Genomic DNA, 113,542 nt, shown 5'->3' on the forward strand with positions numbered 1-113,542 from the left:
GATCCGCAGGGCGGAGCGGATCTTCCTTGCCGGCGCCGGCCGCAGCGGGTTGGTTCTCCGCATGGCGGCCATGCGCCTCATGCACCTGGGCTTGACGGTCCATGTTGCCGGGGACACCACCACACCTGCCATCACCTCCGGCGACCTCCTTGTGGTGGCCTCCGGCTCAGGGACCACCTCAGGCGTGGTCAAGGCAGCCGAAACAGCCATCGCCGCCGGCGCGGACGTGGCTGCTCTGACCACCAACCCGGGATCACCTTTGGCCGGCATGGCCGATGCATTGGTGATCATTCCCGCAGTGCAAAAGACCGATCACGGCTCCGGCCTTTCCCGCCAATACTCCGGCAGCCTGTTTGAGCAATCCCTCTTCCTGGCAACCGAAGCAGTGTTCCAAACCCTGTGGGAGAACACCGAAGAGCCCGCCGAGCAACTCTGGCTGCGCCACGCCAACCTCGAATAGCTCGCGCCAAAACCCGCTTCGCCCCAACACTCACCATCCGTTCCAAACGAAACCCTCCGAAAGAAAGAAGAACCCATGAAACTGCAGGTAGCACTGGACCTCCTCACCGTCGAGGACGCCCTTGACCTGGCCGGCAAGGTGGCCGAGCACGTGGACATCATCGAGCTCGGGACGCCGCTCATCAAGGCTGCCGGTTTGACCGCCGTCACCGCCATCAAGGATGCCCACCCCACCAAGATCGTCTTCGCCGACATGAAGACCATGGACGCCGGCGAGCTCGAAGCGGATATAGCGTTCAAGGCTGGAGCGGACCTCGTTTCGGTCCTGGGCACCGCTGACGACTCCACCATTGCCGGCGCGGTGAAGGCCGCCAAGGCGCACAACAAGGGCATCGTAGTAGACCTGATCGGCGTGGCGGACAAGGTGTCCCGGGCCAAGGAAGTTCGCGCGCTGGGCGCCAAGTTCGTCGAGTTCCATGCAGGCCTGGATGAGCAGGCACAGCCCGGTTACAACCTGCGCACCCTGCTCAACGCGGGCGAGGAAGCACGCGTCCCGTTCTCCGTGGCCGGCGGGGTGAATGCTGGGACCATCGCAGCAGTGCAACTGGCGGGCGCCGACGTCGCCGTCGCCGGCAGTGCCATCTACAGTGCCGCAGATCCCGAGCTGGCCGCGAAGGAACTGAAGGCAGCCATCAACTGATCCAGCCCTCAACTAAAACCGTCGACCTGCCCATCCGGGCAGGTCGACGGTTCTGTTGGCGCCGCACCGTCGTCGTACGTTGGTGAAGTACGACGACGGCAGGCGGCTTTCTGTTGAAAACGAAACCCTTAGAGGTTTTCCACCAGGGAGACGTCGCGGACTGCGCCCTTGTCTGCGGACAGCGCCATGGCGGCGTAGGCGCGCAGTGCGGGAGACACGTGGCGTTCGCGGTCCTTGGGCTTGTAGCCGCCGTTGACCAGGAGCTTTTCGCGGCGTTCGGCGAGGATCTCGTCGGAGACCTGCAACTGGAGGGCGCGCTGGGTGATGTCGATGCTGATGATGTCGCCGTTCTCCACCAGGGCGATGGTGCCGCCGGAGGCAGCTTCCGGGGAGATGTGCCCGATCGACAGGCCGGAGGTGCCGCCGGAGAAGCGGCCGTCCGTGATGAGGGCGCACTTCTTGCCCAGGCCGCGGCCCTTGAGGAACGAGGTTGGGTAGAGCATTTCCTGCATACCGGGTCCACCTCTAGGTCCTTCGTAGCGGATCACCACCACGTCGCCTTCCTTGATGGTCTTGTTCAGGATCTTCTCCACGGCTTCGTCCTGTGACTCGCACACCACTGCGGGGCCTTCGAAGATCCAGATGGACTCGTCCACACCGGCAGTCTTCACCACGGCGCCGTCCGCTGCGACGTTGCCGCGCAGCACAGCCAAACCACCGTCCTTGGAGAACGCGTGCTCCACCGACCGGATGCAGCCATCTTCAGCGTCCGTGTCCAGGGAGGTCCATACGTTTGACTGCGAGAAAGCTGTGGAGGACCGGACACCACCGGGAGCGGCGTGCCACAGCGCTTTGGCTTCTTCCGTTGCCTTGCCGCCGCGGACATCCCAATCATCCAGCCAGCCGTCAAGGTCGTTGGAGTGCACCGAGTGGACGTTCTTGTGCAGGAGGCCACCACGATTCAGCTCACCCAGCAGCGCCGGGATGCCGCCGGCACGGTGCACGTCTTCCATGTAATAGGTCTTGTTGCCGGCAACGTTCGGAGCCACCTTGGCCAGGCAGGGAACCTGACGGGACTTGGCGTCCATTTCGGCCAGGCCGTAGTCCACGCCTGCTTCCTGGGCCGCAGCCAGCAAGTGCAGGATGGTGTTGGTGGAGCCGCCCATGGAGATGTCCAAGGCCATGGCGTTGTCGAAAGCCTCGGCAGTGGCGATTGCGCGCGGCAATACGGAGTCGTCGTCGCCGTCGTAATAGCGCTTCACCAGCTCAACAATCGTGGAACCGGCCTTCTCGTACAGCGCTTTGCGGGCGGTGTGGGTGGCCAGCACGGAACCGTTGCCCGGCAGGGCCAGCCCGATCGCTTCGGCCAGGCAGTTCATGGAGTTGGCGGTGAACATGCCTGAGCAGGAGCCACAGGTGGGGCAGGCGTTCTCTTCGATCAGGTTGATGTCTTCATCGGAGATGGACTCGTCCACGGCGTCGGCAATCGCGTTCACCAGGTCAAGGGAGCGCACGGATCCGTCGGTCAGGGTCACGCGGCCGGCCTCCATGGGCCCCCCGGAAACAAACACCACGGGGATGTTCAGGCGCAGGGCGGCCATGAGCATGCCCGGGGTGATCTTGTCGCAGTTGGAGATGCAGACCAAGGCATCAGCGCAGTGTGCGTTGACCATGTACTCAACGGAGTCGGCAATCAGGTCACGGGACGGCAGCGAGTAGAGCATTCCGGAGTGGCCCATGGCGATGCCGTCGTCCACGGCGATCGTGTTGAACTCGCGCGGCACGGCGCCTGCGGCGAGGATCGCGTCGGAGACGATCCGGCCCACTGGAGCGAGGTGGGTGTGGCCGGGGACAAACTCGGTGAAGGAGTTGGCGACGGCAATGATCGGCTTGCCGATGTCCGTGTTGGCAACGCCGGAGGCACGCAACAGCGCGCGGGCTCCGGCCATGTTGCGGCCGTGGGTGACAGTTCTTGAGCGTAGTGCAGGCATGAATACCATCCTGCTGTCGTTCGTCACAGGGCGGAAGACGGTGCTGCTACTAGTACTGGTAGTACCAGAGTAATAGTGTTGAGCCCGTGAAAGATGAGAGACGCAAAGAACTGGGACTGTTCCTCAGGACGCGCCGGACCCAGGCCCTGCGTTCCGATTACGGGTTGCCCCCGGTGGGCAGGTCCCGGGAACGCGGTCTCCGACGGGAAGAGATCGCCTTCCTCTCCGGGGTCAGCGTCACGTGGTACACCTGGCTGGAGCAGGGCCGGGACATCAGCCCGTCGCGGCAGGTCCTGGAATCCATAGCCCGCGCACTGCACCTCTCGGACACCGGCCTAAGCTACGTGCTGTCCCTGGGTGGCTACTCCTCTGCCCTGCCCAAAGGGCCCGTGGCGGCCGATGCCCCCGCCCATGTGCAACGGCTTCTGGACGCGCTGGACCCCAACCCGTCCTATGCGTTGTCCCCGGACTGGGGCGTGGCCGGGTGGAACCGCGCCTATGAGGCGCTGTACCCGAATATAGGAACGTTCGACGCCGCGGACAGGAACCTGTTGTGGTTGGTGTTCACTGACCCCTATGTCCGGGACCTGCTCCCGGACTGGGACGTCACCAGCAAAAGGTTCCTTGCGGAGTTCCGGGCAGAAACCGGGCAGCGGCTGGGAGACCCGGACGTGGCCTACCAAGTGGAGCGGCTCAAGGAAGCCAGCCCGGAGTTCCAGGAAAGTTGGGACCGCTACGACATCCTGGGCTTTGAGTCCCGCGAACGGCAGTTTCACCATCCCGCCGTCGGAGTGCTGCAGATGGAGCACCACCAGGTCTCGCCTTCGGACAGGCCGGACCTGCACATAGTGGTCTACACCCCGGCGCCGGGGAGCGACGCCGGGGAACAGATGCAGCGGTTGATGGGGATTTTCGATACAGATATCGCCCGGAAGACGCGCTCTTAGGGGCATTAACTGTACTAAAACCCGATGATTCGGCGCACTATGGGGAGATGAACGCCCAATATACGGATGGCTCGGGGCAGGCCGGTTCCGGAAGTTTCCGGACCGGCCAGCACCCGTGGAGCCGTTATGTGGCTTTGGGCGATTCGTTCACGGAAGGTTTGGGGGATCCCGAACCGCGGAGCCCCGGCGGCCTCCGAGGCTGGGCGGACCGGGTTGCCGAGGAATTGAGCACTGGTCATGAGGATTTCGCCTACGCCAACCTGGCCATCAGCGGAAAGCTGCTCCACCAAATACTCGACGAGCAGGTGGGCCCGGCAATCGAGCTGCGCCCTGATCTGATCACCCTCAACGCCGGCGGAAACGACATCCTCTTCCACAGGAGCGATCCGGACAAGCTCGCCCTCGAGCTGGACGCGGGTGTTGAGCGGCTGGCAGCTACCGGCGCAACCATCCTGCTCTTTGCCGGGCCGGACTTTGGCGCTACCCCTGTGCTGGGGCTCGCCCGCGGCAAAGTGGCCATTTTCAACGAGAACATCAGGGTCGTTGCGGCACGGCATGATGCCCTGATCGCCGACCTCTGGGCATTACGCCAACTCACGGACCCCCGCATGTGGAATGCGGACCGGCTACATTTTTCCCCGCTGGGTCAACACACCATTGCCATCATGGTGCTCGATTCACTCAACGTCCCGCATTCCCTGGAACCGCTGACGCCCAAGGCCCTGCCTGAGCGGAACTGGCGTGAGGCGCGCGCGGGCGACATGATCTGGGCGCGGGAGCACCTGTTTCCGTGGGTGGTGCGCCGCTTGACGCAGCGAAAGGCCGACGACGGGCGGCACGCAAAGCGGCCGGAGCCAGGCCCCGTATTCGGAGCAAGCATGCCTCCAGGAGCATATATAGGCCGGGACCCGGGGACCATTCCTCAGCAGTCATGACATCAGGGGAATATTCCGCGGCATAACGGTGCACGGCTATGGAGTCCGTCACCCTTTGCCGCGCCTGTGGTGGTGTTGGCTGGATCGACGCTAAAATTTCACTTGCCGCAAGTACAAGCTCTTCGGCTTCAATCCGCGTTTCATTTCTTGGAAGCGCCATACCGTGAGTGGGGGAACCGACCAGTCATGACGGCAGGCAGTACCCCCAGTCCACATCCAGAGACCTCAGCAGCAGCAAGCCCGTCTACCTCCACTGCTACCAAGTCCCCGAAACCAACAACACCAGCAACAAAGCCCGTTGCGTATCCCGCTATTTTGCAAGGGTTCCTTGGCTCCTTGTTCATGTTTGCCGGTTCTATTGGCATCGGCTGGATCGCCAATGGCTCCCCCATGATCCGCCATCCCATAGTCATTGCCCTGCGCACTGAGGGCTGGGGCGTCACGGTCTCCGCTGTCCTCTTGACCGTGGGTGCCATGTTGCTGGTGCGTTCCTGGCTGCGTTTGGGCCAACGGATGGGCAGCTGGGAGGGGAACTCCCTCAAACCGATTGTCGCTGCGATCGGAGCCTGGTCTCTTCCCCTGCTGTTCGCTGTGCCCGTCTATTCGCGTGACGTTTACGCGTACATAGGCCAAGGCCGGCTGATGATGGAGGGCCAGGACCCTTACGACGTCGGCATCTCGGCTTTGAACAACTGGTTCGCCTTGGGCGCGGACCCGGCGTGGGCGGAAGCCCGTACTCCGTACGGCCCCTACTTCTTGTGGATGGCCCACGCCGTGGTTGCCATCACGGGCGCCCAGCCGGACGTATCAGTCCTGCTGTTCCGGCTACTTGCCGCAGGCGGGGTGCTGTTGTGCGTCATTTATGTGCCCAAGCTCGCGGAGCTCCATGGGATCAACGGTGCACGTGCGCTGTGGATCGCGGTGGCCAACCCGTTGTTCCTCATCAGTTTCGTGGCCAGTGCCCATAACGACGCCATCATGGTGGGCTTCGCTGTAGCGGGGACTTACTTCGCGGCAACCAAGCGGCCACTCCTGGGCATCCTGCTGGTGACACTTTCCATCGGAATCAAACCCGCCACCGTCTTGTTGCTCCCCTTCATCGGGCTCATGTGGGCAGGTGCCGGTGCGTCCTGGCCGCGCAAGTTTGGAATCTGGGCAGCAACGGCCAGCATTAGCTTCGCCATCCTGGTGATCAGCGGCATCCCCTACGGCCTTGGCCTGGGCTGGGCGTGGGCCATCACGGACCCCACCCCCGGCTTTACGGGCTACTCGCCGTCCGGCTTCATAGGCCAGCAGATCGAGTTCCTCGGCAATGCCCTGGGGCTTCCCGGCAATGCCATGGCGGACATTCTGCGAGCCGCCATGAAGTGGGGCGCTGTGGCCTTGGTGCTGGTGCTGATGTTCCGCGGGGACCATTCCAGGGTGGTTCGGAGAATGGCGCTTGCCTTCGCGGCGATCGTGCTGCTCTCCCCCATCATCCAGCCGTGGTACATCCTGTGGTTCGTCCCGTTCCTGGCTGTGACGGGGATCAGGGATGACTGGCAGATGCGGTGCCTCTACGTGGGGGTGACGTTCTTTGTGGTGTTCGGAGCGCAGGATCAGTTGTCGGTATGGTCCTTTGTGGAGGTCTCCGTGGACCTGTCCTCGCTGGCATTCGCCATTGCGCTGCTGTTCGCGTTCTACCTGGTGTTCCTGGACATCCATACCCGCAGGCTGCTGGTTCAAGGCAAGTTATCGCGCTGGGTGGGGCAGACTGACCGTCGCCTGCTCCACCGCCCTCCGACTATCCGCTAGAGCGCTTTCGGGACCACCGGGGCGTCGTCGTGCTTTACTCGCCGCCCGAGTTCCACTGTCCGCTGCACCGACCACCACAGCAGTACCACCAGCAGGACGTTCCGGGTGGTCAGCACCGCAGCCATGACCGGGTGGGCGTGAATGAGCGGGGTGTAGAACAGCGGATAAATCACGAACGTGGTCATGGCAATGGCCATCAGCAAGGCCGCCGGCACCTTCCAACGGTTCCAGTCGTGCGTCAACCCGGCAATGATCACAGGGGCCAGCCAGATGATGAACTGCGGCGAGCCCACCTTGTTGAACACGATGAACGCGGTAGTCATCATCAAGGCGCCCTCGAGGAACAGTTCCTCGCGCTCCGCTCCCCGCCTCAAGGCACGGATGAGAAGGATGGCGGCCGCGATAGCGGCAACTATCAGCAATGGCTGCATCAGGAACGCAGCAACCTCGGCACCGGGCCCGTAAACCTCCGTGGAGTTGATGGCCGTATTGTCCGCCATTTTGGATCCGGCAATGTTGAAGACACTGAGCCACACCCAGGGCGTGGAGAAAGTAGCTTCCAGTTGCATGCCGCGCTCACCCTGGTTGATCAAGAAGTCCAGGATGTGGCTGAAGCCACCGGCGAGGTACGTTCCAAGGCCTACGACGACGGTGACGCCCACCCCGGCAGCGACCATCTGCAGCCGGTTCTTCGAAGCAATGATCATGGGTGCCAGCACCGCTGCCGGCCACACTTTGATCCACGTCGCGATGCTCAGCAGGACGGACGCAACAACGGGCCTTTGGGCTGCGCAGATCAACGCGATCAGCACGATGGGGGCTGTGATGCCCTCAACCCGGGCAAAGCTGAGATACCCCATGAACACGGTGAAGAACAGCCACCACCATGCGGGCGCGATCCCGGTAACACGCCGTGGGCCGCGCGTCAGGTACCAGAGGCCCAGGGCGTTGAGGGCAGTGATCCCCAGGGTCCACATCAACAAGTAGAGATCCGGACCGGCAATGCCTGCCAGGAAGATGGGAATCTGGGCAAGTACGGGGTAGACCCACGGACTGATTTTCCCGCTGAGGTTCTCCGGGTTGTAACCATCCATCGCCCACTGACGGTACTGCTCAGTGTCGCTGAAGGTGTTGCCGTTGAGGAAGAAGGACGCCATCCAGCACAGGAAGTAAAAGTGGACCACGGCGAATCCCCACCACACGCTGGAGGGGCGGGCGAACCACGCCACAACGGCAGGGGGCAGGACCCGGCTGCGGATTTGGACCAGCCGGTCGAAGAACGTCGCTGAAATCTTAGTGCTCCTTGCCTGCAGGTGCCGTGACCACGGATGGCTTACGGCCCAGGGAATACAAGCGACGCGCTGACCAGAAGAAGAGGACCACCAGCAGGACGTTACGGATAGTAAGGACCAGCGCCATCCACGGATTGTTGTGGCTCAACGCATCGTAAAAGAGCGGATAAATGAAGTAGGTGGCAACCGCGATCACTATCAGCATGGTGGCCGGCACACGCCACTCTTTCCAGTTGTGCGCAAGTCCCACAGCCACGGCCGGAGCGAGCCACACCATGAACTGTGGTGAACCCACCTTGTTGAAAACGATGAAGGCGGTCACCAGGGTGAGGGCTCCTGAAAGGAGGAGCTCCGTGCGGTCCACGCCTCCGTTGAGCTTCCCCTGGTGCAGTGCCCAGAAGGTTAGACCGGCGACGGCGGCCGCAGCCAGGAGCAGGAGCGGCTGCATCAACACGGACATGAGCGCCGTGCCGGGTCCGTCAACCTGCATGGAATTGATGTCGGTGTTCATGTACATGCGCGAATCCCCGACGCCGAGGACCGACAACCACAACCATGGAGTGGTGAAGGTCGCTTCGAGCTGCATGCCACGGTCTCCCTGTTGTGTCAGGAAGTTCAGCAACTTGGGCACGGCGCCAACTGCCGCGGCCAGCCCAACCACCACCGCCGTCGTCGCAATTCCTGCCGCCACAACGTGCAGGCGTTTCCTGACCACCGCGAACAGGGCCAGCATGACGGCCGCGGGCCACACCTTCACCCAGGTGGCGACGCTGAGGAGGATCGACGCGACGAAGGGCCGCGTGGCGCCGTAGACCAGTGCCACCAGCACTATGGGGGCAGTCAGCCCGTCAACACGGGCGAATCCCAACCAGCCCATGAGGAAGACGAAGACCAGCCACCACCAGGCAGCCGGAATTGCTTCCTGCCGACGGCCGCGGTCAGTGAGCTTGAGGACCGCCCAACCGTTCAACAGCGTGGTGAGCAGGACCCACAAAAAGAAGAAAGGGCCGGGGCCGGCAACTGCTGCCAGGCCCATGGGAATCAGCGCCAGGATGGGGTACACCCAGGGGCTGGGACCACCGCTCAGGTTGGCATCGTTGAATCCTGCGAGCGCCCAGTCACGGTAGATAAAGGTGTCGCTGAAGGCCTCCCCGCGCAACGACAGCACGGCGGCGAAGACCAGAAACACCAGGTGAATCACCACGAAGCCCCACAGAAGGCCCCGCGGGGAGTTCATGCGTGCCGCCAACCTCGCTGGGATTGTTTTATCGCGAAGATCCGCGAGCATACTGAAAAAACTGTCCATCAACGAAGAACTTCCTGGCTAGGTGGGTCCCTGCCTTAGCAGTCCCCGATTTTTTGGGACCGAAAAACCCCCGCATGCTACTTTACGCGAGTCACCCAAATGCCGGGCAGTTGGCTAGCCTGCGGGCTGTGCTTCGGTCTGCGCACGGATGCTCCACGCGGACCAGTCCAAGGGGTGAACGGAGGGGCGGCCCAAGAGGTACCCCTGCGCTGCCGTCACCTTCAACGCAGTGACTTCATCAAGCTCAGCAGCTGTTTCGATGCCCTCGGCAATGATGTCCGCACCGATTTCGCGCGCGAGCTCCACGATGGCCCTGGCCCGGATTTTTTGTCCGTCGCTGCTTTCAATACCTTCAATCAAGTGTCGATCCAGCTTGATGATGTCCGGGCGCAGCTGTTCAATCCGTTCCATGGAAACCAAAGCGGCTCCGGACGCGCTGATGGCCAGGCGCAAACCCAGGGTGCGCAGTGGGCCCAGCCCGTCGTCGCCGGTTTGTCCTCCAACGGCATCCAAGCTGCCGGTCAGTTCAATAATGATCCTGTCCGGGGCGAGCGTCGCCGCGGCCAGCAGGTTCCGCACACGGGGGTCGCTGGACGTTGCGGGAGTGAGGTTCAGCGCAACGGACATGTTTTCGGGGACATCGTGTGCGGCCGTCAGGGCGCAATGCAGTGCCGCAATTTCGAGTTCTGTGCCCAAGCCGGCTGCCGCTGCCTCGTTGAACCACACATCTGCACCGGCGCCATCTTCACCGACGAACCTGGTGAGCGCCTCCACACCCACCACTTCGCCGCCGGGCAGCGCGTGAACAGGCTGGAAGGCTGTCAACAGGAGCTTGTCCGCGAGGATGGATTGGATACCTTCGCGGACTTCATGACTGACGGGGACCGATACGGTCCGGGCTATGTCCGAGGACTCCAAGTGCAGGCTGGCTGCTTCACGCTGGACCGGTACCTTGGCCGTTGAGCCCTGCGTCTTGCGGGTCCCCAGCAAGTGCTCCAGCAGAACGCGCTCCGGGTCTTCGGGGCGTGCATCAAGCAGCGCGCGAAGATTGTTCCTGACGCCTTCGCTCCGCGCATCGCTGTCGGCAAGGATGGATTCGATGATGTCCAGCACTTGTTCGCGCATGGTCATGTCTTCTCCGGCCGGTGATGCCGCAGCGTCACCCTTTGTGGAGTCGCCGCTTTCCGGTCGTGAAGAGCCCGCGTCTTGAGCCATAAATTATTCCTTTGTGTGTCCCCCACTGGGCAAAGCCAGCCATGACGGAGCCACCACGAAAAACGTGTGGGCCCTGTCACGAATCTTACAGACGAATCGCTGCACCTGAGACACCGGGATGACTCCTGACGAGGGAAAACGTGTTGCAGGACGGGAAGCCCTGACATGCTGGAGGGGTGACACGCATGTCAACGGAGTTACCCCGGACCGCAATGACGTGGAAGCTGCTGCCTGCGGCACTGCTTTCCATGTCCGGCGTGCCCCTCTTTGCGTGGGGAAACGGGATGCTCGGCTACGGCCTGCTGGTGGCGAGCGTGGCGACGGCAGCGTTCATCGACCACCAACTGATGCGGCACCTCGCCTTGATCGCAGCAGGCATGACCATCTTCAGCCTGGTGCCCCTCAACGCTGACCTCAGCACGGAGCACATGGCCCTCATGGGCGGCGCCTTGGCCTTGGCTGTGCTGCTGCCGTGGCTCGTGTCGCGGTTCCTCTACCGGGAAGACATCATCAGATTCCCGGTGAACACGGGCCGCAAGTGGCCGCTGGCCGCGAAGCTGTACCTCATAGGCGTGGTTGCACTCGGGTACTTCATCCTGCCGGTGTACCTGATCAGGACGGGCGTCTACCAAAACTGGCCGGATGCTTCCGATCCGGAGATCTTCTGGAGGCTCTTCCTTGGCGTTAACGCCGTGGGAATCTGGGACGAACTGTTCTTCATCTGCACCACGTTCACCCTGCTGCGCCAACATTTTCCGGACTGGCTGGCCAACCTCCTGCAAGCAGCGGTGTTCTCGTCATTCCTGTGGGAGATCGGCTACCAGTCGTGGGGTCCGCTGTTGACGTTTCCCTTCGCCCTGCTCCAGGGCTACACGTTCAAGCTCACCAAATCCTTCACCTACGTGGTGTCCGTGCACTTGCTCTTCGACTTGGTGCTGTTCCTCGCGCTGGTTCATGCGCACAACAGGGACTGGCTGCCGATCTTCCTGTACTGAGATTCCTGAACTGGGATTCCTGAACCGAGATTTGATTCCTGAACCGAGATTCCTGAACCGGGCGTCCGGCACTGGTGCCGGGTTCCGTCCTAAACCCCGGGCTGCGCCCCAGAACCAGCCCACGCTTCACCGGAAACCTCGATCTCTTGCGCCATGTCATCCAAGAAGCGCGCAACCGTCTTCCGTTCGGAGGGGGTGAGGCGCGCTGCGGCCAGGAACCGCTTGGCTTGCTGCCGGCCGACGGTCTTCATGGCGGCCGCGTGCGTTTCGGGAGTAATGGCGATGGCGAGCGCGCGGCGGTCGGAGGGGTGGGCGTGTCGTGTGACGTGCCCGGCGCGTTCCAGCCGGTCGAGCAGCTTGGTGGTTGACGCCGTCGAGATGTGCAATCTGGACGCGATGGCGCCGGGTGTGGCAATAACACCGTGATTGGCGCAGACAATCAGATAGTGCAGTGCGCGCATGTCCGATTGGTTGAGTTTCATGTATCTGAGCGAGGCGTCGGAGAGGCGTTCTTCGGCCTCGCGCAGCCGTCCCAGCGCTGCCATGAGCTCGCTGATCTGCTCAACGTCCTCGCCGGAAAGGCCGGAGCGATCCACCAGTTCCTGATGTGGGTCATTGGCGTCCAGATGATAAATGCCGGCAGATACCGGGGTCCCGGCTTCTTCGGGTATATCTTCAGATCTGGACATGTTTGGTATGTTACACCCAACTTCCTACATGGTAGCCTTTCTTCTAGCTTGTCTAGCAATATTCGGGTTTAGGCAGAAACGAAGGTGCGGAGGAAGGCGCAACATGAACGCGACAGAGATGGTAGTCCTCCTTGACGACGAAGGAACGCCCATTGGGCAGACTCCCAAAGCAGGAGTCCACACACTCAACACCCCCCTTCACCTGGCATTCTCCTGCTACCTGCTCAACGAGGTCGGGGAAGTTCTCCTCACCCGCCGTTCACCCGAGAAAAAGACGTGGCCCGGGGTGTGGACCAACAGCTTCTGCGGCCACCCCGGCCCCGGCGAGGAATTCGAGGATGCCATCCTCAGGCGGGCACAGTTCGAACTCGGAGTAGACGTCACCAGGATTGACCTGGTCCTCCCGCACTTCCGTTACAGGGCCGTAGACCCCCTGGGGATCGTCGAGAATGAAGTTTGCCCCGTATACACAGCCCGCATCGCCGGGGTGTTGAAGCCAAATCCCGCCGAAGTTGCGGACTGGGCCTGGATCTCGCCTGCGCTGCTCGCCGACGCGCTTGAACACACGCCGGCCGCGTTCAGCCCCTGGCTTGGACTTCAATTCCCTCAGCTCCTCGAGGCCGACGCCTTGCCACTCCAAGCTGGAGCCCAAGCATGACCGTCACCTCAAACACCGTCCGTGGCCGGACCGATCTCTGCACCGCGATCGAGAACGAGCTCAGCGGGCTGATCGGCAAGAGGGCCAGCGCAGCAACAGCCTACGGACCGGACTTCGCCAGACTCTGGGCGCTCGCCGGCCAGAACGTCCTCGGCGGCAAGTTCGTTCGGCCGCTCCTGCTCATGGAGACCTACGACGCCCTACAGCAGGAACACCGCCGTTCCGCACAACCACGCCACCGCGAAACCGCCATCAGCATCGCCGCCGCCATCGAACTCCTGCACTACGCCTTCCTCCTGCATGATGACGTGATCGACGGCGACCTCGTCCGCCGCGGACACCCCAACCTGATCGGATCCCTCCTCGCCGAAGCCGGCGAAACCGCCCGCGCCCAAACCGCCGGCGCCCAAACCACCGGCGAAGATAGCGCCCGATCCGGCAACGGCCTTCATTGGGCCCAGACCGGCGGCATCCTGATGGGCGACATGCTCCTTGCCGCCACACACCAGTCCTTTGCCCGCGCAGACCTCCCCCACGAGCTCCGCCTGCGGCTGCTGGACCTCCTGGAACACACCATCAACGAGACCGTAGCGGGCGAACAATTGGACGTGGGCCTGGGCGACGGCATTATTGCCCCGGACCTCCAGACCATCCTGGTGATGTGCGGCTACAAGACAGCGACCTACACGTTCGAACTTCCGCTACGAGCCGCCGCTACGCTGGCCGGCGCCGACTTCGGGATCGAAAATGCGCTGGCAACAGCCGGCAGGCATCTTGGCCTCGCCTTCCAACTCCAGGACGACCTCCTGTCCACTTTCGGGGATCCTCGCCGGCACGGTAAGGATCCCTTTTCGGACCTCCGCGAAGGCAAGGAGACGGCCATCATCGCCCACGCACGGACCACCATCGCGTGGACGGATATCCAACCCTTCTTCGGCAGGCCCGAACTCAGCGTCGGAGACGGCGAGCATGTCCGCCGGCATCTCACCGACTGCGGGGCCGAGGCATTTGTCCAAAGCCTCATCGAGGAACAAATGCAAGCTTTCAACCATCAACTGACCAGCACCATCCCGGAAAGTGTCCGCAACGTGATGCTCGATCTCGCGGGACAGCTGGAGGGACGGCAATCATGAGCGTCGCGACGGATACCTCATTCACGCATTTCACCCGCACGGCCGAACGTGCCGCCAACCAGGTCATCTCCGCTTACTCCACCTCGTTTGGCCTGGCGTGCAGGCTCCTGGGTTCCCGGCACCGCCAGCACGTCCGCAACATCTACGCCCTGGTGCGGGTGGCCGACGAACTCGTTGACGGAGTGACGGCCGAAGCCGGCCTGAGCTACCAGGAGCAGTGCGACGCCCTGACCCACTTCATTGACGAGACACACAGGGCCGTCCAGCTCGGCTACAGCAGCGACCTCATCATCCACGCGTTCGCCCAGACAGCCCGCACCGCAAGGATTGATGACTCGCTCATCGATCCGTTCTTTGACTCCATGCGCATGGACCTTGGCGAGCACACTGAAGGCTCGCCCGTTGTAGCCCCACAGCAGGCCCCACAGCAGGCCCCGCTGCGCTTCGACGCCGACGCCCACGACGGCTACGTTCACGGTTCCGCCGAGGTTGTTGGGCTGATGTGCCTGCGCGTCTTCATGCGGGATGAGAACATCGACGACGGCGACGCCGCGGCTTTGGAGTACGGCGCCAGCAGATTGGGTGCTGCCTTCCAGAACATCAACTTCCTGAGGGACCTGGCCGACGACACAACCCGCCTGGGCCGAAGCTACCTTGGCACCTCGGACCACCTTGAGGACCGCGAGCGCATGGACTGGGTCCGTACCATCCGTGCGCAGCTGGCCGATGCCAACGCCGTCATTCCCCTGCTGCCGCGTGACGCCAGGGCCGCCGTCCGGAGCGCCTCAGCACTGTTCCAGGCACTGACGGACAGAATTGAGCAAACCACTGTGGACGAGCTCTACCGATCCCGGGTCCGGGTACCGGACACGGTAAAAGCCGGGCTCGCCGCCCGTGCCGTCGCCTCAACGTGGATGGAGCTTCAGCGATGACCCGGACAGTGGTGATCGGTGGTGGCATCGCTGGGCTTGCCACCGCCGCACTCCTCGCCCACGAAGGACACGAGGTCCAGCTCCTCGAACAACGCCACCAAGTGGGTGGCCGCGCCGGAAGCCTCGAACGCGACGGCTTCCGCTGGGACACCGGCCCCTCCTGGTACTTGATGCCGGGCGTCTTCGATCACTTCTTTGAGCTGCTCGGCACCAGCACCGCCGAACAGTTGGATCTGCGCACGCTCAGTCCCGCGTACCGGATCTTCAGCGAGCCAAACCACGACGGCGTGCGGCCGGACCCGCTGACCATCCCCCTTGGCAGCGACCAGGTTCTGGACACTTTCGAAAGCGTTGAGCCCGGCAGCGCCAAGGAACTCCGTTCCTACCTCGCTTCGGCGCAACACACCACAAAGATGGCTGAACGGTTCTTCCTCTACAACCCGTTCACCAAACTGCAGGCACTGCTTCAACCGGACGTTGTGCGGAGCCTGCCCAAGCTCGCCCAGCTACTGCTGACGCCCTTGGACAAATACGTCTCGCAGCGCTTCCAGCACCCCGTCCTTCGCCAGGTCCTCGGTTACCCGGCGGTCTTCCTGGGCACCAGCCCGTCCGCTGCTCCGGCGATGTACCACCTCATGAGTGCCTTGGACCTGGGCGACGGCGTGCAATACCCAATGGGCGGTTTTTGGGCGCTGGTTGAACGCTTGGAAACCCTGGCCATCGACGCGGGAGTCAGGATCCACACGGGGGCCGAAGCCCTCAAGATCACCACCCGCGAGGCGGCCCACCCCAAGAAGATCGGGCGCTTTGACGGCCTGGAACTTCCTGCATGGTTTACCGGCAAAGACAGCCGGGAAGTCACCGGCGTCAAGTGGCGCGACAGTTCCGGCGCGGAGCACTACAGCGTTGCCGACCAAGTAGTATCCGGCGCCGACCTCCACCACACCGAGACACAACTACTCGGAGTCCAGGACCGGAGCTACAACAAGAAGTACTGGCAGAGCCGGACCAGTGGGCCCGGCGCAGTCCTGGTGATGTTGGGCGTGAAAGGTTCCCTGCCGGATCTTCCCCACCACTCCCTGTTCTTCACCCGGGATTGGGAGGCCAACTTCGCCTCAATCTTCGGGGACGACCCCAGCATCCCGGATCCCGCCTCCATCTACGTGTGCAAACCCAGCGCCACCGACCCCGGCGTCGCACCCAAGGACCACGAGAATCTTTTTGTTCTGGTTCCCATCCCCGCCGACCCCTCGCTGGGAGCAGGCGGACCCGACGGCGCAGGCGACGAACTCATCGAACGGACCGCCGACGCCGCCATCGACCAGATCGCCCAGTGGGCCAACATCCCGGATCTCCGCGAACGAGTGGTGGTCCGGCACACCATCGGACCGGCCGACTTCGCCCGGGACTACAACTCGTGGCGCGGCGGCATGCTGGGACCGGCACACACCCTGAAGCAAAGCGCCATGTTCCGGGCCCAGAATGCTTCCAAGCGTGTTCGCGGCCTGTACTACGCCGGGGCTACTACCGCTCCAGGCGTGGGCGTGCCCATGTGCCTCATCAGTGCCGAGCTGGTCCTGAAGCGAATCCGCGGCGATCACAGCACCGGCCCTACCACTGTGAGGCCTGTAGCTAGCAGGATTGGCTGATGGGTTTTCTCTACTTGGCGTCGTTACTCATGGGCATCACCTGCATGCTTCTGCTCGACCACCGCTTCCGCCTGTTCTTCTGGCGGGACGCAAAAGCGGCGGCGATCGTGACCGCCGTCGGGGTCTTGTTCCTGCTCGGCTGGGACGTGGCCGGCATCGGCCTGGGGATCTTTCTGCGCGGCGAAGGCACCATCGCCACCGGGCTGCTCCTGGCACCAGAACTGCCAATAGAGGAACCCGTATTCCTGCTTTTCCTGGTGCTGTGCACCATGGTTTTGTACACAGGCGCACGGCAGCTTCTTGACCGGACTCCGGCCAAACGCAGTGAAAGAGCACGGGAGCGTGAGAACGTATGACCTACCTGTGGCTCGCGCTCGCTTTCATCGCCGCGGCAGTCGCCGCGGGTGTGATCTTTGCTCGTCAGGGCGCCCGTCCTGGTGAAAGCGGCAAACACTGGAAAGCCGTTGGCCTCGCGTTCGCTGCGCTCGCCGTCCTCACGGCGGTGTTCGACTCCGTCATGATCGGCATGGAACTCTTCCACTACGACTCCGCACACATCCTTGGCCTCAAAGTAGGCCTGGCACCCATCGAGGACTTCGCCTACCCCTTGGCCGGCGCCGTGGCATTGCCTGGTCTGTGGATGTGGCTGACGCGCAAGCGTTCCGGAGAATCCAACCGTGGGGGTAACCTCAAAGGCCTTATCCCACAGGCGTTACTCGCATCACGGCCGGTCAGCTGGATCAACACGGCCTACCCGTTTGCCGCGGCCATGCTCCTCACCACGCGGGAAATCGACTGGGTGTTGATCGTGGGCACCTTCTACTTCCTGATCCCCTACAACCTGGCCATGTACGGGATCAACGACGTCTTCGACTACGAGTCGGACCTCAAAAACCCGCGCAAAGGCGGCATGGAAGGCGCGCTCCTCCAGCCGAGGCTCCATCGCCCCATGCTGTGGCTCGCAGCCATCACCAACGTTCCCTTCCTGCTGGTGTTGGCATTCGCCGGCGGGCCTGCGGCATGGATCAGCCTGGCCGTCAGCGCCTTCGCCGTGGTGGCCTACTCCGTCGCAGGACTCCGCTTCAAGGAACGCCCTGTCTTGGACTCGCTGACGTCCAGTACGCACTTCGTGAGTCCCGCCGTCGTCGGACTGGCCTTGGCGGGGGTGGACGTGACGCCCGGCCTGGTGATCCTTCTGGTGGCGTTCTTCCTGTGGGGCATGGCGGCCCATGCGTTCGGCGCCGTCCAGGACATCGAACCCGACCGTCAGGCCGGGATCGGCTCCATAGCAACAGTCATCGGTGCCCGCCGGACGGTGAGGCTCGCCGTCGTGCTCTGGCTGGTTGCCGGACTGGCCATGCTGGCCACTCCGTGGCCCGGACCGCTCGCGGCGATCATCGCCGTCCCCTACATCATCAATTGCGCACGCTATTGGAACGTCACGGACACGACGGCGGCACGCACCAATGTGGCATGGCGGCGGTTCATCTGGCTCAACTACGGTTCAGGATTCCTGGTGACGCTCATTTTCATCCTGCAGTGGAGCCTCACGTCATGACTGGGCGGGCCCCTCAGGATGCGCACCGTCTTCAGTCTCGTCATCAATCGTGTCGAGTGCTTCGCGCATGTGCTGCAGGAAGCGCACCACCACCCGGGAATCTTCGGGGGTCAAAGCGCACGCCGCATCCAGCATCCTCCGATGCATCCCGCCCAAGGTGTGCCGTACTTCCTGGTCCGAGCCAGGCGTTGCCTTCAGGATCAGTGCCCGGCGATCGGTGGGGTGGGGTTCCCGCCGAATATGGCCGGACTCCACCAAACGGTCGATCAGGGTTGTCATGGACGCCGACGTTATGCCGAGCTTGTCGCCCAGATCCTTCGGCTTCATCACCTTGCCGTCGGCCTCGGCTTCGAACAGATAACGCAGCGCCAGGAGGTCCTTTTCGCCCATGCCCATGGACGAACGCGTCCTGCGCCGCATCGCTTGCTCGGAAGCACGGTAATCCCGCAGGGCGTTCAGCACGTCGATGGCTATGGCCTTTTGACCAGGGTCCTTGCCGTACCAATAGCCCTTTGCGTGACTTTGAGCGTCCATCCCGTGTTCCTTCGATAAGCGTAAAGCTCGTTTCACTAGCAATTTGATAGTAAGTCACGTACCCCCTGAATGCATGACCCCGCACATCCCACCCCCGTATAGCACCAGGAAAGAGGCACTGCACATGGCAACCCAAAGCCCGGATCTTCGGCGGCAGATCGCAGTCACTGTGAGCTTGGTGATCTGCATTGTTGGTTCCATGATCGGCGTCGGAGTCTTTGGCGGGACACCGATCGCGCAGGCCGCCGGCGGCGCCCTGGCCGCCGACTCAACCCTGCTGGCGCCAGCCACGCCTGCCTTCTCCATATGGTCCGTGGTGTACACCGGGCTTGTTGCTTACACGGTGTGGCAGTGGTTGCCCTCGCAGCGGTCCTCGGAACGGCAGCGCTCCCTTGGCTGGATCGTTGCGGCGTCCATGATTCTCAATGCGGCGTGGATCCTGTCCGTGCAGGCGGGTCTTCTTTTGGTCAGTGTTGTGGTGATCCTGGCCCTGCTGGCGACGCTCGTGGTGGCATTCCTCCGCTACAGCCAGACCCGCGCTGGCTCCTGGGTTGAAGCTGTGGTGGTGGACGGGACCCTTGGCCTCTATCTGGGCTGGGTCAGTGTGGCCACATGCGCCAACATCGCGGCGGCTCTGAAGGCATCTGGTTTTCAGGGCTTTGGGTTGCGTCCCGAAATTTGGTCCGTGGCTGTGCTGGTGGTGGTAGCCGTGGTTGGAATCGCTTTGGCAATCAAGGGTCACGGCCGTCTCGCTTTGGCGGCTGCAATCGCGTGGGGCCTCTTGTGGATCACCGTGGGCCGCAGCGCCGACGCACCCGAGTCAATCCCGACGGCGGTGGCCGCGGCTGTTGCTGCTGCTCTAGTTCTCGGGGCAGCCGTCACGGTGCGGGCCAGGAGCGTGATGGCTGGGGCTGGAGTTGGAGTTGCGAGCGACCGCTGAGGGGCGAGATCTCAACTCTTTGCCGACCGGGCACTTGTTTTCCTCCAGGGCACTGTTTTCCGCACGGGCACTGTTTTCCACATAGGCCGTGGTTTCCACATACGGAAGTTGTGGTCTTATAGCGCTTGCTGCGTGCTGGAAGAGTTGGGGCATGGAGCAGATCCGGGCCACGCAGACGCCGTCACACGATGATGAGCTCGGGCGCGCCTGGGAAGCTCTACCCGGGCACTCCCACTCCGCACTCCCTGCCTCTGGGTCTCTGCCCGATTGCTCGGCGCCCCGGGTTTCTGACCTCATTGCGCTCCTTGGCTCTGTCTCTCTGGGCGACTCCAGTGCCGACCTGATTGACCACATCCGCGGATTGGAGGACCTGAAGTCCGCCATCACGGGCCTGCAGGCGCGGGCTGCTGTGGCGTTTGATCTTGCGCAGCGGGCTGAGCAGGCCGCTGCTGGTGTTCCTGCGTCCGAGCAGGGTCAGGGTGTCGGGGCGCAGGTGGCGTTGGCTCGGAGGGAGTCTCCCAATAAGGGTTCTCGGTTGTTGGGCTTGGCGAGGGCGTTGGTGACGGAGATGCCCCGCACACTGGCTGCCCTGGAATCGGGCCAGCTCAATGAGTGGCGGGCCATGCTGCTGGTGAAGGAAACAGCGTGCCTGTCCGTGGAGGACCGGTGCGCGGTGGATGAGGAACTCGCCCCCGATTGGGGGACGTTCGAAGGCAAGGGCGACCGGGCCATCATCGCCGCGGTCAAGGCTGCCGCGTATCGTCGTGATCCCCGCTCGGTGGCCCAACGCGCCAGTCACGCAGCCACCGAACGGACCGTGAGCCTGCGACCCGCCCCGGACACCATGACCTACCTGACCGCCCTCCTGCCAGTTGCCCAAGGCGTCGCGGCGTATGCGGCCCTGACCCGTGAGGCTGATACTGCCCGGTCCGGCGGTGACTCCCGTTCCCGCGGTCAGGTCATGGCTGACACCCTGGTCGAACGCGTTACCGGAACCCCGGGCGGGGTCGCGGGCATCAACCTCGATCTCGTGATGACGGACCGGACCCTGTTTCAGGCAGACAGCGAACCGGCCCGGCTCAAAGGCTATGGAATCGTCCCGGCCCAGTGGGCACGGAAACTACTTCGTGAACCTCAGGGTAGTAAACGTCAGCTTGGTGAACATCAGGTTGGTGAACGTAAGGAAGGCGAAGCCAGTGGTTTGGCGACCAGTCAGGAAGACGAAGCAAGTGGTTTGGCGACCGGCCAGGAAGACGAAGCAAGTGGTTTGGCGACCGGCCGGGCGGGCTCACCAGTTCCGGACCGCGACTTCACCGTGTGGCTGCGGCGGCTCTACACCGCACCCGGAACGGGCGAACTATTGAGCATGGACTCCACAGCCCGACTCTTCCCGCCCCGGCTCCGACGATTCATCGAGGCCCGGGACGACACCTGCCGCACCCCCTACTGCGACGCGCCCATCCGGCACATCGACCATGTGGTCCCCTGGCGCTCCGGCGGAACCACCACACCTAACAACGGCGCAGGACTCTGCGAAGCCTGCAACCACACCAAAGAAAACCCCGGCTGGAACAGCAAACCGCTCTCAGGAGAGGTCCACACCATGGAGCTCAGCACACCAACCGGGCACACGTACCAATCCACTGCGCCACCATTACCGGGCTATGAGCGTGCCTTGGGAGGCGAAAGCGACCCCAATTCATCGGGTGACGCGTCATCATCGGATGGCGAACCATCAGGTACCGAGAGGCCCCCGCCTTCAAGACAGGAACCGCCTCGTCGTGCCCGTCGACAACTCGTCCGCACCTAGATGCGAATCATTGGGATGCCGGGCGCTTCGGGCACCAGTTACTACGGTGCGCAGGCGTCCTTCAATGCTTGGACTGACTCAGCCGGCACTTCGTCTCCTGCTTCCGCGATCTGGTTCAACGGCGTCGTAATCTCTGCGGGGACACCGGCAGCTTCGGCGGCCGAGACCAAGCCGACTAGGAGTTGCTTGTCCTGAACGCTGACCAAGTCGTCCTGAACTACAGCACAGACCTGCTTGGTCACTTCATCGGCCGCGGCCGTAGCCACCTTCGAGGCGGCGTCGCTGGCAGCGTTTGTGGCAGCTTCCTCCACGGCTCCACACCCGACGAGCAGCAACAACAACGGGGCGGCGGACAGGGCGGCTAGGCGACGGGTCATGAGTCCAGCCTAGCAATCGGAACGTGCTGGCAGATATCCCTATGCCATCATCTCCATGGTTGGTACGCTCACCGAATGCGGATCCGCCCGATCGATCTTGTGGATGTCCTGGTCTATCTGGTGGTGTTGGGCGTTTTTATCCAATTACTCCCGGCTGTTATTTCCGAGTCGTTCATACTGGCCCTGCTGACGGCAATCCTGCTCAAGATCGTGCTTGAGATTGTGCTGCTCGCCAAGAAAAAGATCGTGGGGCGAATTCGGGGCGGGAAGACCGTCGTTGTCCGGGTCATTAGCATCGTGGCGCTGCTCCTTATCCTGCCAGGGAGCAAGTTCCTGGTTCTCGAGCTGGTGGCGTTCGCCTTTGGTGACGCCGTTCAGCTCGGCGGATTCTTCGCAGTGACTGCACTCATCATCGTCCTGATGCTGGCGCGCGGAGGCATGCGGCGCCTGTTCGGGCAAAAGGATGAATGACTAGGGCGGGCTACCTACCGCGAGCAAGACGGGCCGGCGATGCGCCCCACCTATGCTTGACGAATGGGAGAAAAGCCAGTGGACTTTGCGGCGTTGGCCGTCTGCATGATTGACATTTCGTCAGATATCCGGCGCAAGTCACTCAATGAGACCGGCCTGCCACCCATCTCAAACGGCGTCCTGGAAATTCTTCGCGTGGTGGAAGGCCACCCGGGCGTCACGGTGGCGGAAGTCGCTGCACGCCTGGGACGCCAACTCAGCAATGTCAGTGTCCAGCTCCGTGAGTTGGTTGCTGCCGGGCTGGTCACGCGCGTAAAAGACGCATCGGACAAGCGCTACGTTTCCCTACACCCCACGCCCGAATCCAAGAGGATCAAGGCCCTCTTGGACGGGGTGTGGGCCAGCGTTCTGGACAGTGCCAGCGAGCGACTCACCCCCGAGGAACGGGCACTCATCCAAGCCAGCCTTCCGGCGTTGCAGAAGCTGGCGGGAATACTATCCGAGCCTGAGCACCACGTGAACGGCCCCGCCACCAAGTCCACCCGGGCGTAAGCGACGTCACGCCACCTACGCTTACCGTCATCTCCAAAAGTACTTATACTTTTGTAAGTATTACTACTTCGATGATTGGTGCCCCGTGACCTCACAACTGCTCGATAAGACCACTCCCTCGGGGGGACCGGACGGGAAGAAAGCGATGGGTTGGCGGGCCCTGCCGTTCCTCGCGCTTGCCCAGTTCATGGTGGTCCTGGATGGAACCATCGTGAACCTGGCACTCCCCCGGCTTCAAATGGAAATGGGCATCAGCGACTCCACCCGAGCATGGGTGGTCACGGCCTACGCACTGGTTTTCGGCGCGCTTCTGCTCCTAGGTGGCAGGATCGCTGATTTTTGGGGCAGGAAGCGGACCTTCATCACCGCCTCCGCGGGCTTCGCGATCGCCTCACTCATCGGTGGCCTGGCCCAGCAGCCTTGGGAACTGATCGGGGCCCGTGCCCTGCAGGGTATCTTTGCTGCACTCCTGGCACCCGCAGCCTTGGCCCTGCTGACGGTCGCTTTCCCGGGAGGCAAGGATCGCGGCACCGCATTCGCCATCTTCGGTTCCATCAGCGGGGTGGGCGCGGCCGCAGGCGTCTTGCTTGGCGGCTTCCTCACCGAGTTCGTTTCGTGGCGCTGGTGCTTCTTCGTCAACGTCCCCATCGCCATCATCGCCCTCGTTGGCGTCTGGACCCTGGTGAGCGAAAGCAAAGCGGGCGGCTCCACCAAATACGACTGGCCCGGCGTCGTTCTTGCCGCGTCCGGCCTGGGCGCCCTCGTCTACGGTTTCGCGAATGCCGAACACGGCTGGGCGGCTATCGAGTCATGGGGCTTCATCGCCGCAGGCGTGGCCCTGCTGGTCCTGTTCGTCGCCGTCGAGCGAAAGGTCAAGAATCCACTGCTGCCGTTGCACGTCGCTACAGAACGCAACCGGGCGGCTGCCTTCCTGGCCTCATTCTTGGCCGGAGCGGTGCTGATTGGCGGCATCCTGTTCATCAATTTCTATCTGCAGATCGTACTGGCCTTCGCGCCCTTCGCAGCCGGAATCGCTTCGCTACCCATGACCGTGGTCCTGATCGTCACTGCTGGCCTTATTGCGAAGAACCTCCCCAAGCTGGGGGCAAGGATCCCCAGCGCGTTGGGGCCTATCTTCATTGCTGCAGCCATGCTGTGGCTTACCCAAGTCACTCCCGGGGGAACATACGCCGTCAACATGCTGCCGGCCCTCATCCTCATGGGCGTAGGCCTCGGAATGGTCTTTGTCCCCATGCAAAACCTGGCCCTGTTCGGAGTGGGCAAGGACGATGCCGGCGTCGCGAGCGCGCTGGTCAACGCATCACAGCAGATAGGCGGCTCGCTGGGCATTGCGCTTTTCAGCACCATCGCGGCGGCGGCCACAGCAGCGCTCGGCGGCGGGACGCTGGCTGCGCTGACCTCGGGCTACTCGCTGGTGTTCCTGTGGGCCGCCGGAGTGGCGCTGCTGATCGTCCCCGTCGCACTGCTCCTGATCAGGATCGACCGTAGGACCTTCAGCGGAACAAGCGATACCCCGCACGTTCACCTGGGTTGAGCCTCAGGGCCATCATCGTGTCGATGCTTTGTGGCGAAATACCTCTTCCGAAGGAGAATGGGACCATGCACAATCGAGAGCTGCCCGGCCTGGACGAGTTGCTGGCGGACGGCGAACTCCTGACCGTGGCGAAGGTAGCGGAATACCTCGCCGCGCATCGCATGGCGACCGCGAACTGGTTCGGTCCGACCGGCCGTTCACAAAACTCCACCTGGATCGACCGCGACGGCACGGGCTGGCGGGTGTGGGACACCGACGAACGAGCCGGGATCATGGACTTCACCATCCTTCGCACCCAGTCGGAAACAGAGGCGCTGCGCAGCTTTCTCCGCCGGGCGCGGCATCACCGCGACCTGGACAGCACGGCGGTCCGGCGCAACTATTGATGCGGTGCCGCACACAGGACACGGGGGGCCGCCGCGGCGGAACGGTTCTGCAATGACGACGGCGGATATCTCCCGTTAATATTGACATGACATAAGTCACATTCTGTAAGCTAATTCCACAGTCAGGCATCCGGCTTCCTTCGCCCTACCCGGGGAGGTCCTCACATGGCCCCGAATTCACTTAAGGCCGAGAATCTCATGGCCCATGGCGTCGCGCTGTCGGCGGCCACGATCGCCAGGCGACGGGCCGCCGCTCAGCACGGCAATCATGTAGTGGCAAACAAGCCCGATGCCCTCCTCGGAGCAATAGCCGTCCGGCAACTGTTCCACCGCTGGCCCTTGGTGCCCTCCCGCGAACTGGAACGCATCCGACACGTGCTGATCCACTGCGACCAACTTGGATCACCGGACACTCATCACTTATCCGAACCGGCGCAGGCGCTGCTGGATTTGATCAACTGCGAGTTGGAGCGCCGGCGCCTGGCAGGTAGCCAGGCGTCCGGAACGGCGCCGGTCGGTGACGCAGTGGTGGAAGGACAGCCGCCATCCGCCCCGGACAAGGATGCCGCCTGAGGCAGGCAGGCACCCTGGCCCCGACATTCCTGAGGGTGCGGTTGCTACGGGACGGCCGCTACGACGTCGATCTCCACCAAGAAGTCGCCCAGGAACGAACCCACGGTGGTGCGCGCCGGGTATGGGGCAACAACGTACTTTTCGTAGATGGCGTTGAACCCGTCAAAGTCGCGCCCCGGGTGGTGCAGGTGCACGGTCGCCTTGACTACGTGGGAGAAGTCCAGGCCGTGGGCACCCAGGACTTCGCCCACGTTCTTCATGGCCTGAATGGTTTGTTCCTCGATGGTGATCCCAACCCGCTCGCCCGTGATGGGGTGGTGGGGTGTTTGTCCCGCCGTGAACAGGAATCCGTTGGCCACGATGGCCTGGGAATAGGGGCCGGCCGGGCTTGGTGCGAGGTCCGTAGTGACTTGGAGTCGGGTCATGATGGTGATGCCTTTCGTGGTGCTTGGAGTTCTTACAAAACCGATGCTTACAAAACCTTGGAGAGGAACGCCTTGGTGCGTTCGTGCTGCGGATTGCCCAGCACTTGCTCGGGCGGGCCGCTTTCGACCACCACGCCACCGTCCATGAACACCACCTGATCGGCCACCTGCCGGGCGAATCCAAGCTCGTGGGTCACCACCACCATGGTCATTCCTGCTTCAGCCAGGGACTTCATGACGTCCAGGACCTCGCCCACCAGTTCGGGATCCAGCGCGGACGTGGGTTCATCAAAGAGCATCAGTTTGGGCTTCATGGCCAGCGCCCTGGCGATCGCGATGCGTTGCTGCTGTCCACCGGAGAGCTCCTGTGGGTAGGATTGTCCGCGGTTGCCCAGGCCTACCCGGTCCAGAAGTGCCTGCGCTTCCACCACAACCTCGCGCCGGGGCCGGCCAAGCACATGCACGGGGGCCTCGATGATGTTCTCCAGCACCGTCATGTGGGGGAAGAGGTTGAAACGTTGGAACACCATGCCCGCGTTGAGCCGCGAACGGGCCGTTTGGCGTTCCTTCATTTCGTAGAGCTTGCCGTTGCGTTCGGCGTAGCCCACCAGGTGCTCGTCAACATAGAGGCGGCCGGCGTCAACCTTTTCAAGGTGGTTGATGCAGCGCAGGAAGGTGGTTTTGCCGGAACCGGACGGGCCGATCAAACAGGTCACCGATCCCTTTTCAACCCTAAGGTCAATGCCTTTCAGGATTTCAATAACGCCGAAGTTCTTCCGGACTCCCCGGGCTTCCACCATGGCGGTAGTCATCATGCTGTCCTTGTCTTAGGCTTGCGGATCCGTCGCGGCGCTGAGTCGAAACCACGGCCGTACCGGCGTTCAAGTTTGTTTTGGAAGAAGCTCAGGACGGTGGTCATGAGCAGGTACCAGAGGCTCGCAACGATCAGCAGCGGAATGGTTTGGTAGTTGTTCGCATAAATGATCTGGGCGGAGTAGAGCAGGTCCGAGATCGCCAGGACGCTCACCAAGGACGTGCCCTTCAGCATCGAAATGACCTGGTTGCCGGTGGGGGGAAGGACCACGCGCATGGCTTGCGGCAGAATCACCCGGCCCATCAGCTTGCCACCGCTCATGCCCAGGGCCCGGGCGGCGTCGTACTGGCCTTTGTCCACCGAGCCGATGCCGCCACGGATGATCTCGGCCATGTACGCAGCCTCGTTAAGGGACAACCCCAGCAGTGCCGCACCCAGCGGGGAGATCAGCACATTTGCCGATCCCAACACCACGGATGGTCCACCGAAGGGAAGCCCGAAAGCGATCACCGGATACAGCGCCGCAATGTTGTACCAAAAGATCAACTGGACCAGCAGCGGCGTTCCGCGAAAGAACCAGATGTAGCCGCGGCTGATAGTGCTCAGGATCGGGTTGTCGGAGAGCCGCATGATGGCCAGCAAAGTACCCAGGGCTATGCCAACGGTCATGGACACCACGGTCAGCAGGATGGTCAGGCCGGCACCGGCAAGAATCTGCGGTGCAAAAATATAGGACACCACAACGTCCCAGCGGTAGCGTTCGTTCACTGCGACATCCCAGGCAGCACCCAGCGCCACCAGAATGAGGACGATCGCCAAGGCCAAACGGACCGGGTGCTTCAGGGGCACCACCGGGATGGAGTCACCGGCCGCTGATGTGGCCGGCTCCTTGGTATCGGGGGCTGAGGGTTGCGTATTCATAGCAGTCACCTCTTTCACTACTGGGCGAAGTTGACGCGGGCGTCGGTGATGGCACTGGATTCAAGGCCGTACTTCCCGAGGACCTTGACGTAGGACTCGCTCTTGATCACGGCATCCAGTGCCGCGGATACGGACTTCACCAGGCCGGATTCCTTCGGCACGCCCACCCCGACGGGAGCGAACTCGTAAGTCCGGGCAACCTCGATCTGCGGGTTCTGGGTGGCGGCGTAATTCAAAATGGGCGAGTCAGCCAGCACCGTGTCCAGGCGTCCGCTGGTCAGTGCGGAGATGGCCTGCCGGGTGTCCTGGAATTCGCTCTTTTGAATGGCGTCTTTGCCGGCGGCTGTGCAGGCTTGGTCATAGGTAGGGACATTCACGGTCAGCTGGTAGGAGCCCGTGAGGAGTCCTACTTTCTTGCCGCAAAGCGCGTTCTCGTCCTTGATTCCACCAGGGTTGCCTTTGGGCACTGCAATCGCATTACCTATCTGCATGTAGTCAACAAAGTCCAGGACTTCCATCCGCTTCTCCGTGGGCGTCATGGAGGAAACAGTCATGTCGTAACGGTCAGCTGCGAGGCCCGGAATGATGGAATCGAAGTTGGCCACCTGGATGTCCACGGTGACACCCAAAGCCTGGCCGATCAGACGAGCCACGTCCGGGTTTGTTCCTGTCATTTCCTGCGTGCCTTCGCGGTAGAACTGCGTTGGCGGTTCGTTGGTGGGGATGGCCACGCGCAGCACCTTGGAAGCCTTGATGGACTCCGGAAGAAGGTCGACGGCGGCCTGGCTGACTTCCAGCGCAGGGACACCGGTACCCGCTGCGGCAGCGCCGCCGGACGGGTTCGACGCCGATGCGTTGCCGGCGGGGCTGCACGCCGTCACTGACAGCATCAGCGCTGCAGTGACAACGGCAACCGGAAGGCCGAGCTTGGTTCGTTGTAGCGTTGGGGAATTTTTCATGTCAGGATGCTCATTTCTGCAAAGCCCAGGTGGGCTCCGTGGGTTGGGTGCGGGTGAACGCTTCATTGCGGTGCCGGATCAAATCCCGGCCTTCACTGCGCAGTTCTTCGATGGTGGACACTCCCAGGAGCATCATGGTGCGGGTCATTTCTGCCCGGAACAGGGTCAGGACGTGGGCCACCCCCGCCTCGCTGGCGGCGGCCAGCCCGTACAAGTAGGGGCGCCCGATGGAGCAGGCATCCGCGCCGAGAGCCAGCGCCTTGACGACGTCGGAACCCCGGCGGATGCCGCCGTCGACGATGATTTCCATCCGGCCGGCAGTCCTCTCAACAATGTCGGCAAGGACATCCAGCGGGGCCGCCATATGGTCCAATTGCCGTCCGCCGTGGTTGCTGACCTGGATGGCGTCGATTCCCATGGAAGCCGCCAACGCGGCGTCGTTCGGGTTGACAACGCCCTTGAGGACGATCGGCCCGTTCCAGCGTTCCCGCAGGTCCCGGATGTCATCCCAGTCGGTGGGCTCATACGAACCGGCAAGAAGCGTGCGCCACATGTCCGGCGAGCTGGCCAAGGGACCGGCCGGAACCTCAGCGTCCAGGTTGGGGAAGGCAATTGCGTCATTGGCCAGGAACCCCAGCGCCCACGCAGGGTGCAACATTCCCTCCACAACCGTCTTCGGCTTGATGGACGGCGGGGCGGTAAACCCGTTGCGGTAATCGCGCTCGCGGTGTCCGATGGCCCTGCAATCGACGTTGACCAGCAGGGCCTCGTACCCGGCGTTGGACACGCGATCCAAGACGGCCTGCAGGAGACCCTTGTCCGAGGTGGGTTCCAGGTTGAACCACCGGCGAAGTCCCGGTGCCGCGGCACTGACGTCTTCCATGGTGGTGGTGCTCAGGTGCGCCAAGCCGTACGGGATGCCGGCGGCGAGCGCTGCGCGGGCGACGGCGGACTCACCCTGGGGGTGGAACAGCCGGGTACCGCCTGTGGGCGAAAGGGTCACCGGCATGGAAACCGGTCCGCCGAGGAGGGTTGAGCTGAGGTCCAAGTTGTCCACCGAACCCCATTTTGGGAGGAAGGACCAATCGTCGAATGACGAGCGATTGCGGCGCAGCGACACCTCATCTTCGCCGCCGCCTTCGATGTACTCGAAGATGCTCTTGGGCAGGCGCTTGGCTGCCAGCTTCCGCATGTCCTCCACGCTGTAGCACTTACGTGACAGGCGCTCCGAGACGGTTCGGGCCGGTCCCTGCACCGAGGCGAGCGCCTTGATGTCCTTGAGTTTCATGGTGTGTCCTTTGAGTTCCTGCTGGGTTACCCGTCCAGCTTCTTTCCCAATAGTGACGCAGATCTCCTCCACTCAATATGTGAATTCCTCCATAAGATAAGAAATAGGCTTGTGATAACGTCCAGCTATGGATCCAGCAGAGACGCTTCCAGAGCCCCAAACCACCGAGCGCTCCCAGGCCCTGACGCAGCAGTCCGGCATGCAGCAAACCACTGTCCGGTTATCCGATTGCATCCAGCTCATGCAGGCCGATCTGGTGCACGCCAACCCCACGCCTGAGAACCTGGGGCATCCAGTGTCAGACGTACTGATGTACGACCCCTTGGACAACTGGTCCAGCGTGGACGACCGCATCATCCTGGCCGTGGGGTGCACGTATGGATCCCCTGATTTTGACCAACTCCTCCACAGGGCAGCGAACAGCAGCGCAGCGGCGGTGATCGTCAAAGCGCACGGGGCCCGGATGGAGGAGTTGCGTGCAGCGGCAGTCCGGCACAGCCTGTCACTGCTCGTGGCGCCGGATCATGCCGACTGGACCCGATTGGTGGCGCTAGCGCGGGCCTCGGTGATGGGCGCTGCCGCAGACTCGGTGTCCGGGGTCCGGTTGGGTGACCTCTACGCTTTCGCCAATGCCGCGGCTTCCATGACCAACGGCGCGGCAAGCATTGTGGATCCGCTGGGACGCATCCTGGGCTATTCCACACTGCCCGGGCAGCCAATCGATGAACTCCGGCGCATCACCACGCTGACCCTGCAGGAAACCATCCAGCCAGCTTTCGACCAGGATTTCAAGATGGTCTACGACGCCCCGGGAGCGGTGATGGTACCGGCGCTCGACGACGGTATGGCGCGACTTGCGCTGGCCGTCCGGGCAGGCGGAGAGCTGCTGGGTTCCATCTGGATCATCGACCCCGGCGAGGAGAAACGCGCCACGGCTTTGAATACTTTGGACCGGATGGCGCCCTTGGCCGGGTTGCACATGCTCCACGCCCGCTCGGCCTCCGACTTTGGGGAACGGCGTAACGCCGACCTCATCCGGACCCTCATGGACGACACCCCGCACGCATCGTTCGCGGCCGCGCAGTTGGGATTGGATACCGCCAATGGCCTGGCCGTGGCAGCATTTTCAATTGTCCGTCCGGAGACCGGCAGCCTGGAATCCGTGCGCGACATCCACCGGCTGCTGCACTTGGTAACAACGGTTTGCAACGTGCAGTTCGGCACCAGCCACAGTGCCCTGATCGGGTCGGTGGTGTATGCACTGCTGCCCTGTAACGGGGCTGAGCCGCGAGCTGCGCACGGGCGGATCATCCAGGAAATCGAAGCATATTCGCACACCATCAGCTCGTTCCCCGTTATCGCTACAGTGGGTGGCATCGCCCACGACATCGAGCACCTGCCCCGGTCCAGGTCCGAGGCAATCCAAACCCTGCATTACCTGCTGAAGCTCAAGTCGAGTCAGGGGAAGTCGCGGCAGGGCAAGTCGCCTGGCGTGGCGCTCCATGAGGACTTCCAGATCCCCCTGAACCTGTTGAAAATCGGGGAGTTCATTGAAGACAACGGGCTGGGCGGCGCGGACCAGATCGCCAGGATTCAAGCCCGCGATGCCGAGCAGCAAACGGACTACCTGGACACCCTCCGCGCCTACCTTGCCACCAACGGGAACATTTCCGCCATGGCCGCTGAACTACATGTACACAACAACACCGTCCGTTACCGCGTGGCCCGCCTGGCCGGGGATTTCAACCTGGACCTGGCGGACCCGCAGAAGCGCCTGTGGTTGTGGCTGCGCCTGACCACCATGGACCTCGCCGCAAAGTAGTCCCGGGAAAGCCTGAACTATCGGATGATCGGAAGGCCCGCCGTCGGAAAGACGCTGGGGAAGATCGACGGCGGCGGGACGGGTACGGTGTCCAGCGGCACCGTGACGGTGTCCGCACCAACGGTGACGTTGTCCCCCCGCACGTCAATGCGCAGTGGCTCCTGGCTGTAGTCCTCCCCGGATACAAGTGTCAGGGCGATGGAACCCTGTGCGAGATCCACGGCCAACAAACGTCCCTGCACCTTAAGCCGGAAGGACAGGCCTTCCCACTCCACAGGCAGGCGGGGATCGAAGCGCAAAACTTCGCCCTGGTCCCGCATACCAGCGAAGCCGCATACCAAGGAGCTCCAAATACCGCCCGTGGAGGCGATGTGGACGCCGTCGATGGTGTTGCCGTGCGAGTTGTCCAGATCAATGAACAGTGCCTCGGTGAAGTGCTGCAACGCGACGTCACCGTAGCCCACCTCGGCCGCCATGATGCCCTGCACACAAGCGGACAGGGTGGAGTCGCCGGTTGTGATGGGATCGTAGAAGTCGAAGGCGCGTTGCTTCTCCTCAGCCGTGAAGTCCTGCCACTGCAGGAACATCGCCAGCACCGTATCGGCCTGCTTGAGGACCTGGTGCCGGTAGATCACCAACGGGTGGAAATTCAGCAGCAGCGGGTACTTGGACTTGGGCGTGTTCCAGTCCCACGGCTCCAGGGTCATGAAGTCGTTGTCCTGGCTGTGCAACTGCAGGTGCGGATCGTAGGGCAGCGACATCCGCTCGGCCGCCTGCCGCCACACCAGGCGCTCGGTATCGCTGACGCCTTCGTCTTCCAGCGCAGCTGCAGCCCGAAGGTTAAAGCGCGCCATGACGTTGGTGTACAGGTTGTCATTGACCACAGCCGTGTACTCATCCGGACCCGTAACGCCATGGATATGGAACAGTCCGTCCTTGCCGAAGAAACCCAGCGAAGCCCACATGCGGGCCGTCTCGATCAGCAGGTCAGCGCCCAGTTCCCCACGGAAGGTGGCATCTCCGCTGGCCCACTCGTAACGATTGGCTGCAAAGGCGATGGCAGCAGCAATGTGGAACTGGGCCGTTCCGGCTGCGTAGTAGGCGCTGGCTTCCAGGCCATTGATGGTACGCCACGGGAACAGCGCACCGTCCACACTGAGCTCCTTGGCCCGCACCCGGGCGTCGGGCAGCATGGCGTGACGTGATTCCAGGACCTTTCTGGCACCACAAGGGTTGGTGTAGGTCAGATACGGCAGGAGGTAGATTTCCTGGTCCCAGAAATAGTGGCCCTCGTACCCGGAACCGCTCACTCCCTTGGCAGGGATACCAGCCACACCGGCACGCGCAGTGGCCTGCGCCAGCTGGAACAAGCCCCAGCGCACGGCCTGTTGCATCTCCGGCTGTCCCCCAATGTAGACGTCGGCCGTGGTCCAGTACTCGGCATAGTGGGCCTTGCTCTGGGCCAGGATGTCGGCGAAAGGCACGAGGTTTGCTTCGGCTTCCGTCGCGAGGCTTTCGCCGCGGTCCTCGGCGTCCGAAGACCCGGCCACCACATAGCTGACCGACTTCTCCAAACGGAACGTGTCGCCGTCGTGGATGGCCAAAACGTAGCGGACAGAGGAGTCATCCTCAGCCACCAAGGTCTCAAAAGGCTGGCCTTCAGCGGAGATCCAGTGATCCACGGCCATGGCCACACGCTGGCGGGACTCGGACGTCTCCCAGGCGAGGCGAAGTGAGCCGTCGGCACCCTGGAGGTGCAGCGGCAGCAGGACCCGGCCCGCGTGCCGGCCGGAGCGGCGCGGGTCATGGACCGAGTGGTCCTCCACAGGCTGGTCCTGGCGGTTCACGACGCCGGAGGTGATGTCCGCAGACACGTCCCGGTCCGCTGTCAGCGACAGCTCCAGGCCAAGACATCCGCGGGAATCGAAGCCCACAGCGCGGCGCTCTACCGTGGTGACGGTGGCGCCGGAACGGCAGGCCCAGGTGATGCTTTCCTCGTAGACGCCTGTGGAAAAGTCCACACTACGGTGGTAGTCCAACACCGTAGATTCGGCCAGGCTCAAGGCCTCGCCATCAATGGATACGGTGAAATTGTTGGCGTCCGGCACATAGACGATCCTCTGGCCCGTCCGGGCAAAACCGTAGGCATTCTCGGCGTGCTTGATGTCCCAGATCTCATGGAAACCGTTAATAAACGTGCCGGGAAGCTCGCCGTCGCCCGCTGTTGAATGTGAGCCACGGATGCCAAGGTGGCCGTTGCCAAGCGCAAACAGCGTTTCCAGCGTTCCCTCGTCACCGGGGACGTGGATGTTTTCCACGAGCTTCCAGGGCTCGCAGGGGAAGCGAAGCCGGTCGGAGCTGATGAGTGCCATGGGCAGTTGTTGTCCTTCGTAGAAAGTAGGGTCAGAGAAGATCGTTGAGGTCGTCGACCACCAGCGTGGCGCCCGCGTCCAGCAGGGTCTGGCGGCCGGCTCCGCGGTCCACGCCGATCACGGCATAAAAATTGGCACCTGCGCCAGCCTGAACGCCGGATACTGCATCCTCCACCACGATGCATTCCTCCACAGGAACGCCCAGCAGACCCGCCCCATACACGTAGGTGGCCGGGTCCGGCTTACCGGGCAGTCCGACGCCGGCGGCAACCATACCGTCCACCACCACCTCAAAGTGGTGGTCAAGCCCGGCGGCCTTCAGAACCGCAGGCGCGTTCCGGGAGGAAGAGACGACCGCGACCTTCAGCCCCAGCTCCACCGCAGCATTGATGAACTTGACCGAACCCTCGTACGGCTCAACACCGCGGGAATCCACGATCTCGTTGAAGATGGCATTCTTCCGGTTGCCCAAACCCTGCACGGTTTCGTTGTCCGGGTGGTCATTCACCGGACCTTCAGGGAGGGCAATCCCGCGGGACGTCAGGAAATCACGGACACCATCAAAGCGGGGCTTGCCATCGATGTGATCGAAGTAGTCGCTCTCCTGGTAACCCTGCGGGTGGCCCGTACTGGCCAGATAGCCATCGAAAAGTTCCTGCCAGGCCTGCTCGTGCACCACGGCCGTGGGCGTCAGCACGCCGTCGAGGTCGAACAACAGCGCCGAGGCGCCGGTCCAGGCATTACGAAGATCAGTCATGTGCATTGTTCCGTTCAGCGCTTGTGGCGCGTGGTTTTGCGTTCGATGAGCTTGGTATCGAGCAGGTGGTTGGAGGGTTGATGGGGGGATTCAGTATTTAGCAGGCGTTCGCACAGCAGGTTTGCTGCGAAGGCGCCTTGGTCGGCAACGGGTTGCGCCACAGTGCTCAGGCCAAGGAACCAACTCATGGGGTGATCGTCTATGCCGATCACGGACACGTTCTTGGGCGCGGAAAGGCCGTGTTCCCGCAGCGCCATCAGCGCACCGAACGCGGCCTCGTCACAGTGAGCGAACACTGCAGTGGGCCTCCCGCCACGGGTCATGAGTTCAGTCATGGCCCGTCTGCCGTCGTCCATGCTTGGCCCGGTTCCCACCACAAGGTCCGGGTGGACGGTGAGGTGGTGTTCATCCAGCGCACGCCTGAAGCCGCGGAACCGTGGCGTCTCAGTTACAACGGGGTGTTCATTGCTCGAAAGAACGGCCAAGTCCCAATGGCCCAGCCCCAGCAGGTGTTGGGTAGCCTGCCAGGCTGCGTGCTCGTCATCGATACCTACATTGTCCCACGGAACATTTCGCATGCCCACGCTGGCAACTGCGAGCCCGGAGGCGTCCAACGCTTCCAGTTCATGGGGCGCGAGGTCAACGTTGAGCAGGAGCAGTCCGTCCACTCTTTGCGCGAGGTTTCCAAGGTCCGCAAAGAACTGCGTCCGCACGCTGGCCTTGCTGCGCAGGCTAATCAGGACGGTGTCGTACCCGCTGTCTCCGAAGACTTCCTCGGCGGCTTCCACAGCCTGGGCGAAAAACCAGGCCGTGGCTGTCGGGGCGACGATTGCCACCGATCCCGTGCTTCCACCGGCGAGCCTGGACGCTGCGGCTGAGGCTTTGTAGCCAAGTTTGCTGGCGGCTTCCGCCACGTGTCGTTGTGCTTTTTCAGAAACATTGGGGAGATTCCTGAGAGCCCGCGACACCGTGCAAATGGACAATCCGGACAAGACGGCAACGTCCTGGATTGTCACCCTGTGAGTCCTAACCATGCAACACGGCCTCAACCCTTTCCATCCTCGCCTGACGTCTTGGCGTATGCCCCGAGCCGGGTCACCAGCCAAAGTGTAAGCGCTTACAATTTTGTCATTCAATAGAGTGCGCTCGAATACGAAATTGTGACGCGAATCTCACCGGAAGCTTGATTCCGGAGGCTTCATGCCTTCTAATCCGGTGTGCCGGCCCTCATGCGGGGCTCGCGCCCGTTACTTGTCGCCGTTCAGAACGTAGTACTTCAGGAACGCGCTCACATCCACCAGTTCCGGCGGTTCGATCCTGTGCCCCATCCCAGGGTAGGTGCGGGCCGTCAGGGCTACATTGGCGTTCAGCCACTCCTCGGTGTGGGCTATGGCATCCTCATTGATCACGGGATCGGCCTTGTCCCGCCCCCAGAAGAACGGAGGCGGAACATCGAAGGACTCACTCAAGGCCAGGAGATCGTTGTCCAGCACGAACCCGGACAGGCCGACGGTGGCCTTAAAAGCGCTGGGCCGCAGGCGGAGGAGGGTGCTGGCCATGGCCATGCCCTGCGAATAGCCCAGCAGGCTGACGCTGCTGTGATTGTCCTTGACCGAACTGATCCAGTTGAACACCGCATTGGTGGACGCCATAACATCCGCGAAGTCGTTGGTGAGGAAATAGTCAAGCAGGAACCAGCCATAATCGTCGCCGATGACCTTGGGACCTCGCAGCGCTGCGCAGGTGAACTCGCCGGGGAGGTTCGGAAAGAGGTTTACCATCCGCTGCTCGCTGGTCCCATAACCGTGCATCATCACCAGCAAAGGCGTGCCCTTGCGCTGGTTCCCGGGCTTTGACCACACCACTGATTCCATGGGCACGAGCCTAGTGGACCGTGCCCATGACTCCGTAGACTGTGCCCATGACTCCGCAGGAACTGGCCAACCTGGCCCATCTGCGGCGCGCCCGCGACTTCATTGACCGCGAATACGCGCGTCCCCTGGACGTGCCCACCATGGCCGCCGGCGCCCTGATGTCCCCCGCGCATTTCTCACGCCAGTTCAAGGCCGCCTACGGAGAATCGCCGTACAACTACCTCATGACCAGACGGATCGAACGGGCTATGGCCCTGCTCCGGGCGGGAACTTCGGTCACCGACGCCTGCATGGAGGTCGGTTGCACCTCGTTGGGCTCCTTCAGCACGCGCTTCACCGAGATCGTCGGAATGAACCCCAGTGAATACCGTGCCCGCGAGCACCATGCCGTCAAGGCCATGCCCAGCTGTATTGCCAAGCAGCATACGCGTCCTGAAAGAACCGGCAGCAAGAACATGAGCAGGATTGAAGAAGCGCCCGCATCGTAGCTGCCATAGCGTGTGATTCATGAACATTTCATTGAAATACGCACACGTCACTGTCAACGATGTTGACGAGTCCCTCGCCTTCTACCGGGATGCCCTCGGTTTCGAGGTCCGGAACGACGTCGGCTCGGACGGTCAGCGCTGGGTCACCCTCGGCAGCGACGCCCAGCCTGATCTTGAACTGGTCCTTTCCCCGCCGCACGCCGGCCGGTCACAGGCGGACGGCGACGCCATCCAGGAGCTGCTTACTAAGGGCGTCATGCCCATGCTGGTTTTCACCACCGATGATCTTGACGCCACCTTCGAAAAGCTTCGTGCATCCGGCGCCGAAGTACTCCAGGAACCGATCGACCAGCCATGGGGTCCCCGCGACTGCGCTTTCCGTGACCCTTCCGGCAACATGATCCGCATCAACCAGGGCTGATTATCAGGCGCGACGGCGGGAGGTCACCCCGGTGGGGCGTCTCCAGCGCTCGAGGTGACCTCCGCCGTCGTCGTACTTCTTAGCGACTCAAGAGGCCGGCGTCGGATCGCTCATCGTAATTGTGGGTAGAGGCAATGGCGGCGGAGACGACGTCGGACAGTCGCCGCCGCTGGCCGTAGGCCTGTCGCTGCAGCCGTTCGCCGGTCCCGCGCCGGAGGATGTTCGCCACCCCTGTCCGCGCGAGCGCCAGGTCCCCGGATGCCGTCAGGGCGCCACGGATGTGCCGAAGCAGGGCACCCGCCACGTCCGCGGCAGCATAAGGGGCCTGCTCCAGCGGATGCAGCAGCTGGTTGTTGACGCCAAAACGGCTGGCTTTCCAGTTGGCCATGCGGATCACCGGAGTCAAAGTGCTCGACGGCGGTCCGCCCTTGCGCCATTCGCCCGCCGACGTTTCCACCAAGGCACGGGCGAGGAGCGCGATAGTGAGCGCATCCTCGGCGTAGAGGCAGACATCGGCGATCCGGAGTTCCACGGTGGGGTGCCCTCTGGACAGGCGCGCGTCGAAATAGATCATTCCCTCGTCCAGCGGAACTCCTGTGCCCAGCAGTTCCGCAAGTACCGCCCGGTATCCGGCAGCTGAGCCGAAAACATCCATGGGACCTGCGGTGGGCCACCTGTTCCAGATCTGCGTGCGGTAACTGGCGAACCCCGTGTCAGCACCCATCCAGTAGGGTGAATTCGCGCTGAGGGCCAGGAGGACCGGCAGCCAGTGCCGCATCCGGTCCAGCACGGCTACGCCCTCGTCCGGCGACTCGATGGACACGTGGATGTGGAAGCCGCAGGTGAGTTGCTCGCGGGAAATCAGGCCGAATTCCTTGCCCATGGTGGCGTAGCGCTGGTTTCCGGTGGTGGGGGTCGCGTGAAACACCGGAGGCGTGGCCAGCGCAGCAACGCGTGCTCCCACCGCCCGGGCTGCAGAGTCGGCCAACGCCCGCCCTGAACGGATTTGAGCCCGCAACTCCTGGGCGGTCCGGCACGGGAGCGAGTTAACCTCAATCTGTTCCTGCTTGAACTCGGACTTCAGCGACGGCCCACCGCCGGCATCCCATTCCGCGTGGGAGGGGGCGGCCACATCCAGGAGTCCGGAGGCCAGAGCCAAGGGCAACCCGTCCTCAGGATCTGCGATCAGCAATTCTTCTTCGACGCCAAAGGTACGCATAACCCCCCTCCCAACCGTTAGTTTTTTAGAGACGGCGGTTAGCCAACGTGGCGCGGAACCTCCATTTGAAAACCGCAACGGCAATGGAGCACCTGCGTTTGCAGGTACACCTCAAGCAGGCTGGGGCTCTCCGGATCGTCAGTGGTCCGGGGCGCCTCAATGACGCGCTCCGCGGGGCGCCCCAGGGTCATGGGATCGCCGCAGTGGGTGCAGCTGAACCAGAGCCCGGCTGCTGAAGTGGAAAGAAATTCACTTTGGATGGCGGGAACCAGCGCGTCCAGGCGGACTGCGTGGGCGTAGAACGTATCGCATTCGCTACAGGTGTAGCTGACTTCGACGATCTCCGACTGATTCGGTGTTGCTTCCACAACCGTCTCTACGAAAACGTAGGAATCAGTATTGCAAACGGTGCACCACGGGCGTGCTCCGGTATCAACTGTTGCAGGTGCCCGTCGGCTTGCAGGCTGCGGGGCGGGAATCGGGGATCCAAGCGTCATTGCCATTCTCCTTATGCTCCTTCAAGGAGCCTGCATGGAGGCACGCTGTGAGCCGGCCGAAAGGGGCCACGGCTAAAGGGTGCAGTTTTTGGACCATCCTGGATGGTTCCCTATGAGGCTCCAAGGGCTATCTGCTTAACCCATGTATGAATGTAGTTCACCAGTGGCAGCCGTCACAAGAGATGAGACTGCTGCCAATCCGCTAGCGGGAGCGCCCTAGGCCTCGAAATGGGCCACGGGAGCTTCCCTGGCCACACTCTTGACGAGGGATTCCGCGACGTCCCGCAGCTTCTGGTTGCGGGTGCTGGACGCTTTCTTCAGGATCTGGAACGCTTCCTCCTGCGTGCAGCGGTTTTGGCCCATGATGATTCCACTTGCCAAGTCGATCACCGTTCGCGTCCGCATGGCATCCTGGAGGTCCTCAGCGTGCTGCTGCTTGACGCCAATCCGGACGGCCAGTCTCAGCGATCGCTCGGCCTGGCTTGCATAGAGTTCGCAATTCCGGATGGTTGCTTCATCGAAGGCGTTGGCCTGCGGCGCGAAGAAGTTAAGCGCCGCCGTTGCACCCTCATCCAGTTCCAAGGGAACGCAGAGAGCGGACAGATGTCCCCGCTCGGCAATGACTGAGCAGTACTCGGACCATCTCTGTTCCGTGGAGGTGTCAGCAACATGCTGCGTTACGCGGCTGCGCATGGCCTCCAGGCACGGACCATCACCGTACGCCTGCTGAACCTCATCGATCAGCCTGGCCTCGTGGTTGCTTCCCGCCACTGTGGCGGTGCGATGGCGACGGCTGAGGGTGATGCCGCAGAGCACGTCCAAGCCCACGGCCTGTGACACCGCGGATGCCGAAAAGACCGCGAGCTCATGCAGGAACCCGCCCACATCTTCGCTGTCTATCACCAGATCCTGCAGCTGCTCAGGCACCGAAGTACCGTCGGGCGCAGAGACAGCATCAGGCACCGCAAAATCCACGCTCATTTCGTCCATGCCTTATTTTACGTTCGCCTCACACCAACTCGTCACCCTTTGGACAACGGAAAACAGAATCCTTGCATCTGCGGTGCACCTATGTGCACAATCGACACATGGTCCGGATCACGGGCCCAGGCTATTGAGCTCATGCAGACGGGCGTCCCTCACTTTTTGATGCAGAGGTACAAACCCATGCCGGCTCAGCCAGCGTCCAGAGTCCCGGACGAAGCACATCCGCCACCCGATGAACCCCTCTGGTGCTCGCGCTGCAATACAGATCAGCATCTTCTGGTGAACTCCATCCAGTCCCACTATCCGCCGGCACCCAACATGGTGGACGTTGCGTATGAGTGCCATGTTTGTAGGTACTCGTATGAGCACGTTGCTTCCGTTCGGCGCGTTGCAGCAGTCCTGAACCGTCCGGGTGCCCCTCAAGGCGTCCTGCAGTTCGGCGGTCAATACCTGCACTGCGGGGAACCGATGAAGACAAAGAGTTGCGAGCTGCGAAGGATCCAATCGCCCTTGGTCCTGTCGCCGGGCGCGCAGCAACGGATGTATGAGGTACTCATCAACACGCGCATTCTCGGGTGTCATTGCGGCTTCCGCATGGAGATGCCTGACTGAGGCCGGGTGGCCATGAGGAGCTACACCAAAATTTCCGGAGCTACCGAGAGGGACAGCATGCACGCAGAATCACAACGAAATGAGCCTCAAACCACGGGCAGCAAGCCCGGCCAGGCCGGTAAGCGCAGCCTCCCTGATCCGCCGGATCCGGACAATCTTCCCATCGACTATCCGGGCTCTGGGTGGAACTCGAGCAGATACCCCTCCGGCGATCCCGGACGACTCCGGCCACAGCACGCCACTCACCGGCGGAGCGCCTGATCATGAGCGGTTCGCCACCAAACCCCTCGTACCCCTCGCACCCTGACCCCACCCGCGAAACGGGTCCCATGCCCGAGCCGGTTCCATTGCCGGAGCCGGGACCACCACCCGTGGCAGAGCCCACGCTAGGACGCCCAACGCCGGGTGAAGCAGGGCGTTTGCCGTAGGCCTGCCCATCAGCACATCAGGCACCGCCTGTTTACTCCCACGAACAGGGTCCCGCTACTCCCCCAGTCGGGATCCGAATGAGGGCATGCCGCGCCACAGGGAGCGCGGCATGCCTTTTTCGTGCCCCGGACCGCCGCGCTCCTCCGGATCTTTGCCAGATCTTCCCTGCCTAAATCTTTGTTTATGTTGATTTCTATTGACTTACCAACATAAACAAAGATAGAGTCAAGCAATTCCACATCGTTGTGACAGCAGTCACTGATGTGGCTGCACTGCTAAGCAGCTTGACCAATGGAGGGTAAGTGTTCGCCGAAGAGCGCCAGCATCTGATCTCCGCACTCGTCGCAGAGCGCGGACGGGTGAGTGTCACAGACCTCGCCGACCGTTTCAGCATTACCACTGAGACAATCCGCCGCGACCTCGCGGCCCTGGAAGTCGCCGGCAATCTCAGGCGCGTTCACGGCGGCGCCGTCCCTTCGGACCGCCTCAGCACCCGCGAGGAGAGCATCCTCGAGCGTGCCGTACAGCGTCCGGAGGAAAAGCTCCGCATCGCCAACGCAGCACTCGCCCTGATCCCCCAGCTCACCACGGGAAGCATTCTCCTGGATGCAGGCTCCACCACGGAAACCCTCGCAGACCTACTGGCCCAGCAAACGCCATCGGCCAACGGAAACGATGAACTCGTGGTCATCACCCACGCCATCCCCATCGCCGGCAAGCTCTCGTCCACCCAAGGCATAGCACTCCAGATCCTTGGCGGCCGTGTCCGCGGACTGACGCAGGCCGCCGTCGGGCAGTCCACCGTGGAAGCTGCTTACAAACTTCGCCCGGACATCGCATTCGTCGGAGCCAACGGTATCCACGCAACGTTCGGACTCAGCACCCCCGATCCCGAGGAGGCCGCGGTCAAAGCCGCATTCGTCACCTCAGCCCGGCGCGTGGTTGCCCTGGCCGACTCTTCCAAGCTGGACGCCGAAACCCTGGTCCAGTTCGCCACCCTGAAGGATGTTGACACCTTGATTACTGACCAGCAGCCCTCGGCTGAACTAGCTGCGGCTTTGGCCGACGCCGGCGTTGACGTGGTGGTCGCATGATCGTCACTTTGACCGCCAACCCCAGCCTGGACCGCACGGTGGAACTGCCAGGAGCCTTGGCCCGCGGCGAAGTGCAGCGCGCCGTCGCTGTCCACCAGGAATCCGGCGGGAAGGGCGTCAATGTTTCCCGGGCGCTCGTGGCCTCCGGCCTGGACACCCTGGCCGTTCTGCCGGGCGCCGACTCGGACCCGGTACTTTCCGGACTGCACGACGGCGGTGTACCGTTCGCGGCGCTGCCCATCGGTCAGGTGCTGCGCAGCAATGTCACGCTCACCGAACCGGATGGCGTCACCACCAAGATCAACGAACCCGGCCCGGAACTGAGCGGTGAACAGCAGGAGGCCCTGATCGGGCTGCTGCTGGAACGCTCGCGTGGCGCCAGCTGGGTGGTTCTCGCGGGATCACTCCCACCAGGAGTGCCCGCGGATTTCTACGCCACCATCGCTCGTCGGCTCCGGTCGAACTCGGACGGAACGGCCTCCCCAAGCATCGCCATTGACTCCTCCGGGGCGCCGCTCGCGGCCGCTGTGGTGGGCGATGCCGCAGGGAAGCCGGACCTTCTCAAGCCGAACGCGGAAGAGCTCGCAGAGCTTGCCGCCGCTATCGGCTTCACCAACGTCTCCACAGCTGACGAACTGGAAGCGGATCCGGCCAAAGCCGCCCAAGCCGCTGCCGCCGTCGTCGCCAGCGGTGTGGGCGCCGTTCTCGCAACACTCGGGTCCAAGGGCGCAGTCCTGGTGACCGCAGACGGGGCGTGGTTCGCCACGCATCCGCCCATCAAAGCCGTCAGCACGGTGGGTGCCGGGGACTCTTCACTGGCCGGCTACTTGTTGGCTGCAACCCAAGGCGGCTCCGCGCAGGACTGCCTTCGTCAAGCCGTGGCACATGGTGCCGCTGCTGCTTCGCTGCCGGGCTCCACTGTCCCGGCAGTCCACCAGACAACCCCCAATGCCGTAACCATCACGGCCCTCCAGAAGGACTCACAGTGACCCAGCTGATCACAACCCAATTGGTCACCCTCGACCAAAACCTGGGCGACTCCCCTGCCGACGTCATCCGCGTCCTGGCCGGCAAAGTTGCCGCAACCGGCCGCGCCTCCGAGGCTGAAGGGCTCTTTACCGACGCCTTCGCCCGCGAGCAGAAGACCGCAACCGGCGTCCCCGGCGGCATCGCGATCCCGCACTGCCGCTCAGCCGCCGTCCAAGAGCCTGCCTTGGCCATGGCCCGGCTGTCCCACAAGGTGGACTTCGGAGCCAAGGATGGTCCCGCTGACCTCATCTTCTTCATCGCAGCCCCGGACGGTGCGGATCACGAACACCTGAAGCTGCTCTCCAAGCTGGCACGTTCGCTGATCAAAAAGGACTTCACTGCGGCGCTGCGTGCGGCTGCCACTGAGCAGGACATTGTTGACCTCGTGGATGGCGCGCTGGCCGATAAGCCGGCTGCTGCTCCCGCTGCTGCCGCAGCACCCGCAGAGTCCGCACCCGCCGCTGCCGCCGCCGGCACGACGACGACTGCCGCACCAAAGCGCATCGTGGCCGTCACCGCGTGCCCAACGGGCATTGCGCACACCTACATGGCTGCAGATTCGTTGGTTGCCGCGGCCAAGGAAATGGGTGTTGACCTTCAGGTAGAGACGCAGGGTTCCTCCGGCGCCAAACCGCTGGATCCGGCAGTCATCGCAGCCGCCGACGCCGTAATCTTCGCCGTGGACGTTGACGTACGCGGCAAGGAACGCTTCGCCGGGAAGCCGGTCATCAACGCACCGGTCAAGCGTGGCATCGACGAACCCACCAGGATGGTGGAGGAAGCCCTGGCAGCCGCCACGGACCCGCACGCCCGCCGCGTTCCGCACTTTGGTGCCGAAGAGCAGGCTGAGCGCGCCCAGGAGGAAAAGGGTGAGCACATTGGCCAAAAGCTGAAGCGCGCACTCCTCACGGGCGTCAGCTACATGATTCCGTTCGTGGCCGGTGGCGGGCTCCTGATGGCTCTGGGCTTCCTGATGGGTGGTTACCTCATTACGGACTTCGCTGACAAGATTGTCCTTGAGAACAGCATCTTCAACCTTCCAACCGCATTCCCGGACAACGCTTGGGGCCCCTTGGGTGCTTATTTGGGCGCCGTGCTGTTCAAGATCGGTAACCTGTCCATTCAGTTCCTGGTGCCCGCGTTGGCCGGCTACATCGCCTACGCCATCGCAGACCGGCCAGGTATTGCGCCGGGCTTCGTAGCCGGTGCCGTGGCCGGATTCATGGGGGCAGGCTTTCTGGGCGGCATCGTTGGCGGCCTGCTGGCCGGGTACGTCGCTTACCAGGTCGGCAAGCTGGATGTGCCACGCTGGCTCAGAGGCCTGATGCCCGTGGTCATTATCCCGCTTGTCGCTTCCATCGTGGCGTCGGGACTCATGTTCATTATCCTCGGGCGTCCCATCGTGGACCTGACCAACGCCCTCAATTCCGGGCTCTCGAGCCTGACCGGTGCTGGCGCTATCCTTCTGGGTATCATCCTGGGCCTCATGATGTGCTTCGACTTGGGCGGCCCCGTCAACAAGGTTGCCTACTCCTTCGCCGTCGCCGGACTGGGAGCTGCTTCCGTAGCCAATCAGGCACCATGGCAGATCATGGCGGCCGTCATGGCGGCAGGCATGGTTCCTCCCCTCGCGATGGCCCTGGCCACCGTCCTGAACAAGAAGCTGTTCTCCCTGGCGGAGCGCGAAAACGGCAAGGCTGCTTGGCTCCTCGGAGCGTCCTTCATCTCCGAAGGTGCGATTCCCTTCGCTGCGGCTGATCCGTTGCGCGTCATCCCTGCCAGCATGGTGGGTGGTGCAGTAACGGGTGCACTGTCAATGGCTTTCGCCGTGACATCCAAGGCTCCCCACGGTGGCCTGTTCGTGTTTTTCGCAATCGATAACTTCCTGCTGTTCTTCCTGTCAGTCATCGTCGGCGTGGTAATCACCGCTCTGTTGGTCATCGCCCTCAAGCGCTTTGCAGTCAAGAAGCCGGTGGAAGCGGAAGCCGCCCCGGCCACCGTCAGCGTCTAGGCTCTCCACCGTCCAGGCCCCACGGTCTAGACTTCCCACAAAGCCATCTCCCCTAACCGCCACCCTTCATAAAAAGGAGCACCAATGCCAGAACGTACAGCCACCATCGCAAGCCGCGTGGGCCTCCACGCCCGCCCTGCAGCCATCTTCGCCGAGGCAGCAGGTGACCTGGACATCGACGTCACCATCGCACGTCAGGGCGAGCCCGCCGATGACGCCATGGACGCCGCCAGCATCCTGTCCCTCATGAGCCTGGGCGCTTCCCACGGCGATGTTGTGGTGCTGCGCGCCGAAGGTGAAGGCGCGGATGCAGCCCTGGACAGCCTGGTGAAGATCCTCGAAACGGACCACGACGCCTAATAGGGACACCCAAACCCCTCAGCGCCACGCAAAGAGCCTGGTGCCACCCGGATACCGGTGGCACCGGGCTCTTTGCGTCTCTCTAAGGGTTTGCGAGTTCGTCGAGATGACGTGCGAGCACCAGGAGCATGGGACCCGATTCCAAGAGGTCCCCGCTCCACAGCCCGTGCATCGCGATCCCATCCAAGAGCGCACGCAACCGCTGAGCTTCATATTCGGGGTCCCGCTCCTGATGGAACTGACCCCCTTCCGCCAGGATCTGCACGGCTGCGCGGCATACGCGTTCCACTCCGTCGCTGAGCCTGATCGCTGCGGGACGAAGCGCAGCGTCATTCAGTGAAAGGACGCCGAGCTGGACCTGTGCAACCAGTTCCAGACGCCGTTCCCTGTCCAGAGGCAGCAATTGCAGGAGCAATTCATCAACCAGTTCCCGGCCCGAGAGCTCAAGTGCAGCCATTCGCGCTGTGACCCGGTCTTCAATGAGTTGCAGGCAGAACTCACGCAGAGCGTGTTGCGTAGCAAAGGCGCGTCGTAGTGAAGCGGCGGCTATACCCGCTTCTGCCGCCACCCCGCGCACCGAAAGGCCCGACAATCCATCCCGTTCAAGGACACGCAAGGAAGCTTCCGCAATTGCTGCGCTACGCGCCTCTGCATCGATTCTCCGGGGCATGGTTCAGCTCTACAGAGCGGTAGGTGACAGGGCGCGGGCGGGCTTCTTCGGCCAGATGGTATAGCTCACGGCCCACAGGAAGTCGATGGCGAAGATGATGCCCAGGATACGGAAGAAGTCCCAGAGGGCTGCGGTTCTTTGGGCGTCGTTGACGAGGAGAATGATCGCCCCCAGTGTCGCCGCTGAGATGACTACTGCCAACGCCGTGAGCAGCACATCCCGCCAGCATTTGTTGGTGTAAGGCTTTCCCGTGAGCCGTTCCGGCGCCGGTCCGCCGGCGAACCGGTGCTGGAAGTGGGCATCCGCCCACGCCACCATGCGCTTGCCGTAAGCGACGGAGATCCCAATGTAGATTGCAGCCAGTCCATGGTGCCACGAGGCCGTGCCCCCGCCGAGCAGATCCACCGCCACAAGGCACAGCAGGATGGCATCGATCACCGGGGCAAGGATCAGCAAGACCCCGCCAAGGCGCGGGCGACGCAGCAGATACCGCGCTGCGAGCCCTCCGAGAATCGCCACCCAGAAAGCAACTTCACACACCACGATTGCCAACAAAATCATTTACGCCCCCAGACGCCATGAACCCGTAAAAACTTTATTAGTACGAGTGTACTCATAAAATTCCCTGGTGCGGTCTGGCCTACTTTGGCGCCTCTTCGTTCAAGTAGGCAGCAATGGACGCTTCCGTTGGCTTGACGTCCTTGAGCTCCTCGGACAGGTATCCCTCGATAATCCTTGGATCAACATAGGACGAGCGCGCCACCGAAGGCGTATTGCCCAAGAGGTCCGACGCCTCTTTGATGGCCCGCACAATGGCCTGCCTGGGAGTTCCCTTATGGCCTGACTTGATGAGGCACATGGCAGCAGCCGCCGTCCCCTTCCACGTCCGGAAATCCTTGGAGGTGTAAGCCTCTCCGGCGACTCCGCGCAGGTATTCGTTGATCATGGACGCGTCCACCGATACCCAGGAGCCATTGGCTTGGTAGGCCAGCAGGCGCTCTTTGCCCGGCCGCCCTGCCAGCGGTTCCAGGAACGCGGCAAGGGCGGGATCGTGAATGGAGGTGTCCCACAGCTGACCGCTCTTACCGGGGAACTTGAGGAAAACGTCCGGCCCTTCCACGCGGGCGTGCCGGCATCGAAGCGTCGTGAGCCCATACGAGCCGTTTTGCTTCATGTAGATCTCGGAACCGACGCGGAGCGCACCGAGGTCCATGAACCGCACGGCGGCAGCAAGGGTCTGTTGTCGGGGGTCGTCGGAATCCCGGAGATGCACGGTCACGTTGCGGCGTACCGCAGGCAGGACCAAGCCCAGCTTTGCGGCCCTGATGAACTTTTCGGTGTCCTTCCGCTCCCGCCACCCCGGATGGTAGATGTATTGGCTTCGCCCGGCAGCGTCCACACCGGTAGCCAGAATGTGCCCATGCTCGAACGGGCTGATCCAAACATCAGTCCACGCAGGCGGGATCGCCAGCGCATTGATGCGCTGGCGATCCTCCTTGCTGACCAAGCTCCCGTCAGGGTGGCGGTAGCTGAACCCCTTGCCTACCCTGCGGCGAACTATGCCGGGTTTGGAAAGGTCACTTCGCTTAAGCCTGGGCACGGCCTGCCTGCCTAGGTTGCAACAGCCGGAGCCGGGTTCCCGCTACGCCTCGTCCGGATCCGTCACGGCGGCGCCGGCGTTCATGATTTCGGCGTTGATCATCCATACCAGCTGCTCAAGGCGGGAGATGAAAGCGTGCAGAAGGTCCGCCGTCGTGGGGTCTTCCTCGTCCACTTCGTCATGGACATCGCGCATGGTCTGGACTGCGCGCTCAACGCGGTCGGTGATCAGCTTGACGGCGTTCTTGGTGTTGACCAGTCCTGCCGGGAATTCCTCCAGGCGCGTGCCCTTGGCGATGGTGGCACTGCGGCCATCCGGGAGTGCGTGGAGGGCTCGCATACGCTCGGCGGTGTCGTCAGCGAACTCGCGTGTAGCCACTACCAGCTCGTCCAACTGGAGGTGAAGATCGCGGAAGTTCGGCCCCACGATGTTCCAGTGCGCCTGCTTACCTTGAAGCTGTAGCTCAATAAGGTCCGTCAAGACGATCTGAAGGTTGTCTGCAAGCTGCTGTGACGCTTTCATGTGTTCCTCTCATAGACGTTCATGTGAGCCAAAAACGTGCCGCACAGTTTCTGCAGCACTGCCCAATCATCAAGTGACGACTGCAATAACCCTTTCATAAGGAAGCTTAGTAGTACAATGAGGAGTGTTACTGTTCACGACTGGCGAACTTCCCCTTCGGGCGAGGATCGCCTTAGTGGTACACAAAAAGGCACTTGGATCCGTAGAACGCAACCAAGTACCGGCATAACTAAATCGAAGTAACTCGGAATGCATACTCGGGAATCGGCGGTTCATCAAAGATTCCCGCGGAAAGGAATGTGCTGACCATGAATACGCTTCTGATCATTGCTGGTGTAGTAGCAATTGTTCTCCTTCTTGTAGGTGGCTTCTCGCAAGCCCTTAACTGGCTGCTGTGGGTAGGCGTCGTCCTCCTCGTTATCGCAGCCATCGGCTGGCTGCTGAGCTTCATGTCGGGTCGCAGGGGACACACGGTATAGGAGACCGGACGAGGATCGAACGCCGGGGGCAACGCCCCCGGCGTCCCTACACCCCGGTGTAGTTAGGACTCTTCCCCACGGCTCCCGGTTGCCGAGGGCGGTGGGGCCGCATCCGGATCCAAAGGTGTGGGGAACTCGTCACCCGGAGCCTCGGGAACTCCCTGGGCCGGCCGTTCCGGCGTCTCGCGCTCATCGCCCTGACCGGGCATTTCCTGCTCAGGCGTGGGCGTGCCGTAGCCGCCGGGCTCGCTTTCCGGGTCCACGCGGTGTTCGTCCTGACTCATAGCTTCCTCCTTGGATATCCGATGAGGCCCCGTTCAAAAAGATCGAGGAATGCTGACAGTTCGACCGTAGTCCCGCGCAGGGTCGTCGTCCACCAAAACCACACGGAGGTGCACAGATGGTAGAACCGGAGCAGGCCCCCAGGATCGGCAGGAACGAGTCCACCGAGGAACGAATGGACCGGAACTGGATGGAACTGATCCAGGAGTTACGGGTTCTCCAAACAGGGGTGCAGATCCTTGGCGGTTTCCTGCTCACGCTGCCCTTCCAAGAACGCTTCGAACTCCTGGACGACTGGCAACGGAGCCTCTACCTCTTCAACGTGATGGTGGCAGCAGTGACCACCGTGCTGATAGTGCTCCCCGTCAGCGTGCATCGCCGCTTGTTCCGCAGGGGGCTCAAGGCCACCCTGGTTTCAAGTGCCGATGTGGTCACCAAGTGGGCGCTGGCTGGTGTGGCTTTGTTGATCGTTGGCTCTGCCACCCTTGTTTTCGACTTCACCGCCGGCCGGACGGCCGGACTTGTAGCTGCAGGATTCATCATCCTGGTGCTGCTGCTCCTGGTGGTGGGGACACCCCTATGGCTGCACCGTCGAGCAGTCCGAAACAGCGACGACAACGGAACTCCCAGGGAAGAGTGAGCCCGATGCTCAGACCCATGAAGCACCCCGGGACATCCAGCAAGGACAAAGATCCCGCGCGCCATTGGGTCAAGGACCACGGCTTGCTGCTGGTCAACGCAGGCCTGTTCGTCGTCTTCCTCGGGGGAATGATCATCTCGGGAGCGGCAACTTACAGCGAGGAACAACAGGCTCACGGCCAGCCAGCCACCGGTATCACGGATTTCCTGACATCAGGCAGCTTCTGGGAAGCCGTCTTTGAAAACTGGGAATCGGAGTTTCTTCAAATGGCCATGTACGTGGTCCTTACCGTCTTTCTGTTCCAGAGGGGTTCCTCGGAGTCAAAACCCGTGGACAAGGAAGCACCCCAGGATGAAGATCCCCGCGATGCCAGGAAGTCACCCAAGACCCCGTGGCCGGTAAGGCGCGGCGGCTGGGTGCTGAAGGTCTACGAGCACTCACTCTCCGGCCTGCTGGGCCTCCTGTTTCTGACCTCCTTCACATTGCACGCGGTAGGTGGCGCAGCCGCCTACAACGAGGAACAGCTCAGCCATGGCCTGCCCGAGGTCTCCACCTGGGAATACATGGCTTCCAGCCAGTTCTGGTTTGAGTCCTTCCAGAACTGGCAAAGTGAGTTCCTCGCTGTCGCCGTCCTGGTAGGAGCCTCCGTGTACCTCCGTGAACGTGGTTCACCCGAGTCCAAACCGGTGGCGGAACCGCACTACGAAACCGGCGCCTAACCCCTAGGCGAAGGCAACACGACCTAAGCCTTCTTCTTGGCCCGCGCCTTTGGTTTGCTGGCAGTTTTGCTGGCGGCAGCAGCGTCGTCGTCCGCTTTTTCCTTGCCGCGCTTCTTGTCCAGGCTGCGCTTGAGGGCTTCCATGAGGTCGATGACGTCGCCGCCCTCGCCCTCACCTTCCACCACGCCAAAGGTTGCCTCGGTGTCCAGGGCCTCGCCCTTCTCCAACTTGGCCTCGATCAATGTTCGGAGCTGCGCTTGATACTCATCGGTGTATTCGTCGGGGTCAAAGTCGTGCGCCATGGATTCCACCAAGGCGGAGGACATCTCCAGTTCCTTGTCCGAGATCTTGATGTCCGTCTCCAGTGACGGGAACTTGGCCTCGCGGACCTCATCGCCCCACAGCAGCGCCTGGAGCAACAGCACGTCCCCACGCACCCGCAGTGCCCCCAGACGGGTCTTCTGCCTCAGGGCGTACTGGACAATTGCGATTCTGTCAGTGTCCTCCAACGTCTGCCTGAGCAGCATGTACGCTTTGGGCGATTTGGAGTCCGGCTCCAGGAAATAGCTGCGCTCATACATGATGGGGTCCAGCTGCTCGGCGGGGATAAATTCCACCACCTCAATTTCGCGGCTGTTCTCCTCCGGCAACGACTTCAATTCCGCAGACGTAAGGACCACGGTGCGGCCTTCTTCTTCGTAAGCTTTATCAATATCCTCGTACGCAACAACGTCGCCGCAAATTTCGCATTTCCGTTGGTACCGAATACGCCCGCCGTCCTTATTGTGGACTTGGTGCAGGCCAATATCGTGATCCTCCGTGGCACTGTAGAGCTTCACTGGTACGTTGACCAGACCGAACGCGATAGATCCCTTCCATATGGCCCTCATGCACCCAGTCAACAGCACAACACAGCGGAGGAGAAGAGGTGGCAGGCAAGCAACAGGAGCGGGTGAACGTGGAAGGCCACGAGCTCACTCTCACCAATCTGGGCAAAATCATCTACCCGGAAACCGGCACCACCAAGGCCGAAGTGCTGGAATACTACGCCGCAGTGGCACCTTTCCTGATCCCCGCTGCTGCCAACCGGCCCGTCACCCGCAAGCGTTGGGTCAACGGAGTGGGTACCGCCGAAAACCCCGGGCAAGTCTTCTTCCAGAAGAACCTGGAGGACTCCGCGCCCAAGTGGATTCCCCGCGCCACAATTCAGCATTCGGACCACACCAACGTCTATCCCCTGGTCAACAACCTTGCGACGCTCACGTGGATGGCCCAGATCGCCTCCTTGGAAATTCACGTTCCACAGTGGCAAGTGGACCCTTCCGGGAAGCCGCTCCGCCCCGACCGTTTCGTCCTGGACCTCGACCCCGGGCCCGGGGCAGGTCTGCCCGAATGCGTTGAAGTGGCCAAGCTGGCCCGTTCCATCCTGCAGGACATGGGAATGGACCCGGTCCCTGTTACCAGCGGCAGCAAAGGCATCCACCTCTACACGGGCCTGGACGGGACACTGAAGTCCGAGCAAGTGTCCGCCTTCGCCAAAGAGCTGGCCCGGGCGTTGGAATCGGACCACCCCGATCTGGTGGTCAGCGACATGAAGAAGTCCCTCCGCCACGGCAAAGTGCTGGTGGACTGGAGCCAGAACAGCGGAAACAAGACCACAATCGTCCCCTACTCCCTCCGCGGACGCGCCATCCCCACCGTCGCAGCGCCCCGCACCTGGCGGGAGCTCTCCTCCGCTTCGTTGGAGCACTTGGACTACCGGGCCGTGATGAAGCGCGTGAAGACCGGCAAAGACCACTTCGCACCGATTTCCGAACGGCACCTGCCGCCTCATGGGGAGGATGAGAAGGACGACGGCGGTGCTCCCGGAAGCGGTTCAGGCACCGGCCGTTCCCGCGAGCGGGTGGTGACAGTCGTGAACCGTCTCGCGAAATACGTCGGGATGCGCGATCCGGACAAAACCCCGGAGCCGTTCCCGTCGTCGTCGGGCGCTTCTGCCTCACCGCAATCCGCGGGTTCCTCCTCCGCCCAGCCGAAGCCCGGCGACCCTCCGCCGCCCGGCGGCATATTCGTCATCCAGGAGCACCACGCCCGCCGCTACCACTTGGACCTGCGCCTGGAGCACAACGGAGTCCTGGCCTCGTGGGCGTTGCCGCGCGGCATCCCGGAAACCTCCGACCGAAACAACCTAGCCGTACATACCGAGGACCACCCCATGGAATACGCGAACTTCGCGGGCGTAATTCCCAAGGGCGAGTACGGGGCCGGGACCATGACCATCTGGGACCGCGGCGAGTACACCTGCGAGAAGTGGCGCGACGGCAAGGAAGTGATCGCCACCCTTACAGGCGAGCCGGGTGGTGGCCTTGGCGGCACCAAACGCTTTGCGCTGATCAATACGGGTCAGAACTGGCTGATCCATCTTATGAAGGAACAGCCGGGTGGGCGTCGGGGCAGCCCGGCTGCGGCCAAAACTTCGGCACCCAAGTCCGATCCACCTCAGCCGCAGCCCATGCCGAACTACACCCCCATGCTGGCCACCGCCGGAACCGCCGCTGATCTCCGCGGCGACGATTGGCTCTTTGAACTGAAGTGGGACGGAATCCGGGCGATCATCACCGGTACGGAGGGCAAGATCCGGCTCATGAGCCGCAACGGAAACGATCTTACGGCCGCCTATCCCGAACTGACGGACCGCACATGCTGGCCCGACGGAGACTTCGTTGCGGACGGCGAAATCGTGGCGCTCGGCAAAGGGTCCAGGCCTGACTTCGGACGGCTGCAGCTAAGGATGAATTTGGTCAAAGCTGCGGACATCGAGCGCGCCCGGGCTACGGTTCCGGTGCAGCTCATGCTGTTCGATCTTCTGTACGACGACGGTAGGGACCTGAGCGGGCTGCCGTTCCGCGAGCGCCGCGAGAGGCTTTCCGGGTTTTCGGAGCGTCTTCGTAAAGGTTGCCCCCTTCACCTTTCCGCCGTGCTGGACCACGACGTGGAAGACCTCATGACCAGCGCCGCCGAGCTTGGCTTGGAGGGTGTCATGGCCAAGAAAGCCGACAGCAGATATGTGATCGGACGTCGCAGCAGGTCGTGGATCAAGCTCAAGCTGGAGCAAAGCCAGGAAGTAGTGGTGGGAGGTTGGCGGCCGGGGGCCGGGGCCCGAAGCGGGACTTTCGGCGCGTTGCTGCTGGGCATCCCCGACGGCCACAAGCTGCGCTACGTGGGCCGGGTGGGCACCGGATTCAAGGACTGGCAGCTCCGGGATGTCATGGAGCAACTTGAACCCCGGGTGGTAAGCGAGTGCCCTTTCACAGACATACCCCGCGAAGATGCAGCGGGTGCCACGTGGGTGAGCCCTGAGCTGGTGGCCGAGGTATCCTTCGGCGAATGGACGGGGCCCGGCCGGCTCCGTCATCCGGTGTGGCGGGGCTGGCGTCCGGATAAGTCCCCTAACGACGTGAGCCAGCCCAACTGAGTCGCATTTGTGCGCGTTTTGAGGGCTCAAAACGCGCTGTGCTGCTCCTCAGTTGGGCTGGCTACGCGGGTGGTGCGGGTTCGTTCGGGTTTGTTTGGGTGGCCGGGTTATTAGGAGGAGTGCGGCATCTGCGGGCGGCTGGTCCGGTGGACCGCCGTCACAGCTGCTCCCTGGCCCATGCGGCCGTGGGCTTGTCCCCGTTCCTTCGGGTGGCGTCGTTTACCGTTACCGTCCGGCCACTGCCTGCTTTGGTCGGCGCCCAACGCGACTGCGATGGTGGTCGGTTCGGGCATGGGCGCCATGTCCATGGACTCCACCAAATGGCTTGCAACCTCAGGATTGATGCGTTCAGCAGTCATGGTTCTTCCTTTCCAGTGTGCCTATTTTTCAGTGTGCCTGCCCGCAGGTTTACCAGCGGACCTTCTTCTCGGTCTTAGCTTGCTTGCCGCTGGCGGCGGTGGGCTTGTGCCCCTTGCCAGTGCTTTGCCAGCCCGCTGGAGCACCGCCCCCGGACTTGCTTGCCAGCATGGCCTTCTGCGCGTCGGTCAGCTTGGACTTGATACCGCCGGCGGCCGGGGTCTTTTTGTTTTCGGAAGGGTTGGCAGTCATACGTGGACTCCTAAAGGTGTGAGTCCTGAAGAGACACGTATCCTATGTCGTTGCGGTTCGGGAAGAAGACGTCGAGAACGGGAACGGCATGGAGGCAGGGCCTCAACAGGCGTGGATTTTTGTCAGGTGAAACTCGGCTGTGCCGCGAGGGGCAGAGGCCGGTCTACTCAAAAATCAGTGTTCCCATGCCTCATACCCTAGCTAAGTCCCGGCAGATTTGTGAACCCCTCACCTGCAGCAACTTTGAATTCCGGCGCCCAACCCCATCGGGATTCTTCCTCGGCTAGCATGGCAAACGTGACCCGGAGAGCATCCATCGCCGCCGCATTGCGTGCCGCCGGCTGCGTTTTCGCGGAGGACGAAGCCCGACTCCTCATCGACGCCGCCCGCCATCCGGACGAGCTCCACCGTATGGTGGACCAGCGGCTCAGCGGATTGCCGCTGGAACACATTGTGGGCTGGGCGGATTTCTGCGGAAAGCGCATGACTGTCAGCCCGGGGGTGTTCGTGCCCAGGCGTCGCACGGAGTTCCTGGTCCGGAAGGCCGCGACCATCGCCAAGCCCGGTGTCGTCGTTGTGGACCTTTGTTGCGGTTCCGGGGCGATAGGGGCGGCGCTCCACGATCTTTTGGGGAGCTGTGAGCTGCATGCCGCGGACATCGACGCCGCTGCGGTCCGTTGCGCGCGATACAACGTCGAGCCCCGTGGCGGACGCGTCCACCACGGGGATCTGTTTGAAGCCCTCCCTAAGACGTTGCGCGGGACGGTGGACGTGCTGCTCGCCAACGCGCCGTATGTGCCCACGGAGTTAATAGGCATGATGCCGCCGGAGGCGCGACTCCACGAGCCGAGAGCAGCGCTCGACGGCGGCGCTGACGGTTTGGCGGTACAGCGTCGGGTAGCGCTGGGCGCGGCTCAGTGGCTGGCGCCGGGTGGGTTCCTGGTGATGGAAACCTCGGGGCAGCAGGCGCTGGCGACGGCCGGGATTCTCGGCGAGGCGGGGTTCATCGCGGAGGTGGCCTGTGACGAAAGGGCAGACGCAACCGTGGTGATGGGTACCCACGGGCCTACCGATTCATCAGCTTCCGTAACCCAAATTGCCCCGTTAACTGGGCTCAGCTAAACAATTTGGTAACAACGTGCTCTGGAGGGCAAAAACGGAGGCGGATCCGCTTGATAGCGGGGCAAGAGCGGGTAATGAGATGCAACACAGCTAGGCAATTTGCACCCAAAAACTGCCCAAAAATCGGATCTCAACTCGGGTTTTCGGCCTAAAACCCGTAAAATTGAAACCCTGCCCAGAGCGGGGCAGCAGAAGTCGCAAGCAAATGACCTCCCTAGGAGAAGCCCAAATGCCCACAGACCAAAGCAACACCGTCTCTCCGGATGGCGCAAGGAACGCCACCGGGAACCAGGTATTGGCCGGCCCCACCCCGGCCGCCACAAACGCAGCAAACGCAGTAAAGAACGCAACGAAGAAGCTTCGCCCGAAGCGCCGGCTCAAAGAGTCCGACGTCAATGTGGTGAACAAGCCGATGCTGCGCAAAGCACTCGGCGGCACCATCGTCGGCAACACCATGGAATGGTACGACGTCGGTGTTTTCGGCTACCTCATCACCACCATGGGTCCTGTCTTCCTCCCGGAGGCAGACCCCTCGGTCCAGACACTGTTCCTGCTGGGAACCTTCGCCGCAACCTTCATCGCCCGCCCCCTCGGTGGAATCGTGTTCGGCTGGCTCGGCGACAAGGTGGGCCGCCAGAAGGTGCTCGCCGCAACACTGATGCTGATGGCGGCGAGTACATTCGCCGTCGGCCTCCTTCCCGGCTATGCGCAGATCGGCATCTGGGCCGCCGCGTTGCTGGTGATCCTGAAGCTCATCCAGGGCTTCTCCACCGGTGGCGAATACGCCGGTGCCACCACGTTCGTGAGTGAGTACGCTCCGGATAAGCGCCGCGGATTCTTCGCCAGCTTCCTGGACATGGGCAGCTACATCGGCTTCGCCTTGGGCGCCGCCCTGGTTTCGGTCCTGCAACTCACGCTGGGACAGGCCGCCATGGAGGAGTGGGGCTGGAGGATTCCGTTCCTGATCGCTGGTCCGCTGGGCCTCATCGCGGTGTACTTCCGTAGCAAGATCGAGGAATCCCCTCAGTTCCAGGCCACCCTTGATGCCCAGGAGGCATCGGCCAAGGACGCAACAGCGCAGGATGCCGCTGCTGCCAAGGGACCTGTGGGCATCATCAAGGCCTACTGGCGCCAGATCCTCCTGGCCATGATCCTGGCTGCTGCAGCAAACATTGTTGGCTACGCACTGACGTCCTACATGCCCACGTACCTCACGGACTCCAAGGGCTACGATCCCGTCCACGGCACCCTGCTGACCATCCCGGTCCTGGTGATCATGGCCATCTGCATTCCCCTTACCGGCCGCCTCTCGGACCGCATCGGCCGCCGGCCAGTCCTGTGGGTAGGCGCGGGCAGCACAGTGGTCTTCTCCATTCCCGCCTTTATGCTCATTGGCATCGGCGAGATCTGGTCCACGCTTGCAGGCCTGGCACTGATCGCCTTCCCGGTGACGTTCTACGTGGCAAACCTGGCCTCGGCACTGCCCGCCCTGTTCCCCACGTCCAGCCGCTACGGCGGAATGGGCATTGCCTACAACTTCTCCGTGGCGATCTTCGGTGGCACCACCCCGTTCATCGTTCAGGGACTCATTGAAGGCACGGGCAACGACATGATGCCCGCCTACTACCTGATGGGTACCTCGATCATCGGCGCCATTGCCATCTTCTTCCTGCCGGAATCGGCCCGCCGCCCGCTGCCGGGCTCCATGCCCAGCGTGGACACCCAGGCAGAAGCACGTGAACTGGTGGAAACGCAGGACACCAACCCGTTGATCAACCTGGATCAGATGCCGTTCGACGGCCGGCCCATCGATGATTCATCGCTCGGCAAAGGCAATAAGGACCTGACTCCCGCTTAGGAACTCACTGCCTGCAACTTCTGCATAGCGATTCAGTTAGTTCGCGGCAGCTTGCCGCCCACCGTAGCCACCAGCCCCAAGGCGCTCTCCTTGGCGTTGGTGGCTGCGGCGTTTAAGGGTGCACGACGGCGGCCGGTTCAGGGTTCGTGGCAAAGTAGAGCCAGGTGCGAAATAGCCAGGCTGCAAGTTGCTGTTGGTCCCATCCCATGGCCGTCCGGATCAGGAGATACGTGTCCGCTGCGCCAAGAAGCGCGGTGGTATCGGCCACCCAGTCCACGTCGATCCCGCTGCTGATCAGGCCGTCCCGCTCCAATCCGCGCCACACGCGCCGGGATGCGGCGATGGTGTCCCTGCGCGCGGCGTCGAAGGCTTCCCGGATCAGGGGTTCGCTGGCTTCGGCCTCGCGGGCAACGGCAAACAGCGGTCCGGTCCGGATCATGGTTGCAGCTATGTTGTTGGCCAGTGCCTGCAACCGGGCTTCCAAGGTATCCGGCGTCGCATTCGCTGAGCCCGGCGTCGTTGGTCCCGGCTTGTCTGTGCCGGGCTCGTCCAGGCCCGGTTCTTCGGGCCCCATTCCTGCGAAGGTCTGGTCAACCACTCGCTTCAGGAGCTCGGCCTTGCTGGTGAACCGGAGGAACAATGTGCGTTCAGCGCAGTCTGCCGCACTGGCGATCTGGCTCATAGTGGTTGCCGTGTACCCCTGACGCACAAAGAGTTCACCCGCGGCAGCCATGACCGCACGTTCAGTGCGCCTGATCCGCGGATCCACGGTTTGCCCCTTGTCCTTCACCATCATGAAGTGCAGTATAGGTGTACTAATTCAGTGACGGTGCATTAGGAGGTGTGTTGTTATGGAAAAATCCATCCCACCGCTGAACGGCCTGCTGGGAACCAAGCTGCCGGTCAGGGACCTTGCGGGGACGTGCAGTTGGTACTCCCGCGTGTTCGGCTGGGAGGCGGTCATGGAGTTCCCCGGTCCGGACGGAACAATCGCCGGTGCCGCCGGCCGCTTGCCCGGCGCCAACCCCACCGGCCTTTCCTTCCGGGCCAATCCCGCGGCCCAATCCCAGGAGGGCCTGGAACTCGCTATCGATATTTCGCACCGGGAAGACCTGGAGGCCTGGCTGGAGCACTTGGACAGGGAAGGTGTTCCGCACTCCCCCGTCATTGATGCTTCGGTGGCCTGGCTTGTGGTCCTTAAGGATCCGGAAGGCCACGAGATCCATCTCATGACCCGCGAACGGCATGGGTTCGATCAGACCGGTCGCGCAGGCTACGGCCGTACGGTGGCCGAAACACCTGCAGTCTGACCGGCGCAACCCCGTCGCTCCCCCGCGCCTGCGTCGCTGCCCCGCGACGGAATAGCGGGCCGGCAACGGGAAAGCGTCAGGATCCCAGCAACCCCCGCACCGCCTCGCCCATGATCCGCATACCTTCAGGAAACGCTCCCGGGTTGGGACCGGCGTAGTTGAGCCTGATGTACGGCCCCTCGGGTTCCGCGGGAAACCACTCCGTCCCTGCGGCAATGAGCACCCCGGCCGCTTCGCAATCCTTGGTGAGCCGTTCGACGTCGAACCCGTCCGGCATCCTGAGCCACAGGTTCAAGCCGCCCTTGGGCAGATGGCTGAGATGGGCTTGCGGCACATGCTCCCGCAGGCTGGTCACCAGGAGGTCGCGGCGTGACTGGAGCTGGTGCTTGAGGCCGCGCAAGTGCGTCTGCCAGCCTGGCTGCGTGACCACGTCCAGGGCAGCGGCCTGAAGTAGGCCGCTGACGTACATGGACTCGGCCGCCTGCGCGCCCATGATCCGTTCACGAGCCGGGCCGCGCGCGATCGCCGCTGCGATCCGAATGGACGGTGACACGCTTTTAGTCAGCGAGCGGATGTACACCACGTGCCCGGAGTCGTCCTTGGCAGCTACCGGGACGGAGGGTGCCGTGATGCCGAAGTCGTGGGCCCAGTCGTCCTCCACCAGGAAGGCTCCGTGACGGCGGACGATCTTCAGCACTTCCTCGCCGCGACGCGCCGTCCACTGGGCGCCCGTGGGATTGGCGAAATTGGGCTGTGCATAGAACAGCCTGGCGCCGGACTCCTCGAAGGCCCTGTCCAGCTCTTCGGGATCCGGCCCCTCCGGGCCGCTGGGAACAGGGATCACCTTCACGCCCGCCTGGCCGGCAGCCAGCAGCGCACCCCAATAGCTGGGCGATTCCACCAGCAGTGGCTGTCCGTGGCCCACCAGCCCGCGGAAAATCGAGCTGAGGCCGCTTTGGCTGCCGGGAAGAACCACGACGTCGCTGGGCTGGGGTGGCGTGACGCCCACCGGCGTTGAGGTACTGAGTTCCTGCGCGAACCAGGTCTGCAGTTCGGGGATACCCTGCGCCGGCGGCCGGGACAGGGCTGCCTCGCCGCGGGCTGCGCGGGTCAGTGCTGCACGGACCAGACGTTCCGGAAGCAGTTCGCGGTCCGGATACCCCGAGTGGAACGCGATGACGTTGTTGGAAGCACTCCGCATGGCGGCTGAGTTCTGCGGACGCGCGGTCTGGGCTGATCGCAGGGCAGCCGTCTGCCAGCCGTAGTCCGACGGCCTTGCTGTCCGGAATGCGCGGACGAATGTTCCAACGCCGGGGCGGCTTTCGATCAGGCCTTGCGCCGTGAGGGTCCGCAGGGCTTTTTGAACAGTCACCGGGCTCGCTTGGTACTCGGCCACCAGGTGCCGGGTTGATGGCAGCTTTGCTCCGGGCGCTGCATCCGCGATCCACTCCTTCAATCGCAGGGCGATCCGGGAACTGCTATCGTTGTTCATGAGTCACAATAGTAGCGCTACTATTCATTCGCGGGCAGTGATATCCGCCCGCACGTCCACCGGAATCTGGTGGGGCCTGCTGGGCGTCCTGGCCTTTTCCTTCACAGTTCCCTTCACCCGCGTGGCTGTTGAAGGCATGTCTCCCCTGTTCATTGGAGCCGGCCGGGCCGTGGTCGCCGCACTGCTGGCGGCATTGGCCCTGAGCATCACCAGGCAGCGGTTGCCTGGCGCTTCCCAATGGTTGCGTTTGGCCGTGGTGGCCGGAGGTGTGGTTGCCGGCTTCCCGCTGCTGACAACTTTTGCCCTCACCAGCACCTCAGCCAGCCATGGAGCGGTGGTGATCGCGCTGCTCCCGGCTGCCACGGCCACAGCGGCCGTGATTCGCGGACGGGAACGCCCGCGTCCCCTGTTCTGGGTCCTGACGTTCACCGGAGTGGTGGCGGCCTTGGTCTTTGCACTGGTCCAGTCCGGAGGGTTCGGCTCGCTCCACTGGGCGGACCTGCTCCTGCTGGCTGCCGTGCTTGCCGCTGCTGTTGGCTACGCAGAAGGTGGCATGCTGGCCCGCGAACTCGGATCGTGGCAGACCATCTCCTGGGCGCTGGTGGTCGCCTCGCCAGTGATGATCATCCTGACTGCGGTTTCGCTCAGCTCCGGACTGCCCTCCGCATCCGGCGCCCAGTGGCTCTCCTTTGTCTATTTGGGGGTGGTGAGCATGTTCCTGGGCTTCTTTGCCTGGTACCGGGGCCTCGCGATCGGCCCCATGGCCCAAGTCAGCCAAATCCAACTGGTCCAACCCGTGATGACCATTGCGTGGGCCGGGATGCTGCTGGGCGAGTCCATCACCTGGACCACCGTGGTGGGTGGCCTGGCGGTGATCATCTGCGCAGGTGCCGCTGTCCGCGTGCGCCTCAGCCCGCCGTCGAACTCCTGACCATTCCGGTTCTGAAAGGAACAACCATGTACACCCCAGCGCACTTTGCCGCATCCCCGGAGGCTGTTGACTCGCTCCTGACCGGAGCCAGCGCAGCCAATCTGGTCACCATGTCAGAGGATGGGCTGCTCGCCACGCTTCTGCCGTTTGTTTACGAGCCCACGGTGGGTGAGCACGGCGCCTTGCACGCACATATGGCCCGTAATAACACTCAGTGGTCCTCGCCTGCGATCGGCGAGTCACTGATGATCGTCCAAGGTGCCCACGCCTACATTTCGCCGTCCTGGTACGCGTCCAAAGCGGAGCACGGCCGGGTGGTGCCCACGTGGAATTACTCCACGGCACACGTTTACGGTCAGCTTGTTATCCACGACGATGCCGACTGGCTGGGCAGGCACGTCCGCCGGCTCTCCAATCACCACGAGGCCGGGATGCGGGACCCGTGGAGCGTGGAGGACGCGCCCCAGCGGTTCATCGCCGGCCAACTGAGGGCGATTGTCGGCGTCGAACTCTTGATTTCCCGGGTGGAGGCCAAGGCCAAGCTGAGCCAGAACCGTCCTGCCGCGGACATCGACGGTGTGATCGCCGGGCTCCGTGAACGTGGTGACGCTGCGAGCGCCGCCGATGTGGAACGGGCCCGGACCTCGTAGACTCGGCGCATGCCTGAGATCGCCGCCGCCCCTGTTGGTTCCATCCACCACCTGGAAATCTGGGTGCCCATCCTGGAGCGGGCCAGGGAAGAGTGGGGTTGGCTGCTGGGCGAGCTCGGCTATGAGCCCTTCCAGGAGTGGCCCACCGGGTGCAGTTGGAAGCTCGACGGCATGTACGTGGTGGTGGAGCAGACCGATGCCATTACCGGTACAACCCACCGCCGCACTGATCCCGGGGTGAACCACGTGGCCTTCCATGCAGGCACCCGGGAGAACGTGGACAGGATCCGGACGCTCGGCGCGGACGCAGGCTGGTACGAGATGTTCGAGTCCAAGTATCCGCACGCCGGCGGCCCGGACCACTACGCCGCGTACCTGCTCAACACGGACAGCTACGAGGTGGAGCTGGTGGCGGGCTAACTACCTGGCGGGACCGCGGCACGCCACATGGTAACGCGCGGCCAACGGGTCAGGCCCAACTCAACCTCGTGCTCCATCAGGTGGGCCAGCTGCGGACCCCAGCTGCCGGCGTCGAGCACTTCAAAACCAAGGCGGCGATAATACGGGGCGTTCCATGGCACATCCCGGAACGTGCTGAGGGTTTGCCTGTGCATTCCGTGGCCCCGCGTCCACACGCGCGCGGCATGCAGCAGTTCCCGGCCAATGCCCTGGTGCGCATGATCCGGATGAACACTGACTTGCTCCACGTGGCCCTCGCCGTCCACGATGTCCGCCAACAAATACGCCACCGGGTAGTCGAGCCCGTCCACAGAAACCCATGCGCGCCCGGCTGTGGCATAACTGTTCAGCTCATGGATGGATAGGGGTTCGTCATCCGCGATGGAGTCCATTCCCAAAGCCCGGAAAGCCTGGCCCGCGGCACGCTCGATCTCCTGCAGAATCAGCAGGTCGTCCGCATGCGCGAGCCTGATCATTGCCGCGGGTCCTGGGCTTTAGGGGTTTGGGCTGGCTGATACTGGGCAATAAGGAACTCGTTGCGCTTCTCAATCAGGTTCTGCAGGTACCGGGCCAGGATCAGTTTCTCCACCAGCCTGCCCAGCGGGCCGAACGGCGCCGCGAATTCCACCGTATCCACCATGAGGGTGCCGCTGCCTTCGGGCCGGAACTCGTGGGTGTGGCGGAGGTACTTGAAAGGGCCTTTCACCTGCTCATCAGAGAACGACGACGGCGCCTCCATCCGCGTGATGCGGCTGGTCATGCGGAACCGGACTCCCAAGTGCCACGCCTGCCAGGTGACAGTCTCACCTTCGGAGATCAGCCCGGTGGTGACGCCGCCGATTGCTTTCTCGCGGCTCTGGGTCATGGACCCCACGTGGGCATCGATGTTGCGGGAAAGATCGAACAGCTCCTGCGGTGACATGGTGGAGCGGGTACGGCAGACGAAAGCGACGGGCATACCTCGATCTTCCCAGACCTTTCCCCGTACGCGCGCCCAAGCCCACTACGGGTTGTGACCGGGCTTATGGCGGCCTGGGCGGCGACACTGCTAATTTGCAAAGACAACCCCTAGCCGATTGGTGGTGTTCCTCTGTGACCGGATTGATGGTCCATGCCCGCGAACTCCACCGGTTGGGCCCTGCCAACAACGATCGCCTCTCGGCTGTGCGGGTGGCCCTGAGTGTGGCAGTACCCGGGCTGTTCCTCATTCTCATAGGCCGCCCGGATCTCATGATGTACGCCGTTTTCGGTGCGCTGACCGGAATGTACGGGCGCAACGAAACACATCAGCTGCGGCTCAAGCACCAAGCCCAGGCGGCCCTGTTCCTGGTGGGCGGGCTGGCCATCGGCGTGTTCCTTTCCGTCAACCACATCCACTCCTGGTGGCTGGTACTGGTGGCCACCCTGTTTGCCGGCGTCGGGTCGCTATACGCCGACGCCGTGCGCCTCAAACCGATCGGCCCGTTCTTCGGCATCCTCGCACTGGGCGCCTGCGCATCCGTGCCCACCAATGTTCCGTTCACGACGGCGGTACTCATCGCGGCAGCGTCCGCCGCCTTTTCCATGGTGGTCGGTTTTACCGGCTGGTTCCGGCGACGCACGTGGGACTCCGGCGCTGCCCGCGACATCCCCGTCCTCCGCGGCCCGCTGCGTCAAGCCGCTCTGGTCCATGCCGCCCGCTATTCCCTGGCGGTCAGTGCCGCGGGCGCCATCGGCGTCCTCAGCGGAAGCGGCCACCCGCACTGGGCCATGGCCGCCGCGGCCGTGCCCCTCGCCGGTGCCGACCTCCCAAGCCGCGTCCACCGAGGTATCCACCGCATCGTGGGGACGTTCCTCGGGTTGGCGATTGTCGCCGTCGTACTTTTTCCCAGTCCGCTATCGCCGCTTCAGTACTTCCCCGGTCAAACCGCGGTGGTACTGGCTGTGCTGGTGGTGCTGTGCCAGTTCCCCACGGAGTTGTTCATGGCACGGCATTACGGGTGGGCCATGGTGTTCTTTACCCCGGTGATCCTGCTGATCGCCCAGCTGGCCTCCCCCATGGATCCGGGCGTGCTGGTGATGGAGCGTGCCATCGAAACGTTCGTGGGAGCCGTGGTTGGCATCGCGGTTGCTGTGCTGGTGCGGGCGCCGCGGGGCCGGGTTCCTGAGAAAACGGGCTAGTTCGTAACTACCAGGATGTTCGGGTGGATTTTCGTCAGGCCGCTCGATTCCAACTGCTTGGTGTCGTAGCCATCGGACACCAGAACAGCGGATTTCTGGTCGGGGCCACCAATCCTCAACAACTCTCCCTGGATGGAATCGCTACAGCCACTATGCGAGAAATACGCGTCGGCGGATCCTACGATCAGGCACGTCGGCCGGTGTTGCTTGCCTTCCCCCAAGTAGTACTTTTTTCCGTTAGCCTCCGCCACCAGAAGGATCTTTTCCAGCTCAACTTCGCCCATGGTCAGCCCTTCCGGGGCCGTGTCTGCCTCCGTCGCCTCCCGTTGCAACGCCTCCAAACCGGAGTAGCTGGTACCTGAGCAGCCGCTCAGCAGCAGTCCCCCTGCAACCATTGCCACCGCGAATGTCAAGGATCCGTTCTTCATAGCACTGCCCCCTCAGGCTGGAATGAAGTGTCATAGTAACCCGGCTCCTGTTGTCGGGCGTTGTCAAGCTAGAAGGTGTTGGAAAAGGTCACCGTCCCTATGCCTGTGCCGCTGAATGAGTAGTCGAGCGTAGCCACCTCCGCCTCGTCCTGCTTGGAAATTCCGAGCAGGAACGTCAAATTATCCGGGTCCACGGCGGTGCTGGTGCAACGGAATTGCGTTGTGGCAGCAGCCTCCTTTAAACAGGTCCAGCCCGCCGGTTCAACGAGCTTGCCCGGGATCATGTCCGTGCCGGCGGAAATCGTAAAGACCACCTCGGCGGACGCGGGCACCGCCGTTTGGTCCTTGAGGCGGAAAGTGACAGTGACGTTGGTGTCCGACGCCGTTGTGCCCGGCTCAGCGGTGAACGTGGCCGTCACTGCAGGCAATGGAGCCGGCGTTTCGCTGGGGCCGGGGCTCGGCGTGGGGATGGGCGTTGGGCTTGCTGTCGGGTTCGGCGAAGGACTTACGGAAGGTGCCGGCGTGGGCTGCAGCGGCGGCAAGGTGGCAGGGTCCGAAGGTGCAATGGTAGGCAATGACTGAAGCGCTGGCGGCAGAGTTTCACCCGGCGATGGCCACGGACTGGGTAAGGGGCCGGGGTCTGGTGTGGTGCTGGGCGGGAAGGGGTAGAAGGCCGGCTTCTCGGGGCTGCCTTGGGACGGATCGCTGAAGTCCGGAAATAGCGGATACTCCTCCGAAATGTCCTCAGCAACCGGTGGGATCAGCGGATTCGTGGGCTCACCCGGGGATGGCGATGCACCCGCAATCGGCGGCTCGGAGGTGGTGGCGCCCGCAACTCCCAGCGCCATGGCGGCACTCGCTGCCACTGCTGCCACCGCCAAGACGCCAGCGCCCACTTTCCAGGGCAGGGAAATTCCCCAGGGTTCCACCCCGCGGATGACGGTGCCGCCTGGTGCCGACCCAGTGCCACCGGCTCCCCCGCCTCCGCCTGCGAGCGCAGGGAAGGCCGAGCTGAAGGCTACCCCTGCTACCAGCGGGAAGATCCATGCGCGCATGGCGGACTGAACGTCACTGAGGTCAAGGAGCAGGGCGGTGCATTTGGGGCAGCCTTCCAGATGTTCCTGCACCCGGGCTTGCTTGCGCCGGCTCAATCCTTCGCGCGAGTACGCACCCAATTGCGTTGAGTATTCCTCGCAATCTTCCCCTGCCGATGTACTGATGTGGTTTTGGAGGTACGCCTGGCGCAGGCCCTCCCGCGCCCGGAGTGCGAGTGCGGACACTCCATTGGGCGTCAGGCCCAGGAGCGGCGAAGCGGCTGCAGGCTTCAGCCCTTCAATGTCCACGTACCAAAGGACTTCCTGCCAGCGTTCCGGTAGGGACCGGAACGCCTGAGCCACCGCCGCAGATTCGAACTTCGCTACGGCGGGATCATCATGGGCATCCACGGTATCCAGAATGTACGATTCGGATGTCGGGCTGGTACGGGTCGCGTCCCGGTTGACGCGGTGGGCCACACGCCGAACCGCGGTCAGCAGATAGGCGCGGAAAAAGGAATCGGGCCCCTTCCCGGCAGCCAGGGACTGATAGACCGAGGCAAACGCATCCGCCACAACATCGTCAACATCAGCAAAATTGTCCAGCTGGGCGGCGGCCACGGTTCGAGCCATGGGCTGATGCCGCGCATAGAGCGTCTCGAACGCGGCCGTGGTTCCTGCTCGGACAAGCAGCACCAGGCGTGCGTCGCTGTCCTCGACGGCGACCGTTCCGCCGTCGTGTCCTTCCCGTCTGGAGCCGTCCGTGGGAGCTGCCTCGTCCATGCGTTACCTGCTTCGGACACGGCATGGTTCGCGGGAAAGCGGGACGACTCGCGGGCCCCGTTTGCGGGACCACGCTGCTGTAGCCCCAGCGCAGCAGCCGCGCCCGGTGCCGCACTCCAGCATCAGCCTAAAGCCAGCCACCCCGTCAGGAAAGCAGCGGCAGGACAATTTTTGGGGCTTATGGTTCCAACGGCCGGCGAGCTAGGGTTCCAACGGCCGGCGAGGCGGGCCGGACGTGAGCTTCGCCGGGAGGACACGGGCGAAGAAGCTGACCACCTTGTACCGACGCGTCGGAATGGAGACTGCCTTGCCTTTGGCGTTGTCCTCCAGCCCTTCGCGCACTACGCGATCGGCGGTCAGCCATAGGAATCGGGGTGCAACGGATTTGTCCATGCCCATGCGATCGTGGAATTCGGTGTGGGTGAAACCGGGGCAAACGGCCGTGACCTGCACGCCGGATTTCGCGTAGGCGATGTTGGCCCACCGGCTGAAGGTCACTTGCCAGGCTTTGGCCGCCGAGTAGCTGCCCCTATTGGCGAACGCTGCCACACTGGCGACGTTAATGATCCGTCCCTTCCCCCGGGCCAGCATGACTTCCAATGCCGCGTGGCTCAGCTCCATGGGTGTCTGGACGTGGAGCCGCAGGTGCCGGCGTTCCTCGTCCAGCTCATTCCGTTCGAACGACTTCAACAGCCCGATTCCGGCATTGTTAACAAGGACATCCACAGGCCGTGAAGCGTCCCGCAAACGGTCTGCGACGGCTGAGACGCCGACGTCGGTGGTCAAGTCCGCGGAAAGGACCTCCGCCGAGATACTGAAGTCGCGTTCAAGTTCCTCGGCTGTTTCTTTGAGGCGCTGTTCATCCCGGGCTACCAGGATCAGGTGGTGTCCGGCTTCGGCAAGTTGGCGGGCGAATTCTGCACCGAGACCGGCGGTGGCCCCGGTTACCAAGGCTGTAAGTTCGTTGGCTCGAGTGGTCATGCGCCTAGACTAGTACCCACACCGGAATTGAAACGATGCAAAGCGGCAAAGGATTCCCATGGTCAACTCTTTCCCCCAAGAGCCACTTGTCCTCAACAACAACGGGGCGTGGTGTTGGTTCCAGGACGAGCGCGCACTGATCGACCCCGCAAACAACACCTTGCTGGTGGGCTCGGTCGCTGCACCTGAAGGACAGGGTGGTGCGGAACGTGGCGGCAACATTGAAGTTGCGGAGGTGAACCTTGCTACCGGTCAGAGCCGCGTCCACGTACTCCATGAAAGGTTGGAGTCCGATGACCACAACGCTCCCGCCCTCCTCATCCGGCCCGACGGCCACTATGTGGCGATGTATGCCAAGCACAAAACGGACAACTACTCCCGCTGGCGCGTCTCCACCAAGCCGCACGACGCTTCCCAGTGGGAACCGGAGCAGCAGTTCGATTGGACGAAACTCGCCGACGGTCGCGGCGCCACCTACTCCAACTTGCACGCTCTAAGCACCGAAGGCCGGGTCTACAATTTTGTCCGCGCCATCAACGACGACCCCACGCTGATGATTTCCGAGGACCACGGCAGCACCTGGAGCTACGGCGGCAAACTCTTCACCAGACCCAAAATCGGCTACGTCAACGGCTACACCCGCTATGCCGGCAACGGCACGGACCGGATCGACCTCATCACCACGGACCACCACCCACGCGACTACAACAACAGCATCTACCACGGCTACATCCAGGGCGATGCGCTCCACGACGCCGAGGGCAAGGTGGTCAGCAAGCCCGTCATCGGCTCAGTCGGGATCAACCAGACGGCCCTCACCACCGTTTTCGAAGCCGGGCTAACGCTCGACGGCGATGCCCTCACCCATGGCTGGACTACTGACCTTCGCCGGCGGGGCACGGAACTCACGGCGATCCTCACGTGCCGGGCCAACGACGTGAACGGTCCGCTGCAGCGGGAGCAAATGCTCGACGTCGACGATCACCGCCTGCTGTACGCCCGCTTTGATGGGTTGCGCTGGAAGCTGCATCCCCTCGCCGTCGCCGGTCCCGGCTTGCTACCGCACGAGCAGGACTACACCGGGCTGGGTGCTGTGGACCCGAACAACCTGGATCGCGTCTACATCTCCGCACCCGTGGACCCGCGAACCGGTGCAACCACTGCGCACTACGAGATCTACCGGGGCCGGACTTCCGATTCCGGCGCCAGCTGGACATGGGAAGCCATCACCGAGGGATCGGATGTGGACAACCTCCGGCCCATGGTCATTCCCGGCGATCCCTCGGTCCACGCAGTGTGCTGGTTCCGGGGATCAATGAGCTCGTCGCAGAGCTACTCCACGGAGGTATTGCTGCTTCTCTAACGCGCTACATGGGTTGTTGGGTTGGCCTAGTTCGTTGGGTTCGCCATGGGCGGATGGATGTGCCGGTCAGTGGCGGTGAACAGCGCTGCCGGGGCACCACCGGTAGCCGCCCTCGCCTTCCGGCCTGTGGCAGTCAAGTGGGGCATCATCTTTCGGGTGAAGTTTCCCGCCGGAAGGGTGGTGTCCCACACTGCGTCGTAGACGGTGCGAAGCTGCGTCAAGGTGAACTCATGCGGCAGCAGGCGGGCTGCGACCGTGGTGTATTCCATCTTGCCGGCCAGCCGCCGCAGACCGTCCTGCAGAATTTCGAGGTGATCGAAGGCCAGATCGTTGCTGCGCAGGACGTCGTGGACAGGGTGCCACGCAGCAGCTGCGGCGTCGGACCCTGCGGCAATCCCCGGCAGGACACTCCCGTCCGTCGCGAGCAGGGCCAGGTGGGCAACGGAAACAACTCGCATCCGCGGGTCCCTATCCGGGCTGGTGTACGTGGCCAACTGCTCGATGTGTACCGGCAACTTCCCAAGGTCCAGCCCCGTCTCTTCTACGAGCTCCCGTTGTGCCGCTTGTTCGGCAGACTCCTTAGGTCCGACGAAACCACCGGGCAGCGCCAGCGCATCCTTAAACGGATGCCCGCCCCTGCGAACCAGCGCCACGTTCAAAGCGCCCGCGGACACCGCGAAGACCACCAGATCTGCGGTGAGGGCCACGGACGGGTAATCCCCGGGGTTATAGCTTTGGAGGAATTCCTTCGCGGACTGTGAATTCGCCGTCATGCCGATGCCCTTTCCAGAACGGATGGGGCCACAACGGATGGGGCCAGAACGGTTCGGCTTGCCCACGGCGGTGAAGTGAATCCGCTCCGTTGCGCAAGGATGAGGTCAATCGTCTCGACGGCAGTCTTCACACGCCGATCATGGTCACCTGTGACCAGAATCCAGGAATGCCCCTCCTCGGTCAGGGTTTCCTTGAACCACTCGGTCATTTCTGCCCGCCGGTGCTCGCCTTCACGCCACCCGTCGTCTTCAAAGTCCACGCCCTCGTGATCGGTGATCAAGTACAGATCCCTGCGGGGCAGAACATCTGCCGCGTGGAAGGAGCCAAAGCTTCCTTCGCCGAGGTAGTACCGCTCCCACAGCGTGGTGGCCAGGGCATCGGTGTCTGCTATCACCAAGGGGCAGGCATCCGCTGCAGCGTTTTCCATCGCGTTCTGCCGTGCGCCAATCAAACTGAAGTCTTCGGCAGTCCACACCATGTCCTCTATACCGGCGTCGGGCGTCTCCGAGCGGAGGCGGTGGAACTTCTCGTAGGTGAACTGACGGCCATACTCGGGGACGTCGGCAATCCGGGGGAACCTCGGCCGGTAATGTTCGGTCAGCGCGTTGGCCAAAGTGGTGGTGCCTGTTGATTCGGCGCCCACCACGATGATCCGCGTTGCCAGTTCCTGGCGGGCGGAAGCGATGATGTTAGGCCATGAGGTGCCGAGGTCCTCCCTGCACATGGTGCCGCTGATCGGATAGGCCCGCCGGGACGGGTCCACCGGCACGTGTTCTGCCCCGAAAGCCGCAGCAAGGCGTGAACCGTATTCTTCGGAGCTGAAGACCGCGTCGATTGATGTCACACCATGGCTCTTCAGGGCCAGCCGCATCAGCTCGTTCTGGGCAGTCCAAATTTCGTCCGAGTGGTAGTCCTCGGGGCAGTCATTGCGCATTCCGAAGATTTCCACTCCATGGACGTCATCGAATTCAGCCGCCAGCCACCTGACCCGTTCATCAATAGTGATGGACTCAAAACGGCTGCCAAGTACCAGGACGGCAACCTTCCGGGACTGGGCCGCGGCGGTGGCTATCAAATGTGCGTGGCCCGCGTGCGGCGGGTAGAACTTGCCGATGACCATTGCTTGCTTGTACATCTCAGGCTCCTGCCTTGATGGCTTCGGGGGTGGCCGGCGTTGCAGCGCTTCGGGTGCGCTTCCAGTCGATGAGTCCATAAACGCAGAGAGCGAGGAACCCGAGGTAGAGGATGGCGGTCAACGTCAGGCCGCGGCTGAAGTAGAGCGGGATGGAGACCACATCGATGAAGATCCACACGTACCAGTGCTGGAAGATCTTTTTGGCCTGCCCGTAGGTGGCCACCAGGGATGCGGTCAGCACGAAAGCGTCCGGCCAGGGAACCTGGGAATCTGTTCCGTGGGTGAGGACCATCGCCACGGCTGCAGTGCCGGCTGCCGTGGCCCCGAGGCCGAGGAACAACTCATTGCGGCTCGCATCGCGGATGGGGAGGTCGTTCCGGCTCCCGGTGCCAGCCGTGCCGCGGATCCAGTTGTACCAACCGTAGACAGCGACGGCGGCGAAAATGACCTGCAGGACGGTTTCACCGTAAAGACCGGCTCCCAGGAACAGGATAATGAACGCGATGTTGTTCAGGATTCCGATGGGCCAGTTCCACAGCTTCTGCTTCGCGACTCCGTAGACGCAGGCGGCGCCGGTGACGAAACCAATAATCTCGATCCAGCTCACCGGAGTGCCGAAGAGGTTGGGGATTGCCGCGGAGTTCATCCAGTCGAGCAGCGCCATCATCGTCATCCTTCAGTTCGTTATTATCATTCTGACAATAATGACTGTAGCAGGGTTATCGTCACTTTGACAATAACCCCGTGGAGGGCGATGACGGCAGGGACCGCAGGAAGTGCCACAGCCCTGCGGTCCCCAAGCTTCCCCTAGGGCTTCCCCAGGGTCTGCCTAAGCAAACTTGGCCAGGGGGTTGGCCAGGCGACCGGCCATCTGGAGACCGCCGGAGGGATCGGAGATGTCCAGCATCTGCTGGTTGTTCCTCAATTGCAGGCGATTGAGGCAGGACAACTCAAAGTCCGGCGCAAAGAGATCGTGCATAGCGAACTGGTCAGCAAGCTCCGGGTGGCGCTGCTGGTACTCCCGCAGTACGGAGGCAGCGGTCCCCCAGAACTCGTCCTCCCGCAGCGTCCCGTCCTCCACAAGGATGGCTCCGAGGAAGCGGAAAATGCAGTCGAACACGTCCGTGAAGATGGCCAGGACCATTTCCTCGGCAGGGATCTCAGCCTTGACACGGGAGACCTCCTCCGGAAGCTCCAGCCTGTCCCCCATGACCACAATTTCCTCGGCGATGTCCTTCATGATCGCGCGCACAGGCACGCCGTTTTCTAGGATCAGGATGACGTTCTCACCGTGCGGCATGAAAGCGAGCTCGTACTCATAGAGGCAGTGGACCAGCGGCACGAGGTAGGCCTCGAAGTAGCGGCGAAGCCACTCGGTGGGCGCCAGGCCGGACCGGGAAATCAGTGCGGAAACCACGGAGTTTCCGGACGAATCCACGTGCAGCAGCGATGCCATGGTGGCCAACTGCTGGCCGTCCTCCAGCAGCGGCAGCGGACTTTCCCTCCACAGGGCAGAGAGCATCTTGCGGTAGGGCGAACCCTTGGCCGAAGCAGCCTCGTAGTAGCGGTTGTGATAGCCGATGGCCGCGGTTTCACGGATCATGGCCAAGCCCCGGTTCTGGAGCTCCTGGTCATTACCGATCAGTTCCTGCAACCAATCGTTGATGGCAGGCGTGGCCTTCATGTACTGCGGAGACAGGCCACGCATGAAGCCCATGTTCAGCACGGACATGGCCGTTTTGACGTACGCCTTCTCCGGGTGGTCGGTGTTGAAGAACGTGCGGATGGACTGCTGCGCCTGGTACGAATCTTCGCCGGTGCCCAGGTTCACGATGTGGCGCTGGGCGATTTCTGCCGCGAACGTCACTGTGAGCTTGTTGTCCCACTGCCACGGGTGGACCGGCATCAGCAGGTATTCCTCAGGATCAAGTCCGGACGCTGACAATTCCGCCTGGAACCACGCAAGGGTGGCGGGCCCAAGTTCAGCCTCGAAGTGGGTCCTGTAATCCAGCCCGGCGCTGGACGTGAAAACGGCCTTGCTGCGGTGGACAGCGATCCACTGCAGCTTCACGGTGGCACCGGTCTCCGGCGCGAACGCGTGGTAATCGGCAATCCCGAACCCCAGCCGGCCGTTGTTGGCCACGAAACAGGGGTGCCCCTCGGTCATGCTGTGCTCAATGGCTTGGAAGTCAGCGGCCCGGTCAGCCCCGCCGGTGATGCCCGCTGCCAACTCAGCTGAGCTGTACGGCTTGCCCTGCTTGTACGCGTGGCTTGCCAGCGTGCTGCTGATCTCCTCGAGGTATACCGGCAGCATCTCCATCCGGATAGCCAGTCCCTGATGGAACTCGGCGATGAAGTCCAAGGCATCCACAGGGAGCTCTTTGCCGTCCCGCAACCGAACGATGGATTCGGCGGTGACGGACCAGTGCTCCAATTGCAGCAGCCTGGCGCGGAAACGGTACTCAGTAGCGGCGTCATCGCTCACCACCTTGTAAAGCCCGACGCCGGCACCCTCCTGGCGGATCAGCTCCGGGGCCAGGATGCGCTCGTGCGAGAACTCGGCGATCGCCTTTCGGACCAGGTGCCGGTTGGCGGCTGCCCAGCGTCCCGGGGTCAGGTGGGACACGGAATCAACAGCCGCAGTGGTGGTGGCGTTGTCGGCAGTGGTGGTCACAGGAATTCTCCTCTGGTCGCCGCGGCAGGCGCGGCCAAAATCGGGGTCAGGGTAGCGAGAAAATCCTCGCGGGTGCAGAAGCTCAGCAGCCCTTGCTTATGGTCTTCGGCGGGGTCGACGGCGGGAAGGGTCACCACGCCGTGCGGCCGGAAACCGACCTTCTCGTTCAGGACATGGATCTTGTGGTTGCGGGCGTCAGGCTCGACGACGACCCGCCGGGTCACCGGGTCGGCGAACAGTTCCGCCATCACGGACTGCATGACGCCGGTGGTAAAACCAGGCTGGGGATCGCCTGCGGGCGGTGACACCAGAAGGTGCATGCCAACATCACCGGGTTGGACCTCGTAGACGACTGCCAACGGCGATGACTCCGGGCGGTAACGCTCCATCAGGAAGGCGGGGACGCCGTCGTCGAGCCCCAAAAAGGCTTGGTGATGGCCCGATTCGGCAATCCTGGAGTACTCCGCCACAACATCCTGCTCGGTGGCCGAAACCATGCCCCAGAATCGCGCGTATTGCTGACTCACCCAGCTGTGGAGGACAGGTGCGTCCGCTACGGGATCGACGGGCCGGAAGGTGAAGCTCATACTGTTGCCCCCGCTGTCTCAGCGACGTTGGCAGCCACGGGAGCGGGAGCGCCAAACTGCTGGAACGCGATGCTTCGCTCGATCGGATACACTTCGCGGCCCGTGATTTCGCGCAGGATGCAGGAGTTCCGGTACGCAGCCATGCCGAGGTCCGGGGTGACGAAACCGTGGGTGTGCAGCTCGGCGTTCTGGACGAAGATTTCGCCAGCCTCCACACCGGTGCCGTAGTTCCGATCGACGTCGAAACGGCCCTTGATGTCGCGGCGGATCCTGTCCTGGATACCGGCCAGGAAGGCGGGCTCCTTGTAGCTGTACCCGGTGGCGAGAACCACGGCTTCGGACTCCAGGCTGTAGCTCTTCCCGTGCTCCTCGTGGTGCAGCTGGAGCGTGTGGGCGCCCGTGGCAGCGTCCCACTCCGCGGCGGTGAGCGACGAATGCGTGTGCAGCTGCGTGTCCACCATTCCGGAGAGGCTCTTGGTGTACAGGAGATCGTAGATGTCGTCGATCAGGTCCGAGTTGATGCCCTTGTAGAGGTTCTTCTGGCTCTTGATCAGGGAATCGCGCTGCTCCCCCGGGAGCGAGTGGAAGTAGTCAACGTACTCCGGCGAGGTCATCTCCAGGGTGAGCTTGGTGTACTCCAACGGGAAGAAACGGCCTGAACGGGTTACCCAGTTGAGCTGGTAGCCGTACACATCAATTTCCTGAAGCAACTCGTAGTACAGCTCCGCAGCACTCTGGCCGCTGCCCACGATCGTGATGTTGCGCTTGGACTGCAGCTCACTCTTCCTCGACAAGTAATCGGCGTTGTGGAGGACAAGTCCACCGGCGTTCACTATCCCTGCACAGGAATCCGGAACATAGGGTGAGGTGCCGGTGCCCAGGACCAGCTTGCGGGCGCGAAGCACCTCAGCCCCCTCCGGACCCTGCACCGAGAGCCGGTACACGCCGTCGTCGTACGTCACATCAAGCACATCCGTGCTAAAACGAACCGACTCAAGCTGGCCAGCCACCCACTGACAGTACTGGTTGTACTCGGCGCGAAGCGGGTAGAAGTTCTCCCGGATATAGAAGCGGTACAGCCGGCCTGTCTGCTTCAGGAAGTTCAAGAAGGAGAACGGCGACGTCGGATCGGCGAGCGTCACGAGGTCCGCCATGAACGGAACCTGCAGGTGCGCCGGCTCCAGCATCATGCCGGGGTGCCAGTCGAAGGACTCACGGCGGTCCAGGAACACGCAGTCGAGGTTCTCCACAGGCTCGCTCAGTGCGGCCAGGCCCAGGTTGAAAGGCCCGACGCCGATCCCTGCGACGTCGTAGATCTTGCCGTTGTCCTGGGTGCTCACGCTGCAGCCTCCGTAGTGTTCGCCAGCAGCTCGCTGCCCGTCCGGCGGATAAGTTCGATGATTTCCTGGATGTCCCTCAAGCTCGCCTCGGCGTTGAGGAGGGTGAACTTGAGGTAGTGGCGGCCAGCCACCTTTGTGCCGGCAACTACGGCCTCCCCGGAGGCGAAGATCGCGGCGCGAATGGCGGGGTTGAGGACGTCCGCGGCGTCGTCGTCGAGGGCTGCACCGTCCACCATCGGGCGGTAGCGGAATACCAAAGTGCTCAACTGCGGTGCGGCGGCGAGCTCAAACTCGGCGTCCTCAGCCAGCAAGGTCCCTACCCGGGCGGCGAGGTCGATCGCTTCGTCGAAGAGTGCACCGATTGCATCGGCCCCCATGATCCGCAAGGTCAACCACAGCTTCAGGGCATCGAAGCGGCGGGTGGTCTGAATGCTCTTGTCCACCTGATTGGGAATCTCGGCCTTCGCAGCGCTTTCCGGGTTCAGATAGTCCGCGTAGTACGTGACATGGCCCATCATGGAGCCGTTACGGACCAGGACTGCGCTGGAGCTGACGGGCTGGAAGAAGGTCTTGTGGAAGTCGACGGTAACCGAGTCCGCAAGGTGGATCCCGTTGAGGAGGTGGCGGTGCCTGCCGGAAACGATCAGCCCTCCACCGTAGGCGCCGTCCACGTGGAGCCAGGAATCGTAGGCGCGAACCAGTGCGGCCAGTTCGGAGAGCGGGTCAACCGAACCGAAGTCAGTGGTCCCGGCAGTGGCTACAACCGACATGGGCACCAGTCCGGCGTCGTGCGCTTCTGCCAAAGCAGCCGCGAGTGCAGCGGGGTCCATGCGGTGGTCTTCGGTGGTGGGCACGGCAATCACGGCGTCGAAGCCCAGGCCCAACATGGACGCGGACTTCTGGATGCTGAAGTGGCTGTCCGCGGACGTGAAAATCCGGAGCCGGTCCAGCAGATGCGGCAGGCGGGCGTCCCCGTTCGTCGCCCGCAGCTTGGCGACCGCGTGATTGCGGGCAATCAGCAGCGCTTGGAAGTTGGACTGGCTGCCGCCCGAGGTGAACACGCCGTCAGCGTCGGCATCGAAACCAATGCGCTCCGCGGTCCAATCGATGAGGCGGCGCTCGATCATGGTGGCACCCGCGCTCTGATCCCAGGTGTCCATGGACGAGTTCACGGCCGAGAGCACGGCTTCACCTACCAGCGCGGGGATGACCACCGGGCAGTTCAGGTGGGCGGCGTAGCGGGAATCGTGGAAGTAGATGGCGTCCTTGAGGTAGAGATCGTCCAGTTCTTCCAGGGCAGCGGCCGTGTCGGGCAGCGGACGCTCCAGGTCCACGGCACCAACTTTGGCTTTCAGTTCTGCATGCCCGACGCCGGTAAACGGCTGGGAGGTCCGCTGGACTTTGGTGGAAACCGCATTGACCCCCTGGAGGACCTGAGCGACGTAACTGGGTGAATTTCGTGCGTTGAACAGCTGGTTTGTGGCAGCGAGGGCCAGTTCCACTTTGGAGCCAAAATCCTGCTCCTGAGCGATCCGCTCTTCGACACTAGGTGACGTCACGTCAGCTTCCTTCCATTGCGTTGGGGCGCTTGTTAGCAAGGTAAGCCTTACTTAGGTAAGCCTTTCCGTCAAACTTTTGTGACCTATTTCGCCTAGAAGGCGGTTTCTCGCGTTTTTCCTGCCCGTGACCGCGTCATTGACTTTCCATCCAGCGACATTGGGTGCAAAATGTGGCTCGCTTTTCGGCCACCCGAAACGTCCACAGCCACCAGCAGCTGCCACCTGCGGCTCGCATCGGGCAGGGAGTAGAGTGCAAGGACTATCGGCAACAAGCGGTTGGGGGACCTCATGCAAGACCACGTTCACGAACGCATCGGTTTCCGCGAAATCGACGAGCACGGCAACGCCATGCCCGCCGTCAGCCCTGACGCGCCCGAACCCGCAGACCCCGCGCATAAACGCGCTTCGCCCAACCCCTTCATCATTGCGCTGTGGGTGCTGGATGCAGGGCTGTTGGGCTTCGGGTTCTGGGCCTTGACCGAAGCAGCGGCAGCGATGGCAGGACCAACACAGTTCAACACATCGGCGCAGCTCAGCTTCATGCTGATGTCCTACACCCCGTACGTACTCCTGGGCGGCCTGCTGCTGGCCGCCGCCCTGCTCTTCTGGCACGCAGTGCAGTGGCAACGTAAGAGACCCTCACCAACAAACTCGGTATAACCGACACAGCATGCGGCACCGGGGATGGGTCCCGGCCGCCGCGCACTTTATGCCCTGTGCCCTATGCCTATGCCTATGCCTATGCCTTGGAACGCTTGCGGCGTCCACCCAGGAACATGAAAAGCCCAAACCCGGTAACCAGCAGACTGATGGGTAGCACCGTGAGGACAGCCCCCGTGCTGGCCAGGAATCCCTCAGGCTGGCCAGGGACATCCGAAGTCCCGGGGGCATTGGCGGCTCCCGCAGGAGTGGTTGCCGGTTCCGGGTCATCCCCGGCCCCGAACGTACCCGATGGAGGATGCTTACCCGATCCCGGATTGGTACCCGCCGCAGGAGTCGTACCCTCCGGGGGCGCCGCCCCATCCGGGGAGACCGGAGGAAAAGTCACAGTAACCCGCGCTGGTGGAGTGATCACCGGGAGTTCCCCCGGAGGCGTACCAGTTGCCGTGGCCGAATAGGTGACGTTTCCGGAGTTGGTATCGGCCTGGGTGACCGCATAACGTGCCGTAGCGGTGACAGTTTCACCGGGTAACAGGGTTCCTGCGGCACCGGGCCAGGCGTAGTCCAGATCCGTGAGACCCTGCATCTGATGGGCCACTGCCACAGCCGTCAGTGGCGCACTCCCGGCGTTGTGCAGCGTGAACCTGTACACGATCATCTCGCCCACCCGCGTCGGGTCTCCCAGCGCGGAAGCGTCCCCGGTTATCCCGAACTCCAACGTCGAGATGGTGTTCAGCGTAGTGCCTGTTTCACTCTGCGGCGGCGTGACGGAAGGACCCACGGGAGGAGTACCTGTGGCGGACGCGCTACTGACCACCCGGCCGGCGTCGATATCCGCCTGAGTGAGCGTATACGTTGCCGCGGCCGTCACGGTCTGGCCGGGGAGAATCACGCCCGGAGTACCCGGCCAGTTGTAGTCCAAGGAGGAAAGGCCAACCAGCGGAGCATCGATCTCCACGTCCTTGAGCGTGACATTGCCGCTATTGGTCGAGGTGAAGGTGTAGGCGATGACATCGCCCACTTTCGACACCTCAGCATCGGGTTTCCTTGAAGACCCGGTGAACTGCATGGCCGGCGCCATCACCAAGGGAGTGTCTGCAACGCCGGTATGTGGAGTGACAGGCGGACCCGCGGGAGGGTTCCCGGTAGCCCAAGCACTGTTGGCGACGTGGCCGGCGTCGATGTCCGCTTGGGTAATGGCATACGATGCGGTCGCAACCAGCAGCTGGCCGGGAAGAAGCTCCCCCGGAATGCCTGGCCAGTTGTAGGCCATGGCAGAAAGGACAGCCTTCGAATCGTTGATCACCACGTCGGTCAGCGTGACGTTTCCCGTATTCCTTACCGTCAACGAGTACCCGATCCGGTCCCCCACAACTGCAGGAGACCGGACGGTGGAAGCGTCGGCCAGGAAAGTGACCTCCATATCCGGCGCCGAGTCGGCCGTGGTGGTCACCACACAGCTGATGTCGGCACCGGCTACGGGAACGATGGCAAGCCAACCGGGGAAGGCCGCGCCGTTGGGAAGGTCCGGCTGCAGTCCGTGGGCGTCGGCACAAGTGATGTTCTTGTCATAGCCGGACAGGTTTGTGCCCGATTGAGTGAGGTAATACGTGGCGCCCGCTGCGGCAACGTACTGGCCAGTGGTGCCGGAACCCGCAGTGACCGTGGCACCGGACCCCGTGGTGGTGGAGTTCACGCTACTGCCCACCACCGGCCCATCGGCCGAGCCTGCCCGGATTTCAGTGGTGAACTGGTCCGAATTCTGCAGGCGTGTCGCATTCAGAGCCGTGCTCATTTCCAGGCGCGGGGCGCGCACGGTCAGGGCAGCGTTCGCTGGCGGGACCAGGTTGGTGGCCATAGAGGCAGGACCGTCAGCGTACGTTCCCTCTACAGCAGCGGTGACGTCCACCGCGATGGTGCACGACGACATGCCCGGCGCCATATCACCGCCGGTCACGGAAATCGAGGGACTTCCGGCCGCCGCAGTCCGCAGCATCGGGCTGGTCCCTGGCGACTGTTCACACGTCCCGCCGAGGTTGGGGGTAGCGGCCACCACAACTCCGGCGGGGAGGGTGTCCGTGAAGAACCAGTCATTCTTCGCTGCCAGTTCATCGGTGTTGGTGACCGTCAGGGTCATTCGGGACGTACCGCCAGGACCCACCAGGGAAGGATTGAAGGCTTTGTCCAGCTGCGGTGTGACGTCCACAATCTGCGGGAGGTCGAATGCCACATCATTGCCGGCTCCGGTAGTGGTCTCATTCCGGAGTTCCAGACCAAGGGTGGGGTTGATGGTGCCAGCCGGGATTCGGTAGGGAACGGATTGCAGCTTGGTGACGTGAACGCTGGCCTGGGTGCTGCTGCCACACGGATCAAGCCCGGCGCTGAGGACTTGCCGCGTCCCATTGATGAGGAGGCTGAAGGTCTGGCTGGCGTGTGCTGCATGGCAGTTCACTTGGGCGAAGTATGCGGACACAGCGTAGTAGTGGCCCGCGATTGCCGGAACAGCGTTCCCCTTCGTACGGAACTGCACACCGGCCGCGATGCTTCCGGCGGCACTGTTGGTGTACTCGGACAACACCTGATTTCCGGCAGCTTGCTCCGGGCTCTGCCCCTGTGCCAAGCCGAGCTCTACGGCCATCTGCTGGACCTGCGCCCAACCGGCCGGCTGGTTCCTGAGGCAACCGGAGTCAGCCGTGGGCAACGGAGTGAAGGAGTTCAGAATCCAGCCGTCGCATTCGCCGCCCGCCGGCGTGTAGGGCGTGTCAGCTTCATAGCTTTCATGGGCTGCTGCTGGACCGCCCTGATAGTCCAGGATGCCGATGGCCCCGGCCGTGGCGTCCTCGTTGGAGAAGTCCTCAACGTAGACAGTAGTGCCTGCCTGGGCCACGCCAGGTGTTCCAGGTGCCGTGGCCCAGGCAGGCTGCGCTGAGGCTCCACCAAACCCCAGCGACATCACGGCCGTCATCAAAGCCGTAGCGATCATGCCCGCAAGAAGCTTGCGTGGACGTACGTCCTTCATGGGTTTTCCTCAGTGCGCTCAACCAGATGTTCTTGTCGTTGAAAAATCAATGCATCCAACGGGGGCACCGAAAACACAGGAGACCCGAACTTAAGGTGAGGGCAGCGGCCGAATCATGACGCGGAAATCCGAAAAACTTTTTGGGAATCCATCATTTGCCGCGCCAAGGACAAGCCGTCAAGCACAAGCAGTGGGCACAAGTTGCCTAGTGATAGGCGTTGGCAAAGGACTTGTTGGCAATGCCTCGGCCGCCAAACTGGTAATTGAGCATCCCTCCGCGGGCAGCATCCGGCAGGGCGACGCCAAGCCGGAACGCAAGATCGTGAGCGGCCATTGAGGTCGTGACGCAACGGACTTGACGGGGTTGGGAAGCCGTTCCGGCGCACGTCCACCCAGTGGGAGCAGCAGTCCTGTCCGCCACGAAAGTCGCCTGGTCCGGGAGGGTAAAGACCACTTCTCCCGTTGTGGGCGACCCCTCGCCGTCCACCGCGAACTCCACACGGAGCTCCCGTTCCCCGGAACCGGAGCCGGCAGCTGAGGCGAACGTCGCATCGACCGTTTGCGTTTCAGGTGCCGTAGGGCTGGAAGCCGCGGGCGCCGCCGTCGACGACACCGTCCCGGAGTCCACCACCACGGCACTGCGCTTCCCCTCCGCTGGCTGAGTCTCGACGGCGGTGGGTTTCGGCTCGGCGGCCACGGGCGTCTCTGCCGCGGGAACCTGGGCAAGACCCGGTGACACCCCGGTAGCCTCGACACCCGGCGTTGGGGGTGGCGAAGGCGTTGTAGTTGGCGAGGGTGTTGCTGCTGGAGCTGACGTAGCGTGGACCGGAGGGACTTTCGCACCACCGTCCCCAGCAGCATCGGACTCGGTGGCGGCAGTGGGCTGAAGCAACCATCCGAGGACTCCCACCAGCGCCAGTACTCCCACCACGATCGCCGCCGCTATCTTCCACACGTGGCTGACGCTGCGCGCCGCGAAGGTCCCTGGGGTTATGGCTGCTGATCCAAGCGACGCATACGCGGCCGGACTGAAGGCGATGCCCGTCACCAAGGGGAACAGGATGGCCCTCATGCCGCCTTGGACGTCGTTAAGTTCCATCAGCAGGGCAGTGCACTTGGCACAGCCGTCCAGGTGAATCCTGACTCTCTCCGCAGAGGTGCGTCTCAGGGCGTTGCGGGCGTACTTTCCCAATTGGCTGGCGTACTCTTCGCAGCCGTCATCCATCGTCTGGCTGATGTGCTGCTGGAGATAGGCCTGACGCAGTCCTTCCCTCGCCCGGAGGGCCAAAGACGAGACGCCATTGGGAGTGAGCCCCACCAGCGGAGCCGCCGCGGCCGGCTTCAGGCCTTCAATGTCCAGGTGCCAGAGTACGGCCTGCCAGCGTTCGGGCAAGGACTTGAACGCCCTGGCCATGATGCTGGACTCGAGGTCGTTGAGGACGGGGTCGCTGTCCAATACAGCGGAATCCAGGACGGCGTCGTCGGCAGCAGTCGGCATTCGTCGGGCCCTGCGGTTCCGGTCGTGAGCCGTGCGGCGCACCACGGTCAGGAGATAGGAACGGAAGAACTCCTTGGGCCCCTTGCCTTCGGTCAGCAACTGGAAGACTGTGGCAAATGACTCAGCAACAACATCGTCGGCGTCACTGGGATTGTCGGTCTGGGCACGAGCCACATATTGGGCAATCTTCAGGTGCCGCTCATAGAGGACGTCGAAGGCTTCCGTAACCCCCTGACGCACCATGGAAATGATGTGGGGATCGCTTTCAGCGGCCATTGCGAGGGCTGAGGAGTCCCCGCCGCCCTTTACCGAAGTTACATGATCCATAAGCAGTAGTGTGACATCAGATTCCGCGTGACTTGAATCGCGCTCGTCATACCTGTAGAGAACTCATGTTTTTGCATTTTTCGCGTCACGATTCCGTACTTGGCAGCACTAGTGAGTCATGACCTTCCCAACCGCCGCACTGAGCCGAGGAAAAACCGGCGTCCGGCGCCCCCTCCTGAAGTTGACGCGCGCACTCCACCAAAAGGCCCACCGGCGTCAGGGGGCCGTGGTTCGGGGATTGCCGCACTGCCGCTCCGGACTGCTTGCCCGCAAGAAGAACGCGGGACATGTCGCATTGGTCTACGGCGCGGACAGGACTTGGGCCATTCCGGGCGATACTGTCATTTTCACGGCATGGATCACCAACGACTCGGGCAGTTACCTGCGGGACATCGCCTTGATACCGCGTTCCTTCACCAACGAGGGCATGGAAGTACTCCACTACACCACTGAACCTGTCCAGCGGGACCTTGAAATCAGCCGCCTGGCCCCTGGCCAATCAGTGATGCGGAGCTTCTCCTACCAGGTCACGGATTCCGATCATCTGCACGGCGGGAGCCTGGTCAGTGCAATGCAGGTCCGGGCCACGTGCCGGGGACAGCTCATCGCCGATGAGCATGACGCCTTGGTCTCGCTCAGCGGAACACCACCGAACTGGCCGTTCCAGACCACCACGGTCCAACGCAAAAAGAGCTGAACGTCTACTCGTTGTTCGGTTGGCCCACAGGCTTCTCAGCAGGCCAATCAACGTCCTGTTCGTAGCCCTCGTGCTTCTTCAAGTACGCGGCAATGTAAGGGCAATGCGGGATGATCCGCTTTCCGGACGCCACCACATCATCCAACGCAAAGTGCGCCAGTACTTTCGCCAGGCCCTGGCCGTTGAACCCCGGCTTCGTCTCAGTGTGAATGAAATCAATATGACCGGGCTTGTCCATGAACTGGGAAATCACGGCCAACTCTCCGTCCACATGTAGCTCATAGCGGTGAAATTTGTCGTTGCGCACTGTGGTGACGCCAGGGCGGAACGACTCTGCCAGTGAATCCGTGTACTCGGTCATGTTTCGAGATTGGCACGTAAATCCGGCTCTGGCAACGTCCGCAACCGCTCCACGGATACTTCCGCGTCCTCCCGCAGCGGCGGTTGCACCACCGGCGTCGGAACCCTTCCGAGAAGAAGGACGGCAAGGGCGAAGCAGGCCGCTCCCCCGCCCAACAGTGCCAGCGTCAAACCGTTCAAGGCGGCATCAGCCACCGGGACTAAAACCACGACGCCGGCCGTCACCACAGCGGAACGCAACGGACCGCGGGCGTGGCTGGCCGCCGTCGGACGGTTCTCCAAGCGACCAAGAAGCCACACCACAGGGACCAACAGGGCTACAACCGCGAAAAAGACGGGTATTCGCGCCCACCACCACTCTGCGGTCCCGGCCGACGGCTTGGGAACATTAGTGAGCAGCAGCAACCCGGACATGCCCACCAGGAGCGGAAGATGCCACAGATAGATGGTCATGGAGTGCCGTCCTGCAACGGCTATGACTGCCTGGATCCAACGGAAGCCGGCGATCGCCCGAAGACCGGGGTGCAGCAACTGGAGTGTTGCGGCTTGGGAAATGCCCAAGAGGAGCAGGCAGAAATTGGGCGGGTTCAGGTTAACCACCATGTTCCCCGGGTACACGGCCACACCGGTCACCACGCCGAGCAAGAGGTTGCTGGAGACGATGGCCCCAACCAGCCAGGTGCGGCTCCTGTGCTCGAAGAAGCCGTCAGCCATCAGAAAGCCCAGGTGCTGCACGGCGCACCAGAGGAAGATCATGTTCGCGAACGCCAGGACGGGAATGGCGCCGCGAAGGGAATCGACTGTAATGATCAGGGCCACCAGGGCGGCGAATGTCAGAAGTGGCGCGCGTTCGTGAAATCGGGCCATCAGGGGAATGCTGAGTTGCGCTGTGAGGTAAGCCGCCAGGAACCAGAGCGGCATGGCGGCGCCGGCGGTCATCAACTGGATGACCTGCGGGTGAACACCCAGCAGCAGCGCGATCCACAGCCCTCCCCACATGATCGCCAGCAAAGCCATGGCCGGACGCACCAGGCGCAGGAGCCGCACCTGAGCGAAGTCGAATCCAGTCCCGCCAAGCGCCTTCAGCCGACGCCATGATTGCAGACCTGTCACACCGCCCAGGACGAAGAACAAGGGCACGATCATGAGGCCCCAGGCCACAGGGGTGAACCAACCCTGCTCCATCAGCACGTTAACGGTAGTGACCGTCCCGTCCTTGTGCAGGACCGGGCTGACCATCATGCAGTGCGCGGCCACCACCAGGAGCAGGCAGGTGAACCGGACAAGGTCGATCACCGGGTCCCGTTGCACAGCCGTCGCCTTGCCGGCGGTAGGATTCGCATCCATCTCCATGGCTCCCCTGCAGTGGCACGCATTTGCGTGCTGACTTCATTGTCCGCCCGGCTGAGGTACGGGACCAGCAGGCGGGGCGCCTGTCCCTTCCGGAATATCAGCTACCGCAGAATTGCCTCTGGACGGCTCATGGAAACACCGGCAGGATCAGAGGCATGACTACGTCGATTTTCGTCAACCTGCCCGTCAGCGACCTTGAAGCATCCAAGGCCTTCTACACGGCCCTTGGCTACACCATCAACCCTAATTTCACCGATGACACTGCAGCCTGCGTGGTCTTCAGCGACACCATTTATGCCATGCTCCTGACCCATGCCAAGTTCAGCGAATTCACCAAGCAGCCCATCGCGGACACGCACAACACGACGGCGGCCATTGTCGCCATTTCTGCCGATAGCCGTGAAGACGTGGATGCCTTGGCCGCCAAGGCGCTCGAAGCCGGCGGGTCCGAAACCTACGACGCCCAGGACCTTGGTTTCATGTACAGCCGCGCATTCCGTGACCTGGATGGCCACCACTGGGAAGTCCTGTGGATGGACGACGCAGCGGCACAATCCGGCCTCCCGGAGTCCTAAGCCCGCGAGTTTTTGTACAGCAGATGCCCTTCAGAAGGCGTTTTCAGGGCACCTGCTGTACAAAAACTCAGGAGGTTGTAACGGCGATGATTCCAAGCACGACGGCGAGCAACGGCGTTGTGCCTTGGAGCGTTGCTGCGCGGAGGTACTTTTTTCCACTGGCGGCGAGGACGAGTGCCGCGAGGAGCATGGAACCACAGCTGCTGAAGACGAGGGTCCAGCCGACCTGGGTTGCACCCATGGCTACTGCGACGATGCCGATCAACGCGCCAATGGCAAGGAACAGATTGTAGAAGCCTTGGTTGTAGGCGAGCGGCTTGGTCGTTTCCGCGTCGGCCTGAGAGGTGATGCTGAACGTTTTCCAGGTCTTGGGCTTGGTCCAGGTAATGGACTCCATGGTGAAGATGTAGACGTGGAGCAGGGCGGCTATCGTCGCAAAAATCAGGGAGGCCAGGATCATGGTTTGATCCTAGCCTCCCTGTGTTCTTGAACTTGACCCTAGGCGCTGAGCAACTCCAGCGTGGCGCCGGCGAACGTGGCAGCCGAGCCGTTCCAGCGGGCCAGCAAACCCTGCAGATTCTCACCGTCGGCCCGGTGTGCAGCGGTTTCAGCTTCGAGAGTGGACAGGATTCCCGTGCGCAGCTCCGTGTTGAAGTTCACCTTGCCCACCTGCAGAGAAGGGGCCTTCGCGAGCTCATCCGCTGGAATGCCCGACGCACCATGGAGTACCAGCGGCACCTCGGTGTTATCAGCAACTTCCTGCAGCACGTCCCAACGGATGTTCGGCTCGCCCTTGTACTTTCCGTGCACGTTGCCCACCGCGACGGCGAGCAGCTGCGCACCCGTTCGCGCCACGAAGTCAGCCACCTGCGTGGGGTTGGTGAGCCCCGCAACTGAAGTGCCGGCGTCGTGCGCTGGGTCTTCGGTACCAAACGCTTTGTCCTCGTCGCCGGCAAGGCCGCCGAGTTCCGCTTCGATCACGACGTCGGAGGCACCTTGCGCGTCCAGCGCGGCACGGACTTCGCGGACCAGGGCGATGTTGTCCTCGTAGGGCAAGGACGAACCGTCGGCCAGAACGGCGTCTGCACCGGCGGCCACCGAGTCGAGGATGATCTTGAGATCCGAGGCGTGGTCCAGTTGGACCGAAACCGGGACGCTGGCGTCGTCGGCGAGGCCGCGCAGGGCTGCAATGAGGCGCAGGCCGTTGGGTGTGGACGCAGTTTTCGGAGCCACCAGCAGGATCACGCCGAGCCGGGCTTCCTCCGCCGCCGACACTACAGCCAATGCGGTGGTGAAGTCGTAGCAAGTGAAGGCGGGAACGGCCGAGCCGGCGGCCAGGGCGGAGTTGACCAAGTGGTCGAGTTTGGTGCGCATTAGTGGCCCAGGCCCCCCACCAGGATCCAGGCGACATACGTCAGCGCAAAGCCGGCCAGGCCCAGGATGGTGGTGAGAACGGTCCAGGTCCTGAGGCCGTCGGAAACCGTGAGGCCGTAGTAGCGGATCACGGTCCAGAAGCCCGCGTCCGTGACGTGGGACAAACCGAGCGAACCGAAACCAATGGCGATGACGATCACGGCGATCTGGGCCGGTGAGTAGCCGCCTTCCATCACAGCGGAGGTGAGCAGGCCGGTGGTGGTCACGATCGCGACCGTTGCCGAACCCTGCGCGGCGCGGAGTGCCAGGGAGATGACGAAGCCGAGCACAATCACCGGAAGGCCAAGGCTGTCCAGCGTGTGGGACAGTGCGGCGCCAATGCCTGATGTGCGGAGAACTTCACCGAAGACTCCTCCTGCAGCAACCACCATGAGGATGGACGCGATGGGAGGCAGTGCGCCTTCGAAGATTTCGCCGGTTTCCTTGAGGGACCAGTTGCGGCGTACAGCCAGCAGGAAGAAGGAGAGGGCCACAGCGACCAGGAGTGCGAAGAACGGGTTGCCGATAAACGCGGCCACGCCGTACCAGTAGTTGTCCTTGGGGATAGTCAGCGTGCCGACGGTGCCGAGGAGAATCTGGGCGATGGGTGCGGCGATCAAGAACATGATCAGGCCGGGACGAGGAGGTGCGATCGCACGGGCGCCGGGACCGTCGTGGCCCACGTGGACCAGGGATTCGGAGCCGAACTCTTCCACCTGCTGCTTCACTCCGGGGAGGAGCTCGTAGTCCTTGCGGTTCATGATGCTGGCAACCCAGTAAGAGAGGAATCCGAGGGGGATGCAGATGATGAGCGAGATCATGGTGATGAGCCCGATGTCCGCGCCGAAGACGCCGGCACCGGCCACGATGCCCGGGTGCGGCGGGACTGCGACGTGGATGGACAGCATGATGCCGGCCATGGGCAGGCCGAACTTGATGGGGTGAACGTTGGCGATCTTGGCGAAGGCGTAGACGATGGGGACCAGAACGATCACGCCAACCTCGAAGAATACCGGGATGGCCACCAGGAAGCCCACGGCCGTCAAAGCGACAGCAACGCGCTTGGCACCGAGCTTCTCCGTGAAGTGCGTGGCCAGTGACTGCACACCACCGGACACCTCGATCATGCGGCCAAGAATGGCACCGAGGGCGATCAGCAACGCAACCTTGCCCATGGTGCTGCCAACGCCGGTGGTCACCACTGTGAAGATGTCCTTGAGCGGGATCTGGGCTGCGACGCCCACCAGGATGCTGACCGCCAGCAGGGCAACAAAGGCCTGGATCTTGAAGCGGATGATCAGCACCAGCAACAGGGCGATACCGGCCGCAGCGATGGTCAGCAGAAGCGGTGTTCCCAGCTCCACTGCGGGCTTGATGGCGGGGGCATCGGCCGCCCGAACCATCAGCGAGTTGACGAGGGGGTTCATTGGGGGTGTCTCCTTTGACATACCAGTCTAGGGAAGACCGGCGGAGGTAGCGACGACGGCGAAGGGGGGACCGCCGTCGTCGCGGGTTCTTGTTGGGGGTGTGGAGTTTTTGTACAGCTAATGCCCTTCTGGGCTGCTCATGAGGGCGTTAGCTGTACAAAAACTCCGGGGTTAGGCAGTGCGCTTGGAGGGCGCAACAACCTTGATGACGGCGGAGTCGTCGGCAGCGGCGAGGCCCTGGGCCTGGCCGAGAAGGTAAAGCTGTTCAGCGGCGGCGGCAACGGGTGCGGCAAGGCCGGCGGCCCGGGTTGCCTTGCCCACGATGCCCATGTCCTTGACGAAGATGTCCAGGCGGCTGAGGACCTCGGCGCCGTCTTCGGTGTAGGCCTCAAGGATGCGCGGCCCGCGGTTGGAGAGCATGAAGGAACCGGCGGCGCCTGCTTCGAGGGCGGCGAGAGTCTTGGCCTGGTCGAGGCAGAGGGCGTCGGCGAGAGCCATGGCTTCTGCGGCGGCGGCAATGTGGACGCCGCACAGGAGCTGGTTGACGGTCTTCAGTGCCTGGCCGTCACCGGGCTTGTCGCCCACAATGCTCAGGGTGGACGCCAGCAGCTCAAGTGCGGGGCGGGCCTTTTCGAGCGCCTCGGGCTCAGCGCCCACGACGATCAGCAGGTCACCTTCGCCGGCACGCTTGGGGCCACCGGAGAGTGGAGCATCAACCAGCGCGACGCCATACTCGGCCAGCTTGGCTACCGTTGCGGGAATGGCTTCGGTGCCAACGGTGCTGCCCAGGATCACCACGGCGCCCGGCTTGAGGACCGGGGCCACGCCGTTTTCGCCGAAGAGGACATCGTTGAGCTGCTCACCGTTGCGGACGGCCAACAGCAGCGCATCGGCACCTTGGGAAGCTTCGCGGGCGGAGTCGAAGGTCTTGATGCCGGCCGCTGCTGCGAGCTCCAGGCGCGGCTCTGCGATGTCGAAGCCGTGAACGGTCAGCTCGGAGGCAAGGCGGGTGGCCATGGGCAGGCCCATGGCGCCGAGGCCCAGGACGGTGATGGTGTAGTTGCTGCTGGTCATGGTGTTCTCCATTGAATGTGTGCGTTTAGAAAGTTGCGCTGAGCTTGCGGGTGACGTGGGTCAGGGACTGGTCGTCGCCCACGTTGCCGGCGAAGACGATGTACGGGATGCCCTTTGCGGGGCCATCCACCGGCTCCCACAGCGAGACGATGCCCGGCAGCATGGGTCCGCGGACAATCGCGTGGCGGATTTCCAGGCCGTGCGCCGCCACGTCCGAGGACGTGATGCCGCCCTTGGCGATGACGAACCGCGGCGGGAAGGTCTTGAGTGTCCGGTTCACCACGGCCACGACGGCGGCCGAAACCGTGCGGGCGATCTTCAGGCTCGCTGCGGCGTCGTCGGTTTTGATGAGCAGGCGGCTGGTGTGGACGATCACGTCGCCCTTGTGAAGGGCGTCGACGACGTCGGACACAACGGTTTCGATGTAGGCGTCGGCTTCTGCTTCGCCCGAGGTTTTGGTTCCGGCAATGAGCTTCTCGACGTCGATCTCGATGATCCGGGCCGAGCTGTGCTGCGCAGTGAGGTCATTGAGTTGCCGGGTGGTGACGCCAACGTGGGAGCCCACCACAATCAATCCACCGGTTGAGGAGGGAGTGTTGCCTGCGAAGGCTTCTTCCGAGGTCAGCGCAGTGCGAATTTCCTGGCCAATGCGGCCCCTGACAAAGGGCGGGCCCACGCGGTAGAGGAGTTTCTTGCCGCGGCGTTCTGCTTCCTCCAAGCCCAGGGCGAGGGCACGGAAGTCGTTCTCGGTGACGATGTCAGCCACGATCGGCGTGGAGTTGGTGGCGGATTCCAGGGCGTCGGCGATCGCTTTGGCGGAGATGGTGGGATCTTGCGCTGACGCTCCGGCGCGGATGATGTTCAGGTCCAGGACAATCACGTCGCTCGCGGGGAACCGGCCCTGCGACTTCTCCTCCACATACTTGGCCATCTCGGAGTTGGCGAAACCGAAGCTCGCGTCCTTGGCGAATTCCGTCTCAGCCACGGGAGTCAGTGCGCCGGCGTCGGCGCGCATGTAGTGCACACCGCCGATGGTGATGCGGCCGGCGTCGGGGAATGCCGGAACGATCACCACGCCGTCGGTGGGTTCGCCGGTTTCTGCAGCGACGGTGGCGGCGATGACGTCCGGCTCCAGCGGGTAGTGGCCACGGAGGGTGGAGTCGCTGCGGCTCACGAAGCCCAGCTTCACGTCGCCGGCGGCTGCGGCAGCCAGAGCGTTGCGGACGATTTCCTCGTTGCGCGCTGCGGCTTCGGCCGGGTCAAGGCTGCGGGTGTTGGTGAGGACGTAGACCGCGGGCTTGGTCTGGTTCGCACGGATGTGGGTGAACGCCCAGGTGAAGTCCTCCACGTCCCAGCGGGTGAGCACAGCGAGATCCGCAACTGACTGCGTTCCCGTGGGGTCGTCGTCGAGGACCACCAGGATCTTTGGTGCGTCCGCGGCAGACGCCGTCACGGCGTCGGCAACCAACTGAGCAGGAATCTGGACTTCCGCCGGGAAAGCGGCCAGAACGTCGGCTTCAAGGGTCACTATGCACTCCATCGTGGGAAATCTCTGTTGCGGTTTAGTGAATGTAAGATGTCAGACATCTAACATTTGAATTAGTGTGACACACGGCTCCTCACCGCGCAAGGTGCTGCGCATCACTAGGCTGAGAGGATGGCTGGCAGCGCTGTTCCACTCCCCTTCGTGAACGTCCTCACTCCTGCCGTTCCCGCAGCTCAGCCCATTCCGGCAGTCCTGATCCATGGCTGGGCGTCCGGTTCCGTGTATTGGGAACCCCTCGCGAATAAGTTGCTCGACGCCGGCAGGGAAGTCTGGATTCTGGACCTCCCCGGCTACCACCCGGGCGAGTCCCTCCCGCCGGATTTCGAATGGACCTTGGACTCGGCAGCGGCTTCCGTGGCCGCGGCCCTTGATGACCGGGCCAGCGGTCCGGTGCATATGGTGGGACATTCGATGGGTGGCAGTGTTTCGTTGACGCTTGCGGCAGCCCGCCCCGGCCTGGCGGCTTCATTGACCCTTGTGGGCATGGCGCCGGTGCCGCAGAATCAGGGGTTCAAGGAGGTGCTCAGGACCCAGCTGGATCAGGGGTTCTTCGACGCCGGGACCGTAGTGAAGCTCATGAACGCCTGGTATGGAGAGCTGGCCGCAGCAGATATGGCGCGGCTCAGCACAGGGTTCGACACTCCGTTTCCGATTCTGTCCGCCAGCGCGGTGGCGGCCATGACCGGCGTCGAACCTTCAGTGCCTGGGCGCGTCCGCGCGCCACTACTGGTGATCGCCGGTACTGGAGATCGGGTGCGCCCTATCGAGCAAATGCGCGCGTTCGTGGCCGCAAGCCCGGGTCGCCGGTTGGCGGCCATTCGCGGCGCCGGCCACAACGTCCACTGGGAACAGCCCGAACACTGCGCAGAGGCGCTCCTTGAATTTTGGGAAACAAGCTGGCCACCGCCAGCGTAAGATGTCTGACATCCGCCCGTCCCGAGGGTAATCCACGGGGACCCGGGCGGTCTGAAGGACAGGAAATGGGGACACATGGCACGCAAGTCATTGGTGGGCGTCGTGGCCGATGAGCTGCTGGACAGGATCATCGCGGGCGAATTTCCGCCCGGAACAGTGGTACCGGGCGAGCTGGAGCTCAGCGCCAAACACGAAGTAAGCCGCATGACAGTGCGCGAGGCCATGAAAACCCTTGAGGCCCAGAGAATCCTCAGCGTTGAACGCGGCCGCGGAACGTTTGTTAACCCCCTCAACCAGTGGGCCTCCTTGGAAGCCGTGTTGCGTGCGGCGTCTGAAGGAACCAAGGACGCGGCGGCTGCGATCCATTTGATTGAACTCCGCCGCATGCTCGAAACCGGCGCCTGCGAACTCGCCGCCGAGCGCATCTCCGATGATGAGCTCGCCGCACTCAGGGACCACGTGGAAAAGATGCAGGCCTCCCACGAAGTCAACGATCTCGCCGGGTTTGTCGAAGCCGACCTCGCCTTTCACGACGTGATCCTGCACGCTTCAGGCAACGTGTTTGTGGCAGTGCTTTTCGAACCCCTGCACAGGGTCCTGGAAGCCCGGCGCGCCGAGACTTCAGCCTTCCCGGAGATCCAGGAACACGCGATCGGGCACCACCGGAAGATCGCCGCGGCTTTGGAATCGCGCAATCCTAACGAGGCCCGTCTCGCGATGGACGCGCACATGCAGCAGACGCTGGACGATCTGAAGACGTACGTTCTGGAGGCGTAGCTGGCACAGGCACTCGCCCGCTTGGTCGATCAAGGCATTGTCGTAGAGAAAGTTGCCGGAAGAACTCACATTTTCCGCCTCAATCGTCATCACCTCTTGGCCAAAGCAGTCGAGGAGATGGCCAGCGCAAAAGACCATCTCATCGAGCGCATTCGGACCGAGATCGAGTTGTGGGAATTCGCGCCGATTGTCGTCACGATTTATGGCTCAGCCGCACGTAATGACATGCGAAACGACAGCGACATAGACCTGTTCATCGCCCTTCCGAACGACGTCAACGAGTTGCAGGCCGAAACCAGAATAGCCACTCTGGCCGGCGAAATCAGCGCCTGGACGGGCAACGACACGCGGCCTTTTGTCTTCCTGGAGTCGGAAGTAGCGCCTTCGTCGATTTTCGAGTCCATCATCGATGAGGGCGACACACTTTTCGGCGATGGAACGTGGTTGCGCCGCGTTCTCCGCGCTGGTAGTGGCGCTTAGATGAGGACCACACCGGGAAGCGAAAGTATCCGCCGAGGTCGCTTGAGCAAGGCCGCGCAGTTCCAGCGGGTGGCCATGGATGCCCTCGAACTTGCTGAAGAACACTACGAAGTTGCCGACGCCGTGGCAACCCTCTGCGTCCACGCAGGAATCGCCGCCTCTGACGCCATCTGCATTGCTCGGCTCGGTCACTTCGCGCAGGGCCAGGACCACAATGACGCGGTAGCTCTGCTCAAGTCAGTGGATGGGGGCGCTGTTGGATTATGCTCGCCGATAGCTTTCCGTCATCGGCGCAGGCTCTCGCTGGGTAGCTCTCCGAAGGCCTTCACGTAGAGCGCAGAGAAGCGCCCTTGGTGCGTGAAGCCGCAGAGTTCCGCGATGGCCGTGACACTCTGCTCGCGGGGGCTCGCTTCAAGAAGCATCTCCCGGGCACGGTCCAGCCGGATACTGCGCAGCAACTCCGACGGCGTCGCTCCAGTTTCCGCCCGAAGGGCCGTTTGCAGCGTTCGAACCGAGACACCCAAGCATTCGGCGATGTCCGGCACGGTGAGTTCTTCGAAAGCATGCCGGTCCAACAGCTCGCGGAACTCCCGGACCAGGCGGCTTTCGGATTCCGCGTCCCGGGTCTCATCACCGGGCAACTCCATGGCCATCAGCAGGCGTGACACCATGCTGTCCGCCAGCAAACCCTGCACAAACGCGGGGGCCGTGGTCCGTGGCTGGCTGATCATGTCGTCATGAAGCTCGACGACGGACCTCAAGAACGCGCGGCCGGCGGCACCTGAAAGGTCCATGCCATAGCCCAGATCAACGGTGTCATGGCCATAAAGCTGACCCGCCACCCGCTCAACCGCTGAACGACGCACGTAGACAATGAGGTGCGGACTTCCGCCGTCCCAGCTCATGGAGAAGGGCCGGTGGAGCGGAGGAACAGTGGCCATCCGGGGACCCGACTCCACCGTGCTGGCACCCACCTTCATGGATGCGTGCCCTGCCAACGGGATCTGCACCAGGTGGAAATCCTGCAGGCCCTCGGGCTCAATCCGGACGTCGGCTCCGTAGTCCAGGAACTCGATCCCCACGTCACCCCGGTGCAGGGAGCGCAACTTCATGTCCACCGAGGACTGGTGCGTCAGTGGTGCAAGCTCGTGGCTGCAGAACAGTTCGGCGATCCTGGCGTGTGCCTCGTCCACGTCAGTGGTGGCCATGGTTGGGCGACCCCGGAGCACATCACGGGGAAGAATCCTCACCATCCGCCACCTACTTCACAGGGTCTTGTGCAGCTTTTCGCTTATCGGACGATCCTCGCGCCAACTGGATATTCCGGAGTCCAACAGCTGTCTAGAGTCGCTTTTGAGACAAGTATGACGCAGCTCACAGCACCATAACAGCGACGGAAGCGGGGTGAGGACCAGTGAAGAACATCAAGGTGGTACATGACCGCAGAGACGAATGGGACAGGAGCCACTTCGAACTCTGGGCGGCGGAGCTTCGGGCCAGGGAAACCCACCTCACTTCCGCGGCATGGGTGGGTTGGCACGAGGAAGAGGAAGAACCTGCGTAATTCGGATGATCACTGCGCCAAGTGGATATTCCGCCGGAGAAGGGCAACCTAGAGTCACTTCAAGAGTGAATATGACGCACGTCATATTTACGTAACACAGCACGCGAGGGAAAGGGTTCGGCAGATGTCAGCACTCGAAGGCAGGACGGCAATCGTCACCGGTGGGGCCACCAAGGTGGGGCAAGGCGTGGTGACCTCATTGCGCGACGCCGGAGCCACGGTGGTGGTTGCGGATATAGCTCCCGACGGCGACACCCTCACCAAAGCTCTCGGGGAAGGGATTCACTATTCCCACACGGACATCACCGACGACGCCGCAGTCAGCGAACTGGTGGAGGAAACCGTGGCCCTCTACGGCGGGCTCGGCATCCTGGTAAACCTTGCCTGTACCTATAAGGACGACGGCGCAGCCTCCGGGCGAGCCGACTGGCTCGAAGCACTCAACGTCAATCTGGTCAGCGCCGTGGTGGCGAGCAATGCGGCCCGGCCCTACCTCAAGGCGTCCGGCCACGGCGCCATCATCAACTTCACCTCCATTTCCAGCTCGGTGGCCCAGACCGGCCGATGGCTCTATCCGGCCAGCAAAGCCGCACTGGTCCAGGTGACCCGCAGCATGGCCGTGGACTTCGCAGAAGACGGCATCCGCGTGAATTCCGTCAGCCCCGGCTGGGTCTGGAGCAACATCATGGACTCCCTCAGCAACGGGAACCTTCAAAAGACAGACTCGGTTGCGGCCCCCTTCCACGCCCTCAAGCGGGTCGGCCGCCCGCACGAGGTGGGTGACGTCGTCGCGTTCCTCGCCAGCGACCAAGCAAGTTTCGTCACCGGTGCCGATTGGGCCGTTGACGGCGGCTATTCCGCCTTGGGACCGGAACGCGCCGAAGAGGCTATTCCCCTGCTCGCAGCAAACTAACGCCAAGCTTCACAACAACCTCCACCAGAGAGAAAGGCAACGCCATGACGCAACGCCACATCACCATCGTCGGGGCCGGCCAGTCCGGGCTTCAGCTGGGCATCGGACTGCTGGACGCCGGCTACCAGGTGACCACCATCTCCAACCGCACGCCCGAGGAAATTGCTGGCGGCAAAGTAGCCTCCAGCCAATGCATCTTCCACAACGCACTTGAGCACGAGCGGGCCCTCGGCCTGGACTTCTGGCCCGATGCTCCCACCGTGGACGGCATCTCCTTCACCATCCCCCACCCCGAGCTGCCGGGCGAGAAGGCGATCAGCTGGGCCTCACGACTGGACAACCACGCCAAGTCCATCGATCAGCGGGTGAAATTCCCCAAGTTCATGGAAGAGTTCACAGCCCGCGGCGGCGAGCTGGTCTTCGAAGATGCCGGTGTGGCTGAGCTGGAAAAGTACACGCAGACCTCGGACCTGGTGATCGTGGCGGCCGGCAAGGGTGAGATAGCCCAACTGTTCACCCGCGACGCCGAACGCAGCACCTACGATGCCCCGCAGCGCGCCCTGGCCCTGACCTACGTGACGGGGCTGAAACCCCGCGAAGAGTACTCGGCGGTCTCGTTCAACCTCATCCCGGGCGTGGGCGAGTACTTCGTGTTCCCCGCGCTGACCACCACCGGTCCTTGCGAAATCATGGTCTTCGAAGGCGTACCCGGCGGCCCGATGGACACATGGAAGGGGCTCAGCCCGGAGGAACACCTGGAGAACTCCAAGAACATCCTCTCGAAGTTCCTGCCGTGGGAAGCCGAGCGTGCCACGAATGTGGAACTGACCGATCCCAACGGCGTCCTTCAAGGCCGGTTTGCCCCCACCGTCCGCCATCCCATTGCCACGCTGCCCAGCGGCCGGCAGGTTCTGGGCCTGGCCGACGTCGTGGTTTTGAACGATCCCATCACCGGGCAGGGCTCCAACAACGCGAGCAAGTGCGCGGCGTCGTATCTGGACAGCATCACCCGGCACGGCAATGGCGCCTACGATGCGAGCTTCATGCAGGCAACCTTTGAGCGCTATTGGGATTACGCGCAGCACGTTGCACACTGGACAAATGCCCTCCTGGCCCCGCCTCCGCCGCATGTCCTGGAGCTGCTGGGTGCTGCGAACAGCGAACCGGACATCGCGCACCGCTTCGCCAACGGCTTCAACCATCCGCCGGAATTCCAGGATTGGTTCATGTACCCGGACAAAGCCGCAAGCTACCTCGCAGACCTTTCCGCCACCAAAGTTTCGTAGCACAACCCTGCTAATAAGGACTCAACCATGCGAAAAATAGCAATCGTGGGGGCCGGCGAATCCGGCGCCCAGCTGGCATTGGGCCTGCAACGGGACGGCTACGCGGTAACGCTCCTGTCCGACCGGTCCGCAGCCCAGATCCGCACCGGCAAGGTCATGTCCAGCCAGTGCCTGTTCTCAACCGCCCTCGACGCCGAAGCCCACATGGGAACGGCGCTCACCGAATTCTACGAATCCGGATCCGTCCCTGGCATCACCTCCATCCGGCTACGCGTGGATGCTGATGAACCCATCGAGTGGGAAGCACCCCTGGACGGCCCCGCCCGGTCCATTGACCAGCGCATCAAGAGTGCCCTCTGGATCGAGACGTTTGTTGCAGCCGGCGGTGACTTCCGCATTGAGAAGGTCACCCCGAGGATGCTCGAAGAACTCGCCCATGACTACGAACTGGTCATTGTCAGCACCGGCAAGGGCGAAATCGGCCGGATCTTCCCGCGGGACAAGGCAAAATCGCCCTTCGACCGGCCGCAAAGGGTTCTGGCGCTGAACTACGTCACGTCCGACGGCGGTGCTTCCGCCGGCTCGTCCGCAGCAGGTACCGACGGCGGGGGCGACGCCATCCGCATGTCCATGGTCCCCGGCGTCGGGGAGTTCTTCACGTTCCCGGGCCTGACCGTCTCCGGCCCGTGCCGCATGATGGTGTTCGAAGGCGTGGTGGGCGGCCCCATGGACCGCTGGACCGACGTCGGGACTCCGCAGGAACAACTGGACCGTTCGCTGGAAATCCTGCGTGAGCATTTCCCGCACGAGGCTGAGAACTTCGCCACGGCAGAACTGACTGACGACGGCGCCACACTCCTGGGACGCATCACGCCCACGGTGAGGTCCGCCGTCGGGGAGCTCGGCAACGGCAAGTTGGTGTTCGGGCTGGGCGACGCCGTGGTCCTCAATGATCCCCTCACCGGGCAGGGCTCCAACAACGCGACCCTGGCTGCCAAGTACTACCTTGACGCGATTGTTCGCCGCGGCCAGCAACCTTTTGACCGCCCATGGATGGAGCGGACGTTCGACGAATTCTGGCGCGGCTGGGGGCAATGGGCCGTGGAATGGACCAACGATCTCCTGAAGCCGCGGCGTGATCACCAGGAGACGCTCCTCCGTGAAGCCGCTGACCATCCGGCCCTGGCAGCAAGCATCGTGAGCGGTTTTGATGACCCCCGGACGTCGTATCCTTGGTGGTTCGACTCCGCAGCTGCCGCGGACTTCATGCAGGCCAGGAAAGAAGAGGACACGTCGGTGTTCGATGTCCGTGATTTCCGCAGCGCCCTAGGTCAGTACGCCACGGGCGTCACCGTGGTGACCACGGTGGCGGCGGACGGCCGAAAAGTAGGCATGACCGCCAATTCCTTCACCTCAGTGTCCATGGAGCCGCCGCTGGTGCTCTGGTGCCCCAGCAAACGGGCGCCCAGCCTGGGTGATTTCGAGGACGCAACGCACTTTGCCATCAACATCCTGGCCAGTGACCAGCACGTCTTGTCCCGGCAGTTCGCAACACCTGCCACGGACAAGTTCGTGGGCGCAGAAACCACTGAAGGAATCGCCGGTGTTCCGCTGCTGAAGGGCGCTGTGGCCACCTTCCAGTGCCGCACCGTTTCGCGACATGACGCCGGTGACCACGTCATCTACGTGGGTGAAGTGGAAAGCTACAAGCACGACGGCGGTGCTCCTCTGGTGTTCCACGGCGGCAAGTACCACGCCACGGCCAGCCATCCGGATTTCTAGGCACACCCTTATGAAAGGTGCGGTTATGGACGATTCAGTTGACATGGATGGCTCGGTGGAGGTGGCCATCATCGGTTCCGGCATCAACTCCCTGGTGGCGGCGGCAGAATTGGCCTTGGCCGGGAAGCGCGTGTGCATCATCGAGCGCTCTGACCGTCTTGGTGGCTTCATCCATTCCGCCGAGCGGACCCTTCCGGGCTTCACCCACGACTCCTTCTCCTCCTGGCACCCGTTGTTCGTGTCCGGCGGTGCCTACGGGGCGCTGGGCAAGGAGCTGCACGCCAGGGGCCTGGAGTATTCCAACACCTCCGGCCCGGTGACAGCGAGCGTTGCCGCGGACCCGGCCACCGGAGCCCACCGCGTGGTCATCGCGGAGCGGGACCCGGCCACCACAGCTGCTGCGTTCAAGGAACCCGGCGACCAAGCTGCGTATCTGGCAATGCTTGATGATCTGGGCCGCAACGCAGGAACGGTGTTCGGGGTTTTCGGAGCAGAGCTTCGGTCTTTTGGGGAAGTGGCAAAGATTGCTTTGGGGGCCTTACGACGCGGGCGCTTCCAAGGGACGGAAGCCTTCGTCCGCGATTCCATGATGAGCGGACGAAACTATGTCCGCAGCCGTTTTGATGGCTGGGAAGCGGACCAGCTGTGGTCACCCTGGCTTCTGCACGCAGGGCTCGGCCCGGACCAAGCCACAGGCGGCGTCATGCTGCCAGTAATGGCCATGAGCATGCACAGCTTTGGGCTCCCCGTGGTTACGGGCGGTGCTTCGCGGTTTGTGGGTGCGTTCGAGTCGTTGCTGCGCGACAACGGGGTGCGGATCATGCTGGGCGCGGAGGCCGAGGAAATCGTGGTGTCGTCCGAGGTTTCCGGCAAAGATGCCGTCACCGGCGTCCGCACATCCCAAGGCGTGGTTTCAGCCGGCACGGTGCTCGCGAACGTTTCGCCCCAGGCCCTCTACACCCGGCTCCTCCGGCAACCACCCGCTGGTACGGCCCAGGCCGCCGAACGCTACCAGAACGGCCGCGGTGCCATGCAGATCCACCTTGCTGTGGACAAGCCTGTGGAATGGCTCGATCCCAGGCTCAACACCGTCCCTCTGGTTCATATCAGCAATGGCTCTGACAGCACCGGAATCGCCTGTGCCCAGGCTGAAGCGGGTCTGCTGCCCAACGAACCTACCGTGGTGGTGGGCCAACAGTGCGTCCTCGATCCGTCGCGGGCTCCGGAGGGCAAAGCCACGTTGTGGTTGCAGCTCCAGGAAGTCCCGTTCACGCCCGTAGGTGACGCAGCCGGCCAACTGGACGTTGCGGGCGGCTGGACTGACGAGCTGAAGCACGGCTATCTGGAACGGGTCCTGGCCCGGTTGGAGCACTTCGCCCCGGGAACCAGGGCAACCGTCCTGGCCTCGGAGGTTTTGGCACCGACGGATCTGGCCGCAGCCAATCCCAATGCCGTCAACGGCGACCCCTACGGCGGCTCCGCGGAACTCTTCCAAAACCTGCTCTGGCGGCCCTTCCCCGCAGCGGCAGGACACCAAACCGCCGTCGAAGGTCTCTGGCACATCGGCGCGTCGACCCATCCCGGCCCCGGACTTTCCGGCGGTTCCGGACACTTGGTAGCCCAAAAGCTGACCGCACTGCCCTCACCACTTTCCCGCCTTCAAGCAGCACTTAAACCAAGCAAGCGATAGGAGAACAATGTCTGTTCTGGCCGGGCTCACTGCAGCCCTCTCGAGTGGTTCCGTGGAAATCATCGATCTCACCACGCCGCTCAGTTCCGAGACCCCCATCCTGAACCTGCCGCAGCCGTTCGCGAACACCGTGGGCTTGTCGGTTTCACCGGTGAGTAATTTCGACGACGCCGGCCCGGCTTGGGCGTGGAACGACGTCACAGTGGGCGAACACGCGGGCACGCACCTGGATGCACCGGTCCACTGGATCACGGGCAAGGACGGCAAATCCGTGGACCAGATTGAACCACACCGCTTGGTGGGGCCGCTGGTGGTGATCGACAAGACCGCTGAAGCTGCCGCGGATCCGGACTTCCTTCTGGAACCGGAGCACTTTGAACAGTGGCAGCAAGAGCACGGCGCGTTCCCGGAGAACTGTTGGGTCATCTTCCGGACGGGCTGGGCGGCTCGAGGCGCTGACGCTGCGGCTTTCGTCAACGCGGACGATGCCGGACCCCACACTCCCGGAGTCTCCGCCGCGGGTGCCAAGTGGCTTGCCGGTAACGCCTCGATCAGTGGTTTTGGCGTGGAAACCGTGGGCATCGACGCCGGCCAGGCAAGTGGCCTGGATCCGATGTTTCCGGTGCATTCGTTCCTGCTCGGCGCTGACAAGTATGGCGTCACCTCGCTGCGGAATGTGGATCGTCTTCCTGTCACCGGTGCCACGTTGGTGGTTGCTCCGTTGCCGATCGTGGGCGGCACGGGTAGCCCCAGCCGTGTGTACGCACTGGTGGAAAAGGGCACGGTGGAGCGAGCATGAGCGCGGAAGTAAGGGTGTCCACCCTGGTGGGCAAGACGCTGGCGAAGCTCGGCGTCGGGCACGTTTTCGGCGTGGTGGGCTCCGGTAACTTCGATGTCACCGGCACGCTCATGGCGGAAGGCATTCCGTTCACCGCCGCACGGCATGAGGGCGGTGCCGCCACCATGGCCGACGCCTATTCGCGGATGTCCGGCAAGGTTGGTGTGGTCACTACCCATCAGGGCTGCGGACTGAGCAACGCCATCACCGGGATCGGGGAGGCAGCCAAAAGCCGGACGCCGATGATCGTGCTCACCGCCGATACCCAGGCCGCTGCCATCCGCTCCAACTTCAAGATCGACCAGGACGCCCTGGCCCGCAGCGTAGGAGCCGTGGCCGAACGGATCCACTCCCCCGCCACAGCTGTCGCAGACACCATGCGGGCTTTTCGGACGGCAGTGAATGAACGCCGCACCGTGGTCCTCAGTCTGCCGTTGGACGTGCAAAATGCCAGCGCCGCGGACGAGGTGAGTGCCGTCGTCGTGCCTGAACCCTTGAAGGTGCGCCCGGACGCTGCCGCCGTTGAGCAGTTGGTGGCCCTGCTCGCCGCAGCGGAACGCCCGGTGTTCGTTGCCGGGCGGGGCGGGCGCGGTGCCAGGGACCAGATCCTGGAGCTGGCGCGCCATGCCGGAGCGCTGGTGGCGACCTCGGCCGTGGCGAGCGGACTGTTCAACGGCGATCCCCACAACCTGGGCATTTCCGGCGGGTTTTCCTCGCCTGCCACGGCGGAGTTCATCAGCGGCGCGGACCTGATCGTGGGGTGGGGCTGTGCGCTGAACATGTGGACCATGCGGCACGGACGGCTGATTTCCGCCGGCGCCAAAGTAGTGCAGATCGACGTCGAAGATTCCGCGCTCGGCGCCAACCGGCCCATCTCGCTGGGCGTCTTGGGCGATTCGGCGCTGACGGCTGGGGATGCGTTGGTGGCATTGCGCTCGGTTCAGCCCGAACCTGCGGAAAAGTACCGCACCGAGGCTAACGCACTGGCCATCAAGCAGGGCTCGCGGTGGCGGGACGTTTCCACTGCGGATGTTTCCACTGCGACGTCCATCGATCCCCGCGTCCTCACCCGCGAACTCGACACCCTGCTCCCTGCCGAGAGGATCGTGGCAGTGGATTCGGGCAACTTCATGGGCTACCCCAGCCAATACCTTGCCGTGCCGGACGAGTTGGGATTCTGCTTCACCCAAGCATTCCAGGCAATCGGGCTGGGCCTGTATTCGGCGATCGGCGCTGCCCTCGCCCAACCGCACCGACTGCCCGTTCTCGGCGCGGGTGATGGCGGATTCCTCATGGGAATCAGCGAGCTGGAGACCGCCACGCGACTGAAGCTGCCGCTGGTGTGCATCGTCTACAACGACGCCGCCTATGGAGCCGAGGTCCACCACTTCGCTTCGGGGCACACAGAGGCCGAGCTCGCCAGCGTAGTGTTCCCGGATACGGACATCGCCTCGATTGCCCGTGGATTCGGGGCGGAAGGCGTGACGGTGCGGACCGTGGCGGATCTGGAAGCGATTCGCCCGTGGATTGCCGTCTACGAAGCCGGGCCCCAGGACCGGCCCCTGGTGATCGACGCAAAGATAGCGTCCGACGGCGGATCGTGGTGGCTGGCCGAGGCCTTCCAGGGCCACTAAGCCCCGCCTCACCCAACTAAGTAGCAGCAGTGCGCGTTTTGAGCTCTGAGAACGCGCTCTGCTGCTACCTACATGGGTGGGGCGGTGCTTCCCCGCACCACCAGCTCCGTGGCGACTTCCAAGGCAGCCGAGGAACTACTTCCCTGTTCGATCTGCTCCGTGAGCATGCCCACGGCCATCGACGCGAGCTGGGCGAGGGGTTGCCTGACAGTAGTGAGGGGCGGTGACGTGAGTGCTGACTGGGCGATGTCGTCAAAGCCCACAACGCTGAGGTCGCCAGGGATTTTCAGCGATCGCTGGGCCGCCGCGTTCATGACGCCCAAGGCCTGCAGGTCGCTTCCCGTGAAAATTGCCGTGGGTCGCTCCGGCAGGTCCAGAAGTTCTCCGCCAAGCCGAAGCCCGGACTCGATACTGAAATCGCCGTCGCGCACGAACTCGGGAAGTACCGGCAGCCCGGCTTCATGAAGGGCGGCCGCGTAGGCTGCGTAGCGGGCACGCCCATGACCCGGGCTGTGGACGCGGCCGGTAATGATGCCGATGCGCTCATGCCCAAGTTCCAGAAGATGGGACACCGCCCGCAGCGCTCCGGAGAACGAGGCCGGGCTGACGCTGGGAATCTGCAGGCCTTGGGAACCTTCAGGGTCTATGGCAACAGCGGGGATGTTCAGCGTACGCGCCAGCTCTACCAGTGGTGATCCCTGCCGTGGAGCCAACAGCATCACGCCGTCGAGCCGGTTGCCGGAGGGCTCACGCAATTTCTGCCAGTTCCCGGCAGTAGCATTTACGGCCCGCGTGTAGGCCACGGTGTAGCCGAGCCGCGCAGCAGCAGCTTCCACTCCCTCCATGGTTTCCAGGACCCATGGAGAATCAAAGTTGTTCACCACCAATTGCAGCAATCCGGGTTCGGTGGGCGACTGCCGCTTGGTGTAATCAAGGTCCTCCAAGGCCTGCTGAACACGGGCGCGCGTTGCCTCGGAGACGTGGGAGCGGCCGTTCAACACCTTGGAAACAGTGGGGACGGAGACGCCGGCGGCGGCAGCCACGTCTGCGATCTTGGGGCGCGGAGTGGCGGTCAATGGGGCGGTCCTTGAACTCATGGGGATACGGGGGCGGCAACGCGCTGGGCGGCCGCCCGGCGGACCGGCGCAGTGTCCACCCGCACGGGACCAACGATAACACTCCCGCGTTGACGCGAGCCCAAGGGCGACGCCGCGAAAATCCCCAGCTCAGCGCCGATCCAGCGGCCCTCAACAACATCGAAATCCCAGATGGGAATCTGCCACGGATCCGTGGGACCCACCCGCCAGGCAAACGTGGCCTGCGGAGTTTCATCTATGCGGATCTGCAGCTCAATACGCGGCCCCGGAAGGGCCACGGCGCGCCCTATCGGCTGCTCGTGCGGACCTTCGCTGCCGGTTCCGCTACCCAGGACGTAGCCGTCCGGGGTGCGTACGATCCCCAGCCAGGCGTACCGCTGACCCAGAACCACGACGCCGGCCCGGGTACCTGGAGCCACATCGTCCAGTTCCAGGGTGGTGGTGAATGTGGACGGTTCGCCGGGGAGGATCTGGCCCAAGACGTTAGGGAGCTCGCGGAGATTGATGGGATCGTTGGCTTGCGGACGGAGTACCAGATGTCCTCCTCCACAGGTGGACAGCCATTCGTCCCGGGGGTTGGCCTGCCAGTGCCACTGCGGGCCCAGGCCGGGGGACGTGAAGTTGTCACCGGCGGGTGGTGCACAGTTTTCGGGCGAAGTACCGCGCGGGTAGGGGTGGCTCGAAACCGGGGTTCCCGGTCCGCCGTCGTCCGCTGTTTTGCCCATCCACGGCCAGCCGTCTTCACCCCAGCCCATGGGCTGGAGGTGAACCACGCGTCCGTACGGCCCCCGGTCCTGGAAGTGCAGGAACCAGTCTTCGCCCTCAGGAGTAGTGACCCAGGCGCCTTGATGCGGGCCATTCACGGGCGAATCGCCCTGCTCCAGGACGCGCCGTTCCTCGTAAGGTCCGAACGGCGACCGCGAGCGGAAAACCGACTGCCATCCTGTAGCAACGCCTCCCGCCGGCGCGAAAATCCAGTACCAGCCGTCGCGCTGATAGAACTTGGGCCCCTCCAGGGTTGAGAAGCCCGGCAGGTCTTCGCCGTTGATGACGTGGGTTCCATGGTCCAGGAGCCGGGAGGCGTCCGGGCTCATCCGGTGCACAGTGAGCCGGTTCTTGACTCCGATCCGGCTCTTGGCCCAGCCGTGGACCAGGTACGCCGTGCCGTCTTCGTCCCACAGCGGGCAGGGGTCAATGAGGCCGCGACCGGCGTAGAGAAGGTGAGGTGCACTCCACGGACCTTCCGCCTTCTCCGCGCTGAGTACAAAGATGCCGTGGTCCGGGTCCGGGTAGAAGATCCAGAATTTGCCGTCGTGGTAACGCAGCGCCGGAGCCCACACGCCGCTTCCGTGCCGCACCAGCGAATAGTGGCTGGATTGTGGCAGCTCCCGGAGCGCATGCCCGGCGTGCTCCCAGTCCACCAGGTTCCGCGACCGCAATACCGGCAGGCCGGGAACCCTGTTGAAGCTGGAGGCGACGAGGTAATAGGTGCCGTCAACCTGTACCGCGTCAGGATCCGGCCAGTCACCGTTGAGGATGGGGTTGTTGTAGACGGGGGTGCGGTGTCGGGTTGTCATGGTGTCCTGTCGGGTGAGCTGCTGAAGTGGTGGAGAAGGAGTTCCTCGACATGCTGGGGGCTGGTTAGGGAGCCGTCGTGGACCACTGCGTGGAGACTGAGCTTGAGCGGATTGCCCCGGTCCACTGTTGCCGGGTGGTCCCACGCGACGGCCGGACCCGCGCCTACATAGCCGTCAGTGCGCACAAACCAAGGGCGCAACGCGGAGGTGTCTTGAGCGAGGATGACACTGACGTTTTTGCCCTCATGCCGGGTTTCCATCGCGAGCCAAGGGGAAAGTGATCCATGGGCTATGCCCGTCCCTGTTCCTCCTGAACACAGCACTTTGGCCGGGACATCACCCGACGGGAAGCGCCAGAATATGCCGCCGTAGCCAGCGCCGCTACGCCCTTTAACGGCAGACGACGACACGGACAACTGCTCCACGTCACCGGCAGGCTGAAGCAGGGATTCGAACGCAAGGCTCCACGTGTTTGCGGCAGGGTGCTCTTGGTATCGGTAGCTCCGCCCCTCCACAGCCAACGGGTCTCCGCTCTTGTCCAGCCACACCACCGTCCCCTTCCCCAGCCCCTCCAGGGACAGCCATTCCGCGAGCACTTGACGTCCGTGGTTGGGAAGGATTGCCGGGCCATTTTCGGTGAATGTGGATCCACCCCAGAAGTTGGTTCCGTTCAGGTCCGAGAAAGAGAGCGACAGACCGAGGTGGTGCGGGTGATCAACTGGACCAGCTTCCGTCACCGCCACTCCGGCCAGAGTCCGTACAGGGTGGAGGTACGGCCTGGGAGACAGCACGGTTGCCAGATCGCCGCCGGTGTTCATCTCCAGCACGGTTGCGCCGTTGAGTTGGAAGCTTCCCATTCGACCTCCTTGTGATGGGTTCCGCTGCGTGGGAATCAGCATAAACAGACCAGAAAGAGTTCGGCAACTACCTATGAAAGTTTCTTTGAACTATTTTCCGGTATTGAGTTGTGATGTGTTGACAGTCACAGCCATTCGTTGCTAGAAATCGTTTACTCAGTAATTTTCACCTCACTCTTGGGTCGCTGTGATGGTCTAAGCAATGCTGCCCACGCCCGTACACCGGAAAGTTTCCGTCTCAATATTCAGCGAGTTTGTATCCATGCCCGAAGATCGGGCACCAGAAAGGCGTCATTCGATGAAGAAGACAGCAAGCACTCCTATCCCGCGCAGGCTGGTCCTGGGCGCCGCGGTGGTCGCGGCCGGGTTGGCCCTGAGCGCCTGCGGAGGAGGTGGCGCAACCTCCTCCGGAAGCGGCGGCAACGTGGAACTGAACTTCGTCTTCTGGGGCGATGCCAACCGGGCCAAGATGACGGAAGCTGCACTGCGGATCTTCGAAAAGAAGAACCCGGGAATCACCGTTAAAACCGAATACCAGGACAGTGCCCCTTACGCAGACAAACTGGCCACCCGATTCGCAGGCGGCAACCCGCCTGACGTCCTGGCGATGGCCAACCGCAGCCTCTTGGAGTACGCCCAGCGCGGCACCCTCGCCGACCTCAAGTCCTTCCCCGAGCTGAACCTGGACAAGGTTCCGGAAACCACGCTGAGTCGCGGCGAGGTTGACGGCAAGCTCTACGGTCTCGCCACCGGAGTAACCACCATCGGCATGGTGGTCAACAAGACCATCACGGACCAGGCCGGCGTCACCATCCCGGACGACAAAACCTGGAGCTGGGAGGATTACGCCAAGTTCGCCACCGAAGTCACCCAGAAAACCGGAGGCAAGGTCTACGGCGCCGGTTACGACGTCGCCACGGAAACCGGGCCCATCATTCTGGCTCGCCAACGAGGCGAAGATTTCTATACGAAAGACAACAAGCTCGGCGTCAGCGAAAAGACCATAGAGGACTGGTTCCAGTACAGCGTGGACCTCCGGAAGTCAGGCGGATACCCACCAGCTGGCTTCTTCGAGCAAATCGGGGGATCCCCCGCGCAGTCCTATCTGGCAAAGGGCACAGTCGCCTCCCAGATCATCCCCATCAACAACTTCCGGGGCTACAACGAGGCCGTGGAGGGCGAAGTGGTCTTGCTCCGCATTCCAGGTGAAACCACGGGCGAGCGCCGCGGTTACTCCGCAGATCCCACCATGCTGTGGTCCATCGCTGCCAAGTCCAAGCATCCCAAGGAGGCCGCCAAGCTGGTGGACTTCCTGACGAACGACGCTGAAGGTGCCGCCGAAGTCCTCACGCAGCGCGGTGTCCCCATCAACCCTGAGGTGGCGGACGCCATCACGCCCAAGCTGAGCGCTGACGATAAGACGTTTGTGGACATGATGGCCTCCATTCAGGAAGACGATCTGCCACCTGCCTACGTGTATCCCAAGGGCGCAAGTGTTGTAGCCGACACTCTCAAACAGCTCACCACTGAAGTGGAGTTCGGGCGCGTCAGTCCCGCCGATGCCGCGAAGACCTTCATGGAGAAGAGCAATGCAGCAATCAACAAGTAAGCCCGGAGCTATTCACGAGGGGGTCGTGGCGCTATGTCGGTTCTGATCAAACAACCATCTGGCGCCGCCCCGGCCGCAGCCGCAGCGGGCGGTAAGCAGCGCATCCGCCCATCCCGACGCAGGAAGCAGCGCTCCGGGTATCTTTTCCTTCTCCCGTGGTTCCTGGGGATGTTGTTCACCGTCATTCCGTTCTTTGCCTCGCTGTACCTGGCCTTTACGGACTACAACCTCTTCACTGAGCCCAACTTTGTGGGGCTGGCCAACTTCCAGGCCATGTTCGAGGATCCACGGCTCATTCAGTCGCTGAAGGTCACCTTCATTTACACCTTCGTGTCGGTGCCTATCTCCCTGGCTGTTGCCCTGCTGGTTGCACTGGTGCTGAACCGGGGACTTCAGGGCCTGTCGATCTACCGCTCTGTTTACTACCTGCCCTCCCTGCTGGGTGGCAGCGTGGCAATCGTGATGCTGTGGCGTTACATCTTCGGCAACGACGGAATCGTCAACGGGTTCCTGGGCATCCTCGGAATCCAGGGTCCTGCATGGGTCACTGACCCCCAGTTCTCCCTCAGCACCCTGATTGTGCTGAACGTCTGGACGTTCGGCTCCCCCATGGTGATCTTCCTTGCGGGCCTGCGGCAGGTCCCCGGGATGTACTACGAAGCTGCCTCGATTGACGGGGCGTCCAAGTGGCGGCAGTTCCGCAGCATTACGCTGCCCCTCATCAGCCCCATTATTTTCTTCAACCTCATCATGCAGCTCATCGGCTCGTTTCAGACGTTCACCCAGGGCTATGTGATGAGCGGAGGTACCGGAGGCCCAGCGGATTCCACGCTGTTTTACAACCTTTACCTGTACCAGAAGGGCTTCACCGAGTTCGAGATGGGGTATGCCTCGGCCATGGCCTGGCTGCTGTTGATGATCATCGCGATTTTCACGGCCATCAATTTCATCGCATCCAAGTTCTGGGTCTTCTACGACAATTAAGGCAACCCCATGGCACTCCTTGATTTACCTCTCAAGCGCAAGCTGGCCAAGCAGGATCAACCCGAAGACGCCCTGACGGGAACCCCGGTTTCCCGCTTCTCACGGCATCTGATTCTCTGCCTGGTGGGGCTGGTGATGCTCTATCCGTTGATGTGGCTGATCTCCAGCTCGATGAAGCCCAGCAACGATATTTTTAGGCAGCTGGGTCTCTGGCCCGAAAACTGGGACTTCTCCAACTACGCCCAGGGCTGGACCGCGCTGGACCAGCCGTTCCACGTTTACCTGATCAACTCCATGATCGTGGTGATTTTCTCCATCGTCGGCAACATCTTCTCCTGCGCACTGGCCGCTTACGCCTTCGCGCGGATGGAGTTCACCGGGCGGAAGCTGTTCTTCGCCCTCATGCTGGGAACACTCATGCTGCCGGGCCACGTTCTTCTGGTTCCGCAGTACATCATCTTCTCCCAGCTCGGCTGGCTGGACACCTACCTGCCGCTGATCGTCCCCAACTTCATGGCCACCAATGCCTTCTTTATCTTCCTCATGGTGCAGTTCATGAAGTCTCTTCCCAAGGAATTGGACGATGCCGCCCAGATTGACGGCTGCGGCCCGTTCCGAACTTTCATCCGCGTCATTCTGCCCCTCTGCGTGCCGGCCATGGCCACCACGGCTATTTTCACGTTCATCTCCACATGGAACGAGTTCTTTGGTCCGCTGCTCTACATCCAGAACCAGGACCTCTACACCGTTCCCTTGGCCCTTCGCGCCTTCATGGACTCGGAAGGACAAAGCATGTGGGGCCCCATGTTCGCCATGTCAGTGGTGTCCATCGCCCCCATCATCGGTTTCTTCATTGCAGGGCAGAAGTACCTCATCAACGGAATTGCCACCACCGGCCTTAAGTAGGCCCCTCCCCCAGAGCAACACCAACAAGACAAGACAAAGGAGTTTTGCATGCGCCTGCGACGCCTGCTCGGCGCGGCCACCGCCGTCGTCATTCTTGGAAGCTTTACCGCTGTGCCTGCCAGGGCGGAGCCCATCCACAGCGGCACAGAATCACCGGCGGCACCGGCGGCCCTGTGGAAGCAACGTCCGGACGGTTTCGCGTCCCTTCCCGGCAACGGCCTGGACGGCACCACCGGAGGCCAGGCGGGGAGGCACGTGAGCGTTTCCTCGCTGGAGGAACTCACAGCCTATGCCGCTGCCGAGGAGCCGCTGGTGATCTTCCTCAAGGGCAGCATCATGGCCCAGGATTACGTCAAGATTCCGGTCGCATCGAACAAGAGCTTCATCGGTACGGGCGCGGGCGTGGAGCTGGTCAATGCCGGCTTCAAGCTCATCAACGTGTCCAACGTGATCTTCAGGAACTTCACAGTGCGCGATTCCTACATTCCCGGCGACTGGGACGGCAAACGCCCGGACAACGATCGTGACGGGATCCAACTCGACACCTCACACCATGTCTGGGTGGACCACATGAAGTTCGAGCGCATGGGCGACGGCATGATCGATACCCGCAAAGACTCGGACTACCTGACCTACTCGTGGAACGTGTTCGCGGACAACAACAAGGCCCTGGGCGTTGGCTGGACCAGCAACGCGGTCACCAAAATGACCATCCATCACAACTGGATCCGCAACACTGTCCAGCGGAACTTCAGCCTGGACAATACAGCGGCTGCGCACGTTTACAACAACTACCTGCAGGACATTGGCCAGTACGGAATGATGGGCCGCAACGCCGCCAAGGTGGTCCTGGAGGGCAACTACTTCACCTCGGTTGCCGATCCCGTGGTGGCCAAGGACCCTGCCACGGAAATCGTCAACCGTGACAACGTTTTTGATTCCACCCGCGGCCGCAAGGATAACGTGGGCATCGCGTTCGACCCCACGCAGTTCTATTCATACGCCAAGGACGACTCCTCCAGGGTTCCCGAACTGGTCACCGGCAGTGCCGGACCCCGCGAAAATAAAGCACCCAGCACGACGACGGAGGTCACGGTCGCGCTGGACGGCACCGGCGATTTCGGCAGCGTACAGGCGGCCATCGGTTCGATTCCTGTGGGCAACACACAACCCCGGACCATCACCATCGAGCCCGGCTTCTACCGGGAAGCGGTGAATGTCTGGGCCGACCGGCCCAACGTGACGCTGCAAGGAGCAACAGCCAACCCGGCCGACGTCGTCATTTCCTACGACACCCCTGCAAACGGAGCAAAGTTCTTCGGCGGAACCTGGGGTGCGGCCGGAAGTGCCACCCTCAACGTCCTGGCCGAACACACCACGGTCCGGAACCTCACAGTGGAAAACGCTTATGACGAGGCCGTTCACGGCGGTAGCCAGGCCCTCGCGGTGCGGACGGTGGCAGACAAGGTCACCTTCGACAACACCAGGTTCCTCGGCAACCAGGATACCTACCTCGCTGACACCACCGGCCGTGACGCCACTGCCCGCACCTACCTGAAAAACTGCTACATAGAAGGTGACGTGGACTTCCTTTACGGCCGGGGCACCGCAGTGTTTGAAGGCTGCACCATCCATTCGCTGGACCGCGGCAGCGACACGAACAACGGTTACATCGTGGCACCCAGCACCAAGGACTCCAACCCTTACGGCTTCCTGATCGTGGACAGCACCCTCACTTCGGACGCCGCACCCGGGACCGTCAGCTTGGGACGCCCTTGGTTTGCCAGCAGCGACCCCAACGCGCACCCCATGGCCGTCATCCGGGACTCGAACCTGGGCAGTCACATCGCTAAGCAGGGCTGGTCAGACATGAGTGGGCATGCTTGGACCGAGGGGCGCTTTGCTGAGTTCAACAACACCGGGCCGGGTGCATACATCAACGAGTTCCACCCCCAACTCACTCCGGAAGAGGCCCTGAAATTCACTAAGGACAGGTTCCTCGGTGACTGGACCCCGGCGGCAGGCGCTTGAGATGGCGGACGCACAGAGACCGAACATTCGACGCCGGACCCTCCTAACCGCTGGACTCGCAGCTGGCACTCTGGCTTCCACCGGCCTCTTCAGCCCAGCAATGGCGGCGCCGGCCACTGATGGTGCCCCATCCGGCGTCGATCCCCACGGTTGGGGCGAAGCCAGGTTGCCGGTGAACCGCGGGAGCGGCGGTTCCTGGACGTCGGCACCCGAGGGTTTCGCCGGCGTCGCAACCCACGGCCGCAACGGCACTACTGGTGGTGCGGGCGGCACGCTGGTCCACGCCAGAACGCCGGAACAACTCCGGGCTTTCGCGAAAAGTGCCGAGCCGCTGGTGGTGATCCTGCACGGCGAACTGGTGTTCGCGGAGTACGAGAAACTGACAGTGACTTCCAACAAGTCCTTCCTCGGCGCAGGCGCAGGGGCCGCAGTAGTCAATGCGGGTTTCAAACTGGTCAATGTCGCCAACGTCGTGTTCAGAAACTTTACGGTCCGGGACTCCTACATCCCCGGGGACTTTGTGGGGAAACGGCCTGACAATGACAGGGACGGGATCCAGGTGGACACCAGCACACACGTCTGGGTGGACCATATGCATTTCACCCGGCTGGGCGACGGCCTGGTGGATATCCGCAAGGACTGCGACAACGTCACGCTGTCCTGGAACGTCTTTTCAGACCACAACAAGGCACTCGGAGAGGGCTGGACGCAGAACGTGGTCACCCGGGTGACGCTGCATCACAACTGGATCCGGAACACGCACCAGCGCAACGCCAGCCTGGACAATACGGCAGCCGCGCATGTCTACAACAACTATCTGGAGAACATCTCCAGCTACGGCATGCTCGGGCGGAACGCTGCCTTGCTGCTGGTGGAAGGAAACTACTTCCGGGATGTCCGGGACCCGCTTCACCACCAGGGGCCCGGCGGTGCGCTGGTGGCCCGTCATAACGTATTCGAGGAGTGCACCGGGAACACCGGCCAGGAACGGGGCATGGCGTTCGACGTCCCCTACTCCTATGACCTGACGCCCACCAAGGCCGTTCCGGCGCGGGTACGTGCTTTCGGAGGACCGTTGGGCGGGACCGAGCCGGCGCTTCGGGACGTCATCACCGTGGCGTTGGACGGAACTGGCGATTTTGCCAGCATCCGGGCGGCCGTTGGCGCAATCCCTGCGAATAACCCAC

At 62.8% G+C, this 113,542-nt stretch carries 112 protein-coding genes (2 of these 112 only partly in view); 58 read left to right on the forward strand and 54 right to left on the reverse strand.

Annotation, left to right across the window (positions count from 1 at the left end; all coding sequences use genetic code 11):
- Both hxlB and hxlA read left to right on the forward strand, forming a co-directional pair.
- On the forward strand, positions 1-460 hold the 3' portion of the coding sequence (gene hxlB / locus EU811_RS02845) for a 6-phospho-3-hexuloisomerase (protein WP_142936990.1). It extends 137 nt beyond the left edge of the window; the window shows 460 of its 597 coding nt (coding positions 138-597); the start codon falls outside the window, past its left edge; it ends in the stop codon at positions 458-460.
- Between the two features lie 75 nt (positions 461-535).
- Entirely contained in the window at positions 536-1,159 is a 624-nt protein-coding gene (gene hxlA, locus EU811_RS02850) for a 3-hexulose-6-phosphate synthase (protein ID WP_142936991.1), read from the forward strand.
- Positions 1,160-1,287: 128 nt separating this feature from the next.
- Here hxlA and ilvD read toward each other — a convergent pair whose 3' ends face one another.
- Positions 1,288-3,150, reverse strand: coding sequence for a dihydroxy-acid dehydratase (gene ilvD, locus EU811_RS02855; RefSeq protein WP_142936992.1), 1,863 nt, complete (start codon positions 3,148-3,150; stop codon positions 1,288-1,290).
- An 86-nt stretch (positions 3,151-3,236) separates the two neighbouring features.
- Here ilvD and EU811_RS02860 point away from each other — a divergent pair, with 86 nt between their 5' ends.
- The 3 genes from EU811_RS02860 to mptB all read left to right on the forward strand — a co-directional run bounded on the left by EU811_RS02860 (position 3,237) and on the right by mptB (position 6,826).
- Entirely contained in the window at positions 3,237-4,097 is an 861-nt protein-coding gene (locus EU811_RS02860) for a helix-turn-helix transcriptional regulator (RefSeq protein WP_142936993.1), read from the forward strand.
- A gap of 47 nt (positions 4,098-4,144) precedes the next feature.
- Positions 4,145-5,032, forward strand: coding sequence for an SGNH/GDSL hydrolase family protein (locus EU811_RS02865; protein ID WP_142936994.1), 888 nt, complete (start codon positions 4,145-4,147; stop codon positions 5,030-5,032).
- A gap of 186 nt (positions 5,033-5,218) precedes the next feature.
- Positions 5,219-6,826, forward strand: a complete 1,608-nt coding sequence (mptB, locus tag EU811_RS02870) for a polyprenol phosphomannose-dependent alpha 1,6 mannosyltransferase MptB (protein ID WP_142936995.1) — start codon at positions 5,219-5,221, stop codon at positions 6,824-6,826.
- Here the strand turns inward: mptB and EU811_RS02875 are convergent.
- The 3 genes from EU811_RS02875 to EU811_RS02885 all read right to left on the reverse strand — a co-directional run bounded on the left by EU811_RS02875 (position 6,823) and on the right by EU811_RS02885 (position 10,639).
- On the reverse strand, positions 6,823-8,010 hold the full coding sequence (locus EU811_RS02875; protein WP_342211711.1) for a glycosyltransferase 87 family protein: 1,188 nt from the start codon (positions 8,008-8,010) through the stop codon (positions 6,823-6,825). The genes mptB and EU811_RS02875 overlap by 4 nt on opposite strands.
- Before the next feature lie 109 nt (positions 8,011-8,119).
- A complete protein-coding gene (locus EU811_RS02880) occupies positions 8,120-9,424 on the reverse strand; it encodes a glycosyltransferase family 87 protein (protein ID WP_142936997.1) in 1,305 nt (434 codons plus the stop codon).
- Between the two features lie 114 nt (positions 9,425-9,538).
- A complete protein-coding gene (locus EU811_RS02885; protein WP_142936998.1) occupies positions 9,539-10,639 on the reverse strand; it encodes an EAL domain-containing protein in 1,101 nt (366 codons plus the stop codon).
- Positions 10,640-10,815: 176 nt separating this feature from the next.
- Here EU811_RS02885 and EU811_RS02890 point away from each other — a divergent pair, with 176 nt between their 5' ends.
- Positions 10,816-11,634, forward strand: a complete 819-nt coding sequence (locus EU811_RS02890; RefSeq protein WP_142936999.1) for a CPBP family glutamic-type intramembrane protease — start codon at positions 10,816-10,818, stop codon at positions 11,632-11,634.
- Between the two features lie 89 nt (positions 11,635-11,723).
- On the opposite strand, the gene EU811_RS02895 is transcribed toward EU811_RS02890, so the two are convergent.
- The gene (locus tag EU811_RS02895) at positions 11,724-12,323 is read right to left on the reverse strand and encodes a MarR family winged helix-turn-helix transcriptional regulator (protein WP_142937000.1); all 600 of its coding nucleotides are present in this window, start codon (positions 12,321-12,323) and stop codon (positions 11,724-11,726) included.
- Between the two features lie 103 nt (positions 12,324-12,426).
- On the opposite strand from EU811_RS02895, the gene idi reads away from it, so the two are divergent.
- Genes idi through EU811_RS02925 form a run of 6 tightly spaced genes read left to right on the forward strand, consistent with a single transcriptional unit; the run spans position 12,427 to position 18,253 of the window.
- Positions 12,427-12,981, forward strand: a complete 555-nt coding sequence (gene idi, locus EU811_RS02900) for an isopentenyl-diphosphate Delta-isomerase (RefSeq protein WP_142937001.1) — start codon at positions 12,427-12,429, stop codon at positions 12,979-12,981.
- A complete protein-coding gene (locus EU811_RS02905; RefSeq protein ID WP_142937002.1) occupies positions 12,978-14,114 on the forward strand; it encodes a polyprenyl synthetase family protein in 1,137 nt (378 codons plus the stop codon). The genes idi and EU811_RS02905 overlap by 4 nt, the downstream gene beginning before the upstream one ends.
- A complete protein-coding gene (locus EU811_RS02910) occupies positions 14,111-15,046 on the forward strand; it encodes a phytoene/squalene synthase family protein (RefSeq protein WP_142937003.1) in 936 nt (311 codons plus the stop codon). Before EU811_RS02905 ends, EU811_RS02910 begins: the two co-directional genes overlap by 4 nt.
- Positions 15,043-16,695, forward strand: coding sequence for a phytoene desaturase family protein (gene crtI, locus EU811_RS02915; RefSeq protein ID WP_142937004.1), 1,653 nt, complete (start codon positions 15,043-15,045; stop codon positions 16,693-16,695). Before EU811_RS02910 ends, crtI begins: the two co-directional genes overlap by 4 nt.
- Positions 16,695-17,051, forward strand: coding sequence for a lycopene cyclase domain-containing protein (locus EU811_RS02920; RefSeq protein WP_142937005.1), 357 nt, complete (start codon positions 16,695-16,697; stop codon positions 17,049-17,051). Before crtI ends, EU811_RS02920 begins: the two co-directional genes overlap by 1 nt.
- The gene (locus EU811_RS02925; RefSeq protein ID WP_142937006.1) at positions 17,048-18,253 is read left to right on the forward strand and encodes a prenyltransferase; all 1,206 of its coding nucleotides are present in this window, start codon (positions 17,048-17,050) and stop codon (positions 18,251-18,253) included. Before EU811_RS02920 ends, EU811_RS02925 begins: the two co-directional genes overlap by 4 nt.
- On the opposite strand, the gene EU811_RS02930 is transcribed toward EU811_RS02925, so the two are convergent.
- Positions 18,248-18,787 (reverse strand): MarR family winged helix-turn-helix transcriptional regulator, encoded by a 540-nt coding sequence (locus EU811_RS02930; RefSeq protein ID WP_187697067.1) that lies wholly within the window; start codon positions 18,785-18,787, stop codon positions 18,248-18,250. The two genes, EU811_RS02925 and EU811_RS02930, sit on opposite strands and share 6 nt — an antisense overlap.
- Positions 18,788-18,911: 124 nt before the next feature.
- Here EU811_RS02930 and EU811_RS02935 point away from each other — a divergent pair, with 124 nt between their 5' ends.
- Complete coding sequence (locus EU811_RS02935; protein ID WP_142937008.1) at positions 18,912-19,727, forward strand: tryptophan-rich sensory protein; 816 nt, start codon at positions 18,912-18,914, stop codon at positions 19,725-19,727.
- 151 nt (positions 19,728-19,878) lie between these two features.
- Positions 19,879-21,537, forward strand: coding sequence for an HNH endonuclease (locus EU811_RS02940; protein WP_142937009.1), 1,659 nt, complete (start codon positions 19,879-19,881; stop codon positions 21,535-21,537).
- 41 nt (positions 21,538-21,578) lie between these two features.
- On the opposite strand, the gene EU811_RS02945 is transcribed toward EU811_RS02940, so the two are convergent.
- Positions 21,579-21,914, reverse strand: coding sequence for a hypothetical protein (locus EU811_RS02945; RefSeq protein WP_142937010.1), 336 nt, complete (start codon positions 21,912-21,914; stop codon positions 21,579-21,581).
- Positions 21,915-21,989: 75 nt separating this feature from the next.
- Here EU811_RS02945 and EU811_RS02950 point away from each other — a divergent pair, with 75 nt between their 5' ends.
- The 5 genes from EU811_RS02950 to EU811_RS02970 all read left to right on the forward strand — a co-directional run bounded on the left by EU811_RS02950 (position 21,990) and on the right by EU811_RS02970 (position 25,451).
- Positions 21,990-22,385 carry a hypothetical protein gene (locus tag EU811_RS02950; RefSeq protein WP_142937011.1) on the forward strand — a complete coding sequence of 132 codons (396 nt, stop codon included), beginning with the start codon at positions 21,990-21,992 and terminating at the stop codon, positions 22,383-22,385.
- Positions 22,386-22,448: 63 nt separating this feature from the next.
- Entirely contained in the window at positions 22,449-22,937 is a 489-nt protein-coding gene (locus EU811_RS02955; RefSeq protein ID WP_142937012.1) for a MarR family winged helix-turn-helix transcriptional regulator, read from the forward strand.
- An 85-nt stretch (positions 22,938-23,022) separates the two neighbouring features.
- A complete protein-coding gene (locus EU811_RS02960) occupies positions 23,023-24,492 on the forward strand; it encodes an MFS transporter (protein WP_142937013.1) in 1,470 nt (489 codons plus the stop codon).
- 65 nt (positions 24,493-24,557) lie between these two features.
- The gene (locus EU811_RS02965) at positions 24,558-24,878 is read left to right on the forward strand and encodes a hypothetical protein (RefSeq protein WP_142937014.1); all 321 of its coding nucleotides are present in this window, start codon (positions 24,558-24,560) and stop codon (positions 24,876-24,878) included.
- Positions 24,879-25,043: 165 nt separating this feature from the next.
- Positions 25,044-25,451 (forward strand): hypothetical protein, encoded by a 408-nt coding sequence (locus EU811_RS02970; RefSeq protein WP_223941521.1) that lies wholly within the window; start codon positions 25,044-25,046, stop codon positions 25,449-25,451.
- 44 nt (positions 25,452-25,495) lie between these two features.
- Here EU811_RS02970 and EU811_RS02975 read toward each other — a convergent pair whose 3' ends face one another.
- Genes EU811_RS02975 through EU811_RS02995 form a run of 5 tightly spaced genes read right to left on the reverse strand, consistent with a single transcriptional unit; the run spans position 25,496 to position 29,858 of the window.
- On the reverse strand, positions 25,496-25,876 hold the full coding sequence (locus EU811_RS02975) for a RidA family protein (RefSeq protein ID WP_142937015.1): 381 nt from the start codon (positions 25,874-25,876) through the stop codon (positions 25,496-25,498).
- A gap of 47 nt (positions 25,877-25,923) precedes the next feature.
- Entirely contained in the window at positions 25,924-26,688 is a 765-nt protein-coding gene (locus EU811_RS02980) for an amino acid ABC transporter ATP-binding protein (protein WP_142937120.1), read from the reverse strand.
- On the reverse strand, positions 26,688-27,611 hold the full coding sequence (locus EU811_RS02985; RefSeq protein ID WP_142937016.1) for an amino acid ABC transporter permease: 924 nt from the start codon (positions 27,609-27,611) through the stop codon (positions 26,688-26,690). The genes EU811_RS02980 and EU811_RS02985 overlap by 1 nt, the downstream gene beginning before the upstream one ends.
- Before the next feature lie 17 nt (positions 27,612-27,628).
- Positions 27,629-28,570: an ABC transporter substrate-binding protein gene (locus EU811_RS02990; RefSeq protein WP_202979301.1), complete on the reverse strand. Its 942-nt coding sequence runs from the start codon at positions 28,568-28,570 to the stop codon at positions 27,629-27,631.
- Positions 28,571-28,580: 10 nt separating this feature from the next.
- The gene (locus tag EU811_RS02995; RefSeq protein WP_187697068.1) at positions 28,581-29,858 is read right to left on the reverse strand and encodes an alpha-hydroxy acid oxidase; all 1,278 of its coding nucleotides are present in this window, start codon (positions 29,856-29,858) and stop codon (positions 28,581-28,583) included.
- A gap of 127 nt (positions 29,859-29,985) precedes the next feature.
- Between EU811_RS02995 and EU811_RS03000 the strand changes: the two genes are divergently transcribed.
- Positions 29,986-31,680: a PucR family transcriptional regulator gene (locus EU811_RS03000; RefSeq protein WP_238703277.1), complete on the forward strand. Its 1,695-nt coding sequence runs from the start codon at positions 29,986-29,988 to the stop codon at positions 31,678-31,680.
- A gap of 17 nt (positions 31,681-31,697) precedes the next feature.
- Here EU811_RS03000 and EU811_RS03005 read toward each other — a convergent pair whose 3' ends face one another.
- From EU811_RS03005 to EU811_RS03020, 4 genes are all read right to left on the reverse strand, one after another.
- On the reverse strand, positions 31,698-34,052 hold the full coding sequence (locus EU811_RS03005; protein ID WP_142937017.1) for a glycoside hydrolase family 65 protein: 2,355 nt from the start codon (positions 34,050-34,052) through the stop codon (positions 31,698-31,700).
- Between the two features lie 31 nt (positions 34,053-34,083).
- Complete coding sequence (locus EU811_RS03010; RefSeq protein WP_142937018.1) at positions 34,084-34,815, reverse strand: HAD family hydrolase; 732 nt, start codon at positions 34,813-34,815, stop codon at positions 34,084-34,086.
- Between the two features lie 8 nt (positions 34,816-34,823).
- Positions 34,824-35,825 carry a LacI family DNA-binding transcriptional regulator gene (locus tag EU811_RS03015; RefSeq protein WP_238703278.1) on the reverse strand — a complete coding sequence of 334 codons (1,002 nt, stop codon included), beginning with the start codon at positions 35,823-35,825 and terminating at the stop codon, positions 34,824-34,826.
- Between the two features lie 231 nt (positions 35,826-36,056).
- A complete protein-coding gene (locus EU811_RS03020) occupies positions 36,057-36,683 on the reverse strand; it encodes an alpha/beta hydrolase (RefSeq protein ID WP_142937020.1) in 627 nt (208 codons plus the stop codon).
- A 47-nt stretch (positions 36,684-36,730) separates the two neighbouring features.
- Here EU811_RS03020 and EU811_RS03025 point away from each other — a divergent pair, with 47 nt between their 5' ends.
- Positions 36,731-37,171 carry a helix-turn-helix transcriptional regulator gene (locus EU811_RS03025; protein ID WP_142937021.1) on the forward strand — a complete coding sequence of 147 codons (441 nt, stop codon included), beginning with the start codon at positions 36,731-36,733 and terminating at the stop codon, positions 37,169-37,171.
- Positions 37,172-37,190: 19 nt separating this feature from the next.
- Positions 37,191-37,592, forward strand: a complete 402-nt coding sequence (locus tag EU811_RS03030; protein ID WP_142937022.1) for a VOC family protein — start codon at positions 37,191-37,193, stop codon at positions 37,590-37,592.
- A 79-nt stretch (positions 37,593-37,671) separates the two neighbouring features.
- Here the strand turns inward: EU811_RS03030 and EU811_RS03035 are convergent, their stop codons facing one another.
- From EU811_RS03035 to EU811_RS03045, 3 genes are all read right to left on the reverse strand, one after another.
- Positions 37,672-38,811: a glutamate--cysteine ligase 2 gene (locus tag EU811_RS03035; protein WP_142937023.1), complete on the reverse strand. Its 1,140-nt coding sequence runs from the start codon at positions 38,809-38,811 to the stop codon at positions 37,672-37,674.
- A 38-nt stretch (positions 38,812-38,849) separates the two neighbouring features.
- Positions 38,850-39,308: a hypothetical protein gene (locus EU811_RS03040; protein ID WP_142937024.1), complete on the reverse strand. Its 459-nt coding sequence runs from the start codon at positions 39,306-39,308 to the stop codon at positions 38,850-38,852.
- Between the two features lie 216 nt (positions 39,309-39,524).
- The gene (locus EU811_RS03045) at positions 39,525-40,298 is read right to left on the reverse strand and encodes a GAF and ANTAR domain-containing protein (protein WP_142937025.1); all 774 of its coding nucleotides are present in this window, start codon (positions 40,296-40,298) and stop codon (positions 39,525-39,527) included.
- A gap of 688 nt (positions 40,299-40,986) precedes the next feature.
- Between EU811_RS03045 and EU811_RS03055 the strand changes: the two genes are divergently transcribed.
- From EU811_RS03055 to EU811_RS03075, 5 genes are all read left to right on the forward strand, one after another.
- A complete protein-coding gene (locus EU811_RS03055) occupies positions 40,987-41,214 on the forward strand; it encodes a hypothetical protein (RefSeq protein WP_142937026.1) in 228 nt (75 codons plus the stop codon).
- Positions 41,215-41,638: 424 nt separating this feature from the next.
- Positions 41,639-42,430, forward strand: a complete 792-nt coding sequence (locus tag EU811_RS03060) for a DeoR/GlpR family DNA-binding transcription regulator (protein ID WP_142937027.1) — start codon at positions 41,639-41,641, stop codon at positions 42,428-42,430.
- Positions 42,427-43,419, forward strand: a complete 993-nt coding sequence (locus tag EU811_RS03065; RefSeq protein WP_142937028.1) for a 1-phosphofructokinase family hexose kinase — start codon at positions 42,427-42,429, stop codon at positions 43,417-43,419. The genes EU811_RS03060 and EU811_RS03065 overlap by 4 nt, the downstream gene beginning before the upstream one ends.
- Positions 43,416-45,470 carry a PTS fructose transporter subunit IIABC gene (locus EU811_RS03070; protein WP_142937029.1) on the forward strand — a complete coding sequence of 685 codons (2,055 nt, stop codon included), beginning with the start codon at positions 43,416-43,418 and terminating at the stop codon, positions 45,468-45,470. Before EU811_RS03065 ends, EU811_RS03070 begins: the two co-directional genes overlap by 4 nt.
- Before the next feature lie 84 nt (positions 45,471-45,554).
- On the forward strand, positions 45,555-45,830 hold the full coding sequence (locus tag EU811_RS03075) for an HPr family phosphocarrier protein (protein WP_014920471.1): 276 nt from the start codon (positions 45,555-45,557) through the stop codon (positions 45,828-45,830).
- Between the two features lie 82 nt (positions 45,831-45,912).
- On the opposite strand, the gene EU811_RS03080 is transcribed toward EU811_RS03075, so the two are convergent.
- The 4 genes from EU811_RS03080 to EU811_RS03095 all read right to left on the reverse strand — a co-directional run bounded on the left by EU811_RS03080 (position 45,913) and on the right by EU811_RS03095 (position 48,622).
- Positions 45,913-46,500, reverse strand: coding sequence for a TetR/AcrR family transcriptional regulator (locus EU811_RS03080; RefSeq protein WP_142937030.1), 588 nt, complete (start codon positions 46,498-46,500; stop codon positions 45,913-45,915).
- Positions 46,501-46,509: 9 nt separating this feature from the next.
- Positions 46,510-47,061, reverse strand: a complete 552-nt coding sequence (locus tag EU811_RS03085) for a hypothetical protein (protein WP_142937031.1) — start codon at positions 47,059-47,061, stop codon at positions 46,510-46,512.
- A 79-nt stretch (positions 47,062-47,140) separates the two neighbouring features.
- A complete protein-coding gene (locus tag EU811_RS03090) occupies positions 47,141-48,100 on the reverse strand; it encodes a DNA topoisomerase IB (RefSeq protein WP_142937032.1) in 960 nt (319 codons plus the stop codon).
- Positions 48,101-48,142: 42 nt separating this feature from the next.
- A complete protein-coding gene (locus tag EU811_RS03095) occupies positions 48,143-48,622 on the reverse strand; it encodes a Dps family protein (protein ID WP_142937033.1) in 480 nt (159 codons plus the stop codon).
- Between the two features lie 308 nt (positions 48,623-48,930).
- Between EU811_RS03095 and EU811_RS23735 the strand changes: the two genes are divergently transcribed.
- Complete coding sequence (locus EU811_RS23735; RefSeq protein ID WP_018778938.1) at positions 48,931-49,101, forward strand: hypothetical protein; 171 nt, start codon at positions 48,931-48,933, stop codon at positions 49,099-49,101.
- Positions 49,102-49,163: 62 nt separating this feature from the next.
- On the opposite strand, the gene EU811_RS03100 is transcribed toward EU811_RS23735, so the two are convergent.
- Complete coding sequence (locus EU811_RS03100; protein WP_142937034.1) at positions 49,164-49,385, reverse strand: hypothetical protein; 222 nt, start codon at positions 49,383-49,385, stop codon at positions 49,164-49,166.
- A gap of 116 nt (positions 49,386-49,501) precedes the next feature.
- Between EU811_RS03100 and EU811_RS03105 the strand changes: the two genes are divergently transcribed.
- A complete protein-coding gene (locus tag EU811_RS03105) occupies positions 49,502-50,023 on the forward strand; it encodes a DUF6328 family protein (protein ID WP_142937035.1) in 522 nt (173 codons plus the stop codon).
- Between the two features lie 5 nt (positions 50,024-50,028).
- The gene (locus EU811_RS03110; protein WP_142937036.1) at positions 50,029-50,742 is read left to right on the forward strand and encodes a DUF6766 family protein; all 714 of its coding nucleotides are present in this window, start codon (positions 50,029-50,031) and stop codon (positions 50,740-50,742) included.
- A gap of 23 nt (positions 50,743-50,765) precedes the next feature.
- On the opposite strand, the gene ku is transcribed toward EU811_RS03110, so the two are convergent.
- Complete coding sequence (gene ku, locus EU811_RS03115) at positions 50,766-51,632, reverse strand: non-homologous end joining protein Ku (RefSeq protein ID WP_142937037.1); 867 nt, start codon at positions 51,630-51,632, stop codon at positions 50,766-50,768.
- 38 nt (positions 51,633-51,670) lie between these two features.
- Here ku and EU811_RS03120 point away from each other — a divergent pair, with 38 nt between their 5' ends.
- Positions 51,671-54,217, forward strand: coding sequence for an ATP-dependent DNA ligase (locus tag EU811_RS03120; protein WP_142937038.1), 2,547 nt, complete (start codon positions 51,671-51,673; stop codon positions 54,215-54,217).
- A gap of 110 nt (positions 54,218-54,327) precedes the next feature.
- Here the strand turns inward: EU811_RS03120 and EU811_RS03125 are convergent, their stop codons facing one another.
- Entirely contained in the window at positions 54,328-54,576 is a 249-nt protein-coding gene (locus tag EU811_RS03125) for a hypothetical protein (protein ID WP_142937039.1), read from the reverse strand.
- A gap of 49 nt (positions 54,577-54,625) precedes the next feature.
- Positions 54,626-54,826: a hypothetical protein gene (locus EU811_RS03130; protein ID WP_142937040.1), complete on the reverse strand. Its 201-nt coding sequence runs from the start codon at positions 54,824-54,826 to the stop codon at positions 54,626-54,628.
- 288 nt (positions 54,827-55,114) lie between these two features.
- Here EU811_RS03130 and EU811_RS03135 point away from each other — a divergent pair, with 288 nt between their 5' ends.
- Both EU811_RS03135 and EU811_RS03140 read left to right on the forward strand, forming a co-directional pair.
- Positions 55,115-55,948 carry a putative protein N(5)-glutamine methyltransferase gene (locus EU811_RS03135; protein WP_142937041.1) on the forward strand — a complete coding sequence of 278 codons (834 nt, stop codon included), beginning with the start codon at positions 55,115-55,117 and terminating at the stop codon, positions 55,946-55,948.
- Between the two features lie 229 nt (positions 55,949-56,177).
- Complete coding sequence (locus tag EU811_RS03140; RefSeq protein ID WP_142937042.1) at positions 56,178-57,806, forward strand: MFS transporter; 1,629 nt, start codon at positions 56,178-56,180, stop codon at positions 57,804-57,806.
- Between the two features lie 112 nt (positions 57,807-57,918).
- Here the strand turns inward: EU811_RS03140 and EU811_RS03145 are convergent, their stop codons facing one another.
- Positions 57,919-58,602 carry a TetR/AcrR family transcriptional regulator gene (locus tag EU811_RS03145; RefSeq protein WP_142937043.1) on the reverse strand — a complete coding sequence of 228 codons (684 nt, stop codon included), beginning with the start codon at positions 58,600-58,602 and terminating at the stop codon, positions 57,919-57,921.
- Positions 58,603-58,657: 55 nt separating this feature from the next.
- Between EU811_RS03145 and EU811_RS03150 the strand changes: the two genes are divergently transcribed.
- Positions 58,658-59,116, forward strand: coding sequence for a VOC family protein (locus EU811_RS03150; RefSeq protein WP_142937044.1), 459 nt, complete (start codon positions 58,658-58,660; stop codon positions 59,114-59,116).
- A 76-nt stretch (positions 59,117-59,192) separates the two neighbouring features.
- On the opposite strand, the gene EU811_RS03155 is transcribed toward EU811_RS03150, so the two are convergent.
- A complete protein-coding gene (locus tag EU811_RS03155) occupies positions 59,193-60,608 on the reverse strand; it encodes an aminotransferase-like domain-containing protein (protein WP_142937045.1) in 1,416 nt (471 codons plus the stop codon).
- Here EU811_RS03155 and EU811_RS03160 point away from each other — a divergent pair.
- The 3 genes from EU811_RS03160 to EU811_RS03170 are packed head-to-tail and all read left to right on the forward strand — an operon-like array spanning position 60,607 to position 62,609.
- Complete coding sequence (locus EU811_RS03160; RefSeq protein ID WP_142937046.1) at positions 60,607-61,539, forward strand: DMT family transporter; 933 nt, start codon at positions 60,607-60,609, stop codon at positions 61,537-61,539. The two genes, EU811_RS03155 and EU811_RS03160, sit on opposite strands and share 2 nt — an antisense overlap.
- A gap of 26 nt (positions 61,540-61,565) precedes the next feature.
- Positions 61,566-62,189 (forward strand): FMN-binding negative transcriptional regulator, encoded by a 624-nt coding sequence (locus EU811_RS03165; RefSeq protein WP_142937047.1) that lies wholly within the window; start codon positions 61,566-61,568, stop codon positions 62,187-62,189.
- A gap of 18 nt (positions 62,190-62,207) precedes the next feature.
- Entirely contained in the window at positions 62,208-62,609 is a 402-nt protein-coding gene (locus EU811_RS03170) for a VOC family protein (protein ID WP_142937125.1), read from the forward strand.
- Here the strand turns inward: EU811_RS03170 and EU811_RS03175 are convergent.
- On the reverse strand, positions 62,606-63,124 hold the full coding sequence (locus tag EU811_RS03175) for a GNAT family N-acetyltransferase (protein WP_142937048.1): 519 nt from the start codon (positions 63,122-63,124) through the stop codon (positions 62,606-62,608). The genes EU811_RS03170 and EU811_RS03175 overlap by 4 nt on opposite strands.
- Positions 63,121-63,606, reverse strand: a complete 486-nt coding sequence (locus EU811_RS03180) for an SRPBCC family protein (RefSeq protein ID WP_142937049.1) — start codon at positions 63,604-63,606, stop codon at positions 63,121-63,123. Before EU811_RS03180 ends, EU811_RS03175 begins: the two co-directional genes overlap by 4 nt.
- A 74-nt stretch (positions 63,607-63,680) precedes the next feature.
- Between EU811_RS03180 and EU811_RS03185 the strand changes: the two genes are divergently transcribed.
- On the forward strand, positions 63,681-64,808 hold the full coding sequence (locus EU811_RS03185; RefSeq protein ID WP_142937126.1) for an FUSC family protein: 1,128 nt from the start codon (positions 63,681-63,683) through the stop codon (positions 64,806-64,808).
- Here EU811_RS03185 and EU811_RS03190 read toward each other — a convergent pair.
- From EU811_RS03190 to EU811_RS03200, 3 genes are all read right to left on the reverse strand, one after another.
- Positions 64,805-65,236 (reverse strand): hypothetical protein, encoded by a 432-nt coding sequence (locus EU811_RS03190; protein WP_142937050.1) that lies wholly within the window; start codon positions 65,234-65,236, stop codon positions 64,805-64,807. The genes EU811_RS03185 and EU811_RS03190 overlap by 4 nt on opposite strands.
- Positions 65,237-65,304: 68 nt before the next feature.
- A complete protein-coding gene (locus EU811_RS03195) occupies positions 65,305-67,053 on the reverse strand; it encodes a sigma-70 family RNA polymerase sigma factor (RefSeq protein WP_142937051.1) in 1,749 nt (582 codons plus the stop codon).
- Between the two features lie 201 nt (positions 67,054-67,254).
- Positions 67,255-68,034 (reverse strand): SDR family NAD(P)-dependent oxidoreductase, encoded by a 780-nt coding sequence (locus tag EU811_RS03200; RefSeq protein WP_142937052.1) that lies wholly within the window; start codon positions 68,032-68,034, stop codon positions 67,255-67,257.
- A gap of 58 nt (positions 68,035-68,092) precedes the next feature.
- Between EU811_RS03200 and EU811_RS03205 the strand changes: the two genes are divergently transcribed.
- On the forward strand, positions 68,093-69,397 hold the full coding sequence (locus EU811_RS03205) for a BNR-4 repeat-containing protein (protein ID WP_142937053.1): 1,305 nt from the start codon (positions 68,093-68,095) through the stop codon (positions 69,395-69,397).
- Positions 69,398-69,423: 26 nt separating this feature from the next.
- Here EU811_RS03205 and EU811_RS03210 read toward each other — a convergent pair whose 3' ends face one another.
- The 7 genes from EU811_RS03210 to EU811_RS03240 form a co-directional block, all read right to left on the reverse strand.
- Positions 69,424-70,170: an NUDIX hydrolase gene (locus EU811_RS03210; RefSeq protein WP_142937054.1), complete on the reverse strand. Its 747-nt coding sequence runs from the start codon at positions 70,168-70,170 to the stop codon at positions 69,424-69,426.
- Positions 70,167-71,306 (reverse strand): AAA family ATPase, encoded by a 1,140-nt coding sequence (locus EU811_RS03215; RefSeq protein WP_142937055.1) that lies wholly within the window; start codon positions 71,304-71,306, stop codon positions 70,167-70,169. The genes EU811_RS03210 and EU811_RS03215 overlap by 4 nt, the downstream gene beginning before the upstream one ends.
- Position 71,307: 1 nt before the next feature.
- Entirely contained in the window at positions 71,308-71,973 is a 666-nt protein-coding gene (pnuC, locus tag EU811_RS03220) for a nicotinamide riboside transporter PnuC (RefSeq protein ID WP_142937056.1), read from the reverse strand.
- Between the two features lie 162 nt (positions 71,974-72,135).
- A complete protein-coding gene (locus EU811_RS03225) occupies positions 72,136-73,980 on the reverse strand; it encodes an IucA/IucC family protein (RefSeq protein WP_142937057.1) in 1,845 nt (614 codons plus the stop codon).
- Entirely contained in the window at positions 73,977-74,567 is a 591-nt protein-coding gene (locus EU811_RS03230; protein ID WP_142937058.1) for a GNAT family N-acetyltransferase, read from the reverse strand. Before EU811_RS03230 ends, EU811_RS03225 begins: the two co-directional genes overlap by 4 nt.
- Positions 74,564-75,907: a lysine N(6)-hydroxylase/L-ornithine N(5)-oxygenase family protein gene (locus EU811_RS03235; protein WP_142937059.1), complete on the reverse strand. Its 1,344-nt coding sequence runs from the start codon at positions 75,905-75,907 to the stop codon at positions 74,564-74,566. Before EU811_RS03235 ends, EU811_RS03230 begins: the two co-directional genes overlap by 4 nt.
- Positions 75,904-77,466, reverse strand: coding sequence for a pyridoxal phosphate-dependent decarboxylase family protein (locus tag EU811_RS03240; RefSeq protein ID WP_142937060.1), 1,563 nt, complete (start codon positions 77,464-77,466; stop codon positions 75,904-75,906). The genes EU811_RS03235 and EU811_RS03240 overlap by 4 nt, the downstream gene beginning before the upstream one ends.
- Positions 77,467-77,754: 288 nt before the next feature.
- Between EU811_RS03240 and EU811_RS03245 the strand changes: the two genes are divergently transcribed.
- Positions 77,755-78,126, forward strand: coding sequence for a hypothetical protein (locus tag EU811_RS03245; protein WP_142937061.1), 372 nt, complete (start codon positions 77,755-77,757; stop codon positions 78,124-78,126).
- A 79-nt stretch (positions 78,127-78,205) separates the two neighbouring features.
- Here EU811_RS03245 and EU811_RS03250 read toward each other — a convergent pair whose 3' ends face one another.
- Together EU811_RS03250 and EU811_RS03255 are read right to left on the reverse strand one after the other, a co-directional pair.
- Positions 78,206-81,145, reverse strand: a complete 2,940-nt coding sequence (locus EU811_RS03250) for a DUF7507 domain-containing protein (RefSeq protein WP_142937062.1) — start codon at positions 81,143-81,145, stop codon at positions 78,206-78,208.
- Between the two features lie 205 nt (positions 81,146-81,350).
- Positions 81,351-82,970 (reverse strand): sigma-70 family RNA polymerase sigma factor, encoded by a 1,620-nt coding sequence (locus tag EU811_RS03255; RefSeq protein WP_142937063.1) that lies wholly within the window; start codon positions 82,968-82,970, stop codon positions 81,351-81,353.
- A 118-nt stretch (positions 82,971-83,088) separates the two neighbouring features.
- Between EU811_RS03255 and EU811_RS03260 the strand changes: the two genes are divergently transcribed.
- Complete coding sequence (locus EU811_RS03260) at positions 83,089-83,667, forward strand: hypothetical protein (protein WP_142937064.1); 579 nt, start codon at positions 83,089-83,091, stop codon at positions 83,665-83,667.
- Positions 83,668-83,671: 4 nt separating this feature from the next.
- On the opposite strand, the gene EU811_RS03265 is transcribed toward EU811_RS03260, so the two are convergent.
- Both EU811_RS03265 and EU811_RS03270 read right to left on the reverse strand, forming a co-directional pair.
- Positions 83,672-84,028 (reverse strand): GNAT family N-acetyltransferase, encoded by a 357-nt coding sequence (locus EU811_RS03265; RefSeq protein WP_142937065.1) that lies wholly within the window; start codon positions 84,026-84,028, stop codon positions 83,672-83,674.
- Complete coding sequence (locus EU811_RS03270; protein ID WP_142937066.1) at positions 84,025-85,380, reverse strand: acyltransferase family protein; 1,356 nt, start codon at positions 85,378-85,380, stop codon at positions 84,025-84,027. Before EU811_RS03270 ends, EU811_RS03265 begins: the two co-directional genes overlap by 4 nt.
- A 155-nt stretch (positions 85,381-85,535) precedes the next feature.
- Between EU811_RS03270 and EU811_RS03275 the strand changes: the two genes are divergently transcribed.
- Entirely contained in the window at positions 85,536-85,955 is a 420-nt protein-coding gene (locus EU811_RS03275; RefSeq protein WP_142937067.1) for a VOC family protein, read from the forward strand.
- A gap of 67 nt (positions 85,956-86,022) precedes the next feature.
- On the opposite strand, the gene EU811_RS03280 is transcribed toward EU811_RS03275, so the two are convergent.
- From EU811_RS03280 to EU811_RS03300, 5 genes are all read right to left on the reverse strand, one after another.
- Positions 86,023-86,415: a DUF1304 domain-containing protein gene (locus EU811_RS03280; protein WP_142937068.1), complete on the reverse strand. Its 393-nt coding sequence runs from the start codon at positions 86,413-86,415 to the stop codon at positions 86,023-86,025.
- 38 nt (positions 86,416-86,453) lie between these two features.
- On the reverse strand, positions 86,454-87,329 hold the full coding sequence (locus EU811_RS03285) for a class II fructose-bisphosphate aldolase (protein ID WP_142937069.1): 876 nt from the start codon (positions 87,327-87,329) through the stop codon (positions 86,454-86,456).
- The gene (locus EU811_RS03290) at positions 87,329-88,795 is read right to left on the reverse strand and encodes a GntP family transporter (RefSeq protein ID WP_142937070.1); all 1,467 of its coding nucleotides are present in this window, start codon (positions 88,793-88,795) and stop codon (positions 87,329-87,331) included. Before EU811_RS03290 ends, EU811_RS03285 begins: the two co-directional genes overlap by 1 nt.
- A gap of 171 nt (positions 88,796-88,966) precedes the next feature.
- A complete protein-coding gene (locus EU811_RS03295; protein ID WP_142937071.1) occupies positions 88,967-89,869 on the reverse strand; it encodes an NAD(P)-dependent oxidoreductase in 903 nt (300 codons plus the stop codon).
- Positions 89,870-89,894: 25 nt separating this feature from the next.
- Complete coding sequence (locus EU811_RS03300; RefSeq protein WP_142937072.1) at positions 89,895-91,397, reverse strand: four-carbon acid sugar kinase family protein; 1,503 nt, start codon at positions 91,395-91,397, stop codon at positions 89,895-89,897.
- Between the two features lie 129 nt (positions 91,398-91,526).
- Between EU811_RS03300 and EU811_RS03305 the strand changes: the two genes are divergently transcribed.
- From EU811_RS03305 to EU811_RS03320, 4 genes are all read left to right on the forward strand, one after another.
- Entirely contained in the window at positions 91,527-92,330 is an 804-nt protein-coding gene (locus tag EU811_RS03305; RefSeq protein WP_142937073.1) for an alpha/beta fold hydrolase, read from the forward strand.
- Between the two features lie 75 nt (positions 92,331-92,405).
- The gene (locus EU811_RS03310) at positions 92,406-93,107 is read left to right on the forward strand and encodes a FadR/GntR family transcriptional regulator (RefSeq protein WP_142937074.1); all 702 of its coding nucleotides are present in this window, start codon (positions 92,406-92,408) and stop codon (positions 93,105-93,107) included.
- A 21-nt stretch (positions 93,108-93,128) separates the two neighbouring features.
- Positions 93,129-93,587: a nucleotidyltransferase domain-containing protein gene (locus EU811_RS03315; protein ID WP_142937075.1), complete on the forward strand. Its 459-nt coding sequence runs from the start codon at positions 93,129-93,131 to the stop codon at positions 93,585-93,587.
- 42 nt (positions 93,588-93,629) lie between these two features.
- A complete protein-coding gene (locus EU811_RS03320) occupies positions 93,630-93,920 on the forward strand; it encodes a hypothetical protein (protein WP_142937076.1) in 291 nt (96 codons plus the stop codon).
- Here the strand turns inward: EU811_RS03320 and EU811_RS03325 are convergent.
- On the reverse strand, positions 93,872-94,795 hold the full coding sequence (locus EU811_RS03325) for an AraC family transcriptional regulator (RefSeq protein WP_223941470.1): 924 nt from the start codon (positions 94,793-94,795) through the stop codon (positions 93,872-93,874). The genes EU811_RS03320 and EU811_RS03325 overlap by 49 nt on opposite strands.
- A gap of 206 nt (positions 94,796-95,001) precedes the next feature.
- Between EU811_RS03325 and EU811_RS23740 the strand changes: the two genes are divergently transcribed.
- The 7 genes from EU811_RS23740 (at position 95,002) to EU811_RS03355 (ending at position 103,294) form a co-directional block, all read left to right on the forward strand.
- Complete coding sequence (locus EU811_RS23740) at positions 95,002-95,151, forward strand: hypothetical protein (RefSeq protein WP_165450141.1); 150 nt, start codon at positions 95,002-95,004, stop codon at positions 95,149-95,151.
- Positions 95,152-95,275: 124 nt separating this feature from the next.
- Entirely contained in the window at positions 95,276-96,064 is a 789-nt protein-coding gene (locus tag EU811_RS03330; RefSeq protein WP_142937078.1) for an SDR family oxidoreductase, read from the forward strand.
- 44 nt (positions 96,065-96,108) lie between these two features.
- Complete coding sequence (locus tag EU811_RS03335; protein WP_142937079.1) at positions 96,109-97,350, forward strand: styrene monooxygenase/indole monooxygenase family protein; 1,242 nt, start codon at positions 96,109-96,111, stop codon at positions 97,348-97,350.
- Between the two features lie 27 nt (positions 97,351-97,377).
- Positions 97,378-99,132 (forward strand): flavin reductase, encoded by a 1,755-nt coding sequence (locus tag EU811_RS03340; protein ID WP_142937080.1) that lies wholly within the window; start codon positions 97,378-97,380, stop codon positions 99,130-99,132.
- 25 nt (positions 99,133-99,157) lie between these two features.
- Positions 99,158-100,822, forward strand: coding sequence for a phytoene desaturase family protein (locus tag EU811_RS03345; protein ID WP_238703281.1), 1,665 nt, complete (start codon positions 99,158-99,160; stop codon positions 100,820-100,822).
- Between the two features lie 7 nt (positions 100,823-100,829).
- Positions 100,830-101,621: a cyclase family protein gene (locus EU811_RS03350; protein ID WP_142937081.1), complete on the forward strand. Its 792-nt coding sequence runs from the start codon at positions 100,830-100,832 to the stop codon at positions 101,619-101,621.
- Entirely contained in the window at positions 101,618-103,294 is a 1,677-nt protein-coding gene (locus EU811_RS03355; protein WP_142937082.1) for a thiamine pyrophosphate-binding protein, read from the forward strand. The genes EU811_RS03350 and EU811_RS03355 overlap by 4 nt, the downstream gene beginning before the upstream one ends.
- Positions 103,295-103,362: 68 nt before the next feature.
- On the opposite strand, the gene EU811_RS03360 is transcribed toward EU811_RS03355, so the two are convergent.
- Genes EU811_RS03360 through EU811_RS03370 form a run of 3 tightly spaced genes read right to left on the reverse strand, consistent with a single transcriptional unit; the run spans position 103,363 to position 106,825 of the window.
- Positions 103,363-104,370: a LacI family DNA-binding transcriptional regulator gene (locus EU811_RS03360; protein ID WP_223941464.1), complete on the reverse strand. Its 1,008-nt coding sequence runs from the start codon at positions 104,368-104,370 to the stop codon at positions 103,363-103,365.
- Between the two features lie 17 nt (positions 104,371-104,387).
- Positions 104,388-105,968 (reverse strand): glycoside hydrolase family 43 protein, encoded by a 1,581-nt coding sequence (locus EU811_RS03365; protein ID WP_142937084.1) that lies wholly within the window; start codon positions 105,966-105,968, stop codon positions 104,388-104,390.
- The gene (locus EU811_RS03370) at positions 105,965-106,825 is read right to left on the reverse strand and encodes a DUF6807 domain-containing protein (protein ID WP_142937085.1); all 861 of its coding nucleotides are present in this window, start codon (positions 106,823-106,825) and stop codon (positions 105,965-105,967) included. The genes EU811_RS03365 and EU811_RS03370 overlap by 4 nt, the downstream gene beginning before the upstream one ends.
- A gap of 298 nt (positions 106,826-107,123) precedes the next feature.
- Here EU811_RS03370 and EU811_RS03375 point away from each other — a divergent pair, with 298 nt between their 5' ends.
- The 5 genes in view from EU811_RS03375 to EU811_RS03395 are tightly spaced (at most 48 nt apart) and all read left to right on the forward strand, a layout consistent with a single transcriptional unit that may run on beyond the window.
- Entirely contained in the window at positions 107,124-108,434 is a 1,311-nt protein-coding gene (locus tag EU811_RS03375) for an ABC transporter substrate-binding protein (protein WP_142937086.1), read from the forward strand.
- A gap of 33 nt (positions 108,435-108,467) precedes the next feature.
- Complete coding sequence (locus EU811_RS03380) at positions 108,468-109,418, forward strand: carbohydrate ABC transporter permease (RefSeq protein WP_142937087.1); 951 nt, start codon at positions 108,468-108,470, stop codon at positions 109,416-109,418.
- Positions 109,419-109,427: 9 nt separating this feature from the next.
- Positions 109,428-110,324 (forward strand): carbohydrate ABC transporter permease, encoded by an 897-nt coding sequence (locus EU811_RS03385; RefSeq protein ID WP_062070981.1) that lies wholly within the window; start codon positions 109,428-109,430, stop codon positions 110,322-110,324.
- 48 nt (positions 110,325-110,372) lie between these two features.
- Positions 110,373-112,355, forward strand: a complete 1,983-nt coding sequence (locus EU811_RS03390; RefSeq protein WP_142937088.1) for a pectinesterase family protein — start codon at positions 110,373-110,375, stop codon at positions 112,353-112,355.
- Position 112,356: 1 nt separating this feature from the next.
- Positions 112,357-113,542, forward strand: partial view of a pectate lyase family protein gene (locus EU811_RS03395; RefSeq protein WP_142937089.1) — the 5' portion only. The gene runs 278 nt beyond the window's last position; the window shows 1,186 of its 1,464 coding nt (coding positions 1-1,186); its start codon is at positions 112,357-112,359; its stop codon lies beyond the right edge, outside the window.

The sequence above is a fragment of the Arthrobacter sp. TS-15 genome, from assembly GCF_006964045.1.
Taxonomy (GTDB): domain Bacteria; phylum Actinomycetota; class Actinomycetes; order Actinomycetales; family Micrococcaceae; genus Arthrobacter.

Bases quoted from the DNA above. Each gene is read 5' to 3' on its own strand.
- EU811_RS03370 (WP_142937085.1), bottom strand. From the start codon at position 106,825: ATGGGAAGCTTCCAACTCAACGGCGCAACCGTGCTGGAGATGAACACC.
- EU811_RS03065 (WP_142937028.1), top strand. From the start codon at position 42,427: ATGATCGTCACTTTGACCGCCAACCCCAGCCTGGACCGCACGGTGGAA.
- EU811_RS03330 (WP_142937078.1), top strand. From the start codon at position 95,276: ATGTCAGCACTCGAAGGCAGGACGGCAATCGTCACCGGTGGGGCCACC.
- crtI (WP_142937004.1), top strand. From the start codon at position 15,043: ATGACCCGGACAGTGGTGATCGGTGGTGGCATCGCTGGGCTTGCCACC.
- EU811_RS02920 (WP_142937005.1), top strand. From the start codon at position 16,695: ATGGGTTTTCTCTACTTGGCGTCGTTACTCATGGGCATCACCTGCATG.
- EU811_RS02930 (WP_187697067.1), bottom strand. From the start codon at position 18,787: ATGGACGCTCAAAGTCACGCAAAGGGCTATTGGTACGGCAAGGACCCT.
- EU811_RS03200 (WP_142937052.1), bottom strand. From the start codon at position 68,034: ATGACCACTCGAGCCAACGAACTTACAGCCTTGGTAACCGGGGCCACC.
- EU811_RS02940 (WP_142937009.1), top strand. From the start codon at position 19,879: ATGGAGCAGATCCGGGCCACGCAGACGCCGTCACACGATGATGAGCTC.
- EU811_RS03365 (WP_142937084.1), bottom strand. From the start codon at position 105,968: ATGACAACCCGACACCGCACCCCCGTCTACAACAACCCCATCCTCAAC.
- EU811_RS03085 (WP_142937031.1), bottom strand. From the start codon at position 47,061: ATGATTTTGTTGGCAATCGTGGTGTGTGAAGTTGCTTTCTGGGTGGCG.
- EU811_RS03130 (WP_142937040.1), bottom strand. From the start codon at position 54,826: ATGACTGCCAACCCTTCCGAAAACAAAAAGACCCCGGCCGCCGGCGGT.
- EU811_RS03035 (WP_142937023.1), bottom strand. From the start codon at position 38,811: ATGCGTACCTTTGGCGTCGAAGAAGAATTGCTGATCGCAGATCCTGAG.
- EU811_RS03255 (WP_142937063.1), bottom strand. From the start codon at position 82,970: ATGGATCATGTAACTTCGGTAAAGGGCGGCGGGGACTCCTCAGCCCTC.
- EU811_RS03100 (WP_142937034.1), bottom strand. From the start codon at position 49,385: ATGAGTCAGGACGAACACCGCGTGGACCCGGAAAGCGAGCCCGGCGGC.
- EU811_RS03310 (WP_142937074.1), top strand. From the start codon at position 92,406: ATGGCACGCAAGTCATTGGTGGGCGTCGTGGCCGATGAGCTGCTGGAC.
- EU811_RS02965 (WP_142937014.1), top strand. From the start codon at position 24,558: ATGCACAATCGAGAGCTGCCCGGCCTGGACGAGTTGCTGGCGGACGGC.
- ilvD (WP_142936992.1), bottom strand. From the start codon at position 3,150: ATGCCTGCACTACGCTCAAGAACTGTCACCCACGGCCGCAACATGGCC.
- EU811_RS03260 (WP_142937064.1), top strand. From the start codon at position 83,089: ATGACCTTCCCAACCGCCGCACTGAGCCGAGGAAAAACCGGCGTCCGG.
- EU811_RS03335 (WP_142937079.1), top strand. From the start codon at position 96,109: ATGACGCAACGCCACATCACCATCGTCGGGGCCGGCCAGTCCGGGCTT.
- EU811_RS03020 (WP_142937020.1), bottom strand. From the start codon at position 36,683: ATGGAATCAGTGGTGTGGTCAAAGCCCGGGAACCAGCGCAAGGGCACG.
- EU811_RS03375 (WP_142937086.1), top strand. From the start codon at position 107,124: ATGAAGAAGACAGCAAGCACTCCTATCCCGCGCAGGCTGGTCCTGGGC.
- EU811_RS03105 (WP_142937035.1), top strand. From the start codon at position 49,502: ATGGTAGAACCGGAGCAGGCCCCCAGGATCGGCAGGAACGAGTCCACC.
- hxlA (WP_142936991.1), top strand. From the start codon at position 536: ATGAAACTGCAGGTAGCACTGGACCTCCTCACCGTCGAGGACGCCCTT.
- EU811_RS02895 (WP_142937000.1), bottom strand. From the start codon at position 12,323: ATGTCCAGATCTGAAGATATACCCGAAGAAGCCGGGACCCCGGTATCT.
- EU811_RS03250 (WP_142937062.1), bottom strand. From the start codon at position 81,145: ATGAAGGACGTACGTCCACGCAAGCTTCTTGCGGGCATGATCGCTACG.
- EU811_RS03005 (WP_142937017.1), bottom strand. From the start codon at position 34,052: ATGGCACTCATCAGCTCCGACCGGCTTCGCTTCCCCTGCGAGCCCTGG.
- EU811_RS03145 (WP_142937043.1), bottom strand. From the start codon at position 58,602: ATGATGGTGAAGGACAAGGGGCAAACCGTGGATCCGCGGATCAGGCGC.
- pnuC (WP_142937056.1), bottom strand. From the start codon at position 71,973: ATGATGGCGCTGCTCGACTGGATGAACTCCGCGGCAATCCCCAACCTC.
- EU811_RS03140 (WP_142937042.1), top strand. From the start codon at position 56,178: ATGCCCACAGACCAAAGCAACACCGTCTCTCCGGATGGCGCAAGGAAC.
- EU811_RS02980 (WP_142937120.1), bottom strand. From the start codon at position 26,688: ATGACTACCGCCATGGTGGAAGCCCGGGGAGTCCGGAAGAACTTCGGC.
- EU811_RS03110 (WP_142937036.1), top strand. From the start codon at position 50,029: ATGCTCAGACCCATGAAGCACCCCGGGACATCCAGCAAGGACAAAGAT.
- EU811_RS03180 (WP_142937049.1), bottom strand. From the start codon at position 63,606: ATGCCCGTCGCTTTCGTCTGCCGTACCCGCTCCACCATGTCACCGCAG.
- EU811_RS03355 (WP_142937082.1), top strand. From the start codon at position 101,618: ATGAGCGCGGAAGTAAGGGTGTCCACCCTGGTGGGCAAGACGCTGGCG.
- EU811_RS02995 (WP_187697068.1), bottom strand. From the start codon at position 29,858: ATGAAACTCAAGGACATCAAGGCGCTCGCCTCGGTGCAGGGACCGGCC.
- EU811_RS03295 (WP_142937071.1), bottom strand. From the start codon at position 89,869: ATGACCAGCAGCAACTACACCATCACCGTCCTGGGCCTCGGCGCCATG.
- EU811_RS03025 (WP_142937021.1), top strand. From the start codon at position 36,731: ATGACTCCGCAGGAACTGGCCAACCTGGCCCATCTGCGGCGCGCCCGC.
- EU811_RS03055 (WP_142937026.1), top strand. From the start codon at position 40,987: ATGAGCCTCAAACCACGGGCAGCAAGCCCGGCCAGGCCGGTAAGCGCA.
- EU811_RS02950 (WP_142937011.1), top strand. From the start codon at position 21,990: ATGCGGATCCGCCCGATCGATCTTGTGGATGTCCTGGTCTATCTGGTG.
- EU811_RS03190 (WP_142937050.1), bottom strand. From the start codon at position 65,236: ATGAAGAACGGATCCTTGACATTCGCGGTGGCAATGGTTGCAGGGGGA.
- EU811_RS02975 (WP_142937015.1), bottom strand. From the start codon at position 25,876: ATGACCCGACTCCAAGTCACTACGGACCTCGCACCAAGCCCGGCCGGC.
- EU811_RS03000 (WP_238703277.1), top strand. From the start codon at position 29,986: ATGGATCCAGCAGAGACGCTTCCAGAGCCCCAAACCACCGAGCGCTCC.
- EU811_RS03045 (WP_142937025.1), bottom strand. From the start codon at position 40,298: ATGGACGAAATGAGCGTGGATTTTGCGGTGCCTGATGCTGTCTCTGCG.
- EU811_RS03135 (WP_142937041.1), top strand. From the start codon at position 55,115: ATGGCAAACGTGACCCGGAGAGCATCCATCGCCGCCGCATTGCGTGCC.
- EU811_RS02990 (WP_202979301.1), bottom strand. From the start codon at position 28,570: ATGAAAAATTCCCCAACGCTACAACGAACCAAGCTCGGCCTTCCGGTT.
- EU811_RS23735 (WP_018778938.1), top strand. From the start codon at position 48,931: ATGAATACGCTTCTGATCATTGCTGGTGTAGTAGCAATTGTTCTCCTT.
- EU811_RS02865 (WP_142936994.1), top strand. From the start codon at position 4,145: ATGAACGCCCAATATACGGATGGCTCGGGGCAGGCCGGTTCCGGAAGT.
- EU811_RS02925 (WP_142937006.1), top strand. From the start codon at position 17,048: ATGACCTACCTGTGGCTCGCGCTCGCTTTCATCGCCGCGGCAGTCGCC.
- mptB (WP_142936995.1), top strand. From the start codon at position 5,219: ATGACGGCAGGCAGTACCCCCAGTCCACATCCAGAGACCTCAGCAGCA.
- EU811_RS03345 (WP_238703281.1), top strand. From the start codon at position 99,158: ATGGACGATTCAGTTGACATGGATGGCTCGGTGGAGGTGGCCATCATC.
- EU811_RS03040 (WP_142937024.1), bottom strand. From the start codon at position 39,308: ATGACGCTTGGATCCCCGATTCCCGCCCCGCAGCCTGCAAGCCGACGG.
- EU811_RS03080 (WP_142937030.1), bottom strand. From the start codon at position 46,500: ATGCCCCGGAGAATCGATGCAGAGGCGCGTAGCGCAGCAATTGCGGAA.
- EU811_RS03195 (WP_142937051.1), bottom strand. From the start codon at position 67,053: ATGGACGAGGCAGCTCCCACGGACGGCTCCAGACGGGAAGGACACGAC.
- EU811_RS03385 (WP_062070981.1), top strand. From the start codon at position 109,428: ATGGCACTCCTTGATTTACCTCTCAAGCGCAAGCTGGCCAAGCAGGAT.
- EU811_RS03305 (WP_142937073.1), top strand. From the start codon at position 91,527: ATGGCTGGCAGCGCTGTTCCACTCCCCTTCGTGAACGTCCTCACTCCT.
- EU811_RS03175 (WP_142937048.1), bottom strand. From the start codon at position 63,124: ATGATCAGGCTCGCGCATGCGGACGACCTGCTGATTCTGCAGGAGATC.
- EU811_RS03165 (WP_142937047.1), top strand. From the start codon at position 61,566: ATGTACACCCCAGCGCACTTTGCCGCATCCCCGGAGGCTGTTGACTCG.
- idi (WP_142937001.1), top strand. From the start codon at position 12,427: ATGAACGCGACAGAGATGGTAGTCCTCCTTGACGACGAAGGAACGCCC.
- EU811_RS02945 (WP_142937010.1), bottom strand. From the start codon at position 21,914: ATGACCCGTCGCCTAGCCGCCCTGTCCGCCGCCCCGTTGTTGTTGCTG.
- EU811_RS02955 (WP_142937012.1), top strand. From the start codon at position 22,449: ATGGGAGAAAAGCCAGTGGACTTTGCGGCGTTGGCCGTCTGCATGATT.
- EU811_RS03230 (WP_142937058.1), bottom strand. From the start codon at position 74,567: ATGAGCTTCACCTTCCGGCCCGTCGATCCCGTAGCGGACGCACCTGTC.
- EU811_RS02935 (WP_142937008.1), top strand. From the start codon at position 18,912: ATGGCAACCCAAAGCCCGGATCTTCGGCGGCAGATCGCAGTCACTGTG.
- EU811_RS03265 (WP_142937065.1), bottom strand. From the start codon at position 84,028: ATGACCGAGTACACGGATTCACTGGCAGAGTCGTTCCGCCCTGGCGTC.
- EU811_RS02970 (WP_223941521.1), top strand. From the start codon at position 25,044: ATGGCCCCGAATTCACTTAAGGCCGAGAATCTCATGGCCCATGGCGTC.
- EU811_RS03030 (WP_142937022.1), top strand. From the start codon at position 37,191: ATGAACATTTCATTGAAATACGCACACGTCACTGTCAACGATGTTGAC.
- EU811_RS02985 (WP_142937016.1), bottom strand. From the start codon at position 27,611: ATGAATACGCAACCCTCAGCCCCCGATACCAAGGAGCCGGCCACATCA.
- EU811_RS03280 (WP_142937068.1), bottom strand. From the start codon at position 86,415: ATGATCCTGGCCTCCCTGATTTTTGCGACGATAGCCGCCCTGCTCCAC.
- EU811_RS03010 (WP_142937018.1), bottom strand. From the start codon at position 34,815: ATGCACATGACTGATCTTCGTAATGCCTGGACCGGCGCCTCGGCGCTG.
- EU811_RS03075 (WP_014920471.1), top strand. From the start codon at position 45,555: ATGCCAGAACGTACAGCCACCATCGCAAGCCGCGTGGGCCTCCACGCC.
- EU811_RS03095 (WP_142937033.1), bottom strand. From the start codon at position 48,622: ATGAAAGCGTCACAGCAGCTTGCAGACAACCTTCAGATCGTCTTGACG.
- EU811_RS03150 (WP_142937044.1), top strand. From the start codon at position 58,658: ATGGAAAAATCCATCCCACCGCTGAACGGCCTGCTGGGAACCAAGCTG.
- EU811_RS03290 (WP_142937070.1), bottom strand. From the start codon at position 88,795: ATGAACCCCCTCGTCAACTCGCTGATGGTTCGGGCGGCCGATGCCCCC.
- EU811_RS03390 (WP_142937088.1), top strand. From the start codon at position 110,373: ATGCGCCTGCGACGCCTGCTCGGCGCGGCCACCGCCGTCGTCATTCTT.
- EU811_RS03340 (WP_142937080.1), top strand. From the start codon at position 97,378: ATGCGAAAAATAGCAATCGTGGGGGCCGGCGAATCCGGCGCCCAGCTG.
- EU811_RS02880 (WP_142936997.1), bottom strand. From the start codon at position 9,424: ATGGACAGTTTTTTCAGTATGCTCGCGGATCTTCGCGATAAAACAATC.
- EU811_RS03245 (WP_142937061.1), top strand. From the start codon at position 77,755: ATGCAAGACCACGTTCACGAACGCATCGGTTTCCGCGAAATCGACGAG.
- EU811_RS03380 (WP_142937087.1), top strand. From the start codon at position 108,468: ATGTCGGTTCTGATCAAACAACCATCTGGCGCCGCCCCGGCCGCAGCC.
- EU811_RS03325 (WP_223941470.1), bottom strand. From the start codon at position 94,795: ATGGCCACCACTGACGTGGACGAGGCACACGCCAGGATCGCCGAACTG.
- EU811_RS03215 (WP_142937055.1), bottom strand. From the start codon at position 71,306: ATGTACAAGCAAGCAATGGTCATCGGCAAGTTCTACCCGCCGCACGCG.
- EU811_RS03125 (WP_142937039.1), bottom strand. From the start codon at position 54,576: ATGACTGCTGAACGCATCAATCCTGAGGTTGCAAGCCATTTGGTGGAG.
- EU811_RS02885 (WP_142936998.1), bottom strand. From the start codon at position 10,639: ATGGCTCAAGACGCGGGCTCTTCACGACCGGAAAGCGGCGACTCCACA.
- EU811_RS03285 (WP_142937069.1), bottom strand. From the start codon at position 87,329: ATGCGCACCAAACTCGACCACTTGGTCAACTCCGCCCTGGCCGCCGGC.
- EU811_RS02905 (WP_142937002.1), top strand. From the start codon at position 12,978: ATGACCGTCACCTCAAACACCGTCCGTGGCCGGACCGATCTCTGCACC.
- ku (WP_142937037.1), bottom strand. From the start codon at position 51,632: ATGAGGGCCATATGGAAGGGATCTATCGCGTTCGGTCTGGTCAACGTA.
- EU811_RS03155 (WP_142937045.1), bottom strand. From the start codon at position 60,608: ATGAACAACGATAGCAGTTCCCGGATCGCCCTGCGATTGAAGGAGTGG.
- EU811_RS03270 (WP_142937066.1), bottom strand. From the start codon at position 85,380: ATGGAGATGGATGCGAATCCTACCGCCGGCAAGGCGACGGCTGTGCAA.
- EU811_RS03160 (WP_142937046.1), top strand. From the start codon at position 60,607: ATGAGTCACAATAGTAGCGCTACTATTCATTCGCGGGCAGTGATATCC.
- EU811_RS02910 (WP_142937003.1), top strand. From the start codon at position 14,111: ATGAGCGTCGCGACGGATACCTCATTCACGCATTTCACCCGCACGGCC.
- EU811_RS03350 (WP_142937081.1), top strand. From the start codon at position 100,830: ATGTCTGTTCTGGCCGGGCTCACTGCAGCCCTCTCGAGTGGTTCCGTG.
- EU811_RS03205 (WP_142937053.1), top strand. From the start codon at position 68,093: ATGGTCAACTCTTTCCCCCAAGAGCCACTTGTCCTCAACAACAACGGG.
- EU811_RS03275 (WP_142937067.1), top strand. From the start codon at position 85,536: ATGACTACGTCGATTTTCGTCAACCTGCCCGTCAGCGACCTTGAAGCA.
- EU811_RS03210 (WP_142937054.1), bottom strand. From the start codon at position 70,170: ATGACGGCGAATTCACAGTCCGCGAAGGAATTCCTCCAAAGCTATAAC.